We start from the raw sequence: 115,343 nt of genomic DNA, 5'->3' as shown, positions 1-115,343 counted from the left end.
GGATTGCCCATTGATGCGGACCTTGTGTTTGACGTGCGTTTTCTGCCTAATCCATACTATATTGATCAAATGAGACCAAAGACCGGCTTGGATGAGGAAGTATCGAGTTACGTTTTAAAATGGAGCGAGACACAAAAGTTCCTGGAAAAGTTGACGGATTTGTTAAGCTTCATGCTTCCATACTATAAGCGTGAAGGAAAAGCGCAGCTGGTAATCGCCATTGGGTGTACGGGAGGTCAGCATCGTTCCGTTGCCTTGACCGAATACATTTCGAATTATTTCCAAAAGAGCTATACGGTTCATGTGTCCCATCGTGATATCGAAAAGAGTAAGGGGAAAATAGATGCCAGATAAAGTGAGACAACCTAGAGTGGTAATCATTGGAGGGGGAACGGGCCTTCCAGTCCTACTAAGGGGGTTGAAGAAGTACCCAGTAGATATAACGGCTATTGTGACTGTTGCCGATGATGGCGGTAGCTCTGGTCGTCTCCGGGAGGATATGCATATCCCTGCCCCAGGAGACATCCGCAATGTCCTGGCTGCACTTTCGGATGTTGAGCCTCTTGTGGAGCAAATGTTTCAGCATCGTTTCCAAAGTAAAAATGAATTGTCCGGTCATTCGTTAGGGAATTTAATCCTTGCGGCCATGACCTCATTGACGGGGGACTTTGTCCATGCAATCCAGGAAATGAGTAAATTCCTGAATGTCCGTGGCAAAGTCCTGCCTGCCGCGAACCAAAGTGTGGTCCTTCATGCTGAAATGGAAGATGGAACGATTGTAACGGGAGAATCGAAAATTCCCTTGTCAGGAAAGAAAATAAAAAGAGTATTTCTGTCGCCTCAACAAATAAAGCCGCTCAGTGAAACAATCCAGGCCATCAAGCAAGCCGACCTTATTGTCATCGGTCCGGGAAGTTTATACACGAGCATCCTTCCAAATTTACTCGTTCCAGGTATTGGGAAAGAAATAGCCCGCTCCAAAGCAAAGAAAGTGTACATCTGCAATTTAATGACCCAAGCAGGGGAGACACTCGATTATAGTGCGAGCGACCATATAAAAGCAATCTATGATCATATGGGAAATGCCTATATAGATCGGATTCTTGTCAATGCGGAACCCATACCAATCGGAATTCAGCAACGTTATCAAGCCGAATACGCTAAACCGGTGGTGTATGATGTCGAGAGTCTAAAGAGAATGGGCCTCGAGATTATACAAGGACACATTTTCAGCTATGAGGGTGATGTCATACGCCATGACACTAAAAAGGTAGCCGATTTATTATATAATATGCTTATACACGAAAGTCATATAGCTCCTTAAATATAGGTGGAGACTGTCTTTTGACTAAAAAATAGATGACCTATGTTCGATTGGGGGGTGAAATGAATGTCTTTTGCTTCAGAAACAAAGAAAGAACTGACTACATTGGAAGGTAAGGATTGCTGCGTGAAAGCCGAGTTATGTGCCCTAATTCGGATGAACGGGTCCCTTTCATTTTCGAATCGTAAGCTTGTTGTGGATATTCAGACGGAAAATGCAGCGATTGCTCGACGGATATATATGCTTCTGAAAAAAAGTTATGAGGTCCAGGTCGAGCTACTCGTTCGTAAAAAGATGAAACTTAAAAAGAATAATGTGTATATCGTCAGGATGTCAGCTGGCGGCCAGCGGATCTTAACCGATTTGGAAATATTGGGTGAAGGCTTTGAAATTCTTCATGCTATATCCGATAATATAGTTGGAAAGAAATGTTGTAAGCGTTCATATATAAGAGGTGCTTTCCTCGCAGGAGGTTCGGTCAATAATCCGGAAACATCTTCCTATCACCTCGAGATTTTCTCGCTTTATAAGGAGCATAATGATGCCTTATGTGAATTGATGAATAAGTTTGACCTGAAGGCGAAGACGCTTGAAAGGAAAAAAGGATATATCATTTATTTAAAAGAAGCCGAGAAAATCGCCGAGTTTTTAAGCATTGTGGGAGCGCATTCAGCATTACTAAGGTTCGAGGATGTACGAATAGTGCGGGATATGCGTAACTCCGTCAATCGGCTTGTAAATTGTGAAACTGCTAATCTGAACAAAACGATTGGAGCTTCACTGCGGCAAGTCGAGAATATCCATTATATCGAAGATACAGTTGGACTAAGTATTTTACCGGATAAATTGCGGGAAATAGCAGAACTGCGGATTGCATATCAAGACATAACTCTAAAGGAACTGGGTGAAATGGTTTCTGGAGGGACTATTAGTAAGTCTGGCATTAATCACAGGCTACGAAAAATTGATGAAATAGCTGATAGACTCCGTGGGGGAGAAGCTATTTCTGCGAAAAAATAAGGTGTAATGGAGAGATTAAGATGGTGGAAAAACAAATAGAAGTAAAACTAAAGACAGGTTTACAAGCCCGCCCGGCAGCTCTTTTCGTTCAAGAGGCTAGTCGCTTTCATTCAGACGTTTTCCTTGAAAAAGACGGAAAAAAAGTGAATGCCAAAAGCATCATGGGTTTGATGAGCCTAGCTGTTAGTTCTGGTGTATCCATCAAGCTTATCGTAGACGGGCGCGACGAACAGGAAGCAATTGAAGCGTTGGAAGAATTCGTACAGCAAGAAGGATAAAAAACGGGGATGCCTCAAAGTTGCATCCCTTTTTTGATATAAAAAAACGGACTCAAAATGAATGAGTCCGTTGGTTTTATTATTAAGATTCTTTCTTTTCGTCAAGGTGGCTACGCGTGATGACCTTGTCAATCAAACCGTATTCAAGAGCTCTTTCAGAAGTCATGAAGTTATCACGTTCTGTATCTCTTTGAAGGACTTCTAGAGGTTGACCAGTACGTTCCGCTAGAATTTGGTTCAATTTATCTTTCAAGTGAAGGATACGACGGGCTGCAATTTCGATTTCCGTTGCTTGCCCTTGAGCGCCTCCAAGTGGTTGATGAATCATGACTTCACTGTTAGGAAGTGCAAAACGTTTGCCTTTCTCTCCAGCAGCCAATAGGAATGCTCCCATTGAAGCGGCCATACCGATACATACAGTAGAGACATTAGGCTTGATATATTGCATCGTATCATAAATCGCCATACCGGAAGTGATGCTTCCACCTGGGCTGTTGATGTATAATGTAATGTCTTTTTCAGGATTTTCAGCTTCTAAGAATAGTAATTGAGCAACAATAGAATTGGATACATTGTCGTCAATCGCACTTCCAAGCATGATGATCCGGTCTTTTAATAAACGGGAGTAAATATCGTATGCACGCTCTCCACGGCTTGTTTGTTCAATAACTGTAGGAATTAAATTCATGTTCATTTCCTCCTTCGATTGAGAGAATCATTTAAATTCTTTATGTATGTATGATACACTTTTTGGTCAATTAAGGTCAAACAAAACAAACCCAATATTTGATTATTCGTTCGACAAATTATTATGAATACTCCTTTCAAAGGATATTTAATAGAAAGTAAGCCGTTCAGGGATGAATTTCCACTTTATCCATACTACCCATATTTTGATGTTTTAAACCTGAATGCTCTTGCAAACAAACGGTTTATATCATATAATGGAATCTGTTGAAAAAATACTTTAAGCACTATTAATCGACTTCCTATTTTGCCCTCGTAGTGCAACGGATAGAACGCAAGCCTCCGAAGCTTGAAATGCAGGTTCGATTCCTGCCGAGGGCATTACTGTTAACTGCCTCTACGCTTTTTCTTAGCGTAGGGGCTTTTTTTATAATTAATTTAAAGTAAGTAATAGAAGGTAAACTACACTCATAAAGTAATCCGGTTTATATCAGTAAAATAAGGTATAGTATATGTAATGAATAGATTTTCTTTAAAGACAAGAAAAGTAGGTGAACGAAGTGGGGAAATATCAATTGGATTACAAAAGTCAGGTGGCTGTGACAAAGTTTCATGAAAAACAGAAGCCTGCCAAATTTGATAAAAAGCAGCATCTTGAAAAATTGCGTGCGGAGTTTTTGAAAAAGAAGCAAGCAGATAAATAATTAATATGAATGAAAACAATGTGGAACTCTTTTGGCAAACTACAATCTCCTGTTTATAGAAGCAGGAGCTTTTTTTATAATGAAAATAACCTCGAATCCTGTTTGAATCCCCCGATATTGAATAATTTGGTTCCCAAATAAGTAGTCGTTAAGGGCTCAACCTAAGCGTATAGTATATAAATTAAAATAATCTATAAAGTAAGCGTTTTCAGTTTTTTGTGTAGTATTATCTCCTAATCATGTAAAATGGAATGGGGAGGGATGGATCAATGAGCATGAACATGAACGCAGGTCTTTTTCAACAGCAAACATTAAAAATGGCCATGACCCAGGAATTAATGCAGGCTATTACGTTGTTGCAGTATTCGACACAAGAGCTTACCGCCTTTTTAGAAAATAAAATGGAGGAAAACCCACTAATATCCCTGGAACAGCCAGCTTCTGCTTTATTTCAACCTACCTACGATCGTAAAAAAGGGAAACAACATATAAAAAATACGTTTGATTCGAATGATTGGATCGAACAATTGAGTGGTGAAGATACTCTCTCGATTGAACAACATGTGATGTCGCAATTAAATCACCAGCAGTTATCCGATGAACACCAAAAAGCGATGGTGTTCCTGATTCACAATCTTGATGAAAATGGCTATTTGCGAATCGATTTGGATGATATTTGGGAACCTGGCATGTCTTCTACCGTTTTAAAAGAAAACCTAGCTGTTTTACAACAGGTAGAACCCCATGGTCTTGCGGCAAGGAATTTGCAAGAATGCCTTCTTCTACAGGTGAAAGCGGAAGGGATGAACCGATTAGCTGAATGTATCCTTGAAAACTATTTTCCTGAGTTTGTCGAAAAGCGCTGGAAGGAATTAAGTAAAAAGATAGGTGTTTCACTGAAGGAAATTCAGCAAGTGCTTGATTATGTCCAGACGTTGAACCCAAGGCCCGGCTCCCTCTTTTTTCAGGAAAAGCCCTCCTATATCGTACCGGATGTAGTTGTCGAAGTGGTTGAAGGTACTCTGCTGGTAGGGAATTATGAAGGGAATTCGCCCAATCTTCATGTGGATAAAGGGTATTTGAACCAGATGAAGAGTTATAAGGACCATGGAGTGCAACGTTTTATCCAGGACAAGTGGCAGGAGTTTCAATGGATTTCAAAGGGGATACAACAACGTAAGGAAACCATCTTAAAGGTGATGCAAACAATCGTCGAAAAGCAGCCATCCTGTTTTCTTCATGGGTTAAATTTTTTAAAACCGATGACGATGAAAGATATAGCGGACGAACTGGGTATCCATGAATCCACTGTGAGCCGGGCCGTGAAAGGGAAGTATGTCCAAACGTCTTTTGGTACATTGGAAATGCGCATATTTTTCACCACTTCGTTGCAATCGGTCGGCCATGTGGAGGATATTTCAGGGATGCAGGCGAAAAAAAATCTGCAGGTAGCGATCCAAAATGAAAATAAACAAAAGCCGCTTTCCGATCAAGACTTAGTAGTATGGTTAAAAGAAGAAAAGGGAATCATCTTGGCGCGCCGAACAGTAGCAAAATATCGGGAGCAATTGGGCATTCCCTCTTCATCTAAACGAAAAAGGTATGATTGAAAAGGATGAGTATAGTGGAAAAGGACACGTTGATTTTGTACAGCAGGGAAAAATGCCCGCTGTGTGTAAAGGCGAAACAAATTCTGGAAGAATTAAAACAGGAATCTGAGCTATATTATAAAGAAATTGATATTCATTCTGATGATGTTCTACTTGAGAAATACGGGTTAATGATACCAGTCATTGAGATGAATGGGAGAATTATTCAGTATGGAAACGTTGATATATCAACACTTCAAAGTTTTTTGGTAAAATAAACTATCAAATTGTTTGAAGAAATATTCCTTTCCTGCTATTATAGGATTTGTAGCAGGAATATTTTTTTATTTTAAGTGGGACACAAAATGACTATACGGGACATAATATGTCCATATAGATCTTTTAGGAGTTATAACCATGCGCACACTACTCGAGGTACAAAGAAAATTATTGCCTGATTTCCTTTCGGCTATGCAAAAAAGGTATGATATCCTGCGTCATATCAAAATGTTACAGCCTGTAGGAAGGCGAAGTCTGGCTGTGAGCCTTAATTTGACTGAGCGGATCCTTAGAAGTGAAATCGATTTTCTAAAAGGTCAGAACCTTATCAATATATTTAGTTCTGGCATGATGCTTTCTGAAGAAGGGATAGAAATCCTGGGAAAATTGGAAGGAATAATGCGAGAGGTAATGGGTATAGACCTAATGGAGCGGCAATTGCAGGAAATGTTGCAAGTTGACGAGGTAATCATCGTTTCAGGGAACTGTGACGAATCTCCTTGGGTGAAAAAAGAGTTAGGAAAAGCTTGCGCAATCCGTATGAAACGGGAATGGAGAACGAAAACTACCATAGCCGTTACTGGCGGATCGACAATGGCTGAAGTAGCTAATTCATTATCACCAGATGAAGCAGCGATGCAGTTGACTTTTGTTCCGGCCCGAGGCGGACTTGGTGAAGCCACGCAGATCCAGGCTAACACAATCGTAGAAAAAATGGCCCATAAAGCTCATGCCTCTTACCGGGTATTGTATGTTCCTGATCAATTGAGCGATGAGTCCTATACTTCCTTCATGAAGGAACCTGCGATGAAAGAAGTCATCACGAAAATAAAGTCTGCCGATATGATTATCCATGGTATCGGTGACGCTTTAGCGATGGCTAAGAGGAGAAATACGTCATCAGATATGTTAAAAAAACTGATTGATGGGAATGCTGTAGGTGAAGCATTTGGTTATTATTACGATGAAAATGGAACTGTTGTCCATAAAGTTTTGACCGTCGGCATTCAATTAGAAGACCTTAGCCCTGAAAAGCGAGTGATAACTGTTGCTGGTGGAAAGACTAAAGTAAAGGCGATCCGTTCCTATATGAAAGGCGCCCCCTCATCGACGGTTTTAATTACGGATGAAGCGGCAGCATTAGAGTTAATTCAGGGATACCATACCCTTTAATAAAATATTTTCGAACTTAAGAGGAGGAATTTTTCATGTCAGTAAAAGTAGGTATTAATGGTTTTGGACGTATTGGACGTAACGTATTCCGTGCAGCTTTAAAAAATCCAGAGGTAGACATCGTAGCAATTAACGATTTAACTGATGCTAATATGTTGGCACACCTTCTGCAATATGACTCAATTCATGGTTCACTACAAGAAAAGGTTACAGTTGATGGGGATTTCTTGGTAGTTGATGGACATAAAGTCAAAGTATTGGCTGAGCGCGATCCAGCACAATTAGGTTGGGGAGAACTTGGAGTAGAAGTTGTTGTTGAGTCAACTGGCCGTTTCACAAAACGTGCTGATGCAGCTAAACATTTAGAAGCTGGTGCGAAAAAAGTAATTATCTCCGCTCCTGCATCTGACGAAGATATTACAATCGTTATGGGTGTTAATGAAGACAAATATGACGCAGCAAACCATCACGTTATTTCAAATGCATCTTGTACAACTAACTGCTTAGCTCCATTCGCTAAAGTTCTTCAAGAACAATTTGGTATTAAACGTGGAATGATGACGACTGTTCACTCATACACAAATGATCAACAAATTCTTGATTTACCTCATAAAGACTACCGTCGTGCTCGTGCGGCTGCAGAAAATATCATTCCAACTACTACTGGTGCAGCTAAAGCTGTAGCACTTGTACTTCCTGAGTTGAAAGGGAAATTGAATGGTATGGCTATGCGTGTACCAACACCAAACGTATCTGTAGTGGATTTGGTTGCTGAACTTGAAAAAGACGTAACAGCTGAAGAAGTAAATGCGGCGTTCAAAAAAGCATCTGAAGGTGAATTAAAAGGAATCCTTGAATACAGTGAACTTCCACTAGTATCTGGCGACTATAACGGAAACCCATCATCTTCTACGATTGATGCTCTTTCTACAATGGTCATGGAAGGAAACATGGTAAAAGTATTATCTTGGTACGATAATGAAACAGGATATTCTAACCGTGTTGTAGACTTGATCGATTACCTTGCTAAAAAAGGTCTGTAATTCGCTTGAAATTTGCATTATAAAAAAAATCTCACGAAAGTGAGGTTTTTTTTATAATGGTATTAGGAGAAAGTCTTCTGCTTGTTTTTGGATAAATATCCGTATACAGATTATAATGAAGAAGAGGAAAAGGGAATTGGAATTGGGTAGTCTCCCTTTATAAAATAAGGTAACCATATCTAAGGAGGTTCTTGGATTTTGAATAAAAAGTCGATTAAAGATATTGAATTAAAAGGTAAACGCGTGTTTTGTCGGGTCGATTTCAACGTTCCGATGCAGGACGGAAAGATTTCGGATGATACGAGAATCAAAGCGGCATTACCAACCATCAATTATTTGATTGAACAAGGGGCTAAAGTGATCTTAGCCAGTCACCTTGGTCGTCCTAAGGGACAGGTTGTAGAGGAGTTGCGCTTAGCTCCAGTTGCGGAGAGATTAAGTCAGTTAATCGGTAAAGATGTTAAAAAAGCCGATGAAGCACATGGCGAAGCCGTACAATCTATCATCAAAGAATTAAATGATGGCGAAATTCTTCTTTTGGAAAACGTACGCTTCTATCCTGGTGAAGAGAAAAACGACCCAGAACTAGCGAAGGAATTTGCGAAGCTTGCGGATGTTTACGTGAACGATGCATTTGGAGCCGCTCACCGTGCCCATGCTTCTACAGAAGGAATTGCTCACCATCTTCCAGCTGTTGCCGGATTATTAATGGAGAAAGAACTTTCTGTCTTAGGAAAAGCGTTATCTGAGCCTGAACGTCCTTTTACCGCAATCATTGGTGGAGCGAAGGTAAAAGATAAAATCGGCGTCATCGAAAATCTTTTAGAAAAAGTGGATCATTTGATTATAGGTGGCGGATTGGGTTATACCTTTATCAAAGCCCAAGGTCATGAAATCGGTACCTCTTTATTGGAAGAAGATAAGATTGAACTAGCCAAATCATTCATTGAAAGTGCGAAGGAAAAAGGCGTTAAATTGCACTTACCGATTGATGCGGTTATAACAGCGGAATTTTCTCCTGATGCTGAAACAGAAGTTGTTGATATTGATTCGATCCCAAGTGAAAAAATGAGCCTTGATATCGGACCAAAAACGAGCAAACTATATGCGGATGTCATTAAAGAATCTAAGTTGGTTATATGGAACGGACCAATGGGAGTATTTGAATTCGATAAATTCGCAAATGGAACAAGAACGGTTGCTGAAGCCTTAGCGGATGCAAAAGATACATACAGCATCGTTGGTGGCGGAGATTCAGCTGCAGCAGCGGAAAAGTTCGGTCTTGCCGATAAAATGTCCCACATTTCTACTGGTGGAGGAGCCTCTCTTGAGTTCATGGAAGGCAAGGAACTACCGGGCGTCGTGGCATTGAACGACAAATAAGTTGGACAATCCAAGAATAAACAACTTTAGAAGGGATGGAGAACAAATGAGAAAACCGATTATTGCAGGAAACTGGAAAATGAATAAAACTTTATCAGAAGCAACTAGCTTCTTAGAAGAAGTGAGCACGTTAATCCCTAAGTCAGATAAAATTGACGCGGTAGTGTGTGCTCCAGCATTATTTCTGAACCAACTTGTTCAATCAGCAAAAGGAACAGATGTGAAGATTGGTGCACAAAACATGCATTATGAAGAAAATGGCGCCTTCACTGGAGAAATCAGCCCGATTTCCCTAGCTGATATCGGAGTTTCATATGTAATCCTTGGTCATTCTGAACGTCGTGAAATGTTTAATGAAACAGATGAAGCCGTTAATAAGAAAGCCCATGCAGCTTTCAAAAATAAGCTGACTCCTATCGTTTGCTGTGGGGAAACGCTTGAACAAAGGGAAGCTGGCGAAACGAATGATTTCGTTGGAGGACAGATTGAAAAAGGCCTTGCTGGTCTGACTGAAGATCAATTGAAACAAACGGTCATTGCCTATGAACCAATTTGGGCCATCGGAACTGGCAAGTCATCATCTGCTGAAGATGCAAATGAAGTGTGTGCTCATATCCGTTCAGTTGTGGCTGACAAATTCTCTAAAGAAGCCGCAGAAGCGATCCGCATTCAATACGGTGGTAGCGTGAAACCTGAAAACATCAAAGAATATATGGCTCAACCAGATATCGATGGTGCTTTGGTTGGTGGCGCAAGCTTGAAGGCTGATTCATTTTTACAATTGCTGGAGGCTGGTCAATATGAGTAAAAAGCCTGTCGCTCTTATTATCTTAGACGGATTTGGATGCCGGAAAGAAGAAGAGGGAAATGCTGTTTATCATGCGAAAAAACCTAATTTTGACCGTTATTGGGACCAATATCCCCACTCACATTTAATTGCAAGTGGAGAAGCTGTTGGACTACCAGAGGGCCAAATGGGGAACTCTGAAGTAGGGCACTTGAATATTGGGGCAGGCCGCATTGTCTATCAAAGCCTGACCCGTGTTAACCTCGCCATTCGTGAAGGGGAATTTGCGGAAAACCCAACATTACTTGATGCCATGACCCACGCCAAGGAAAAGGGTACGGCCCTTCACTTGTTCGGTTTACTTTCTGATGGTGGCGTCCACAGTCATATTGAGCATTTATATGCCCTTTTGAAACTGGCTGCAAAAGAAGGTGTCAAAGATGTATTTGTTCATGCATTTCTTGACGGCCGAGATGTCGGACCGAAAACGGCAAAAGGCTATATCAAAGAAGCAGAGGCAAAAATGAAGGAAATCGGCGTCGGTAAATTTGCGACCATTTCCGGACGTTATTATTCGATGGACCGAGATAAACGATGGGAACGCGTGGAGAAATCATACCGTTCCATGGTATACGGAGATGGACCAGCCTACGGTTCAGCCATGGAGTGTGTAGAGGATTCATATGAACATGGTATTTTCGATGAGTTCGTGATTCCTTCTGTCATTACTTCGGAAGATGGAAAGCCTGTAGCGACAATACAGGACGAAGACGCTGTTATTTTCTATAACTTCCGTCCAGACCGTGCCATTCAGATTTCCAACACGTTCACGAACAAGGACTTCCGTTCATTTGATCGTGGTCCGGGCCATCCAGAGCGGCTTCATTTTGTCTGTTTGACACATTTCTCAGAAACTGTTGACGGATATGTTGCTTTTAAGCCGACAAATCTTGATAATACATTAGGAGAAGTACTTTCTCAGAACAATCTTACGCAGCTTCGTATCGCTGAAACGGAAAAATATCCACATGTGACATTTTTCATGAGCGGTGGCCGTGAAGAGAAGTTTCCTGGAGAAGAGAGAATCCTAATTAATTCTCCAAAGGTTGCTACATACGATTTACAACCTGAAATGAGTGCCTATGAAGTGACGGATGCTTTGCTGGAGCAAATTGAGGCGGACCGCTTTGATGCGATTCTCTTGAATTTTGCCAATCCTGATATGGTTGGCCATTCAGGAATGCTAGAGCCTACCGTTAAAGCGATAGAGACGGTGGATGAATGCCTTGGTAAGATTGTTGACCTAATCGTTTCAAAAGGTGGAACAGCCATCATTACGGCTGACCACGGAAATGCCGATGAAGTCGTAACGCTTGAAGGTAATCCGATGACAGCACATACAACCAATCCTGTACCTGTCATTGTCACAAAAAATCAGGTAACATTAAGAACAGATGGAATTCTAGGTGATTTAGCTCCAACGATCCTTGATTTGCTTGGAGTCGAAAAACCTGTTGAAATGACAGGTAAATCCCTATTATCTAAATAAAATTAAACAGCAATAAAAAGGAGAGATTTATAATGCCGTATATCGAACACGTATATGCACGCGAAGTACTAGATTCTCGTGGTAACCCAACAATAGAAGTAGAAATTCAAACAGAGTCAGGATACTTTGGCCGTGCAATTGTGCCATCTGGCGCATCAACAGGAGAACATGAAGCGGTTGAGCTTCGTGACGGGGATAAATCTCGTTACCTTGGTAAAGGTGTACAAACTGCAGTAGATAACGTAAATAATATCATTGCTGAAGCGGTCATTGGCTTGGATGTAACTAATCAAGCTGGACTTGATCTTACAATGATTGAATTAGATGGTACAGAAAATAAAGGAAACCTAGGAGCTAATGCAATTCTTGGTGTTTCTATGGCTGCTGCTCATGCTGCTGCAGAATTTTCAGGACTGCCATTGTATCGTTACCTTGGAGGATTCAATGCCAAACAACTTCCAACTCCAATGATGAACATCATTAACGGTGGATCACATGCGGATAACAATGTGGACTTCCAAGAGTTCATGATTCTTCCTGTAGGTGCTCCTAGCTTTAAAGAAGCCGTACGTATGGGTGCGGAAGTATTCCATGCATTGAAGTCAGTTCTTGCTTCTAAAGGCTTAAATACAGCTGTTGGTGACGAAGGTGGATTTGCACCAAACCTTGGATCAAACCGTGAGGCACTTCAAGTCATCATCGAAGCTATCGACAAAGCAGGTTACAAAGCTGGCGAAGATATCTATCTTGGTATGGACGTTGCTTCTTCTGAATTCTATAACAAAGAAACAGGTAAATACGATCTTGCTGGAGAAGGCCGCAATGGCGTGACTTCTGAAGAAATGGTCGCTTTCTATGAAGAGCTAGTGAATGAATTCCCAATCCTTTCTATTGAAGATGGCTTGGATGAAAATGACTGGGATGGTCATAAGCTTCTAACAGAACGCCTTGGAACAAAAGTTCAATTGGTTGGTGATGATTTATTCGTTACGAACACGAAAAAATTGGCTGAAGGTATCGAAAAAGGTATCGGCAACTCAATTCTAATCAAAGTAAACCAAATCGGTACATTGACTGAAACGTTTGATGCAATCGAAATGGCTAAACGCGCTGGCTATACAGCTGTTGTTTCTCACCGTTCTGGTGAAACAGAGGATGCTACAATTGCTGACATCGCTGTGGCTACAAATGCAGGACAAATTAAAACAGGCTCCATGTCCCGTACAGACCGTATCGCTAAATATAACCAACTTCTTCGCATCGAAGATCAGCTTGGTGACTTGGCTGTATATGGCGGCTTGAAATCTTTCTATAACTTGAAGAAATAATTTAATTCTTGTTATAAGCGGAAGAATTTAGTCGTACAAGGAAAATTCAATGGGCTTGAATTAAGTCAAACAAAAACAAGAACTGTGTCGTACAGTATATTGCTTTTAACCTCCTATTTATATGTGGATATCCGCATTAAATAGGAGGTTTTTTTATGTTTATTAAGGATTTGCTGAAGGAGTTTACATTTGACTTGCAGATTAAGAACTACTCTAAGAGGACGATTGAAACGTACAATTACAATGTAGGACAATAAATGATATTCGTACAACCTATAAAATAGGTACAGGCACTATTTACAGATTGTAAGAGCGTGAAGGAATTAAGTAAGAAAGGGAGACACTCAAAAGAGTGTCTTTTTGTGCTAATGGGACGTGATATCGCCATTTATAATGAATAGTTAATTTGTAATGTGCAATAGGTACTATTCTTACAGAAGGTGTACGATATTGACTTAATTATTTCTATAATTACCAATGGAATTTATATACTTATAGGTTATAATTACTATATAAAGGTATTTAATGGAATAAAAAATAGTGTGAAAATATATGTATTATTAAGGAGGGCTCTATATGTCTATGTGTTATGTTCATAATGAAGTACCAGCTGTAGGAACGTGTGTGGGTTGTGGTAAATTTATTTGTGAAAACTGTAATACTGAGATTAAAGGTAAAAATTATTGTAAGAGTTGTGTAGATGAATTGTTCGAAGAAAATAAAAAGAAAATTGAAAAGCTAGAAGATAATTCAAAAACAAATCAGCCTATGGTATTTATGAATGCTGGAGGAGGAGGGGGAGCATCAAGCTCTTCTTCATCGTCTTCTTCATCTTCTTCAAATAGTGGTAGAACGCTAGTAGGGAGACATACGAAGAGTAAAGTAACTGCTGGTATACTAGGGATTCTTTTAGGTGGTTTAGGAGCACATAAGTTTTATTTAGGTAGATGGGGGTGGGGAATAGTTTATTTATTGTTTTGCTGGACATATATACCATCAATTATTGGTTTAATAGAAGGTATTGTATATCTTGTCTCAAATGATAACAACTTTGCTAGAAAACATGACAAAGAATATCAAAGATTGGGTGCTTAAAAAGAATAGCAAATAGCATATTAATACTAATGGAAAATTTGTACATAGTTTAGAGTATTAAAAAGCTAATCAAGAATAATGCAATACCGTCATATATAAATAGGAAATAAATATATAATAAACGTTGATTTAATCATGTTTTTAATAGAATTCCATGTCTCGTACAGACCGTATCGCTAAATATAACCAACTTCTTCGCATCGAAGATCAGCTTGGTGACTTGGCTGTATATGGCGGCTTGAAATCTTTCTATAACTTGAAGAAATAATAATGAAAAAACACTCCGCTTCGGACGAGAAGCGGAGTGTTTTTATATACTTTCATCGCTGACCCTACTCACTTTACTAATCATGAAAGAGATAGCGGCAACTAGGATTAGAAAAAATGATAAGATTCCGTAAGCTGCCCCTTCAAATCCTCTTATGTAGACAATGCTAATATAAAATAGAATAAGGGCCGAAATTACGGCTATGGTTCCAGGTAACACCTTTATTAAACGAGAAAATCCTTTTTTACTAAGCCACCAAGTAAGAGTCCATATAATTATTCCTGGTATAAGAGCTACCAGCATAGGACCAAAAATCATCATAATCCCAACTCCTCATGCTTTTTATAACATTTTATCATAAATTACCATTTTTTCATTTTTATAGTATTATAAATGAGTCGATAGTAAACGTTGCCTTATTCTTATGCATGGTAGGGTTGGAGGTACTCTGATGATCAGGTGGAAAGAGCTAATGAAGATTCTATATTTAAATGGTACTCTGTGTTTGCTGTTGTGCATACTGGTAGGATGTGCCGGTGATAAAAACGAAGATTCTACAGCTAAATCTACAGAAAACAATTTGACTTTAGAATCAAAAGAGGAAGTTTCATCAACAGGTGAATTAGGGGAAACAAAAACGGATAATGCAGATGACACCGATTCAGATGAACCTGATAATAATTCAGCTGGAAGTAATGACTTGAATGTAGACGATAAGCAAGACCTAGAGACACTTGCCGATTATTCAAACGAAGAAATTGAATACGCAAGGATCTGGTTGCAACTTGGTGTAAATCAAGAGTTAGAAGAATTAAATGTGAGGCATATATCAGCCGGCACACCCCTCAATGAAAATGATGAAACCAGTGAGGATTATCCAGAAGACGTTATCCAATTAGCGGGTTCCCGTTTAGTAGATGGATCTGTAACGTATAGCAGTAATCGAAATGGTTCCATTAATGTATATAATGTTCCTTTACGTTGGGATGGCATTAATCCTGCTGGTAAGAAATTCTACAGAGGGATTATTAAGGATATAAAACTAGTGTCCGTTAAACCTGGCGATGATGAAAAAATTATAGAATTAATCAAATTGATTCGTGTACATAAATAAGCCAACTAAGGGATATAGCTAGATTCCACAATTAATCAAACGTTTGATTAATTGAAAACAGGGTGTCCGTAACCGGACACCCTGTTTGTTATTTATCTGTACTGGCGTCTACCGGTACAGCATTATAGTATTCTTCCAAGGTAATGTTCGAATCGTATATTTCCGTAGCGATATCCACTCCTACATAACGGATATGCCATGGTTCATATTTGTAGCCAGTGATGTCGTCTTTGCCTTCAGGATAACGGATGATGAAACCATAATCGTGGGCGTTCTTTGCTAGCCATGCAGATTCATTTGAATCACCGAAGCAGTCTTGGGCCGCACAGGCTCCGTCGTGTGTCGTAACGTCAATTGATAGGCCTGTTTCATGCTCGCTCGTTCCGGGAAGGGCACTGTAGGTTTTGGCTTTTTCTTCACCATCTTTAGCGACATAGTTACTAAAGATGGAGATTTGTGTTTGATGAGAGCGGTAGGCGGATACACCGGCTAGATGCATATTCTCCTTTTCAGCCGCTTGGAACATTTTCTCCAGCGCTTTTGCTGCTTCTTCTCTCATCATTCTTTTCTCGATTTTATCTTGGAAGATGAAATCGACTTTAGGATAGATAAGGTCAGTCGGTTTGTAATTTTCAGGAAGGCTGTATTGTTTGTTGACCAAGACAGGTATACTTTCCGGCTCAGCCAATGTCTGAAGGCCTTCCTGGGCAGGTTTAGCGGTTGTATCAACTGCAACCTCATGTTTGACTTGTCCCATAGAATCTTCCTTCTTAGGTTCATCTGAAGCATTCTGGGAGTGTTGGTGCTCTTCTTTTTGTTCTTTCTTTTCGTCCGATGAAAAATCAAACGAACATCCAGCTAGCAAAATGAAAGAGGAAAGAGCGGTTGCAGTAAATAAAGGTTTTAACATATGAAAGCTCCTTGCTTTAAATAAGATTTCCAAAAGATTTGGTTCTTTAGGTATTATCGGGATAAATAGTCCCTTGTTAATTCCCGTTGATACTTATCTAGAAATAAGCCAATCCAGATGATCATCAATAAAAAAGGAAAATCATTACGGATGGCTGTTTCCACAACAGGATTTGACCAAAAGTGTGAAAGGAATCCGGAAGCACTGTTCATCCTAATGGTTTCGAAGGTGACAAGCGCATGCAAGGCTAGCCAGAGAATGGTAAGTGTATTCGTACCAAAACCGATGACTGCGGCTATGATACTAAATAAGACGGCGGCTACTCCAAGCAATAAGACACTGAAGCCTGATTGGAAGAAGTCAATGCTGCTATCGGAAAGTCCATTATAAATAATAGCAGTAAAATAAATGGTTGTCGTGATATATGCAGAAAATAATAAATATCGGTTCCCATGATATTTGGCTAACAGCAGTAGAAGCGGAGAGAGAATGATTAACAGTACACTTATCAGATTGCTGCCGTTTGTCCAAAGGGAATAACCGGCCACCACCGAGAATAGTATGGTCAGTATATCAAGAATTCGAAGTATGGGCTTAAACATAAATACACCTCTTTCTACACTTTATGTAAATTATCTCAAATTTCGATTCAAAAAGAAAACAATGACTAAAAAGTCTAGGAATTCTTTCCAATATGTTATAACAAAGATTGTAGATACCTTATCGGTGTGGTAAAGTTAAAGTAATTGTTTATTGGTTCTTCAGGAGGTGTAATTGCATGCATGCATTACTCATAACGCTTTTAGTGATTGTTAGTATCGCGCTTATCGTGACGGTATTACTTCAATCAGGAAAAAGTGCAGGTTTATCAGGTGCGATTGCTGGCGGTGCTGAGCAGTTATTCGGAAAGCAAAAAGCACGTGGCTTAGACCTGGTTCTACATCGGGCAACGATTGTATTGGCTGTTTTATTCTTTGCTTTAACTTTACTTGTTGCGTACTTTGATGTGTAATGGATCAAAAAATGAGTCTAGCTAAATAGCTAGGCTTTTTTCTTTGCACAATAGTTGCAGGAATAGCTATAGTTAATTTAGAAAGTATAAAAACATGACGATGACAGTTACGATTAAAGGAGCCAAGACACATGAAATTAAAGCTGCAAGAGCCCTTTACATTTGAAGGTGGAAAAAGAGCGGTCTTACTCTTACATGGTTTCACGGGTAATTCCGCCGATGTAAGAATGCTTGGACGTTATCTTGAAAAGAGAGGATACACTTGCCATGCGCCACACTATAAAGGACATGGCGTCCCGCCTGAAGAATTGGTGAAAACAGGTCCTTCTGACTGGTGGAAAGATGTGATGATGGCCTATGATTTTTTGAAAGAAAAAGGCCATACGGAAATTGCTGTTGCCGGACTGTCTTTAGGAGGCGTATTTTCTCTCAAATTAGGTTACACTGTACCTATAAAGGGTATCGTATCAATGTGTGCGCCTATGTATATCAAAAGTGAAGAAGCGATGTTTAAAGGAGTATTGGACTACGCTAGAGAATTTAAAAAGTACGAAGGAAAAACACAAGAACAAATTGAAGAAGAAATGGACCGTTTTGCTGATAAACCTATGGGTACATTAAAAGCTCTTCAAGAATTGATAACGGATGTACGTGAGCACGTAGATCATATCTACGCACCGACTTTTGTCGTGCAGGGTCGACATGATGATGTTATCAATTCAAAAAGTGCCGATATTATTTATGAAGCTGTGGAGTCGCCCGTTAAGCAAATCAAGTGGTATGAAGAGTCCGGCCATGTCATTACCCTTGATAAAGAGCGTGAACAGCTGCATGAAGATGTATTAGGATTTTTAGAAAGCCTGGATTGGTCCGAATAATAAATTAATCATACCCTGAATAGGAGGGTTTTTATGGAAGATAACATTCAAGAACATATCAATAAGCTTCTGACATACATGAAAGATGAAGCATATAAGCCACTTACGGTACAAGAATTGGAAGAGGCTCTTAAAATCGAAGACTCCGCAGAATTCAAGAACTTCGTGAAGGCGCTAGTTAAGATGGAAGAAAAGGGGTTGGTGGTTAGGACCAGAAGCAATCGTTATGGCCTGCCGCAAAAGATGAATCTGTTCCGGGGTAAGTTAACCGGACATGCAAAGGGATTTGCCTTCGTGACTCCGGAAGATAACCCTGGAATGGATGATATCTTCATTCCGCCAAATGAAACAGGGACAGCAATGCACGGAGATATCGTCATGGTCAGGGTTTCATCGGAAACGTCTGGATCCAGACAAGAAGGTACTGTCATCAGAATACTTGAACGTGGAATCAAACAAGTGGTTGGTACATACTCTGAAAGCAAAAATTTCGGATTTGTCATTCCGGATGATAAAAAGATTGCCAATGATATCTTCATCCCCCAGCATGCTTCCCATGGAGCGGTGGAAGGGCATAAGGTTGTCGTCAAGCTAACCTCTTATCCGGAAGGACGCGTAAGTGCGGAAGGGGAAGTCATTGAAATCCTCGGTCATAAGAATGACCCTGGCGTAGACATTCTGTCCGTCATCCATAAATATGGCCTTCCAATGGAATTCCCTGAAGATGTGATGGAGCAGGCGAATGCCGTTTCAGATACCATCAAAGACTCCGAGATAGGAAACCGCCGGGACTTGCGCAATGAAGTATTGGTTACGATTGATGGAGCGGACGCGAAGGACTTGGATGATGCCGTTGGAGTTACTAGACTTGAAAACGGCAACTATAAGCTTGGTGTACATATCGCTGACGTCAGCCATTATGTGACAGAAGGTTCACCAATTGATAAGGAAGCTCTTGAAAGAGGGACGAGTGTTTATTTGGTTGACCGGGTTATACCGATGATTCCACATCGTCTATCAAATGGGATTTGTTCTTTGAATCCACAAGTCGATCGCTTCACGTTATCATGTGAAATGGAAATCACACCGGAAGGGGAAGTCGTTTCTCATGATATTTTTGAAAGTGTCATAAAAACGACGGAACGGATGACATATGGCAATGTGAATAAGATTCTTGTCGATAAAGACGAGGAGCAGTTGGAACGCTATGAATCCCTTGTTCCAATGTTTCAGGATATGGAACAATTGGCGGCAATCCTTCGTAAGAAACGGATGAATCGAGGGGCAATTGACTTTGATTTCAATGAAGCAAGAGTGGTCGTTGATGAAGAAGGTCACCCAACGGATGTTGTTTTACGTGAAAGATCGGTCGCAGAAAAATTGATTGAAGAATTCATGCTAGCTGCTAACGAAACCGTTGCCGAGCATTTCAACCGTCTTGATGTGCCTTTCATTTACCGTATACATGAAGATCCGAAACCAGAAAAGTTACAACGTTTCTTTGAATTCATCACGAACTTCGGCTATATCGTCCGTGGATCTGCCAATGATGTCCATCCAAAGGCTCTACAGGAAATCATTCAAGCCATTGCTGGAAAACCGGAAGAGACCGTCATTTCGACCGTCATGCTTCGTTCGATGCAACAAGCTAAATATGATCCGGAAAGCTTGGGTCACTTTGGTTTATCTGCCGAGTTTTATACTCATTTCACATCACCGATTCGCCGTTACCCAGATTTAATCGTCCATCGTTTAATTCGGACGTATTTAATCGAAGGGAAGCTTGATGATGCGACTAAAGAGAAATGGAATGCCATTTTACCGGATATCGCCGACCATACATCGAAACGTGAACGTCGCTCTGTTGACGCGGAACGGGAGACGGATGATTTAAAGAAAGCGGAATATATGCTGGATAAAATCGGTGAAGAATATACAGGAATCATCGGCTCCGTTACGAATTTCGGTATGTTTGTCGAGTTGCCAAATACCATCGAAGGTCTTGTCCATGTTAGTTTCATGACCGACGATTATTATCGCTTTGATGAACGTCAGCTAGCGATGATCGGGGAACGGACAGGAAAAGTGTTCCGGATTGGCGATGAAATCGATATTCGGGTTGCTAATGTGAATAAAGAAGAACGGGCTATTGATTTTGAAATCATCGGCATGAAAGTAAGCCGCCCACGTCCTTCCGGCGAGAAGAAAATTTTCAAAGCCAATTCAGGTGCAGGTGGACGGAAGCGTCGAGGCGGAGACTCAAGAGGATCTGAAAGTAAAGGTGGCCGTGGTGGTGACAACCGAAACGGTGGCGCTTCTTCTGACAGAAAGCCGAAAAAGAAGAAAAAGTTCTTTGAAAACGCTCCGGCAGCGAAGCGTAAAAGAAAACCTAAAAAGAGATAAAACGGAAGAGAGGATGCGAGTCATCCTCTCTCCGATTGGATAAAAGGGGAGAGTTAGATGCCAAAAGGCTCAGGAAAGCAATTAGCGCAAAATAAAAAAGCGTATCATGATTTCTTTATCGAACAAACATTTGAAGCAGGTATCGTATTGAAAGGGACCGAAATCAAGGCCATTCGTGCAGCCCGACTGAATTTGAAGGATGCCTTTGCCAAAATCGAGAACGGAGAAATTTATCTTTATAATATGCATATCAGTCCGTATGAGCAGGGGAACCAGTTCAACCATGACCCATTGCGGACAAGAAAGCTTCTTTTGCACAAGAAAGAAATTAGTAAACTAATCGGTGAAACGAAGGAAACGGGTTACACCATCGTTCCATTGAAAATGTATTTAAAAAATGGCTTTGCCAAGGTTTTAATCGGGTTGGGTAAAGGGAAGAAACAATATGACAAGCGTGATGACCTGAAGAAGAAAGAAGCAAAACGGGATATCGAGCGTGCTTTCCGTGATCGTCAGAAGATGTAGGGTTGCCAAGACCTTACAATTGATTTTTTGATTCAATCTGTTATAATTAATCCTGTACCGATGACAACTGAATATCAGCCAACTTGCTGACTATTCTTTTCTCGTACGCTCCATTCTAATCATGGGGACGTTACGGATTCGACAGGGATAGTTCGAGCTTAAGTTGCGAGTCGAGGGGATCGGCCTCGTTAAAACGTCAACGCCTATAACTGGCAAACAAAACAACAACCTAGCTTTCGCTGCGTAACAACAGACGTTAAGCTGTTCCTCCCTCCATGGCCCACGTGGTAGGGTAAGGGACTCACTCTAAGTGGGATACGCCGGAATCCACCGTCTGAGGATGAAGGAAGAGACCAATCAGACTAGCTGCTCTGCCGCCTGTCGATAGGCTAATGAGTTCGCGAAACGCGAATATATCGACTACACTCGTAGAAGCTTAAGTGCCGTTATGTCTGGACGTGGGTTCGACTCCCACCGTCTCCACCAATACATATGTTGGTGGTTTTTTTGTGTTTTAATTTATTTTTATTTTGCATCAATAATCTTTTTTAAAAATGTGCCGATATATATAAAGAATGATTACACATATAAATCCTATAGTTTCGAAGTGCTTTAGAAGGAGAACATCATGTTTAAATTTAGTATTCAAACAACGAGTATTACGACGGTCATATCACTCATAGTGAGTGTTATAAATTATCTAATAGATTATGCAATGGGGAAGGCTAGTATATCTGATGCTCTCTCGAGTAATCTTTATGTGAAGTATTGGTTGTACCTAACGGCATTTTTCTTTGCGATAACACTTCTCCTTGTGATTGCCAATCTACTATTCAAACCTAAAAATAAGAAATTAAATTCGTCTAATATGGGTAGTGAGTATAGTAATGCATTTGCCTATCCAGATGCGGGTGGGAGTAGCCCGGTCGAAGAATATGTGAATGTACGCATGAAGAAATCTGAGCTATCCAAATATCAGCAGATGAACTGAATAAAAGCATTGTGAAGAAGTCATATATCCTTCTTACTGTATCAAGAGATTAGGAAACAGCGCCTAAATTGTCACTGACAATTTAGGCTTTTTTTTATTTAAGAAGGAAATTGAGCTTTTCCAGGGAATGTAAGGACTATATTCTTATATTGTAAGCGGATATAGAATTTTTGAAACCAAATCGGAGGAATGGACATGGATATAGATGTAATCGTAGTGGGTGCCGGCCTTGCAGGGTTAGTGGCGACGGCAGAGCTAGCTGATGCGGGGAAAAGGGTTCTGCTCTTGGATCAAGAGCCAGAGGCTTCTATGGGAGGGCAGGCGTGGTGGTCCTTTGGCGGTTTATTTCTTGTGGATTCACCTGAACAACGAAGGATGGGAATCAAGGATTCTAAGGAACTTGCTTGGCAAGATTGGTTGGGTACGGCTGGTTTTGATAGGGAAGAGGATGAAGATTATTGGGGCAAGAAATGGGCAGAGGCATATGTCGAGTTCGCTGCCGGGGAAAAAAGGGAATGGTTATCCTCTCAAGGGGTAGGTTTCTTTCCGGTAGTGGGCTGGGCGGAGCGCGGTGGCTATCTTGCTGAAGGTCATGGCAATTCGGTCCCGCGATTTCATATCGTTTGGGGGACGGGTCCTGGCATTGTCAAACCATTTGAAGAGCGAGTTCGCAAGGCAATGGAAAAGGGACTTGTCGAGTATCGTCCCCGCCATCGCGTGAATGAATTGATTACGGAGAGTGGCGCTGTAATCGGGGTGGAAGGGTCCATACTCGTCCCAAGCTCTGTGGGCCGAGGGGAAGCGAGTTCCCGTGAAGTGGCCGGGGAGTTCACCTTCCAATCTAAGGCTGTCCTTGTCACAAGTGGAGGAATAGGTGCCAATCACGATTTAATTAGGACAAACTGGCCTGCTAGACTCGGTAAGGCACCCAAGACGATGATTTCCGGTGTACCGGAGCATGTGGACGGAAGGATGCTTGCCATCACGGAAAAAGCGGGTGGTAGGATCGTCAATCGTGACCGGATGTGGCACTATACGGAAGGAATCAAAAACTGGGATCCCATTTGGGACAAGCATGGGATTCGTATCCTCCCTGGCCCATCGTCACTTTGGCTGGACGCAAAGGGACATCGGTTTCCAGCACCGAATTTTCCGGGGTTCGATACGTTGGGGACTCTGGAAGCAATCCAGAAGACTGGATATGATTATTCCTGGTTCATCTTGACGCAAAAAATCATTGAAAAAGAATTTGCATTGTCAGGTTCCGAGCAAAATCCCGATTTGACAGGGAAGAGCATTCGAAAGGTCTTATCCCGTGTGCTGCCGGGTGCCCCAGCGCCCGTACAAGCTTTTATGGATAAAGGAGAGGACTTTGTTATAGCGCGCACAGTATCGGAGTTGGTTGAAGGGATGAACAAGATTACCGGGGAGGATTTATTGTGTGCTGAAGAGATCGAGAAGCAAATTTTAGCGAGGGACCGGGAAATGGACAATAAATTCACGAAAGACTTGCAGATCACAGCCATGCGCGGTGCACGAAGTTATATCGGTGACCGATTTGTGAGGGTGGCTTCCCCTCATAAACTTCTCGATCCAAAGAAGGGGCCATTAATCGCCGTACGGCTACATATAGTCAGTAGAAAGACGCTTGGTGGGTTGCAGACGGACTTATCTGGTCGAGTGCTTAACGCAACAGGCAAGCCTGTTCCAGGGCTTTATGCCGCAGGGGAAGTATCTGGCTTCGGGGGTGGAGGTGTCCATGGCTATCGCTCCATGGAGGGGACATTTCTGGGCGGATGCTTATTCTCGGGGAGACAGGCCGGGCGCGCAATCGCAAAGCATATAGAATGACGGACTTGCCGAAAAGCAGGTCTTTTTTTGTCGAAAAATCGATATATTACCGAAATGCGAAGATAAAAGAGTAATTTCCGAAGATTAAATCCAGTTAGAGAAGATAAATATCCAGAATAAGAAGAAAAACTCAGTCGGGGGATAAAATTCAGGATTTTAAAGGAATATCACTATCTGTCATAGAATCTATGGAGAGAAAAACGATTGGAGTGATAAAATGATAATAAAGGAACGTAAAATACCGCTTTCCATCCTGAAATTACAGGCATTGTTGCGTAGGCTTCCACCAACTCATCCGAAAATCCCCATCATTCTTAGTGAACTCCATAAAAGAGAGGCTGGCTATAGGGGGGAGTGCGCTATCGATTTTCCCTTAAGTTTTCTTGAACCGAAGGATTATTTCATCTTCCATGATATCAGGTTACAGGATCAAACTCGTTTTTTTCAAATCGATACGTTAATGCTATCCCAAAAATTCATCCTCATCATCGAAGTGAAGAATATAGCAGGTTCCCTTTATTTCGATTCTACTTTTAATCAGCTCATACGAACGAAAGATGGGATAGAGTCAGCATTTGCTGATCCGCTTCTTCAAATCGAGCGCCAAGAATCACAGCTGAAGAAATGGTGCATCAAATATGGTATGGTAGAACCTCCTATTTATTCTCTTGTCGTAATTAGTAATCCTCAAACAATCATCCGCACGAATCCTGAAAACCGTAATCTTCAATATAAAGTCATCCATCGTGATACCTTACCTACTAAAATCCAACAAATCGAAAACTCCATCAAACAATCGAATTTAAGTGATAAAGAATTGAAAAAAATGATCAAAAATATTAGTAAGCATCATAGTGAAGCGGATTTTCCAATCCTGCAAAGGTTTGATCTAACAAAGAAAGACATGATCAAAGGGGTCCTTTGTGAGAAGTGTTCGATGTCCCCTTTATTAAGACGGAGTAGGGTATGGATATGCTCTAGGTGTGAAACGGAGAGTAAAGATGCACATATCCGAGCATTAAGAGATTATTATCTCCTTCTCGGTCCCACGATAACAAATCGCCAATTAAGGGAGTTCTTGAGTATTTCATCTTCTGCTAGTGCGACGAGGATTTTACGGTCCATGAATCTTCCGAGTGAAGGGATGAATAAAGGGAAAGTGTATCATTTACCTTTTGAAAATGAAAAAGGTTGACTCAAAATGAGTCAACCTTACTCCAATTATGATTGATTGATGATGTCTTCCGCTATTGAAGAGAATACTTCGCCGATATACGATTCTTCATCAAATACGCTAGCATCGTTATTTTCTTTACGATTAGAGAATGGGATGGTCGCAATTACTTCTGTTTCAAGACGTTTCGCAAGTATTTCTCCGCCGCCTTTTCCAAACAGGAAGTTCTTCGATCCATCTTGTTCTTCGAAATAAGCCATATTTTCGATAACGCCCATGATTTCATGTTTAGTATGTTTAGCCATGGCACCTGCTCTTGAAGCAACGAATGAAGCCACATTATGAGGTGTCGTTACGATAATTTCCTTGCCTTGTGGGATCATGGCTGCCACATCAATCGCTACATCACCCGTACCAGGTGGTAAATCAAGCAACATGTAATCCAGCTCTCCCCAATGCGTGTTCACTAGGAAGTTTTTGATCCATTTATTCAACATCGGTCCGCGCCACATAACAGGATTATCATCTGCCGCGAAAAAGCCCATAGACATGACTTTCACACCATGGCTAGCAACTGGGATGACAGTTTGGTCAATCATCGTTGGCTTTTGGGTGATACCCATCATTGCCGGTACGCTGAAACCATAAATGTCTGCATCCAGAATTCCTACTCGTTTGCCCATGCGCGCTAAAGCGACTGCAAGGTTGATGGTAACGGTGGATTTACCAACGCCGCCTTTACCACTTGTTATGGCAATGAATTTCACTCCTGAATCGGGAGCGAGCATTTTGGGCATTCCTGTTTCCGTCGTGGCATTTCCTTTTAATACTTTTGTCAATTCTTCCCGTTCTTCTTTTGTCATTGAACCAAATTTCAAGGACACACTTAAAGCACCAATTTTTCTTAGAGAGCTTTCGATATCATCTTGGATCTTGGCTTTCAATGGACACCCTTGAATGGTTAGGACTACTTCCAGTGAAACATGGCCATCCATGATTTTAAGGTCCCGAACCATATTCAGTTCAACGATACTTCTATGCAGCTCAGGGTCTTCAACGTGTTTTAAGGCATCTATGACGTTTTCTTGTGTTAGCATTTCATCCGTCCTTTATAGTTATGATTTAAAAAAGACTCAAAAGAGGCAGGTACCTCTTTTAAGCCTTCAGTCTTTTTATTGTTTACATTCGACTTGGGGATAGTCTGTTTAAATTATTATTATTATTTTAGTTCTTTACCCATTCCTTTTAGGAAATGGACGCCAAAACCAATTGCACGATTAATGTCGGGGTCGTTCAATACTTTTACTAAGCTCATGACACCGATTTTTTTATCGGTCTCAATGAATTTGCTGCCTTCATCCATGCCGGCAAGGGCAGAGGTAAGGAGCTTTGTCACTTGGTCGGCATCAGCCTTCATCAAGGCTCCAGTTGCACCCATAAGCGTGTTGATTAATCTGGTTACGGGTTCTCTGGTTACTTGTCCAAGAGCGACTTTTGTGATTTGTTCTTTTCCTCTAAGCATCGAAGTAGCGGCATCAAGCACGCCAGAATCGTTAAGATCACCGAGGATGTCAAACAAACTGTTTAACACCTCTTCATTATCGGCGACTAGCATTTTCAGTTCTTCGATTTTTTGTATCTTTAAATCTTCCTCTGTTATAGGATTATGGATTTCCGTTATAGGAGCTGCCATGATCTTCACCCTCCTTATTATTTATCTGTTAAGTGTACATAACCTGGACGTGCCCACTTGCGTTGGACTTCAACACCATTTTGAGGATGACGTTTTTTATTCCGTGGGTTAGTTCCCGGCAATGGAATTTCTCCGCTATCTTTAAGCACTTCCATACGTACCTTTGTTTGTTTATAAGCAGGTGTACTTGTACGTTGATCATATATAGGACCAGTCAAGAAGTTGATGGCTGAATCCTTGTCGACTGAGTTCATCGGTAGGAATAGTTCATTTTTCTTCACTCGGTCTGTAATCAGCACTCTCAATTTAACGGCACCATATGGTGATACCAAACGGACTAATCCGCCATCGCTCACTTGACGCTCTTTAGCTAGCTCTGGAGAAACCTCAACGAAAATGTCAGGAACCTTAGCTTGAATTCCGTTCGATTTATTCGTCATATTTCCTTCATGGAAATGTTCGAGCATACGTCCGTTATTGATATGAAGATCGAATTCTTCAGGGAATGTATGCGGCTCTACCCAGTCAGCTATTGCAAAGCGAGCTTTTTTATCAGGGAAGTTGAATCCATCCGTATAAAGAAGCGGTGTGCTTGATCCATCATGACTTCCCCATAGGAAGCTGTTCCAGCCTTCAAGTACTTCATAATTTGCTTGGCTGAATATTGGAGAAAGGCTTGCCATTTCATCATAGATGTCACTAGGATGAGTGTAATTCCAATTTGCACCTAAGCGGTTAGCGATTTCTTGAGTGATTTCCCAGTCCGCTTTAGAATCTCCCAAAGTAGGAAGGGCTTTATATAAACGTTGTACACGACGTTCTGTATTCGTGAATGTACCGTCTTTTTCAAGAGAAGGTGCTCCCGGTAATACAACATCCGCATATTGAGCTGTTCTAGAAAGGAAGATATCTTGAACAACAAAGAAATCTAAGCTTGATAGGACTTTATCAACATGGTTTGCATCAGAATCCACAAGTGCCATATCTTCACCGACAAGATACATAGCTTTCATGTCGCCTTTTTCGATAGCGTCCAGCATTTGGATATTATGCATACCTGGTTTGTCATCGATTTTGACACCATAAGCTTTTTCAAACTTGGCACGAGCAAAATCATCGTTAACATGTTGGTAACCTGGTAGGAAGTTTGGTAATGTTCCCATATCACAAGCACCTTGAACATTGTTATGACCACGAAGAGGATAAGCTCCAGCTCCTGGACGACGGTAGTTACCTGTAGCTAAAAGAAGGTTAGAGATGGCAGCCGACGTATCGGAAGCACCAGTGTTTTGTGTAACACCCATTCCCCAAAGGATACATGTACCATCTGCATCGCGAATGGATTCAGCAATTTGGATTAATGTTTCTTTGGAAATTCCTGTGTTTTGCTCAGCGTAATCTAGGGTATATTTTTCTAACAACTCTTTATACTCGCCGAAGAAGTTTACATTTTCATCGATGAAGTCTTGATCATGCCAGCCTTGATCGATCATGTATTTTGTTACGGCCATTATCCACACTTGGTCTGTACCTTGTTTAGGACTGATATGGATATCAGAGCGCTCAGCCATTTCATTTTTACGTACGTCGGCTACAATCAGTTTTTGTCCGTGTAGCTTATGTGCACGTTTTACACGTGTAGCTAGAACCGGATGTCCTTCAGCTGGGTTTGCACCAACGATGATGACAAGGCCTGCTGCAGCGATATCTTTAATCGTACCAGCATCTCCACCCATACCGACTGTACGGAACAATCCGTCTGTTGCAGGTGATTGACAGTAACGAGAGCAGTTATCGACGTTATTCGTTTCGAACATTTGACGTGCTAATTTTTGGATCACATAGTTTTCTTCATTCGTGATTTTAGATGAAGAAATGAATCCTACGGAATTACCACCGTATTGTTGTTTGATTGAACCAAGTCTTGAGGCAACCAAGTCAAGAGCTTCATCCCAGCTTGATTCTACGAATCTACCATTTTTACGGATCAATGGTTTAGTAATACGTTTTTCAGAGTTTACGAAGTCCCAACCGAATTTCCCTTTAACACAAGTGGAAATTGCATTAACAGGTCCTTCATGTGTAGGTTGAACTTTAAGGATTTTGCGCCCTTTTGTCCAAACTTCGAATGAACAGCCAACACCACAGAATGTACATACTGTTTTCGTTTTCTTCGTCCGTGTATCACGCATAGCTGCTTCAATGTCTGAAACAGGGAATATTACGCTCATATCTGGCTCAACATCTTTAACTAGGTTAATCATCGGTTCCATTATGTCATCTTTCAAGGCAGTCATGAAGCCAGCCTCTCCAAGCATGGATTTCTCCATTAATGCATTACATGGACAGATTGTTACACATTGTCCGCAACCCACACATGATGAATTATTGATTTCAGTTCCTTCATCCCAAATAACACGTGGACGTTCTGCTTCCCAATCGATGGATAGCGTTTCATTAACCTGTAGGTTTTGACAAACCTCTACGCATTGTCCGCAAGCGATACATTGGTTCGCATCATAGCGGTAGAAAGGATGGGACATGTCCACAGCCAATTCCGGTGTAGTTTTAGGCGTGAAATCTTGATGTGGAATTTCCATTAATTCTACAGTGTTATGAAGTTTACAGTTCCCATTATTATTGTCACAAACTGTACAATATAATAGGTGATTTTCAAGCAGGCGATCCATCGCTTCATTTTGTGCTGCCTTAGCACTTGTTGAATCCAATGAGATATCCATGCTGCTATCAACTTTTGTCGAGCATGATCTAACAAGTTTTCCATTCACTTCCACGATACACGTATCGCATGTTTGAATTGGATCTACTTCAGGAACATAACAAACCTGTGGATGAGCTATCTTATTTTCATTGATAACTTCCAAGATTGTCGATCCAGTTTTTGCTGTATAATCCAAGCCATTGATTTTAATAGTAATTGAATCGCTCACAATTTTTCCCCCTCTTATTACCAATAAACACGAAAAAGCCACCATGATTACACCTCTGTCTCTGAACAGCGATGTAAGTCATGGTGGAATAGTTTAATAGCAAATCTTGCCAATATACCAATCCAAGCCATTATTTGAATGATGGATAAAAGATAGAAACATAACAAATCATATTATGTAACCAACTTTCACAAAGATATTATACCTTTAATTTCAAAAAGAAACAATCATATGATAAAAGTAGTTATTTTCAATAAACTTTTTTTTTTAATCTTATTGCTTTATGATAAGGAAACACTAGATGAAATATCATATGTTAGGAGGGAAATCAAGATGTCAAAAGTAATCCATGAATTCAATGATATGATTCGAAAGCTCCGAAAAGAATTATTCGGAAAAGGACCAGAGCGTATCCATACGGTTTTCGTAGATAACATGGCTGTTTCTACGCTATATGGGAATTTGACTCCCACGGAAATATTCATTTCAAGTACGGAAGAGGGCAAAGATATGGTCCATTCAGCAAGGACAAAAATGATTCAGGATTTATATTCGGTTGCCCCTCCTGAGGGAATGGAAGAGCTGGTCGGTGCGACTCTGGTTCATTTGTTCTCTGATATTAAAGTGAAGGAAAATATAGCTATTTCCGTGTTTGTATTTGATCAGGATATAGCAGGAAAAATAAAATCGAACTGATATCGTTCCACTGCTTCATATTAAGGGACAGAAAGTTCGCGTAGATAATGAGGAGTGAAGGCATGAAGGAGATAGAGAAAAAACGGGAGATTATCCGTATTAGCAAAGGGGAAGTCCAGCAAACGGAAGACACGGTTGTGACGGAGTTTCCCGTTACGGTGAAGATAAATGGTCAAGAGTTCGTGACGATGGTTTGTACGCCCGAATACATTGAAGATATGGTGATCGGTTATTTAGCTTCGGAAGGGATTATCCGGAAATATGAAGAAATCAAAGAAATCTGGTTTCAGGAAAAAGAAGGATATGTTCATGTCAAAACGGATAAGCTGAATCCTTATTACCAAGAGTTTCAAAATAAACGCTATATTACTTCATGCTGTGGAGGAAGTAGACAAGGTTTCGTTTTTGTAAATGATGCTCTGACTGCCAAGAAGATGGAGAATATGACAATGACGTTAACGCCGGAAGATTGCTTCCGCTTAATGAAAGACCTGCAACAGTCCGCGGTGACGTTCCAACAAACCGGCGGTGTCCATAATGCTGCATTGTGTGATGTAGATGGGCTTGTATTAAGCCGAATGGATATCGGGCGTCATAATGCATTGGATAAGATCTATGGGTATTGTTTGAAGAATGGTATATCTTTAGAAGGAAAAGCAATTGTATTCAGTGGTCGTATTTCTTCGGAGATACTATTGAAAGTGGCCAAGATCGGTTGCGAGTTGATTCTTTCTAAATCAGCGCCAACGGAATTAGCTTTGGAGTTGGCAGAAGGACTAGGAATTACCACTGTCGGCTTTATCCGCAATGATTCGATGAATATTTATACTTGTCCTGATAGGATTAAATTAAATAAGTAATGGCCAAACAACCCGAATGGATATCTAATCCACTCGGGTTGTTTTTTTTGACGTCTTTTAGTGGTAAATGAAAAGTCGGTTGATAATAAAAATGATGTAATTCATTTTTTGATTGAAATGAATCTTGAAAGTTGTAATACCTGTTTGTAATGAATAACGAAGGGGTATATCAATTATCGTTGATACAACAAAACATTAGAGAGTTACTTTTGAAAAAAATACACATAATGAGTGGGGACTATTTTTAAAAGTGGAGATGATCACTTTAAAATATCTCTGCTTTTTCCTTTTTAGAGGCAATCGTACAAAATATTAAAAGATAGGAGGATACTATGTCATTCTTAATCACTTTGCTCGGATTATTAGTTTCCATAATAGTGGCTACAATATTAAACACTAAATGGCCTCGTATTCCGCTCCCAATATATCAAATAGCCATGGGGGCAGTCATTTCATTTTTACCATTTCACTTATCTTTAGACTTTCATTCTGAATTATTTATGATTTGCATTATTGCTCCTCTTCTATTTACAGAAGGGAAAAACACATCTCGAAAAGAAATGCTTGAGCTGCGTAAGCCTATTCTGTTATTGGCTTTTGGGTTAGTATTCGTAACTGTTTTTGCAGGTGGTTTTTTTATCCACTGGTTACTTCCAGATATGCCTTTGGCCGTAGCGTTTGCATTAGCAGCCACCATAACTCCAACGGATGCCGTAGCGGTACAATCCATTACAAAAGGCTTGAAGTTGCCCGGTAATATGATGCCCATCCTTGAAGGAGAATCGCTTTTCAATGATGCAGCCGGAATCGTTGCTTTTAAAGTGGCTTTGGCAGCAGCATTAACTGGCGTATTTTCTATAAAAGATGCTTCGCTCAATTTTTTATTTGTGTCTTTGGGTGGGATTATTATAGGTCTCCTTCTGGGCTATCTAATCGTAAAATTGCGATTGTTCCTACGGGTCCATGGATTAGAAGGAATTTCTATGTCCATTGTCATTGAGTTGATTACACCATTTGTGATTTATATGGTTGCTGAAGAGTTTGATGTATCTGGCATTTTAGCAGTGGTTACCGCTGGTGTCATTCATGGCATTGAGCGGGATCGACTTCAGAGTTCCACAACCAAATTGCAAATCATATCTACGAATACATGGTCTGTATTAGGTTATCTTTTGAATGGTCTGGTATTTACTTTATTAGGATTCATGATACCGAGTGTATATGAGGAAATTGATTCCAATATGAATAGGGGAACTCTTTTTGGAATTAGCGTCTTGATTGTACTTTTATTATTGGTGATCCGTTTCATTTGGGTATACATTCTTCATGAGACTTTCACGAAAGTCAGAGTGAATCCATTGGAGCAATTTATCATGTCCAGGGTTCATCCTGAATATAACAACGCCATGGACGATGTGAATGTGTCGAAATCGCGATATGCCCTTTTGACATCAGTTTGTGGCATTCATGGAACCATCACTTTAGCTACCGCCTTATCCATACCAACTTTAATGCCGGATGACACGAAGTTCCCGATGCGTAATACAGTCTTATTTATCGCGGCAACTGTAATTTTATTAAGCGTCTTTTTGGCTACATTACTTTTACCGATATTAATAAAGAAGCCAACTGAATCTGATGATGAACGACTTACTACTGAAGAAGCTTATAAAATTGTGTTAAATAAGACCATCCAACTGTTGAGTAAAGAGGAAACCTTAGATAATCAGAAAGCGATTCATCAAGTAATGGAAGATTTAAATGAACAATTGATAGATTTGGAACGTGGAATAACGAAAAGGCCGGATCATCGGACCATACAGGATTTGATGAAGCTGGGGACCAACAAGGAAATGGAAGTCGTTTCTGAGCTAGTTCAAAAAGAGGCTATCTCTGAAACAACTTATGAGCTGTATAAGGTGTATATTTCAAGAACGTTAAACTATATGCAAAAATCACCTTTTAAAAGAGCGTGGATTAATTGGAAGACCATCTTTATCAAAAATAAGATTAATGTCAAATGGGATAAAAGATGGGAAACGAAATTAGAGAACTCTATTAATAAAAACGCGGACCTGATCCGGGAGTTCCGTAAAGCACAAAATAAAGCACAAAAAGAAGCGATGCTATTAATCCAACAACAAACTACTCCAGAAAACCGTCATGAAGTCATGCTGGTCATTCAAAGATATAATAATTATTTGAATCCATTTGGCACATTAAGCGAAAAAGAAGTGAATCGTTACGAAGAAATGGTCAGTCGCTTCCAATTGAATGCGATGCAGATCGAACGTGATATCATTCAGCAAATGGTTGAAGAGAATCAAATATCCAATAAAACAGCAACGGAGCTTAGACAAAACTTAGTGTATGATGAAATGCTCATGATCCAAGGTCAGTAAAAATGATTCCCATATGTGTGTCGGTCCTTTGTAGGTTCCTGGTATTTCCTCTATTTATGCGTAAAGCAAGAAGAAAAGGACATAATAGAAGGGCTATATACGAGTGTTAGACGAGTATATGACAGATGTCATATGAGTTCATTGACGTTTATGACTACAGTTGGTTGAAGATTGTAACTATAATTGAAATATAGAAAAGAAACCATTCATCACGACTATATAGAAGTTAATCCATTATATTAAACCAAAGAAATCGATAACTCCATTTTTTCTATATTTCAAGGAGGAAACTATGAGCAAACACAATCAAAAGCAGTTAAGAAAAGAAGTTGCGCCTTTTGAAAAGTCTAATATGACAACTAGTGTGAAACAGATTATCAATACATTTCCACCATTTTTTATACTCTGGTTTTTAGCATATCAGAGTTTAAGCATTTCCTATTGGCTGACACTGGCATTCGCCATTCTTTCCTCAGGGTTCGTCATCAGGATTTTCATCATTTTCCATGATTGCTGTCATTCCTCATTTTTCAAAAGCAAAAAGGCGAATAATATCCTAGGCACGATTAGTGGGATTGTCACTTTATTTCCTTATGAACAATGGAAGCACAGTCACTCGATTCACCATGCAACAAGTAGTAATCTAAACAAACGTGGCACAGGCGACATTTGGGTCATGACCGTTGATGAGTATGTTGCCGCTTCATTCTGGGGACGTCTTGCTTACCGACTATACCGGAATCCGATTGTCATGTTTGGCTTAGGACCGTTTTATCTATTCCTTGTAACCAACCGTTTAAATGTAAAAGGTGCGAGGAAAAAAGAACGTATGAATACGCATCTCACTAATGCGGCTATCGTATTGATTTATGGCCTTTTATGCTGGGCCATTGGATGGCAGGCATTCCTCATGATACAATTGCCTATCCTATTTGTATCGGGTTCGCTGGGCATTTGGTTGTTCTATGTGCAACATCAATTCGAAGATTCTTATTTCGAAGAAGAATCCGAATGGGATTATGTGAAGGCAGCAATAGATGGAAGTTCTTATTATAAACTTCCAAAGGTATTACAATGGGTAACCGGTAACATTGGTTTCCATCACGTGCATCATTTAAGCCCTAGAGTGCCGAATTATAATCTGGAGAAAGTCCATGATTCCACATTGCCTTTACAACAGGCAACGACGATCACGCTTGGCTCAAGCTTAAAATCGCTTCGCTTCCGCTTATATGACGGGGAAAATAAAACATTTGTAAGCTTTAAAGAGATTAAGGACCGTTTGAGTAATGTAAAGTCTAACGTTGAAATGAATGTTAAACGACCAAGCTTACAAGAGAAATAAATATCTGTACAAAACCATTCAATTTCGATTGAATGGTTTTTTGATAAAACTTCGTAGTATATACTAGGGGTAAAAGAAACAGAGGGACGCTATGCAAAGTTGGTATCATATTTTCCCGAAGAATACTGGGCTAAGTCCATATGTCTGGATTATTTTTTGTATTCTTCCTTTTTATTTCATATTTAAATCATCCTCGATGCTGGAAATCATCTTTGGCATCATCATGATTATTTTATTTTTCATCTCCTACGGTTTATCCTTCGCATCAAAGGGATGGCCCGTATATGTTTGGACAGGGATACAGATTGCCATATCCATATCGATGACCATATTCTTCGGTTTCATTTATTTTTCTCTTTTTCTAGCGTTCTTCATTGGGAACGTTCAAAATAAGGTGGGTTTTTTCGTATTATATTCGGTACAGCTATTGGCTACTATCGTTTCTGTTAATATCGGTTTTATTCTGAAAGACCCCATTTTCTTTTCACAGTTTCCGTTCATGCTCATTTGTATAGTGGGCGTGATTCTACTCCCGTTCAATACGTATAATCGAAATAAAAGGGATAAACTTGAAGAACAGCTTGAAGATGCCCATAAACAAATTTCGGAACTCGGAAAGATTGAGGAACGGCAGCGTATTGCTCGGGATTTACACGATACATTGGGGCAGAAGCTTTCACTGATTGGATTGAAAAGTGACCTTGCTGGGAAGTTGATTGATTTGAAACCAGAGTCGGCTAAGAAAGAAATCAAGGATATCCGACAAACAGCGAGGACGGCATTAAAAGAAGTAAGGGAAATGGTATCGGAAATGCGTGGGGCGAAGCTTAGCGACGAAGTCATTCGGGTTAAACAGATTTTGAAAGCCGCAGAGATAGACTTTGAGTTGGATGGTTCTACGGATTTACTAGCTACTCCCTTATTTGTCGAAACGGTTTTGAGCATGTGCATAAAAGAAGCCGTGACTAATATCGTGAAGCATAGTCAGGCTACACTATGTAAGATTTCCATTGAAGAATTGAAGACGGGCGTAACGATTAAAGTCGAAGATAATGGGGTGGGTCTTACTCAAACCTCAGACTTTTATAAAGGAAATGGACTTCAAGGAATGAAAGAAAGATTGGAATTTGTGAATGGGAGCCTGGAAATAGATTCGAGCGATGGCACCATCGTATATATAAGGGTACCGAATGCAATAAAAATTAATGAATAGGTGGGATTAATATGATTCGAGTCGTGATTGCTGAAGACCAGCGAATGTTGCTTGGCGCACTTGGGTCCATCCTCGATTTAGAAGAGGATATGGAGGTAGTCGGAAAAGCAAGCAATGGGGAAGAAGCAATAAATCTCGTAAACCAACTCCACCCTGACATTTGTATAACAGATATAGAAATGCCAGTAAAAACCGGGTTAGATGTGGCGGAGGAGATTAAGAACAAAGGAATCCAATGCAAAGTGATCATTTTAACAACATTTGCACGCCCCGGATATTTTGAAAGAGCCAGGAAGGCCGAAGTAGGTGGGTACCTATTGAAAGATAGTCCGAGTGAGGAATTGGCCAACTCCATTCGCATCATTATGGATGGAAGGCGCATATATGCCCCGGAACTTGTCGATATGGCTTTCGAAGAAGAAAACCCGTTGACGGAAAGAGAAACCCAAGTGCTCGGTTTGATAGCAGATGGTAAAAATACAAAGGAAATTGCCCATCAGCTTTTTCTAACCAATGGAACGGTCCGCAACTATATATCAGTCATTCTCGATAAACTCGATGTCAGCAATCGTGTGGAAGCCATTGTTCGGTTTAAGGAAAAAGGCTGGTCTAAAGATTAAATAGGATAGGCCAGGGGGCTTATCCTATTTTTTATACAATCAGCAACTACTACATAAAACATATGATTATGGTATATTGGTTTTTATTACATTAGATGAGTAAAGGGGGACGATGGGTGTGGAAAAAGCAATATTTGCTGGTGGTTGTTTTTGGTGCATGGTTACACCATTTGATGAACTGCCAGGTATAGAAGGCATCATTTCGGGTTATTCAGGTGGACAGGTTGAAAACCCTACCTATGAGGAGTTGAAAACGGGGACTACGGGGCATTATGAAGTGGTTGAAATTACGTTCGACCCTCAAGTTTTTGCCTATGAGAAATTGCTTGAATTATATTGGCAGCAAATTGATCCAACCGATGATGGAGGACAATTCCATGACAGAGGAAGTCAATATCGGACGGCCATTTTCTACCATAATGAGACACAGCACCAATTGGCTCTTGAATCCAGAGAGCGCCTAAGTGCCAGCGGGATATTCAAGAAGCCGATCGTTACGGAAATCCTCCCGGCCCAAACTTTTTATCCTGCAGAGGAATATCATCAAGACTATCATAAGAAAAACAAAAAACATTATAAAGAGGACCGTGAGAAATCCGGTCGTGATGAATTTATCAGTCAAAATTGGGCGGGTAAATAATCCAGCGTGATTCTCAAACCTCTTGAGTCAATGAAAGCAGCCCTTTTCTAGAATGGCTGTTTTTCTTTTTACTTTTCAATGGGAATCGTCCATTTCTCATGATATTTTCATATTTCTTCAGTACACTAAGATTTAGGTGGTGTTGGATGATGAATAAACGAATTTTGATTATAGAAGATGAAGAGAAAATTGCAAGGGTGCTAACGTTGGAGCTTAACCATGAAGGATATCAAACTGAATCGGCGTTTACCGGAAAAACAGGACTCGAGAGGGCGGAAGCACAAGACTGGGATTTGATTTTACTAGATGTGATGCTCCCTGAGTTAAATGGGATCGAAGTATTAAGGCGGTTCAGGAAAAAGAACAGTCAAACTCCGGTCATCCTTCTGACGGCAAGGGATGCGGTACCAGATAAGGTGAACGGACTTGATCATGGCGCGAATGATTATGTAACCAAGCCATTTGAAATTGAGGAACTGCTGGCGAGGATACGTGCATGCTTTCGGAGCCAAACTGGTGGTGGCATTAAAGCTACGAAAGAGGATGTTCTAACGATTCACGATTTGCAATTGGAACTGGGTACAAGAGATATCCGGCGTGCTGGTATGCGGATTGAGCTGACTTCCCGTGAATTTGATTTGCTGGTTTATCTAATGGAAAATAAAAATCAGGTTTTGTCACGAGACCAGATCATCTCCCATGTATGGGGATATGATTTTTCCGGAGATACGAATGTGGTGGATGTGTATATCCGATATTTACGAAAAAAAATCGACTATCCTTATGATGTGCCTCTCATTCATACGTATCGCGGTGTGGGGTATAGCCTGAAGGAGCCGCAATGAAAATTCGGACAAAAATACAATGGTATTCGAGCTTATTTCTGACCATTATGCTGATCTTGCTAAGTGTATTCGTCCTGAGCGCTTTTCTATGGATTTCGATAGAGCGGGAACAGGATATGCTCGAAAATCAGGCTCAGCTCATAGAAGAAAATGTCCAGGAGAAAGATTTATTAGCTGGGGATTCAAAGGTGATTGAACCCTATACGCCGGATGATGGGATGGTGCGGATATTCCAATCAAATGGTTCTCTGGTCAATCGCTTCGTTGATGAGGATGGACTTGAAGAGCTAGGGGTGAAATCATTTACCGATAAAGGATATACCTTTGCAAAAGTGGATGGAGAGTACGTATTGACCTACCGTGCGCCCTATCCGGAAAAAGGTACCCTGATCGGGATGATAGAGGTCACCCAGACACAGGACGCGCTCTTTGAACAGTTATCCTTGCTGGCACTTGTGCTTATTGGTTCTTCGCTATTTGTCATTCTATTATCGGTTATTGCCGGCAAGTGGCTGGCTAACCTTATTCTTAAACCGATATCCATCATGAGCCGAACCATGTCGGATATCGAAGAAAGTGGGGATTTCAAAGAGATTCCGCTGCCGGAGAAATCAAAGGATGAGCTACAGGTGATGGGTGTTGCCTTTAACAGGATGATCGGTAGGCTCGAACGGAACTTTGATCAGCAGCAGCAATTTCTGTCGGATGCCTCCCATGAATTAAAGACTCCGATAACCGTGATAGAAAGCTATGCTTCCCTTTTAAAACGTTGGGGCTTGAAGGATGAGGCGATTCTAGAAGAGGGGATTGAGGCCATTCACCATGAAGCCCTACGGATGAAACAGTTGACGGGACATCTGTTGAAGGCGGCTTCCCAGGCAGAATCCCCGGCCGACGTGAGCGAAGAATTCGAATTGATTTCATTCTGTGAGCAGATTGCCCAAACGTTTAGACGGACTACGGAACGCGAAGTGAATATCACGTCCGACCGTCCGACCATCCATGTTGAGACGGTTTCAAGCCAGCTTGAACAAGTGCTTGTTATTTTATTGGACAATGCAATGAAATATAGTGACTCTGCCATTCATATTTTCATACATGAGAAGGATAGCAGACTATTGATTGATGTCCAGGACCAGGGCGTTGGCATTTCGGAAGAGCATTTGCCTCACGTGTTTGAGCGTTTTTATCGGGTGGATTCTTCAAGGACAAGGAAAACGGGGGGCAATGGACTCGGGCTCTCGATTGCTCGCTCCCTCGTTGAGTCCCTGGGTGGCCAATTAGATATTCAAAGTGAATTGAAGACGGGAACAACCGTCACGATTAATCTTTCTCATCAAATTCTAATCTAGCATTCATGTGGGCCTCATGGAGACTGGTTATCCTTAAGGTAACAACTTAAAGGAGGAACCCATTCATGAAAAAGACATGGAGCAATTTGAAAGAAAACATCATTAAAAGGAAAAAGTTGATTATTACGGTTTCGGCGGCAGCCGTTTTACTATTCGGGGGTGTGGCCGGAACGGCAGTGTATGCTATCAACCAGGGGACGCTTTCTGAGAAAGAGGCCATTAAATTGATTTCGGGAGAACTTGGTGGAGAGGTTGTCCAAGTCGAAAAGGAGTGGGACGAATATCCAGTCACCTATGACATGACCGTTAAAACCGAAGAAGGATATCACGAAGTAGAAGTCGACGCAAAAGATGGAAAGGTTCTTTCTCAAGAGAGAGACGATGATCAAGATGAAGACGCGTTAATCCAGGAAGCTTTGAAGACGGCAAAAATCAGCATGGAAGAAGCTGAAAAGATTGCATTGAAACAGGTTGAAGGACAAATAACCGACCTAGAAGCGGATATGGAAAACGGTAGCCTTATTTATGAAGTAGAGATTAAACAAGGCCCAAAGGAATATGATGTGGACATTGATGCGAATACGGGTAAAGTACTAAAAATGGAAATGGATGATTAACTGATTCGAAGTTTTTTTCAAACCGTTGTGTGCAGTAGGAGCTTAATCAAGAATGTAGGTTGACTGATATATTTTTACCCCCGTTTACAACGAAACGGGGGTATTTTCATTTTTCTTCAAGGTCTTCGAAGTATTTCCGATTATAGAGAATAGCTGGGTGATTAGGTAAGAATTCAGCGGCTAACTCATTATGCTTGTTAGCTTCACTTCGTTTTCCAAGTCGGTCATAGCATAAGCAAAGTTGTAAATGGGGCAGCCATGTATAGCTGCTACGATCAATAAAGGGACTTTTGGTTTCGGGAAGGTCAACTTGTGTCGCTAATTTGTACCAGAAAGCTGCACGTTCGTAATCATGCCGTTGTAGATAAATAGAACCAAGCCGGCAGCAATTTTCCCCTCTGGGTGTATCATATTCAAATGATTTTAAGCAACTCCGGATTGCCGGCAGCCATTCTTTGGTCTGAATGAGACAATCGGACATCTTACCGCATGCTTGAATATTATCTTCGCTCCAACCCTTTCCCTCATCCAGAAATTTTTGATACCATTCAATGGCTTTTTCATGGAGGCCGTGGTCCTTGCATTCATTTGCAAAATAATACTTATCGCGTGGACTGAAAGGTTGCCCTGATTCCAGTGCCTTTTCGTATATCCTCAGATTTCGATCACTATGGATTTTTCCCTTTTTATGAACAATGGCTATATCGGATTGAAAAATGTTACCCCAAACCTCGAGGTATTCGTGAACGAACCCAATCCACCTGAAATTCTTTTCCCGTTTTACGATCCGGTTTCGACGGGAGCTAAAGCTCGGGTTTCCACGTTCATCAAATGATAGATGATAAGACATCATGACCGAATCAACATCAGTCGGAAGTGTTTTTTTGAGTGTTAAAATTTTTTGCTTATTCTCTAGTGTTACTATGTCATCTGCATCAAGCCAGAGAATATAGTCTTTTGTCGCCTTGGAAAAAGCGAAATTCCTCGCTGCAGCAAAATCATCAATCCATTCAAAATCATACACATAATCTGTGAAAGTAGTGGCAATTTGCTTCGTTTTGTCTGTAGAACCTGTATCGATAATGATGATTTCATCGGCGACTTCACCTACAGAAGTAAGACAGGCAGCCAGCGTATCTTCTTCGTTCTTTACGATCATACAAAGACTAATTGAAATGTTAGCCATTTTTTCACCCCCCTTAACAGCATATTAGCTATTACTCATATGGGTGTTGTAAGGGAAGGAAAAAGGGCGCTAGTTTTATTGATCTGCTATGTCAGGGAAAGTCATCCCCAATCTATCCACAAAACTTACAAGTGACCATGGTTTTATAGAGCAATGTGTATAAAATTCCGTCATAAAATTTTAAAAAGGTAAAAGTGAAAACAGGATTTGTGGATAAGTGCGTTATCTGGTAGACAATTATTGTGGATAAGCAGGAATTGTGGATAACCAAATCGGAATCTGAGAGGTTTTTCCACAAACCATCCACAAATTGTGTTTGGCATGTTTGAAAAGAGTGGATAACAGCTATTAATTTTTCATGAATTTATTTTTGTAATGGCTTAATGTCAATAAGGGGTATAGATATCGATAACTATGATAATGAATGTACAAGAAGTTGGCCATCGCCTGACCAGCAGGATAATCATTGGTCCAGCAATCATTTGGCCCTTCGCGAACGAGATAGGAAATCCCCTTTTTAATCTCAGGAGTGGGTTCCTCTGATGTCGCTATCAGGGCATCCACTGCCCAGGCCGTATGGGTCAGCGTACTGGTGCCAAGTGGAACATACTTTTCCCGAATGTCGCTATAGCAGGACTCGCCCCAACCGCCGTCTTTATTTTGGATTTTTTTTAACCAGCCAATGGATTGTTTAATGGCCGGATGGTCTGAAGAATGCCCAGCTGCCTTTAATCCTGTCAGTGCAGACCAGGTCCCGTAAAGATAGCAAATTCCCCATCGGCCATACCAGGACCCATCCGGTTCTTGATTATCCAAGAGCCAATTGACGGCTTTTTTACTGATTTTTTCAGGTTTCTTCAGATTGGCATAGTTCCCTAAAAATTCGAGTGCTCTCCCTGTCAAATCGGGTGTCGAGGGATCCGTTAAGAGGTATTTGGATCCTTCGAAAGGAACAAAGTGCAACCACTTATGATCGTTATTCCGTTCGAATGAAGGAAATCCTCCATCGTCATTTTGCATGGAAATCATGAAAGCAACCCCACGTTGCCAACTGTCTTGATTCGTCGGATTATGCTTTAGTTCACTTGCTAATGCTCTTAATGAAGCACTCGTATCATCTACATCAGGGTTCATGGTATTCAAATCGGAAAACCCCCAGCCGCCAGGAACGGCCTTTGGATTATGAATCCGCCAATCCCCGAATATGTGATGCTGACGGGTTAGCAAATATTGATTGGCAGCCTTCACCGTTTGATCTTTTGAAGGCAGTCCCGCTTCCTGTAATGCGTAGCTAATTAAAGAGGTATTCCATACATGTGGGGTCGTGAACTGGATATGAGTATGGCCATCGATGGTGCAGGCCATCTCTTTCAACCCAGCAACAGCTTTTAGAATCACAGGGTCTTTTTTCGAGTAGCCGACTGAGAGCAAGGCAAAAATCATGAAAAAAGTGGAGCCAAAATAATTGTAGAGCGTTCCATCTGGTTCAAGCCGGTCAATCATATAGCGTTTTGTAGACTCAAGGGCTAAAGAATGCAGGTAATCAGGAAAACCAATCAAGGATTTGACAGCATTCTGTACGGTAGAAAAGAAGGAGCGGTATTCCTCGTTTCGGTACTCTTCCCATACGTGTTCCTTCGAACGTTCCTCCCGTGTGTGATATAAATCTTTTAGGTTCGGTGTGATAGGGGATTTGATTTGAAATTTTTTATGGCCAAGTAGAAGTAGGGGAATCATGTTGACCCGTCCGAAAACGGAGAGATCATATATATTAATGGGAGAAGTGGGTGGTAATAATATAACTTCGAGAGGCAGCGGGAATATGAGAGGCCACTTGTATTGTCCGGTGACGGTCAGCATCATTTTCGTTAACATTTTTGCCTGCTTGATTCCGCCATGAGCAAGAATGAATTGTTTCGCCTTTTTGATATGTGGATCTTGTTTTTTACAGAGGCCGCTATAGAGAAGTCCATAATAAGCCTCGATGGTGACGGAAAGATTGCCATCTTTTTCGTCTTGGAATAGTTTCCAAGACCCATTTTCCGTTTGTTTGCTTTCGATCCTCTTTACTAAAGCTTCTATAAGCGGTTCGTCTTCTATTTGAAGTACTTTTAGTAATATAATCATATAGGCATCAGCCGTAATCCCTGTATCAAAAGGATAATCCCATGATCCATCTGGTGACTGGTTTTGTTTCAGACGGTGAACTAGACGGTTGATTTCCATATATACTTGCTCGCTCAAAGGCCTTCCCCCTTTCAAATCATCCATTTACATATCTATTCAGCAATCCAAGAAGCATTCCAAAAGAAAATAAAACACGCTTGAGCATTAAGTGCTCAAGCGTGTTAGGAATAGGTTCACGTTATTTAACCGGTAAGGAGGATTGTTTCATATAGCGGTAAACCGGAAGCTCATTCCCTTTGATAGCTGGGATGAAGTTAAAGGTCACGTAACTGTCTATGCCTTCGGGTTCAAGGGCCAGGGAGATGAAGTTGGCATCAGGCTGGGCCATGCTGAATACATAGCTACCTTTTGAAAAGCTTTGTTGTTTCGTCGAAACAGATGTTGTCACTTCTCTTGTAGCATGGCCATTTTCAAGTTCTTCAGAAACTTTCATGTCCGTGACTTGGTAGCTTTCCACCGGTACGGTGACAGATTTCTTTAGTTGGTTCACCTGAACTCCCAATCGTTCCAGTTTTTTTGCTACATCTTTATACTCGGCAGGTAGGATATATGCCGTTGGACGATTTCTAACAAGAGTAGGGTAGGCCTCGGTTGAATCAAGCCAGTCGATGGGGGTATCCACCTTTTTTGCTTTAGCTAGGTCGATGACCGTTAGTTTCCGGTCTTTGAAGTGTTTATTTTCACTTTTGATGACAATTTTATCATGGTCATTGGCCCTTTCCCCTTTTCTTACGACTTCGTTTTCAGATTGCTGCACCACTTTTTTCACTTTGGTTGCCTGATCGGCTGTTGCTTTAATAAAGGCGGCCTGAGCTGTAGCTTGAGCAAAAACGCGTCGTTTGAAATCTGTTCGGCCTATATTGATTCCTCTTGTTTCTATTAAATAGGACATCGTATTTTTTAACCCTAGGGCGTTGCGTCCAATCCGTGCTTCCGTGCTTCCTTCGGTGGCAGTCAGAACCCCGTCTTCAGAGGTGGCGAGCGTATAGTAGTCATGATAGGAGAGATTTTCTTTTTTCAATGTCTTAAAGACCTTCGGCAAGAGCAATTCATCGGAAGCTTTTCGTAATGTCTGCGGTATATTTAAATTCTTGGCTGAAGAGATGAGCAAGTCATAGGAAGCAATTGATCCACTTGTGCCGACATTTTTAAGTGGGGCGGGATTGACCGTGTACTCATGTACATCAAGAATGACCTCTGGTTCGTAATCGTTAATGGCTCGATGGATTGCCTGCACTTCAGGATGTTCCACTTTTAAATAGTCACGGTTGGCGTCCAGATTTTCGGCAGTAGTTCGTTTAAAGTTATAGGATCCATCCGGATTGACGCGTGGGACAATGGCAATATTCACTTTATCGAGGACATTGCCTAGCTTACCTTCAGCAAGCCATTGGGCAATCACCAATGTGGATTCTCCTGCAGCAGGTTCATTGCCATGTATTTGCCCCTGTATCCAAATCAGTGGTTTTTTTGAATGCTTTTGCACTTTTTTTGTATCCTTACTGAACAGAAGCATGGGAATATCGCGACCTTCTGTTGATTGACCAATCGTTTTCAATTGAATGTTTTTATTTTTATGGGACAAGGTATTGATGAATGTTTTCATTTCTTCTTGGCTTGTAAAAGCGAGTCTGTCTTGTTGGAAGGCCGGTGTGTTGAATGAAGTATTCGGGACAGGAAAGAGGTAGGAGAGATTATCAGGCTGAATATAGCTGGGACCAGTCCCATAATAAGGGGTGAATTCTTCTCCCTGGACAACGGAGCTAGGGCTCAACAACCCAGCGGCAAGGCTAAGAGAAACGATAGAAACAATGGCAGGTGTACTTTTTTTCACAGACATCCCTCCTAAAATAAGTTACTTTCCATAAATTATCATAAAGTGTAAAGGAAAAATAGTAATAAATTATAAAATGGTAATAAATAGTAATATTAACCTATTGGTTCAAAAGAACAGCATGATCGGAAGTATGAGCCTGTTATCATGGACATAAAAGTCCTAAACCCATTTTATTCTATTAGTTTGTTTTGCAACTGTTTAAAAAGGTCATGTGGATCCTCTCCGACTAGCACTTGTCCATTTACCTTGGCATAAGGAGATTTCCTGCAAAGTGCACATTCACTTAAACATTCATATTCTTTATAGTGGACGCGGGGATTGGCTAAAAATTGACCATAAATCGCTAAAGTTTGTTCATCAAGGAAACGATCAATATTATTTTGGCAAAATTCAATTTGTAGACTCTCTTTTTTAGTGAAGAGTTTTGAAAGAAAAGTTTTCATTATATCGCTACTTTCGTTAAAAGAGTAAATATATGTTATTTTCATTTTATCATTGGCGAAGTAAGTTGCATAGTTGGAGATATATGTACTTGTTATAGCCGAATAAGAATTTGATTTATGGAGTTGACAGATATCTAGGAACTGATAGAATGAAATGGTAACAATGATAATGAATCTCATTATCAGAAGAAGACAAACAACCAACGGAATTGTTTGTCATGTGTAGGCGAAATAAGGATATATTTATGCGATTTTTATACATATATTTTCAATAATCATATATCGCTGTAATTTTACTGAGATAGGAAGAGTAGGAAACGTAGATGAAGATTAGATATTTAGTTCTTATGTTAATTGTTTTATCCTTCACTTCCTTATTTATCGGTGTTAAGGATATTACACCTTTGGATTTATTGGATTTAAGTGATGATAAAGTACAAATTATGTTGCAAAGTCGGTTACCTAGAATGGTAACCATAATCATTGCTGGTGTCGTAATGAGCATCAGTGGCTTAATCATGCAGCAACTGAGCAGAAATAAGTTTGTGTCACCCACGACTGCCGGTACGATGGATTCAGCAAGGTTAGGTCTTCTTCTTGCTTTGATCATTTTTCCATCTGCAGCCCTTATAGAGAAAATGGTGTTTGCTTTCATATTTGCCTTGGTAGGTACCTTTTTATTCATGAAAATACTTGATCAAGTGAAGTATAAGGATACTATTTTCATTCCATTGGTAGGATTAATGTTCGGTAATATCGTTGGATCCATTTCAACATTCTTTGCCTATAAGTATGATTTAATCCAAAGTCTCAATACTTGGATGAATGGGGATTTCTCGATGATCATGTCGGGAAGGTATGAACTGATTTATGCGAGTATCCCATTAGTCATCCTCGCCTACTTCTTTGCTAATAAATTCACGGTGGCAGGAATGGGGGAGGAGTTCGCAATCAATCTTGGCCTCAATTACAAACTAGTAGTGAATTTTGGGCTGATCATCGTGGCGTTATCCTCCACTGTCGTTTTATTAACTGTGGGAACGATTCCTTTTATAGGATTGATTGTACCTAATATCGTTTCGTTATACCTTGGTGATAACTTGAAGAAGAGTCTTTCTCATACAGCATTGCTAGGGGCTGTGTTCCTATTGATTTGCGATATTTTAGGCCGCATCATCATCTATCCATTTGAAATTCCGATTGGTCTTGTGGTGGGTGTAATAGGAAGCGCCATATTTATCTATTTGATAATGAGGAGAAAGGCATATGAATAATAAAAGGAAGATCATACTATTAGCGGTGCTTGCCGCTGCTTTAACAGCATTTTATATTTTTTGGGATTTAGGACCGAACTGGGATTATTCGCTTCCAAGGCGGGTTCTGAAAATTATTGCCATCATTGTAGTGGGCTGTGCGATTGCCTTCGCTACCGTTATATTCCAGACCGTGACCAATAATAAAATATTAACACCAAGTATCTTAGGGTTAGATTCAATGTATATGCTCATTCAAACCGCGGTTATTTTTTTACTTGGCTCCTCCCATATCTTGATTGTAAATAAAAATCTCAATTTCCTGGTCACTTTGGCCATTATGCTCATATTCGCCAGTTTGCTGTTCAAATTCATGTTCAAGAAGAATAGAAATATCTATTTCCTTCTGCTCATCGGAATCATCTTTGGAACGTTATTCGGGAGCTTGTCATCATTCATGCAGGTGTTGATCGATCCGAATGAGTTTCAAATTATACAGAACAAGATGTTCGCAAGTTTTAATAACGTCAATACGGATCTTTTAATCCTGGCGATTGTGCTCATGTTAGCGGCCATCATTTATTTCTCTAGACTTATGAAATATTTAGATGTCATGTCCCTAGGGAGGGATCAGGCCATCAATTTGGGTGTGGATTATGATTATGTGACCAAACGGGTATTAATCATCGTTACAATTCTAATTTCGATTTCAACGGCCCTTATAGGCCCCATCACGTTCCTTGGGTTGCTGGTGGCCAATGTCGCTTATCAATTCGTCAATTCCTATCAGCATAAGATTATCCTTCCGGCAGCAATGTTGATCAGTGTGATTGCCTTGGTCGGCGGACAATTCATTGTTGAGAGAATCTTCACGTTCTCGACTACTTTAAGTGTCATTATCAACTTTATCGGCGGTGTATATTTCATCTATCTTCTATTAAAGGAGAATAAATCATGGTAGAAGTAAAAAAATTATTCAAAAGATATAATAATAAAACGGTTGTTGAGGATGTCTCCCTTCAAATCGAAAAAGGGAAGATCACTTCTTTCATTGGTCCGAATGGTGCAGGGAAGAGTACTGTCCTTTCCATGATCAGTAGGCTCATTTCAAAAGATTCTGGTGATGTTTTAATTGATGGGCAAGATATGAACAAGTTCAAAAGTAATGAACTTGCAAAAAAAATTGCCATCCTAAAGCAGGCCAACCACATTAACATCCGATTAACCATTCGTGAACTCGTTGCTTTTGGCCGGTTTCCTTATTCACAAGGGAAATTAACAAAAGAAGATTGGAAATATGTCGATGAAGCGATTGAATATATGGAACTTGCCGATATGCAGGATAAGTTTCTAGACCAGCTTAGTGGTGGTCAGCAACAACGGGCCTTCATTGCGATGGTCATTGCACAAAACACCGAGTATGTGCTTCTGGATGAGCCCTTGAACAATTTGGATATGAAGCATTCCGTCCAAATCATGAAGGTCTTAAGAAGATTGGCTGATGAATTAGGCAAAACAGTCATTATCGTTATCCATGATATTAATTTTGCCTCTTGTTATTCCGATTATATTGTTGCACTGAAAGATGGGAAGGTCGTCCATAATGGACCCACCGAACAGGTCATCAATTCTAAAGTCCTAAAGGAAATATACGATATGGATATTGAAATTCAGAATATCAATGACAATAAGATTTGTGTGTACTTTACTTGATTTTAGTCTAGGTTATGTTGGTTTTAAATCATCTAGGATTCTAAGCTGAGCATACTTATTTTCACTATTGTTCAAGCTAATTTAAGTTGGCAGGCGCCCAGGATATGGTCAACTAAAAATAGTGTAGAAGATAAATGTGGCCAAGCTATTGGTTTCTAAGGTGATTTCAAATATAAAAAAAATTCCGAGGTGACTATCTAATGTTGAAAAAATTATCCATCTTGCTTTTACTGGCAATGTTAGCAGTAGTAGCTGTAGCTTGTGGTTCTAATGATGAAAAAGAAGAATCAAGTACAAAGAAACAATCAACTACTAGTGAAGAGTTCACGGTAAAACACCAATTAGGTGAAACAAAAGTTACAAAAAATCCTGAAAAAGTTGTCGTATTCGATATGGGTGCGCTTGATACTCTAGATAAATTAGACGTAAAAGTAGCAGGGGTCCCTCATGAGGGTCTTCCTAAATATCTTGCTGATTACAAAGATAAAACTGAAAATGTCGGTGGTTTGAAAGAACCTGACTTTGAAAAAATTAATGAAATGGACCCAGACTTAATTTTAATCTCTGGACGTCAATCAGAAGCATATGAAGAGTTAAGTAAAATTGCTCCAACCGTATTCGTAGGGGTGGACACTACAAAATATATGAAATCATTTGAAGAAAACGTTACGTTATTAGGTAAAATCTTTGGTAAAGAAGATCAAGCTGCTAAAGAACTTGCGAGCGTTGAAGAAAAGATTGACGCGCTCAAAAAAGAAGTACCTGCTGATAAAAAAGGGTTAATCGTACTTTCTAATGGTGGAAAAGTAAGTGCATATGGTCTTAACTCAAGATTCGGTATCATCCATGATGTATTCGGAGTTCCTGCTGTAGACGATAAATTAGAAGTATCAACGCATGGTCAAAGCATTTCTTTCGAGTATATTGCTGAAAAAAATCCCGATTACCTATTCGTTATCGATAGAGATGCTGTAGTGGGTGATGGTGCTGCTGCAAAAGAAACAGTGGAGAACGACATTGTGAAGAACACAAACGCCTATAAAGATGGCCATATCGTTTATCTGGATCCTAACTACTGGTACTTATCAGGTGGCGGATTAGAGTCTGTTAATGAAATGGTTAAAGAAATTTCTGAAGGTCTTAAATAATATCAATTATGAAAATGCCTATTCCCACTTTATGTGAGGGTAGGCATTTTTTTGTTGAGTAAGTGAAAGGTATAGGAGGAAACCTACAGGTAAGAAATAAATGAGGAACTAATTTTTTTCTTCCTATTATATGTGTATGTGGATTGTGCTGAAATCAGGAGGTTTTTTCCGTGAATCGTAAAGTTACAAAAAAAATTTTTTATCCAAAAATGAATCATTTTTAAGGATTATCCGTATATATTAGGGAATGTCCAGTGGGATTTGAAGAGTGTATGAAAAAGGAGATTCGTGTCGATGATACACGATGAGAGTGTGGCTTTCAAAAGCTGATGAGGGACCACAAGGTATAGTATCTGGGGACGTATAATGAGTTTTTACAAGTTGTCGAATTATAGCACTGAAAAAAAGAAAACATCAAACAACCTTAAAACTTGAAATATTTGGTTTCATAAATTATCTTTTTACATATTTTGTAATGCTATAGCCTTTTCGTGTGGAGTCGTTTATAATGATTAAAGCTTGGAAGAACGGAAAAAAGGGAAGGATATCTCATCCACCATTGCCAGAAATAAAGAGTGATATTAATTGGATAAAGACTGAGGCTTCCTATATATTTAAAGGTATTGGCATTCCAAAATTCTATGGACACGGAAGAATTTGGGTAAGGAATTACGTAGGTTTTATGCATTCTTGACTATTTAAGTAAAAGAGTGCTATCATAGGGTTTGCGAATTTCCGTCTTCTGTAAGAAAGTAAAAGTTTACTATAATACCACTAGTTTAATAGAGGTGAAAGCATGAAAAATTTCTTGAAAAAAGGCCAGCATTTATTTGCAAATAATATACTAGGCTTTTTTGTTATTGCTGTAGTCTTGTTTTGGTTAAAAACCTATATCAGTTACCGAACTGAATTCAATTTAGGGATAGAAAATGGACTACAACAGTTTTTACTTTTCATTAACCCAGTTAGCTCAGCTATCTTAATATTTGGCTTGGCATTATTGGTTAGAGGTAAAAAGTCATTTAAATGGGTTATCAGATTAAATTTACTGATGTCCTTATGGTTATTCATTAATATTGTGTACTATCGTTCATTTACGGATTTCATTACACTGCCAACATTGACACAATTACAGAATAATGCCGGGGATTTAGGACCGAGTGTTTTAGCATTATTTAAATCGTATGACATATTGTATTTCCTGGATACTGCTCTTTTAATCGTTTTATATAAATTTAAAGACTATAAACTTGAAAACGTTAAAATCAAACGTCGTACGATTGCAATGGTTTATCTTACTGGACTTGTTGTTTTCGCTATCAATTTGGGACTGGCTGAAAAGGATCGTCCACAATTATTATCAAGAACATTCGACCGGAACTACATCGTTAAATATCTTGGGATGTATAACTACACGGTTTATGATGCTGTTCAAAACACTAAAACGTACGCTCAGCGTGCAACGGCAAACAGTTCGGATATTGCTGAAGTCGTCAACTATACAAAAGCTACTAGTGCAGAGCCGAATCCGGAATATTTCGGTAAGGCCAAAGGGAAAAATGTTATCTATCTGCATCTTGAATCCATGCAGAATTTCTTGATTGACTATAAGTTGAATGGAGAAGAGGTCACTCCTTTCCTAAATTCACTTGCACATAATAAATCCGATTTCATGTACTTTGATAACTTCTTCCACCAAGTTGGTCAAGGTAAGACTGCGGATGCAGAGTTCATGCTTGAAAATTCATTATTCGGTTTGCCGCAAGGAGCAGCATTCACGACACAATCACAGAATACGTATCAAGCAGCACCGGCAATCCTAGGACAAAATGGTTACACTTCTGCTGTATTCCATGGTAACTATAAGTCCTTCTGGAACCGCGATAAGATGTATAAGTCACTTGGTTTTGATAAGTTCTTTGATGCAGAGCATTACAATATGGAGAATAAAGATGAAGTGTTAAGTTATGGATTAATGGATAAGCCTTTCTTTAAAGAATCGATACCTATGTTAGAAACGCTTAAACAGCCTTTCTATACGAAATTCATAACGGTGTCTCATCATTTCCCATATGCGATGGATCAAGAGAAGACTTCAATCGAAAAACATACAACTGGGGATTCCTCGGTTGATAGCTATTTCCAGACAGCTCGCTATGCCGACGAGGCACTTGAAGAATTCTTCAAATACCTGAAGGAATCAGGTTTATATGATAACTCAGTAATCATCATGTATGGCGATCATTATGGTATTTCGGAAAACCATACAGATGCCATGTCAAAAGTACTTGATAAAGAAGTGGGCACTTTCGAAAATGCGCAGCTACAACGTGTACCATTATTGATTCATGTACCAGGTGTTGAAGGTGGGGAAATGCACCAATACGGAGGTCAAATCGATCTTCTTCCAACCATGCTACACCTACTAGGAATTGAATCAAATGATTATGTACAATTCGGTTCAGATTTATTGTCTAAAGATCATAATGAAATTGTACCTTTCCGTAATGGAGACTTCGTAACGCCTGAAGTTACTTCTATCAAAGGGAAGTATTATGATTCAAAAACTGGAGAAATAGTCGAAGAGAATGAAGACATCCTCAACTCTAAAACTAGAGTGGAGACGATGCTTAATCTATCCGACAAAGTCGTGAATGGCGATTTGCTACGATTCTATACACCGAATGGCTTTGAACCAATTGATCCAGCAGATTATGATTATACCGACAGAGAAGAAGAAACCAACCAGGTGGATTCCGATAAGTAATGACGAACGAAAACAAGGTGGGAAGCAATAGCTTCCCACCTTGTTTTTTTATGGAGAATAGTTAAGGTTTTGATGTCATCATTTCAATGTACTTTCGGATGGCTTCTGGGTTTCCGGCATATTTCTCAGCACGTTGTTCATCTTTCCGTAGTTTATCTTTTGCTTTTTCCAAAATTTCTTCACAGCTTGACTGAGGGACGACCACCACTCCATCGGTATCTCCGATAATCAAGTCACCTGGGTTTACAGTAACTCCACCACAAGAAATAGGCAAATTGATTACTCCATGGCCAGCTTTACCACTTGAGGCAACCGTGGTTCCTCTACTGAATACAGGGAAATCCAATGCTTTAATGGCTTGAAGATCACGTATCACACCATCGACCACAAGTGCGCCAATATTCATCGTCTTCATCATTCCAATAACGAAATCACCTGCGATGGCCCGATAAGTATCTCCTTTGCTATCGACAACCAATATATCCCCTGGTTGTGCAACACCGATAGCTTTTAATACAGCTGTGTTATCTCCAACAGGTAATTGTACGGGTAAAGCACGTCCGGCGAACCTAAATTCCTCCTTTAATGGTTTAATGTCTGAATCTAGGTTATTCAATCCTTCCATTGCATCTGAAATGGCTGTGGTGGGAATCTCTTTGAACTGTTTGATTAAATGGTCCATGCCCTCATCTCCCTGAAATTCTAATGAACATATCTAATTATACATATTAACATAATTTTCGGAAAATTAATTCTCGAGGATGTACGCTAGGTATTTTAGGAGAGGATTCCAATAGTAAAGCCCATCCTTGCAATAAGGATGGGCTTTACTATTAGATGGATACCAGTGATAATTGGCCGTCTTCCATACGGTACACTTTATCGCAATATTGAAGCATGCGTTCATCATGGGTCACCATGATAGCCGCTTTTTTACGTGATTTAACTTCCTTTGCTATAAGTTGAACGACTTCATGTCCGCGTTTTGAATCAAGGCTTGCTGTTGGTTCATCCGCAAGTATGATATTGGGCTGATTCATGAAGGCTCTAGCGATGGCTGTCCGCTGGCGTTCACCGCCTGATAGCTCGTTTGGAAACTTACTCATTTTACTTCCTAGACCTAAATCGGTAAGTAAGCTTTTAGCAAATGCTTTATCTTCTTTGGTAATCTTACCGGCCATTTTTTTTACGACAAGTAATTGGTCAAGTACCGTTAAATACGGTACAAGGTTCGACGTTTGTAAAATAAAACCGATATCCTTCAAACGGACATTGGCCAGTTCTTTTGCATTGAGGCCACTTAGGTCCTTACCATTCAGGCTAACTGTGCCTGCAGAAGCTTGAAGGAGGGCTCCTGCTATGGAAAGGAAGGTACTTTTACCAGAACCGGATGGACCAATGACGGCCACAAATTCCCCCTGTTCGACGGACAAAGAAACATCTTGAAGGGCCGCAATCTTATGGCCACCCTCTTCATAAAATTTCGATACATGTTCAAGTTGTAATCCAGTCATTATTCTGCCCTCCCAATAGCTTGTAATGGATCGATTTTTGTAATTTTACGAACTGAAATCCATGAACTTACAACGGATATGATAAGTAAAATTATGCTGTAGATGATCACTAACTTCGCATCAAGTTCAAATGGCATGCCCTCTGGTAATATTAGAGCTGTACCATATGTTAAGAGGATACCTACGATTATACTGATAAGTGATAATAGGAACACTTGGGAAACAATCGCTTTACCAAGGAACCCGTTGCTTGCGCCAATCGCTTTCATGATGCCGAATTGATTGGATTTTTGCAGCGTTAGTACATAGAAGAATACACCTAGGACGAAAGCTGAAATGGCAAGAAGGAAGACGAGCATCATCATAATTGTCCCGTTTTCTTCAACGTAACCTGGCATCCCTTGAATCGCTTCGGATTTTGTAACGATTTCATTTCCCTTGAATTCTTTATTTATTGCGTCGATGTCGATATCCTTGCCTTGAAGCATAATGGCATTAACAGGTTCATTGACTCCGTTATCGGACCCAGGAGCTGCATAATGAATGCTCCGCCATTTATCGAAAGTTGTAAAAACGGATGTTACATGATTGTATGTTTGATCTTCTGTAAACCCAACGATTGTAACTTTCTCTTTCGTTCCTTCCATTTCCAAGGTATCGCCAAGCTCAAAGCCTGCTTCCTTGAATGAATCATTTACGACAACACCATCGGGATGATCTTTAGATAGAGCATGCCCTTCAATGATTTCAGGCTCCAGGAAGCTACCGGGTTCTATCGCAAGCAAGGCGATATCCGTTTTATCCTCCGTTGCATTTGTATCCCCTTTTAAAATAGTTGCCATTGAATGTCCCATAGGGGTTACAGCTTGGACTTCCGGGAATTCCTTCAGTTCATCTGCAAGATCTCCACTAAACATGGAACGCGTCATCGAATTCCGCGATCCTTCTTCAAATACTACATAATCTGCATCCATATTCTTGAACGATGCGGCACTTAATGTAGAAAGGCCGTTGCCTAGTCCTGAAAGGATGAAGACTAGCCAAGATATGAGCACTAGAATGATACCTATCATCATGAAACGCAATTTTCCGTGCTTGAGTTCCTTTATAGCAAGATACATGGTAACACCTCTTTATTATTATTATGATTAATCAGTTGTGACTAATACCTCTAAAGTATAGTACCGACCAATTTAATAGTCAATTAGAAATTCTGACGTCCATTTAAGGTCGGTAAGTAAAATACAGAAAAAAATCCTCGCCGAGTAGAAAATAGCACGCTACTTGGCGAGGATTGGAATATATCATATTTTATTGCCCAGTTCTTTCAACTGGTTATGGAGGGTGAGTACGGTTTTCTGGATAAATTCAGTTTCTGCTTCAAGCATGGCGATCTTATGAGCAACGGCAAAATCGACGCCGTGACCTGAACCGTGTACGGGAGTCTTTTTTAACATGGTAATTAGCTTCGAATTTTCGGCGAGTTTGTTTTCGAGAGCTGGGATGACCTTTTCCAATGGCAGGTGGTCAATGAACATCAGGCCGATATCTCCATTAAATTTTACACTTTCTGCTGAAGAGAGATTTTGAATGAGCAATTCGTAAAAATATTGTTTTCCCTTTTCATTAATGGAATACACTTTACGAGGTGGCCTGTTGCCTTCTTGTTCTGTATGTACCTCAATGTAGCCTTGCTTACTTAATTTATCTAGTGTCGCATAGGCGGTTGGTTTTTTCATATCTGTAATGGTGCTTAGGTTTCTTTCTATGAACTCATTGATTTGGTAGCCATGTTGACTCTGGGCCATAAGTAATCCAAGTAAAATGAGTGATCGAGTATCCATAATGGGCCCCTTTCCGATGATATCCTACGCTTATAGTAGCATGTTTTACAATAAAACTATAGAGAGAGTGGGTGGATTGAGTTGCGAAGCCTATAGCAAGATGGATTCTATGAGCATCAAACAGGATATATGTCTCCTAGGTGAATGTTCAGACTAGCAATGGGCATTCAGCTTATGGGGAATGGGAAGTCCACTGTTTTCTAACGTGTATAATGGGTATAGTAAAGGAAAGAAGAGAAGAAGGAGGAAACGATACGTGATCATTGTATATATTAGTCTGGCTCTCTTTATTGGATCAATCATTTATTTAGCGATTTTTGCTTTTAAGACATTTAAGGCTTCTAAACCAACCATTGATAATGTAAACGAAACTGTTACGCGCATTCAGGCGAAAACAGATCAGATTAAGTCGGAGACGGATCATCTTGCGGAGACACAGCAGGAAATCACAGAAGATGTTCAATATAAAAAAGAAGCCGTTCAATATACGGTGGACGCTGCTAAGCAAACACCTGAACCATTTAAAAATATCTGGCATACCATTAAAGGGGAAAAAAGAACATTCACAAGTAGACGAAATGGGTAAAGAAGGTTTGACTCCTTTTTATAGGTAATGCTATAGTACAGGTAATAAAAAGTTTCTAGGGTTCCGCGGTTCCTAAGCCGGACTGGTCCGAGAGAGACGCGCAGAAATTTTGCGTACACGGAGGGATAAAAGCCCGGGAGGTTATGTTTGTGACCTTCCGGGCTTTTTCTGTATTTGGAGGGAAAATGATGGCTTGGATCCAACTAGTTATTGCAGGATTATTTGAAGTGGTTTGGGCAACGAGTTTAAAGTATACGGAAGGTTTCACGAAATTAGTTCCTTCTGTCATTACGATTACAGGCATGATCATTAGCTTTTATTTTTTGTCTTCGGCGATAAAGACTCTGCCGATGGGGACAGCTTATGCCATCTGGACAGGAATAGGAGCAGTCGGCGCGGTATTGGTGGGCATCATAGCTTTTAACGAGCCAAAAGATGCGATGCGCCTTGTTTTCGTTGGATGTATTGTAGTGGGGATCCTAGGGTTGAAAATCACCTCCTCTGAATAAATCTTTCACTCTTCGCAAATAGTAAGATGAAACCATTTGTGAGGAGTGAAAAGATGAAAAAATACAAAGCAGTGATATCGAGCGCGATGATTGCTTTATTCATTACAGGCTGTTCTGCGAATGAAAATGAAGGAGCAAATGAAAACCTTGGGCTGAATCGAACCAATCAAGATAGAGATTTAAGTCAAAGTGGCTATAATCCAACGAGAAATGTTAATGACAGATCAGATACAAATCAAATTAATAATCCCAATCAAGATACAAACAATCAGTTCATGGTCCATGAGGATATAGCGAATCGTATTGAAGACTTGAAGGAAGTAAAAAGAGCTAGTGTAATCGTGACTGATCATCACGCATACGTTGGTGCTGTGCTTAAAAAAGGAAAGCTTACTACAGATGTAAAAGATAAAATTGCCAGTGCGGTAAGAAATACGGATGCATCCATTGAAGATGTCCGTGTATCGACGAACCCAGAATTCGTTGACAGAATGGATCATTATGTTAAGGATGTAAAAAATGGAAAACCAATTAAAGGATTCACATCTGAATTTCAGGATCTAGTAAATAGGGTTTTTCCGTCGTCGCACTGATAAAGGCATGAACGCTCAGGAGTTACCCAGTCTAATAAAATAGACTGGGTAATTTTTTTGAATAAAAATTGTTATGGGTAATAATCTGAAGTTTCACTCTTTATAATGGAAAGGTTGTTGTATAATTATGTAAAACCTAAATAAGGGAGTGGCTGACACATGGATAAAACTTGGTGGAAAGAGGCGGTCGTGTATCAAGTGTACCCTAGAAGCTTCATGGATAGTGATGGAGACGGGATAGGAGACTTGAAAGGAATCTTAATGAAGCTTGATTATTTACAGACACTTGGTGTGGATGTAATTTGGCTTTCTCCTATATACCAATCCCCCAATGATGATAATGGATATGACGTCAGTGATTATCAGGCGATCATGAAAGAGTTTGGCACAATGGAAGATTTTGATCGATTATTGAGCGCCATCCATGAACGGGGAATGAAAATCATGATGGATCTGGTTATCAATCATACATCAGATGAACATCCTTGGTTCAAAGCTTCCCGTTCTTCCATTGATGATCCGAAGCGAGATTACTATATTTGGAGAAAAGGGAAGGAAGGCAAGGAACCAAACAACTGGGAATCCGTCTTCAAAGGCCCTGCCTGGAAATATGATGAATTGACGGACGAGTATTATCTTCATCTATTCAGTAAAAAACAACCAGATTTAAATTGGGAAAATCCAAATCTACGAGAAGAAATTTATAGCATGATGAAGTGGTGGCTCGATAAAGGGGTCGATGGTTTCCGGATGGATGTCATAAATTTCATTTCGAAGGACCAAAGATATTTGGATGGTGTTGTTGCGGAGGGAAAACAGTATGGAGATGGAAGCCCGTATTTCATGAATGGGCCCCGTATCCATGAGTTTTTACAAGAAATCAACCAACGTGTCCTTTCACATTATGATCTGATTACGGTAGGTGAAATGCCGGGTGTCACTCCTGAAGAGGCATTATTATACACGGGGAAAGATCGTAATGAACTACATATGGTCTTTCAATTCGAGCATATGGATGTGGGATCAGGACCGGAAGGCAAATGGAATAATTCCAAGTGGGAACTGAGTGATTTAAAGCGGATACTCTCTAAGTGGCAATACGGACTCGAAGAAGGAGGATGGAACAGTCTATATTGGAATAACCATGACCAACCAAGGGTCGTATCCAGGTTCGGAGACGATGGAACGTACCGGGTCGAAAGTGCAAAGATGCTTGCGGCCTGCCTTCATATGCTAAAAGGAACCCCTTATATTTATCAAGGTGAAGAAATCGGAATGACGAATATAACGTTTCAAAGCATTGAAGACTACCAGGATATTGAAACGTTGAATTCCTATGAGGACTTGGTGAATAATTACGGGTGGTCCGAAGAAAGGATGATGGCTGCGATTCATGCCCGCAGCCGAGATAATGCTAGGACTCCCATACAGTGGAACGACAATCGGAATGCAGGCTTTACAACGGGAACCCCATGGATAGGGGTGAATGCTAACTATCCAGAAATCAATGCAGTAAATGCCTATAATGATCGTGAATCCATTTTTCAATTTTATAAAAAGCTCATTGAGCTACGTAAACAACATGATATTATCGTGTATGGTCGTTATGACTTGCTGTGTCCTGATGATGAACAAATTTTTGCCTATACGAGAACGCTTGGTGAGGAAAAGCTCCTTGTGATATGCAACTTCAAGGGGTTTGAAGGGGATTTTAAGTCGCCGATAGAGCTAGATTCACTATCCGCCACTTTATTAATCAGCAATTATGAACAGGAAAAGGACAAGGGAATCTCCTCCGACCCCTTACGTCCATATGAATGCCGAGTCTATCATCTGAAATAAGAAGAAAAGGACCTGATTTCTCTTCCAAAGAGAATGTCAGGTCCTTTTTATACGCTTATTTTACTTTTAAATCGCATTCCTTAAGTGGAATGATTTTGGATTTATGCTTGATTTTATACCCTAACCATACTACAAAGAATAAAAGAAGTCCGATATAGGAAACGAACATGGAGTTCCAATCGATCCCGTCGGTGCTGAAGGCTTGATAGCCTTGTCCTAGGATAATGAAGAGGCAAAGGACAAGGGCGAGAATCGGTCCGAATGGAAAGATTCTTGATCGGTAAGGCAGGTCATTTATATCAAGTCCTTGCGCCACATAAGCTTTCCGGAAACGATAGTGAGCGATGGCAATTCCGACCCATGTAACGAAACCGGCCATTCCTGAAGCGTTCAGTAACCAAATATAAACGACGCCGTCACCGAAAAAGGAAGCCAAGAAGGCAAGACAGCCGACTAGGGAAGTCACGATAAGGGCATTTACAGGGACGCCTCTTTTATCTAGCTTTCCAAGGAACTTCGGTGCTTTTCCATCACGTGCTAAATCCCATAGCATACGGGTTGAGGCATACATACCTGAGTTCCCAGCTGAAAGGACGGAAGTTAAGATGACAGCGTTCATAACAGCTGCGGCAAAAGCAAGGCCTGCACGTTCAAATACAAGCGTAAATGGACTGACGGCAACATCTTCACTTAACAACCGGGCATCCGTGAATGGAATGACCATTCCGATGACAAAGATTGCAAGGATATAGAAAAGGATAATGCGCCAAAAAACAGATTTGATCGCTCTAGGGATGTTCTTTTCCGGATTTTCACTTTCTCCGGCGGTTACTCCAAGCAATTCCGTTCCCTGGAAGGAAAATCCGGCTGCCATAAAGACTCCCAGAATGGTAAAGAATCCTCCATTAAAAGGCCCATCTCCCATGGTGAAATTAGAAAAGCCAATCGGATCTTTTCCACCCATGATGCCAAAAATGATTAAAAACCCAGTGATTAAGAAAATAATAACAGTGACGATTTTAATCATCGCAAACCAGTATTCAGCTTCGCCAAATCCCTTAACAGACATATAGTTAATGAGAAACATGATGATTAACGCAATAGCACTCCAAATAAACGAAGGAGTATCGGGAAACCAGAATTTCATGATTAGGACCACGGCCGCAAGTTCAGCCGCTATTGTAATGGCCCAGTTATACCAATAATTCCATCCAATCGCAAAACCGAAAGAAGGATCGACGAATTTAGATGCATAGACACGGAATGAACCGGCAACCGGCATATACGCAGCCATTTCGGCAAGACTTGTCATTAAAAAGAAAACCATCATGCCGATTACTGCATAAGCTACCAAGGCTCCCCCGGGACCAGCTGTATGAATGGCACCTCCGCTTGCTAAAAAGAGCCCGGTACCTATTGTTCCACCCAGGGAAATCATCATGAGGTGCCTACCTTTCAGGCTCCTTTTCAGTTCACTGGGGTTTGATTTTTTTTGTGGATTTTCCAATTGATGTTACACTCCTTTTTATGGGAAGGGAACGAAATAAAAAAAACAGCAGTCGAAAAAGATCGACGGCTGTTTATAATAAACCCGTTTAATCCTTCCGAAGATAGCTCCCCACGTTTATAAAAAACGTGACAGTGATGTTCCTTTTCGAAAACATCGCCAGCCTAGAAATACAAGGAATATTTCTAAACTTCGGCAACTTATCCTTTCAAACGGAGTCGTCAACTTTCCTGAATCTCGTCCGTTTTACTTTTATAAGCCGCAGCCTCTAACTCATCGGTAAATGAGGAAGTATTCAATTATTTAAAATGCGAATTCATTGAGATGTCTTATAAATGATAGGCATCGAATGAAATTTGCTATATTAAAATTATAAAATATTCCTCTAGAGAGCGCAATGTTTATTTTTCAAGTATCTTTTTCCCTAATTTGACGCCAATCAAACCCTACTTGATATCTCGGTGGATAATATATATATATAATTAAATATCTGATAATTCCGATTATTAAACGCTTTTTCGTTTAACAAGGCTAAAGCCAAGCTTTACATGTTTGATCAATTCCGGTTCTTCAAAAAGGTCAACTGCCATTCGCCCAATCGATTCAAGGGGAAGGGATATGGTCGTGATGTCCAGCATTTCGCTGATGGTATCGTCATTAAAACCGAGGATAGCAACATCTTCAGGTACCTTCAATCCCGACTTTTGGGCGGTAATAATAAATCCAGCTGCCGTATCATCGTTCGTTATGATGATGGCATCCGGCTTATCTTGCATGGCAACCCAATCCTGAAAGATTTTTTCTCCGTCCTTAATGTAGTAACTGCCTTCAAACAGCCATTCATCTTTACTTGTAAGTTGGTATTTTTTCAAAGAATCTTGATATGCCTTTGTCCGGAGAGAACTATTTCTGCTCTTTTTTCGCCCAAGACTGTATCCTATTCTTTTGTACCCTTTGGTTATCAAGTATTCGAGGGCCGAGGAAAAGGCGGCATAATGGTCGATGCTGATTGAAGAAAATTCAGATGGAGTTGTATCTTCACATAAAATGATTGGACCGTATTCCCGATATTCCAGAAGAACTTTCATTTCTGAAATTCTCGAACAAACGATGATGCCGTCGAGTTGCTTCATTTGTAACATTTTTAATGCTTGAATCTCTTTTTCTCTTTCATATTGTGTTTGAAAGATGACAATATGATACCCAAGAACATTCGCTTGTTTGTTTATTCCATGAATGATCGCCCCGTAATAGGGATGGTTGGTGTATGGTACGATGACGCCAATCAAGTGGGTCTTGCCTTTCGCAAGATGGATGGCATTAATATTTCTCGAATAGTTCAATTCTTCAATGGCCTGGAGTACGCTCTTTCTTTTTTCAACACTTACATATGGATGATTATTCAAGACACGGGATACGGTAGTAATTGAAGCGCCTGCATATTCAGCGATTTTTTTTATATTCGTCATTAGATCACCAATTTTCCTTTTTTACAGTGTAATGTATGAAACCCATTTCAGAGCAATAAGAGGGGGAAAGTGGGAAGAAAATTCCCGATTATAGATCCTTGTTCTGATAAGGGTTTCATCCTTTAAGATTAAGAAAAGTCTTAGGGGGAGGGATGACGATGGTAACGACTCTGCTATGTTTGATCATGCTTTGTGGGATTGAGTTGGGATTCGCCTATCTTGCTGTACAATCACAATCAAAAAAATGATTTAAAGCTTTGCTTGATAATAAAAAACCGAAATTGCCCAGGATCCAAGATGAAGAAGTAACAGTATGCCTAGAATAGGGGCAACAGAGAGTTTTACACCAAATAGTAATAAGAAAAAAAAGATATATATCCCCAAAAGGGTGTAAAACCAGCTGGTTGCCCGTGCTTTAGTTCGGATGAGGGTAAATCGTTCATCCAATCCCCGCCGCTTGGCAGCGGCACGGCGACCTCCCCATAATCCAGCCAGTCCTCCGGTAATTCCAAGGATAATACCTAAAAAAGCCCACCAGTTAAAATCCATTACATATCCTCCTCAAAAAGAAATAGATCCTCAATAGCCAAATCGAACACTTTTGCCAGTTTGTAAGCAAGCTTGATGGATGGGTCGAATCTTCCTGTTTCTATCGAAATGATTGTCTGTCGGGACACGCCTGTAAGTTCGGACAGCTTTTCTTGTGTGAGTTGGTGAGATTTGCGCAATTCCCGTAAGTTATTTTTCAAATTTTTTTCTCCTTTCTTAAAAATGTAAAGCTAACTATACGTAAAGTATAATTTACAAAATCTAAAATGTTAATAATTTCCTGTTAAAAAATTTACATTTTTATCTGATACTGAGATTGACAAGACTTTTACTCTGTTTTTCAAGGATTTCACTTTCTATTTCCTGCAGGAATTGTCTTAGTGAATGATTCTGTCGGGGCAAATTGTTTTCGACCTTGACCATGTCTTGTACGTAGAGGTTGCATATTCTCCATGGAAGGCGATATATATATTGGTGGAGGAAGGGCGGGGCGAAAGGCCGTCTAGGTTGCAGGCTGTTGTTTCACGGTTAACCTTCTATTGATTTTCCTTTTTTTCAAACAGTTAAAGCTAGTCTCTTTTAATTCCTCTTTATCAGGCTGGATGTTCAGTGCGTCGTCCGCTTTCTTGTTCGGTTTAGCTTTCTTTTTTGTACCGAGCAACGGTGTGATGAGGCTTTTGAAACGGAGTAGGACATGGGAGAAACACTTATAGCAAGTTTCACATGATTTCACTCCATGCAGCCTCTAAACTATCCTTCGATATAGTTGTGATTTTCTTTGTTTAAAGTATAATGAGTAAGTGTAATTTAAAGATAGCAGGAACCTTGTTAAAGGGAGAGTTAGTTATGGAAGAACAAAATAAATTTTCATCGCGAATAGATTTTTCTTTGGTCACGATATTACTGTTGTTATGTATTGGTAGTTGTTTGGCGATATATAGTGCCCAGACTACTGGACAATACGAAGAAAACTTCCTAATAAAACAAATTTTTTGGTATGTGGTTGGAGTCGGGATTGTTCTCGGGATCATCACACTGGATTCAGATCAGTTGAAAAAGATTTCCTGGTACGCATTTGGATTTGGATTATTCCTATTATTATTGTTGCTAGTTATGCCAGATTCCATTGCACCTGAACGTAATGGGGCTAAAAGTTGGTTTATCATCCCGGGAATTGGTTCCATACAGCCCTCAGAATTCATGAAGGTTTTTCTTATTTTGGCTTTAGCAAATGTTATTTCAAATCATCACCTTAAAAATACGTTAAAAACGATTCAAACGGATCTCTGGCTCCTTGTTAAAATAGGACTTGTTACAGGAGCACCGTTGCTATTAATCATGCAACAGCCGGATTTGGGTACTTCGCTTGTCTTACTGTCAATTATGATCGGTATGATTTTCATTTCGGGGATATCGTGGAAAATCTTGCTTCCAATTGTAACTGCAGGTCTCGTTATCATTTCCACCGTCATGTATTTCGTACTTTGGCAACCAGAATTGCTTGAAAAAATAGGTGTGAAAACATATCAGTTCGGCCGTATTTACTCTTGGTTGGATCCTTATAACTATGCGAGTTCGGAAGGGTATCATTTGACGAAATCCTTGCTGGCCATAGGGTCAGGGCAGACCACGGGCAAGGGCATAGGGTCAAGGGAAGTATATTTACCGGAAAGTCATTCGGATTTCATCTTTAGTATCATCGGGGAAGAATTCGGCTTCATCGGTTCCAGTATCATTATCTCTTTGTTCTTCTTATTGGTTTACCATATTACAAAAACCGGAATGGATACACGAAACAACTTCTATACATATATTTGCGTTGGTATCATCAGCATGTTGACGTTCCATGTTTTCCAAAATATCGGAATGACGGTCGGGATATTACCGATTACGGGGATCCCCCTTCCATTTATCAGTTATGGAGGAAGTTCGCTCATGGGGAATATGATGGCCATGGGCTTAATATTCAGCATACGCTATCACTATAAAAAGTATATGTTTTCGACAGATATATAAAATGAAGCCGGCCCACTCTAGCGTGGCCGGCTATTTTTATCTTTACTGAATATTGGACCCATATGGGAGCTGATTTTTATATCCAGAAAATTGTTGGTAGGATTGACTTAAGCTATCGGTTTGCGCTTTTTCTAAACTATACCAGCCTTTTTCGAACATTAGATTATAAAGTTCCCGTTGCATTTCCTGGTTTTCTTTTGAGACTGAGAAAATGTCTTGAAATAGAGCTTGATTGCTTAATTCATGAAGTGCAACTGAAAAAGAGTTACAGAAATACTTCTCTGTTGCCAGCATATCATTTAAAAAGTCGCGATCATTCATCTCGGGTGTCTTGGCAATTGGTGTTTCAGGATTTTGGACTTTGTTTTGATTGGGCATAAGTAAACCTCCTTTACTGGAATTGTTGTTGTTGATTTTGCTGTTGGTTTGGATCCAAGTGGGACAAAATCTTGTCATAATGGCGTTGATGCATTTGTCCACAGCGGGTTAATGCATTGATAACTTGAGGATCTGTACATTGGGTCGCGAAAAAATGTGCTTTTTTAATCGCAATCAAATTCCAGGAAAGCATATCGCTAAGGTATAAACTGTCTTTTACAGATACAATGTCCGGTGGCTGTTTCATGAAACCAGTTGTTTGTTGCTGACTGTTGATTGAATTTTGTTGTTCCATCATTCTACCTCCTCATATGGCCTGATCAAGATTAATTTTCCCATTTTTAATTTTTATATTCGATTAGGATAATCGTCCGAATATACATTAATAGGCATCTGTTTTTCCAAACAACGATTTGGAGGGAGTGCAGTGGAACGAATATTGAGGGACTTGTTTCTATTTCTATCAAAGAATAGACATCTGACAAAGGCTGCGAGGAGATATGGTTTGCGTTTTGGGGCAGCCCGCTTTGTAGCTGGAGAGTCTCTGGAAATGGCTGCAGCAATCATTTCCGAGTTAAACCAAAAAGGACTATCTGTGACCATCGATCATTTAGGGGAATTCATAGATAATCAGCAAGAAGCAGAACAGAGGGTTAGTCAGTGTTTGGAAGCAATCCGCATCATCTCACAAAATCAACTCGACTCACAAGTATCCTTGAAACTGACCTCGATGGGCTTGGATATTTCGGAACAAGTTGTCATGAAGAATATGAGAAGGATTTTAGAGGAAGCCAAGGCAAGCCAAGTGTTCATTACGCTGGATATGGAAGATTTTCCGCGCTGTCAGCCGACATTGGAAGTGTTCAAAAATCTCAAGGCTGAATATAATGATATCGGAACGGTTATACAGGCTTATCTCTATCGTACGGAGAAAGACATCGACGAATTAAATGCATGGCATCCAAACCTACGACTCGTTAAAGGTGCCTATAAAGAACCAAAAGAGATCGCTTTTCCAGAGAAAAGCGATGTGGATGCAAATTTTAAGAAAATCATAAAAACGCATATGCTAAATGGGAATTATACAGCTGTAGCGACCCATGATGATAAAATCATTGACTTTACGAAAAATCTTGTAAAGAAACATGGAATTACTACGGATCGGTTTGAATTTCAAATGTTATATGGCATCCGAAATGAAAAGCAGATGGAATTAGTTGAAGAAGGATATAAAGTTAGGGTGTATGTTCCATATGGGACGGATTGGTATGGATATTTTATGCGCCGCCTAGCAGAGAGGCCTGCCAATGTTGCTTTTGTCCTAAAGGGGCTACTTAAAAAATAGCAATAGTGAGAGCCGCCCCAGATAAGGGACGGCTACTCCAGCTTAGGATTCTATTTTTTAAACTGATTGTTCTGGCTGTTCACCTTATTCTTTCCATTGTTTCGTTCACCGCCAGGACCGGCATTTCCCTTCACACTTGCGGCACTTACGGCTCCTTTAGACGGATTATTTTTATGCTTCATGAGTATACGTCACCTCCTGTTCGTTATTTTCTTCTAAACGATGAAAACTAACCAGGAGTTCATAAGATAAAAAAATATTTTTTTCCTGTTTAATCATTGCAGAATTTCCAAATTTATTCTATATTAGTAATAAGAAAAAATATTCAAAATTTTTTTGGGACAAAAATGAATGAGCATTCATTCAATATACTGCGTAAGGGGGATATGAACTTGGTTCGACAAATACGAAAGGCTGCTGTTCTAGGGTCAGGAGTTATGGGATCAGGGATTGCTGCACACCTTGCTAACATCGGCATTCCGACTTTATTATTGGATATTGTACCTCGTGAACTGACGGAGGACGAGAAGAAAAAAGGTCTTACATTAGAAAATAAACAAGTACGTAACCGCATTAGTCAAACTGCGATTACTAAGCTTTTAAAACAAAAACCAGCTCCGTTATCTGCTAAAGGAAATCTTGCCTTAATCGAAGCGGGGAACCTGGAAGATGATATAAGCCGATTAAATGAAGTCGATTGGGTCATTGAAGTCGTCGTGGAGAGACTTGATGTGAAGCAAAGTGTTTTTGCTCAGGTTGATAAATATCGTAAACCGGGCAGCATCATTTCTTCCAATACATCCGGCATTTCGATTGAAGCGATGGCGGAGGGGCGTTCCGAAGATTTTCAAAAGCATTTCTTGGGGACCCACTTTTTCAATCCTCCACGCTATTTGAAACTACTAGAAGTCATTCCAACTAAAGCCACTGCTCCTGAAGTGCTTGAATACATGAAGCAATTTGGCGAAGACGTCCTGGGTAAAGGCGTTGTTGAAGCCAAGGATACGCCCAACTTTATCGCTAACCGGATTGGTACTTACGGGTTGCTAGTTACCCTTCGTGAAATGCAAAAAGGTGGATACAGCGTGGGTGAAGTGGATTCTGTAACAGGTCCGTTAATCGGAAGAGCGTCGAGTGCCACATTCCGTACGCTTGATGTAGTTGGTCTTGATACTTTTGCACATGTAGCCAAGAACGTATATGACCAGGTTGAAGGAGAAGAAAAAGAAGTTTTCCGCATTCCAGATTTCATGAATAAAATGCTTGAAAACGGATGGCTTGGAAGCAAGTCCGGACAAGGATTTTTCCTGAAAAAAGGCAAGGAAATCCTTGAATTGAATCCTGAAACCCTTGAATACGAGCCACGGAAAAAATTAAAAACACCGTCGATAGAAATGGCTAAACAAGCAAAAGGTCTTTCTAATAAAATGAAAGCGCTTGTTTACAGTGAGGATCGCGCAGGTCATCTGCTTTGGAATGTGTTGAATCCAGCCCTCGTATATTCAGCGCAACTGCTTGGTGACATTGCTGATGATATCGTGGCCATCGATCAAGCGATGAAGTGGGGCTTCGGCTGGTCGACAGGACCTTTTGAAACCTGGGATGCAATTGGTGTTGAAAAATCAGTAGCCCGCTTGGAACAAGAAGGGGTAGCTGTTCCACAATGGGTGAAGGATATGCTGGAAAAAGGCATGACTTCATTCTATAAAGAAGTAAATGGTGTAGTTTCCTACTATCATAATGGTGAATATAAAGAACTTCAAGAGAATCCAAAGGTGATCAACCTTAAAGCAATCAAGAAGCAAAAAGGTGTAATTAAGAAAAATAGCGGTGCAAGTTTGATTGATATTGGCGATGGAGTGGTACTTCTGGAGTTCACGTCACCGAACAATGCAATCGGATTGGATATCATGCAAATGATCAATGCGGCTGTCGACGAAGCCGAAGCGAATTATAAAGGCCTTGTCATCGGAAATCAGGGCAAAAACTTCTGTGTTGGCGCCAATATCGCCATGATGTTGATGGAAGCTCAGGATGACAACATTTTCGAATTGGATATGGTAATTAGCCAATTCCAAAAAGCTATGTTGAAGATTAAGTATAGTGCGGTTCCTGTCGTAGTGGCGCCATTTAATATGACGCTTGGCGGAGGTGCGGAAGTTTCACTTCCTGCTGCTCGTATCCAGGCAACGACAGAAACGTATATGGGCCTAGTAGAAGCTGGAGTTGGCTTGATTCCTGGCGGCGGCGGAACCAAAGAACTTTATGTAAAGACTTTGAAGAGCATGCCAAAAGGTGTTGACTTTGATTTACAGAAGGTAGCGAATCGTGTATTTGAAACGGTTGCGATGGCCAAGGTATCGACGTCTGCTGAAGAAGCACGGGAAAATAATTTCCTTGGTTCTTCCGATCGAATCAGCGTCAATTCAGACCACCAGTTATATGATGCCAAGCAATCCGTCATTTCTATGTATGACCAAGGGTATACAGCACCAACTCGCACGAAAATCCCTGTGGTTGGTGAAACCGGTTATGCCGCCCTTCTTTTAGGAGCTGAATCAATGCGTCTATCAGGCTTCCTATCCGATCATGATCTGGTCATTGCTAAAGAACTTGCATACGTTCTGGCTGGAGGAAAACTTCCATTCGGTACAGAAGTAGATGAACAGTATATCTTGGACCTAGAAAAAAAAGCATTCTTAAAATTGATTTCCACACCGAAATCCCAACAAAGGATGCAACACATGCTTGTTAAGGGAAAACCACTTCGTAACTAACTGACTGTTAAAGATAGAGTCATATAACTATAGTTCAATAGGTTAAAAGCTTAAAAATGAAGTAAGGGGGATCCTCATGAAAGAAGCAGTAATAGTAGCTGGAGCAAGGACTCCGGTAGGAAGAGCAAAAAAAGGTTCTCTTGCTAACGTTCGTCCAGATGATTTAGGGGCTATTGTGGTCAAGGAAACATTAAAGCGCGCTGGTAATTATGAAGGCAATATAGATGATTTGATCATTGGTTGTGCAATGCCTGAGGCAGAGCAAGGCTTGAATATGGCAAGGAATATTGGAGCGTTGGCGGGCTTGCCGTACACCGTACCGGCCATTACAATCAATCGTTACTGTTCGAGTGGATTGCAAAGTATTGCTTATGGAGCAGAAAGAATCATGCTCGGACAAAGTGATACGGTCATCGCAGGTGGAGCAGAATCCATGAGTTTAGTACCGATGATGGGGCACGTTACCCGTCCGAATGCGAATCTTGCTGAAACGGCACCTGAATATTATATGGGTATGGGACACACAGCGGAAGCGGTTGCGAATAAATATGGGATTTCCCGTATTGACCAAGACGAGTTTGCTGTACGCAGCCATCAAAGAGCGGCGAAGGCCATTGCTGAAGGGAAATTCACCGATGAAATCGTGCCGGTCGACGTAACTCTCCGTTCTGTAGGACCGGATTTAAAATTACAGGAAAAAACATTCCAGTTTACTCAAGATGAGGGCGTTCGTGAAGGGACGACGGTCGATGTGCTTAAAAAGCTAAGACCAGCATTCTCTGTGACCGGATCCGTTACAGCGGGAAATTCATCACAAACAAGTGATGGTGCCGCTGCTGTCATGGTCATGGATGGTGAGAAAGCTTCCTCTTTAGGTATGAAGCCACTTGGTAAATTCCGTTCCTTTGCGGTAGCGGGAGTTCCACCGGAAATCATGGGAATCGGGCCGATAGCCGCAATTCCCAAAGCTCTGAAACTTGCAGGTCTTGAGCTATCCGATATTGGTTTGTTCGAATTGAATGAGGCGTTCGCTTCTCAATCGATTCAAATCATTCGCGAGCTTGGCTTGAATGAAGAGATTGTCAACGTCAATGGAGGCGCTATTGCACTAGGTCATCCACTTGGATGTTCGGGAGCCAAATTGACTCTAAGCCTGCTACATGAAATGAAACGCAGAAACCAACAATTCGGGGTCGTTACAATGTGTATCGGCGGCGGTATGGGTGCTGCTGGAGTTTTCGAATTATTAGCATAAGCCTTTTTATCCGGATGCAGGTGCGTTCATCTGTATCCGGTCCTTTATAAAATTAGCCTATATTAGGAGGAATTTTTTATGTCCAATCAAACAACAGAAAACTTGATTAAAGGTGGAGCCTTTTTAGTTGAAGATATAAAGTATGATCAAGTATTTACACCAGAAGATTACTCTGATGAGCATAAAATGATTGCCAAGACTTCTGAAGATTTCGTAGTGAATGAAGTTCTTCCACAAGTAGAACACATAGAGAATCATGAATTTGACCGTTCAGTAAAGTTACTGAAGCATGCTGGGGAACTTGGATTATTAGGTGCTGACGTACCGGAAGAGTATAGCGGACTTGGTCTTGATAAAATTAGTTCAGCGTTAATCACGGAAAAAATGGCACTTGCCGGTGGCTTCGGAATTACCCATGGTGCTCACGTAGGGATCGGATCTTTACCAATCGTGTTATTCGGTAATGAAGAGCAAAAACAAAAATATCTTCCATTACTTGCAACAGGTGAAAAAATTGCTGCTTATGCCTTAACTGAACCAAGCTCGGGGTCTGACGCGTTGGGGGCAAAAACTACGGCAAAATTGAATGCTGAAGGCACTCATTACATTTTGAATGGAGAAAAGCAATGGATCACGAATGCCGGATTTGCAGACGTGTTCTGTGTTTACGCTAAAATCGACGGGGAACAATTCTCCGCCTTCATCGTAGAACGTGAGTATCCAGGTGTCTCTACAGGCGCTGAAGAAAAGAAAATGGGGATTAAGAGTTCTTCTACACGTACATTAATCCTTGAAGACGTAGCGGTTCCGGTTGAAAACCTTCTTGGTGTAGCTGGAAAAGGTCACGTCATCGCTTTCAACATCTTGAACATTGGCCGCTATAAGTTAGGTGTTGGCGCAGTGGGTGGTTCAAAACGCGCCCTTGAACTTACAGCTGCTTACACAAATCAACGTCAACAGTTCAAGACGAAAATTTCCGACTTTAACTTAACGAAAGAAAAATTAGCGACGATGGCTTCTAAGATCTATGCAGCAGAAAGCTCTGTTTACCGTACGGTCGGCCTTTATGACCAACGACAAAGCAAGCTGACTGATGAGCAAATAAAAGATGGCAAGTCCATGGCTGCAGCAGTTGCTGAATACGCAATCGAGTGCTCATTGAACAAATTCTTCGCTTCAGAAGTGTTGGATTATGTAACCGATGAGGGAGTTCAACTTCATGGCGGTTACGGCTTCATGCAAGAATACGAAATTGAAAAAGCATACCGTGATTCTCGTATCAACCGCATCTTTGAAGGAACGAATGAAATCAACCGTTTACTGGTTCCAGGTACATTCCTGAAAAAAGCCCTAAAAGGTGAACTTCCTCTTCTTCAAAAAGCTCAAGGTCTACAAGAGGAATTATTGATGATGATGCCAGAAGAGCCAGGTGACGAGCCATTGGCACAAGAAAAAATGTTAGTTAGAAATGCTAAGAAAATTGGCATTTTGGCTGCCGGCCTTGCTGCACAAAAATTCGGTAAAAAACTTGATCAAGAACAAGAAATCCTATCTAATATTGCGGATATCGTTTCTCTTGCTTATGCAGCTGAGTCAGTGGTATTACGTACAGAAAAAGCAATTGCGACTACAGGTCTAGAAAAGAACCAACAAAAAGTGCTTTACACTGAAATCTTCGTACAAGAAGCTTTCAATGAAATCGAACAACATGCTAAAGAAACCCTGATTGCTGTGGAGACTGGCGATACACTTCGCATCATGCTTGCTTCCCTTCGCAAGTTGACTAGACATAACCCAATCAATGTCATTGCAAAAAAACGCGAAGCTTCCGTAAAAGTAATTGAAAATGAGAAATATGCACTTTAATCATTAGGAAAGTGCACAAGAAAGGGGATGCCGATATCGGGTATTCCCTTTCTTTTATGTGGGATAGTACGAGAGAGTATTTCGTTGTATTGCCCCCAGAAAACGGGTATTCTAATGGTAGGTGGTGAGACAATGGGCTTAACATTATACTGGTACCCAAAATGCGGCACATGCCGTAATGCAAAGAAGTGGTTGGATAGTCATGAATTGCAATACGAGGCGATTCATATCGTGGAAAATCCCCCTTCTCGGGCAGAAATTGAACAACTCTATAAAAGTAGTGGATTAGAATTGAAGAAGTTTTTTAATACTAGCGGGCAAAAATATCGGGAGCTAGGCTTAAAAGATAAGCTAAAAGAAGCCACTGAAGCAGAATTGCTAGATATCTTGGCTACGGATGGTATGCTTTTGAAGAGACCAATTGTTACTGACGGTTCGAAAGTGACAGTAGGCTTTAAGGAAGAGCAATTCGAACAGACTTGGAACTGACACTTTACAAAAGATTTTGGCAATTCCTTATCATAACAAAGAATCTACCTTATAATGTAATAGATAAAAATACTGTAAGATGGGGGAGTTAATGATGACAACACCAAAAGAACTTCGTTATACCAAAGAACATGAATGGGTCAAAACGGAAGACGGTAAAGTACGCATTGGCATTACGGCCTTTGCTCAGTCCGAACTGGGGGACATCGTTTTTGTGGAACTTCCAGAGATTGGGTCAGAACTGAAGGCGAACGAGCCTTTTGGCAGTGTAGAATCTGTTAAAACGGTTTCTGAACTTTATGCTCCTATCAGTGGCAAGGTCATTGAAGTGAATGAAGAGCTTAACGACAATCCTGAATTCGTTAATGAATCTCCATTTGAGAAAGCATGGATGATTGTGCTTGAACCATCAGATACTAATGAGGTTGAACAACTGATGAGTGCCGACGAATATGAAAGCCTGATAAACGGTTAAAGAAAGTGAGGGGAGGCTTTAAAGAGCCTGCTCTTTTTCAATTCGAGTTGAGGCGGGGTGATGAGATGGAATGGGATATTCCTGATAAAGTGATCATTGTTGAAGGCCGTTCCGATAAACGAAAAGTGGCTTCCGTTTTAGACGAAGAAGTGGAAATTAGATGTACGAACGGCACAATCTCATTAACTAAGCTGGATGAAATGGTGGATGAATTGATAGGCCGGGATGTTTACATCCTTTTTGATGCAGATGAGTCAGGGGAAAAACTAAGGAAACAATTTCGTCGTGAATTGCCCGAAGCGAATCATTTGTACATAGATAAGATGTACAAGGAAGTGGAGGATACCCCAGAACATCACATTGCTTCCGTGCTTATGACTGCGAATATGAATGTGAAAGCCAAATTCTTAAGTTAAAGGATGGAAGATTAACTGATGGAGGAATGGAAAGAAAAAGATTTTAAGCAGGCTGTTGACCGAGGGGATACCTTTAGCTTATATCTCTATACGCCTTTATGCGGTACCTGCCAGGTAGCTTCTAGGATGCTTTCCATAACACTTGAGCTATTCCCAGAAATGAAGGCAGGAAAGATGAACATGAATTATGTCCAGCCACTGGCTGAAGAATATGAAATTGAGAGTGTACCTTGCTTATTGCTTTTTAGAAAAGGGAAGCTAATCGAGAAAATATATGCCTTTCAGTCCGTACCCTATTTATATGGATTGATGAAAGAAATAAGCTAAAAGCCGATCCTGTAGGATTGGTTTTTTGTTGTATGCAAAAAGCAATATAGTAATTTTATAAAATAATTGAATATTCTAATAGTTTGTTGACTGGCTACGACTAAAGTGCTATATTTTGTAATAAGTATATGTTGAATCGTTTAGTGGTTCGTAAAAGAGAAGAAAAAAGATAGTTTCACTTCTGCTTTTTAAAGATAATTCCTTCAGCGTGAGTATTCAGAGCGAAGAGGGGTCAAACTTCTTCTTTTTTCATAAGCAATGAGATAGCATCCCTAATAATTCCTACTAAAACCATAGAAAAAGGGGAGAAAATGATGACAGAGAAAAATTTCCGTTTTGAAACTTTAAGTGTGCATGGTGGCCTTCAGCTTGACGAAACGGGCGCCCGTGCTGTGCCTATTTATCAAAGCAATGCTTATTTGTTCAAAGATACAGATCATGCGGCGAATCTGTTCGGACTAAAGGAAAGTGGATACATCTATACACGGCTTCATAATCCAACTGTCAGCGTTTTTGAAGAAAGAATGGCCCTGTTGGAAGGAGGCATTGGTGGATTGGCAGTAGCAAGTGGCATGGCTGCGATAACACTTGCCATTCTAAACATTGCTACTATGGGAGATGAGATTATTGCTGCTTCTACATTATATGGCGGCACATATAATCTATTTGAAAACACTCTTCCTAAGTACGGAATTAAAGTGAAATTCGTCTCTCCCGATGATCCGGAAAATTTCAAAAAAGCCATCACTCCACGAACGAAGGCCATTTTCGCTGAAACGATTGGCAATCCAAGTTTAAGGGTTCTAGATATAGAAGCGGTGGCCGACATAGCCCATGAATCCGGTGTCCCATTGATTATCGATAACACTTTTGCGACACCATATCTGTGCCAGCCGATAGAGTTCGGAGCGGATATCGTCATCCATTCAGCCACAAAGTGGCTATTGGGCAACGGTACCACATTAGGCGGTGTCATTATTGATGGAGGTAAATTCGATTGGAATTCACCTAACTATCCAGGCTTTACCGAACCTGATCCAAGTTATGATGGGCTTGTCTACTCCGAGGCAGTAGGACCTGCTGCCTTTATCACCAAAGCACGTGTCCAATTGCTTCGGGATATGGGGCCAACTTTAAGTGCTCAAAGTGCCTTCCAGTTTACTCTAGGCTTGGAAACACTGCATGTAAGGATGAAAGAGCACCTTTTAAATACGAGGGCAATCATTCAATTCTTGGAAGAACATCCGGCAGTCTCCTGGGTTTCATATCCGGGTAATGATGATCATCCCGATAAAGCCCTTGCAGATAAATACTTGCCTAAGGGACCTGGATCTGTGGTGACATTTGGCATTAAAGGAGGACGTGAAGCGGGGGCGAAACTCATCAATTCAGTGGGGTTATGGTCACATGTTGCCAATGTGGGGGATGCGAAGAGCTTAATTATCCACCCCGCGAGTACAACTCACCAACAATTGAACGAGGTAGGTCTGGTTCAAGCAGGTGTTAGTGCAGATCAGGTACGGTTATCAATCGGAATAGAAAATGTGGAAGATTTAATCGAGGATTTAGAGCAAGCTATTGAAAAAGCGACGAATACCGTTTCGGTGAACTCAAAAACAGTTTAATAGCAATCCAAGTGTCTCAGTAATTATCCATTGCACTCCTTTTTTATCTGTGATAGAATTTCACCATAGTAAAATGAACGTAATGATAAAAGAATAGTCCATATATAGCTCTTATCAAGAGAGGTGGAGGGATGTGCCCGTTGAAACCCGGCAACCGACAAGGATTTTCCTTGGAAAGGTGCCAATTCACACAAAGCGTAATCGCTTTGGGAGATGAGAGGAAGGCCTGCTTTTCCCTGCCTTTCTGCTCATGCAGAAGGGCTTTTTCTATTTCTTTACAGTCATAAATGGTAGGATGTCACAAATATAAATCAACTAAATTCATAGGTTTTATTGGATAAAGAGGTGAGCATAGATGATTACATTGTCAAACGTTAGTAAACTTTTTCGAACAGGAAAAGGGAATAATGAAACGATTCACGCTGTGAATAGTGTGAATTTAAAGATAAATAAAGGTGAGATTTTTGGAATCATAGGGTACAGTGGAGCGGGGAAAAGCACGCTTATCCGGATGCTTAATGGGCTGGAAACGCCTACTGAAGGATCGGTGGTCGTTGCAGAAAATGAAGTGTCCACTATCAAAGGATCTAAGCTTCGAAAAGCCCGTCAAGAGATAAGCATGATTTTTCAACACTTTAACCTCTTGTGGTCAAGGACTGTGCAGGAAAATATAGCCTTTCCTTTGGAAATTGCGGGAATAGGCAAACAAGAGCGTGTCAAACGTGTTAATGAACTGATAAAGTTAGTCGGTCTAGAAGGAAGGGAAAAGGCCTTTCCATCACAACTTAGTGGTGGTCAAAAACAAAGGGTTGGTATAGCGAGGGCCCTTGCCAATAACCCGAAAGTGCTATTGTGTGATGAAGCGACGTCCGCTTTGGATCCCCAAACAACGGATTCAATCTTGGAATTGCTTGTGGACATCAACCAGCGACTGGGATTGACGATTGTCTTGATTACACACGAGATGCATGTCATCCGTAAAATTTGCAACCGGGTTGCGGTGATGGAAAATGGCCGGGTAGTGGAACAAGGAGCTGTTTTGGACGTTTTCAGAAATCCGAAAGAACAAATGACCAAGCGTTTTGTTCAACAGGTGACAGAACCAGAAGAGACAAGAGAAACGATGGAGCATTTGTTTGAACGATATCCAGCTGGAAAAGTGATTCAGCTGACATTTGTCGGAGATCATGCAGAGAGCCCGTTAATCACCAAATTGGTTCGTAATTTCGAGTTGGAAGTCAATATTGTCCAAGGGAAAATTTCTCAAACCAGAAGCGGTTCATATGGAACATTGTTTATTCACCTTGATGGTAATGAAGATGAAATGCTCCGCGCAATCGAATTCATAAAAGCACAGCAAGTTGGCGTGGAGGTGATTACTCATGCTTGAAGAATTATTGCCGAATGTAGATTGGGAAGACATTATCGAAGCGACGAAAGAAACGCTATATATGACAAGTATCTCGGTTGTAGCTACCTTTATTCTGGGCATATTATTGGGTTTGCTTCTCTTTTTAACAGGTAAGGGGAATATGTGGGAGAATCGGGGCATCAATGGGGTATTGAGTGCTTTCGTTAATATTTTCCGCTCCATCCCGTTCCTTATCTTGATTGTGTTATTGATTCCATTCACTAAATCGATTGTCGGTTCCATGATTGGTGAGGATGCGGCATTACCGGCTTTGATCATTGGTGCCGCTCCATTTTATGCACGATTGGTTGAAATTGGCCTGCGTGAAATCGATAAAGGCGTCATAGAAGCAGCTAAATCAATGGGGGCCAAAACAAGTACCATCATTTTTAAAGTCCTGCTTCCAGAGTCGATGCCTGCACTCATCTCAGGGATCACTGTAACATCAATTGCATTGGTCGGGTACACGGCAATGGCCGGTGTCATAGGAGCAGGTGGGTTGGGTAACTTAGCCTATCTGGACGGTTATCAACGGAATCACAACGACGTTACCTTGGTAGCGACGATCGTCATATTAATAATCGTCTTCGTCATTCAGATTATCGGAGATGTGTTTACAACTAAATTGGATAAACGATAAGGGGAGATGTACCGGATGAAAAAGTTTTTAGGATTTGCGTTAGTTTTAGTATTATCAATTGCACTGGCAGCTTGCGGAACGGATAAAGAGAAAGATTCAGGTAGTGGGGATACAGAAAAAGAAACGAAGAAATTAGTGGTTGGGGCATCGAATGTACCGCATGCTGAAATCCTTGAAAAAGCGAAACCTCTTTTAGAAGAGAAAGGCATTGAATTGGAAATCGAGACATTCCAAGACTATATTTTACCAAACAAAGCTTTGGATGAGAAAGAGTTAGACGCTAACTACTTCCAGCACATTCCTTATTTAGAAGCTCAAATCAAGGAAAATGGATATGATTTTGTTAATGCAGGTGGCATTCACATCGAGCCGATTGGTTTATATTCAAAAAAATATAAAAGCATTGATAAGCTTCCGCAAGGGGCAACCATTATTTTAAGCAGTTCTGTTGCAGACCATGGCCGTGCATTATCACTTTTAGAAAAAAATGGCTTGATTAAACTTAAAGAAGGCATAGACAAAACGACAGCAACTGAAAAAGATATCGTTGAGAATAAGAAAAAGCTTAAATTTGATGCAGAATATGAAGCGGCATTGCTTCCGAAGATATTTGAAAGCGGTGAAGGTGATGCTGTATTGATCAACTCTAACTATGCGATCGATGCTGGCTTGAATCCGCTTAAAGATTCTATTGCAATAGAAGATTCTGAATCACCATACGTGAACGTTATCGCTGTGAATAAAGGGGACGAAAACAAAGAAGAAATCAAAACGCTTGTAGAAGTGTTACATTCCAAAGAAATTCAAGATTTCATCCTTGAAGAATACGATGGTGCAGTTGTGCCTGTTAAAGAGTAAAGTAACGAAAAAACGACCTGGAATTTTCTGGTCGTTTTTGTTTTGGGGTTTAAAGTTGAATACCTAGGGTATAGAATAAACAGGGTAACAAAATTGATTTACAAATTTGAAAGGATGGTTCACTATCAATACTTTAGATTTAAACGTAACGAGCGAAATGGAAAAAGCTATGCAGTTATCACATGGGGTTGGGTACAGTGAGTACAGCAGAAATTTAGACCTTCGTATCGAGGTTGAAAAAGTAAGAGATAGGGAACATGAACAATGCAATAAAATGGTACTGGAACTGCAACGTAAAATACACGCATAAGCATATATTATAGACTTTTAAAAATCGGTTTGTAGAGGTAAAATGGGAAGTGATCTATTGTACTAAGTGGATCATTTACATCCTCATGCAAGCCGTTTTTTTATTTCAAGGGCCAATTGTCTTCCATTAAAATGTTTTGGGAATATTTTATAGGAGGGAACCCTCGAATAAATAATTCACATTAACAAAAGCTAAAATAAGGGCATAATCTGCATGGAAAAGCCTTTAGATGGTCTTTTTGCAACAATAGGACAGGTTTCCACTCCGGAGCGAGTAAAAACCCCCGTCTATATTAGTTGATTCTAAATTGGATTTGTTATAAAATTGTAATGAGAATAAAGTGAGAATGATTTTTCAAGAAAACTATATAAGAAAGTGATTTTTACTTTCTGTAATAAAATAGGAATTAAGTTCACGGAGGTATTATTATGTCAGGTTCAACATTAGTGGTTAAAGATCTTCATGTATCAATAGAAGGCAAAGAAATTTTAAAAGGGGTAAACCTTGAAGTAAAAGGCGGAGAAATCCATGCAATCATGGGGCCAAATGGAACAGGTAAATCCACTTTATCTTCAGCAATCATGGGTCACCCTAAATATGAAGTAACAAGCGGAAGCATATCTTTCGATGGTGAAGATGTATTGGAGATGGAAGTTGACGAACGTGCTCGTGTTGGTCTTTTCCTTGCTATGCAATATCCAAGTGAAATCAGTGGGGTTACAAATGCAGACTTCTTGCGTTCAGCCGTCAATGCACGCCGTGAAGAAGGCGACGAGATTTCACTTATGAAATTCATCCGTCAAATGGACAAAAACATGGAGTTCCTTGAAATGGATGAAGATATGGCGCAACGTTATTTGAATGAAGGATTCTCCGGTGGAGAGAAAAAACGTAACGAAATCCTTCAATTAATGATGATTCAACCAAAAATCGCGATTCTGGATGAAATTGACTCAGGTCTTGACATCGATGCACTTAAAGTCGTTTCAAAAGGAATCAATGAAATGCGCGGAGAAGATTTTGGTTGCTTGATCATCACTCACTACCAACGTCTATTGAACTATATTACACCTGATTTTGTACACGTTATGATGCAAGGTCGCGTCGTTAAATCTGGCGGTCCTGAATTAGCTGCACGATTAGAAGCAGAAGGTTATGACTGGATTAAACAAGAATTAGGCATTGAAGACGAAACTGTTGGCGAAGAAGCGTAAGTAGGAGGATTTGCAATGACTACAGAAATGAAATTATCGCTTGAAAAAGAGGACATAAGCTCTTATTCAACAAAAAATAATGAGCCATCTTGGCTATCAGAGCTTCGAATCAAAGCCTTTTCAGGTTTAGAAGAGCTTCCGATGGTTAGACCGGATAAAACTAAAATAGATAAATGGAATTTTTCTTCTTTCCAATCTCATACGGTTGAAAGTGAAGCTTTTGCTTCTTTAGAAGAGCTTCCAAAAGAAATTAAATCCATCATTGAAGAAAATGAAAACTTATATATTCAACGCAACAATACGCCGGCACACATTAATTTGTCAGCCGAAATCAAAGAACAAGGCGTTATTTTCACGGATATTTTCACAGCTGCTCGCGATCATGCTGAGCTAGTTCAGAAATATTTCATGAAAGATGGTGTTAAAGTTAATGAACACCGTTTAACAGCTTTGCATGCTGCACTACTTAACGGAGGGGCATTCCTATATGTTCCAAAAAATGTAGAAATCAAGGATCCAATCCAAGCGGTATTCCTGGTGGATAATCCTGAAACTACACTTTTTAATCACGTATTGATCGTGGCTGAAGATAATAGTTCTGTAACGTACGTAGAGAATTACTTCTCGGCTGTTGAATCTAATGAAGGCATCGCTAATATCGTAACGGAAGTGTTTGCAAATGCAAATGCTAAAGTAGAATACGGTGCTGTTGATACCCTTTCTAAAGGTTTCACAACGTATGTGAACCGCCGTGGGGTAGCTGCACGTGATGCACGTATTGAATGGGCACTTGGCTTGATGAACGATGGAAATACGATTTCTGATAACACAACTTATCTGATGGGTGATGGCTCTTACGGAGATACAAAATCAGTAGTAGTTGGACGTGGAGAGCAGAAACAAAACTTCACGACAGCTGTTGTACATTTCGGAAAACGTTCTGAAGGCTTTATCCTTAAGCATGGTGTGATGAAAGACAGTGCATCCACAATCTTTAATGGTATTGGGAAGATTGAGTATGGGGCGACTAAGGCTAATGCTGAACAGGAATCACGCGTATTGATGTTAAGCGAAAAAGCCCGTGGGGACGCTAACCCAATCCTTCTAATTGATGAAGATGATGTAACTGCAGGACATGCTGCATCAGTTGGGCGTGTTGATCCACTGCAACTTTACTACTTGATGAGCCGTGGTATCTCGAAAACAGAAGCTGAAAGACTTGTCATTCACGGATTCTTGGCCCCTGTTGTTAACCAACTTCCTATTGAAGGAGTTAAAAAGCAACTTGTCGAGGTCATTGAAAGGAAAGTACAGTAATGAACCCATACGAAATTCGTAAGCTTTTTCCGATATTAGATCAAGAAGTCAATGGTCAGCCATTAGTATATTTAGACAGCGCGGCTACTTCTCAAAAACCGGCTGCAGTTATTGAAGCGATTGAAAAATATTACCGCGGTTTCAACTCTAATGTTCACCGTGGTGTGCATACACTAGGAACAAAAGCTACGGATGCGTATGAAGGTGCACGTGAAAAGGTTCGTAAATTCATCAATGCTTCCTCTACTGAAGAAATCATTTTCACTAGAGGAACAACCACATCTTTAAATACCGTAGCGAAAAGTTACGGTGGTGCAAACATTAAAGAAGGTGACGAAATTGTCATCTCTTATATGGAGCATCATAGTAACATCATTCCTTGGCAGCAGCTAGCAAAAGAAAAAGGTGCTGTATTGAAATATATTCCTCTACAAGAGGATGGAACGATTTCGCTTGATGATGTGAGAGCTACCATCACGGACGATACGAAAATCGTTTCTGTCATGCAAGTTTCTAATGTGCTTGGCGTTATTAATCCAGTCAAGGAAATTGCAAAGATCGCACATGAACATCATGCAATCATGGTTGTGGATGGAGCGCAAAGTACACCTCATATGAAAGTGGATGTGCGTGATCTGGATTGTGACTTCTTTGCCCTTTCTGGTCATAAAATGGTCGGTCCTACTGGAATCGGTGTTTTATATGGCAAAAAGGAACTTCTTGAAAAAATGGAGCCAATTGAATTTGGTGGAGAGATGATTGACTTCGTTGGCTTATATGAGTCTACTTGGAAAGAACTTCCTTGGAAATTCGAAGCTGGGACTCCCATCATTGCAGGTGCCATCGGCCTTGGTGCTGCCATTGATTTCTTAGAAGGAATTGGCATGGATCAAATCGAACAGCATGAACACAAACTTGCCGCCTATGCGATCGAAAAATTATCTGAAGTGGAAGGCCTCACGATTTATGGAACAAAAGATCCAGAAAAACGTGCAGGTGTAGTAACCTTTAATATTAATGACGTCCATCCACATGATGTGGCTACCGTCCTAGATGCAGATGGAATCGCTGTCCGTGCCGGTCATCATTGCGCACAGCCTTTAATGAAATGGCTGGACGTATCATCGACAGCAAGAGCAAGTTTCTATCTCTATAACACGGAAGAAGAGATCGATAAGCTAGTGTCCGGGCTTGTCAAAACGAAGGAGTATTTCAGTAATGTCTTTTGATAACTTAGATACACTTTACCGTCAGGTCATCATGGATCACTATAAGAAACCTCGTAACAAAGGTATGCTTGAAGATGGAAGTTTGACCATCGATATGAATAATCCAACATGTGGTGACCGTATTCGTTTAACGATGAAAATCGATGACAATAAGGTCAGTGATGTTAAATTCGATGGCGATGGCTGTTCAATCTCGATGAGTTCAGCGTCTATGATGACACAAGCGATCAAGGGAAAAGATATAGATACGGCTTTGGCGATGTCACAGACTTTTTCTGAAATGATACAAGGAAAAGAGTATAATGATGAAATCGATCTTGGTGATATCGAAGCACTTCAAGGGGTTTCGAAGTTCCCTGCACGAATTAAGTGCGCGACTCTAGCCTGGAAGGCCATGGAAAAAGGTTTAAAGGAATAATTAAATTTAAATGAGCTGTTGTAGATTCAGCCATTTGAAATGGAGGAATACAAGCTATGGCTAAAAAGATGCCTGAGATTGGCGATTATAAATATGGCTTTGCGGATAAAGATATTTCTATCTTCCGTTCAAAGCGCGGCCTAACAAAAGAAATCGTGGAAGAAATTTCACGTATGAAGGATGAACCACAATGGATGCTTGATTTCCGTTTGAAATCATTAGAGCATTTTTACAATATGCCAATGCCTCAGTGGGGCGGAGACTTAAATAGCTTAAACTTTGATGAAATCACATACTATGTGAAGCCATCTGAGAAATCCGAGAAATCATGGGATGAAGTGCCTGATGAAATCAAGCAGACATTTGATAAATTGGGGATTCCTGAAGCAGAGCAAAAGTATTTGGCAGGGGTTTCTGCTCAATATGAATCTGAAGTTGTTTATCACAACATGAAGGTTGAATTAGAAGATATGGGAATCGTATTCAAGGATACGGACTCCGCTCTTCGTGAAAATGAAGATATCTTCCGTGAGCATTTCGGTAAAACAATTCCGCCAACAGATAATAAATTCTCTGCATTGAACTCAGCTGTATGGTCTGGTGGATCATTCATCTACGTTCCAAAAGGCGTGAAAGTGGATACTCCACTTCAAGCATACTTCCGTATTAACTCTGAAAACATGGGTCAATTCGAGCGTACGCTGATCATCGTTGACGAAGGAGCTTCTGTTCACTATGTAGAAGGTTGTACAGCACCAGTTTATACAACTAATTCCCTTCATAGTGCGGTAGTTGAGATTGTCATCAAGAAAGACGCATATTGCCGTTATACAACGATTCAAAACTGGGCTAACAACGTGTTTAACTTAGTTACGAAACGTGCAGTTTGTGATGCTAATGCAACTATGGAATGGATTGATGGCAACATCGGTTCTAAATTGACAATGAAATACCCAGCCGTCATCTTAAAAGGCGAAGGTGCTCGTGGTATGACATTATCCATTGCCATCGCTGGTAAAGGTCAACATCAGGATGCAGGAGCGAAAATGATTCACCTTGCACCTAACACTTCTTCAACAATCGTGTCAAAATCGATTTCTAAACAAGGCGGGAAAGTAACTTACCGTGGTATGGTCCATTTCGGACGTAAAGCCGAGGGAGCCCGCTCGAATATCGAATGTGATACATTAATCATGGATAATCAGTCTACATCTGATACAATCCCTTACAATGAAATTCTAAATGATAACATTTCTCTTGAGCATGAAGCGAAGGTTTCCAAAGTATCAGAAGAGCAACTGTTCTATCTGATGAGCCGCGGAATCTCTGAGCAAGAAGCAACAGAAATGATCGTTATGGGCTTCATCGAACCATTCACAAAAGAACTTCCAATGGAATATGCGGTCGAAATGAACCGTTTAATCAAGTTTGAAATGGAAGGCTCTATCGGTTAATTTCTTTTACGTTGCAATTTAAGCGTTAGAGGGAAGAAATCAAACGTGCAGTCTTTGTACCATTTCAGATTTTCTTTGCAGGAAGGAGACGAACTTAAAAAGTTCGTCTCCTTCTATTTTTTATTTTCAAATAGTTATTTCAAATGAAAGAAAGTGCCATTAAATAGGTGTTTTTTTGCCTGAAACAGTGTAAATAGCAGTAGGGCGTCATGCATACATAATAGTTAGAGGTGGATTTTTGTGGATTGGATCATCCAATATAAAGAGTGGGTTTTTGGCGGAATTTGTTTGACTATCGTTTTGGGTATGACAGGAATATATCTAAAAAAGGGAGAACCTCATTCCCAACCTGTTTCAGGAGGACGTTCTAAGAGTCATGGAAGGGATCATAATGGAGGAGTTAGGCATCATGATGAGTAATTAAGTGACCATTTGGGAGTCGTGGAAAGACCCCCTTTATTGTCTTTTCTTTTACCACTCAAATGAATTAACAGAATTCAGGTAGATGGAACATGATAAAATAAAAGCAATAGCTTGAGTAAGTATGAAAAGAGAGAAGGACCTTCTGACTTTACTTGGATTGAAGTCATACGTGAAAGGGTAAAAAAAGTATGATGTAATGTTGTTAAGGAGGGGTGAAAAGTGATATACATTGGTTTGACAGGATGGGGTGACCATGATTCATTATCTATTGATAAAATTCCTAACCGTGACAAATTGAAGGTATATGGGGCCCATTTTCCAGCTGTTGAAGTGGACGCATCCTTTTATGCAATTCAACCTAAGAGAAATATCGAGAAATGGGTTGCAGAGACGCCTAGTTCCTTTCAATTTGTCGTAAAAGCCTATCAGGGAATGACAGGTCACCAACGTGGGGAGATTCCTTTTGATAGTAAGAAAGAGATGTTCGCAGCATTCCGGGATTCCCTTGAAGGCTTTCAAAAATCCGGTAAGCTTACGATGGCCCTGTTTCAATTCCCGCCATGGTTTGATTGTAAACGGGAGAATGTTAACTATCTCCGTTGGTGTAAAGCTGAGATGGGGGATATACCTGTGGCCATTGAATTTAGGAACCAAAGTTGGTACCGACCGAATATGGTCCAACAAACGCTTGAATTCTTACAGAAGGAAGGATGGATACATACGGTATGTGACGAGCCACAGGCAGGAGAGGGATCTATTCCCCTCGTACTCCACGCTACGCATCCTGACAAAACCTTGGTGCGCTTTCATGGCCGTAATATCCATGGTTGGCAGAAACCAGCTTCTGGAGTTAACTGGCGAGAGGTGCGCTACCTATATAGATACAATAAAGAGGAATTAGCCGACTGGGTGGAGAAAATCCGCATACTAGAAAAACAGAGTAAGGATGTATATGTATTATTCAATAATAACTCTGGTGGAGACGCGGCGGACAATGCCAAACAGTTTATCGATTTGCTAGGTGTTACCTATGAAGGATTAGCTCCTAAGCAGCTTGGTTTGTTTTAATCGGAACGATATAATTATTAAAGACTGTGTGGGCAAACTAGAGGAAGAGCTCGGGCTCACAAATCGATAAAGGCGGATTTCTTTCATGATATGGTTACTATTAATCAGTGTTGGTTTATTAGCGGGAACAATCGGGGCTCTTGTAGGATTAGGTGGGGGAATTATCATCGTCCCTTCACTGTTATTTCTGGGCAGTTCGACAGAAATTATGGATGACTTGACGCCACAAGTGGCTGTCGGTGTATCAACGGTCATCATGATTTTCACCGGTTTGGCATCCACATTAACCTACTTGAAACACAAAGTAGTGGATTATAAAGCCGGTCTGATTTTCTTTGCAGGGAGCGCTCCAGGTGGTATCATGGGTGCTTATGTAAACAAGATCCTAAAGGTGGACGCATTTTCGCTGTATTTCGGTCTTTTCATGGTTTTAATGGCCATCGTTTTATTAGTGAAAGACAAATTGCGGCCAATGGTCTTCAAACCAGGGACGGGGAAGGTCATCAAGACGTATGAAAATAAAAACGGGCAGGCATCCACTTATGGATATCGTCCTTTAGTGGCCATTTCCATCTCTTTTGTGGTTGGAATCAGTTCCGGTTTATTTGGCATTGGCGGAGGATCGTTGATGGTTCCGGTCATGATGCTGGTGTTTTTTTTTCCCCCTCATGTGGCAGTAGCAACGTCAATGTTCATGGTGTTTTTGTCTTCCATTACGAATTCAATTACACATATCTCTCTTGGTAATGTGAATTGGCCATATGCACTTACTTTGATTCCAGGAGCTTGGATTGGTGCTAAACTGGGTGCTTTTATCAATACGCGCCTGAACAGTTCTGCACTTGAAAAGATGCTGAAAATTGTCTTGATCATTATCGGTATACGTCTTATTTATCAAGGTATAACAGGATAACGAGGAGGAAAAATGATGTCAGAAATCATACATTTATATCACACCAATGATTTTCACAGTCATTTTGAAAATTGGCCTCGTATTGATAAGTTTCTTAAAGAAAGAAGACAACTTCATCAAGAAACGGGAGAGGAAGCGGTCATATTAGATATAGGAGACCATGTTGACCGTTGGCACCCATTCTCAGAAGGCACAATGGGAAAGGGGAATATCGATTTACTGAATGAAGCTGGCTATCAATATGTAACGATTGGCAATAACGAAGGCATCACCGTGCCTCATGAAGCGTTGGACACGTTATATAAGGATGCCCATTTCAAGGTTTTGGCAGCTAATATCTATTATCTGAATGATACAAGGCCAGATTGGGCACTACCTTATTGGATACATACTACAGAAAAAGGTACAAAGCTAGCCATGATTGGATTGACTGCCTTTTTTCAAAAGTTTTATCTAGCATTGGACTGGCATATAACCGAACCGTTTGCAGAATTACAAAGACAGTTACAACAGATTAAGGATAAGGCGGATGTAGTAATCATTCTTTCTCACCTTGGCATTCATGATGACGAAAGAATGGCAGAAGACTTTCCGGAAATCGATATCATTCTTGGTGCACATACTCATCATATCCTTCATCAAGGAAAGATGGTCAATCAAGCATTACTTTGTGGTGCAGGGAAATATGGTTATTTCATTGGACAAGTGGAATTGAGCCTCAATGACAAAAAAGAAATCACCAAAAAGACGGCCATGCTCTATGACACCAACGACCTTCCCGAATTGGAGGGCGAGCAAAGCTGGATTGAAGAGATGAACCAACTCGGGAGAAAAGCCCTCAATCAAGTTGTCCTATCCTTACCTAATCCTCTGGAAAATGATTGGTTTAATGGATCACCTCTTACGAAGATTCTGGGAGAAGCATTAAGAGAGTGGAGCGGAGCGGACTGTTCCTTTGTAAATGCTGGGCTATTACTGGAAGGGTTGGCACAAGGTCCTGTCTCCAAAGGGGACATTCACCAGATTTGTCCCCACCCGATTAATCCATGTATCGTGGAAGTGAATGGCCGAGAATTGAAGGAAATCCTCATGCTTTCGCGAAACGAGGAATGGCCACATCTTCAGGTGAAGGGCTTCGGCTTTCGCGGAAAGATCATGGGAGTCATGCACTATGACCAGATAGAATTTAAGGTTACGGAAAAGGGATACGTCAAAGAAATCCTGATCAAGGGGAAGAAGATTCAACCGAAGCAGTCCTATAAATTGGCTCTTCCCGATATGTTTACGTTCGGGCACTTCTTCCCAAGCATCCAGCGCTCCAAACGTAAGAAATACTTAATGCCGGAATTTTTACGGGATATCTTATTATGGAAGTTGAAAAAAATGTATCCCGAAGACTAGGTATATATCACGATTTCTCTCTCTTTTTCATAATGTATGAGAAAGAGGGGGTAGAATCAAATTGATTAACATGATGCCAATAAGTATAGATAATCAAACATTTATGGCCATTTCCGTTCAACTGCCCAAAACGAATCTGCTTGCTGTAGCGTCTGAAAAGGGATATATCATGTGTGGAGCCTTGGATGTCGGACTTTTAAATGATACGTTAAGAGATCGCAGAATTCTTGCAGGAAGGGCTATAGGTGTTAAAACGATAGAAGAGCTATTAAATGCACCTCTCGAAACCGTAACTTGGGAGGCTGAAGAAAAAGGCATCCATCGAGGAATGATTGGCAGGAAAGCCTTGATGAAAATGATATAATGAATGGGGCTTTCCTTTAATTAGAAGGAAGCCTTTATTTTGGGTAAAAAAATATAGGTTTAAGGTTGAATTTTCCAAAATATAGCCGATATTTCTTATAAAGAACTATTTAAAATCTTGAATCTGAAACGGAGTATTAGTATGAGACTATCCATTACAGAGTCGCTTACCCCAGGAGAGCGTCTCGGTATGAACATCTATAATGAGCGGGGCAATGTCCTTTTGAGCGAGGGGTTAACATTAACTCAGAAAATGATCAATCGATTAGTTTCCCTGAATATTCCCTTTGTTTATATTCAAGATCCTAGAACGGATGATATTATACCTAGGCCGCCGATTTCTGGGGAATTAAGGAGAGAGGCCATCCAATCAATAGAATCGACTTTTCTGGAAATAAAAAACGGCGTCAAGGTGGATAGCTCGTTTGCAATTGAGAAGGCTGCAACAAAATTCACTTCTTTAGTTCGTAACATATTGGACGAGTTGAGAGACAGCGAAGAACTATTGACTTTATTAGCTGATGTTTATACATATGATGATTATATTTTCATTCATTCGTTTAATGTGACGTTATACACACTTGCTTTAGGGATGGAACTCAAACTACAAGAAAAACAGTTGGAGATACTCGGGGTAGGTGCCATTTTACATGATGTTGGCAAAATGCTTGTGCCTGTGGAGATTTTGCGTAAGCCCGGTAAGTTATCGGAGGAAGAGTTTGTGCACATTCAAAAGCATGCCGAGTATGGGTTTAAGCTTATTAAAAGTGTTTATACTGTTTCACTCATCGTTGCCAATTGTGCCTATCAGCATCATGAAAGGCTGGATGGATCCGGATATCCCCGTGGGGCCAAAGGGGATGAAATTCATTATTATGGGAAAATCATTGCGGTGGCTGATGTGTTTGATGCGGTTACTTCCAATCGTGTTTACCGTAAGGCGATGCTGCCTCATGAGGGATTGGAAATTCTTTATGCAGGTTCAGGAACGAAGTTTGATACCCAAATAATTGAAGCTTTTAGGCGTTCGGTAGCCATTTATCCGAACGGATTGACCGTAGAACTTAATGATGGGAGAAAGGGTATCGTAGCTTCTCAGAATGCAGGAATAGGTGATCGGCCCATCGTTCGAATCCTTGAGGAAAATAAGGAAAAGTTAATGCAACCATATGAGGTGGATTTAAAAACCAACCTCCATTTACTGATTAAGGAATGCTTGAATATACCAAAAAACAGCTTACCCCTATAGAGGCAAAGCTGTTTTCTACTTTTTATCGTCCTTCATGATGGCTGGTGGGATCGAGCCATTTCCGTTGCTATAATAGCTTGGTACATCTCCTTGCATTAAAAGGCTGCCAACCTTCACTTCCTGACTGACTTTGGTCTCTTTTGTTAACGATGGTATGACAATTTGAATATTGACGTTAAAATCCACGGCCAGCTCATAATAAACATTATTGATGCCGGCATTTGTGAGTTTGGTTTTTAAATCCGACTGGACATTTCCGATGACGGACATTTTCACGGGAATCTTTGGCCCGTAATTGGAAAGAAGGCTATTTCCGGTCACAACGCCGAGGGGTATATAGTACACCACCGTTTTATATTGTTCCTCGTCAAGCTTGGCTGGCCCTTTTTTGTTAAATGGGTTGCCTTTTTTTATTCCGAGGTTATTTTGAATGTCTTTGGTAATGTTGGAACGTAATTCATTATATATCCCAGGGTCAAAACTATAGGAAGGGTTAGACTCATCATTTTTATTTGTGATGATGATCTTTTCCAAGTTGATAGTAGATATATTATTATCGACTGCTTCATGAATCGTCTCTGTTGCAATCCGTTTGATTTCATTTTCTGCCACATTCATGATAACCGGTTCAATCTCTTTATCCACGTATCGAAGCGTCAAGATGCTTGATAGGATGAAGAGGATAAACGAGTAAAGAAATACTTTCCTGGTGGGAAGAGGTCCTTTTTTGCGGAATTTTTTTGGGCGGAATCTTTTTCGAAACACGCTTTAGCCCCCTTTACTAATTCTTATGCGTAAAGTTCAGGGATTTATGTTCGTTTCAAAACAAAAAGCAGCGCAAGAATCCTTACGCTGGTCATTTTTGTTTTTTTGCAAGATCCTTCCGTTCCCACATTTTTAAATAAGGGTAGGGATCAAAGCTCCACTCGGTGATTCCATTGTCTTTGTACATCCCGTAGTGTAGGTGTGGAGGGAACTTTCCGGACGTTCCGGGAGGACCATAGCCTGTACTGCCCACACCCCCGATGACCTGCCCTGGCTCGACGATTTGTCCAACCTTCAATCCTTCAGAAAAACCACTTAAATGGGCGAAATAATGATACGTATTATTCAAGTCCCGAATCCCAATCCGCCATCCGCCATATTTATTCCAGCCCTTCATTTCTATGATTCCATAACACGTTGACCGAACTGGGAGGCCGTAATCCGCAAATACATCCGTTCCTTCATGAATCCTTCGTCCTCCCCATCCCCGTGCGCTTCCCCATGTATTTAAATACGTATAATGAGTCCTTACAGGTACAGGGAAGGCTTTTTCCTGTAAATCCAACCTATCATACTTTTTATAGATATTAGCATGGCCGATGATGATGCTGACTGCCTTATCCCGCTGATAATAATCGAATAATCCAATTCGGATATTATCTTCATCTGTACCGTAGTAGAGAAGATGTTTTGCAAAGGCATATAACCGGTCTGTGTCGTTTTCAAGCTCGGCTTTTCCGTCCCCATTGCCATCTTGTCCTAATCCATCGAAAAAAGCGATGGATAGTGGATTGGTATCGGTTAAGTTGGGGTTCAAGGCCCCTATCCATCTAGAAGGGTCAATATGAATGCCTATCAGACCCTTGGCAGGCTCTAAATCGTTGCGGGAAAGCCGGAGGTTATGTTCATATTGATCAGCTCCTGCAAGGTAATACCAAGGGATTTGCAAGGTCGCCTCCATATTTTTATAAAGCTCCATTCTCCCTGGATAAGGGTCAGGGGTTTCAGCTGCCGAAGCTGCTGGCATTTGGCTATTTAATAAAAGTAAACAGGCCATTAAGAAAAGTAATCCATTTTTCAAAGAGGCAGCTCCTTTCTTAGACAATTCGTATTTGTCATTTTACATAACTGGAGATTTTGACTCTAACGTTTATTATTCTTCTTTAGTTTTACTGATTTAGCTTTAAACATGAAAAATAAATACTGGTAAATCTCCTATAACTTGTCTATATGAGTTATTATTGTTAAAGTAGGGTGTCTTAATTTCTCAGAATGGAGTGACTTTTTTGTCTACTACTAATAAAGAAATTCTTCGTAAGCCAGACTGGTTGAAAATCAAATTGAATACAAATGAAAATTATATTGGTCTAAAAAATATGATGCGTGAGAAAAATCTTCATACTGTTTGTGAAGAGGCGAAATGTCCGAATATTCATGAGTGCTGGTCGGTCAGAAGAACAGCCACGTTTATGATTTTAGGCGAGATTTGTACGAGAGCTTGCCGGTTCTGTGCAGTCCAAACAGGACTGCCTAACGAATTGGATTGGGCGGAACCTGAACGTGTCGCAGATTCCGTTGTTTTGATGAACTTAAAGCATGTCGTGATAACGGCTGTTGCCCGTGATGATTTAAAGGATGGGGGCGCCGCTGTTTTTGCTGAAACGATCAGGGCCATCCGTCGTAAAAACCCTTTTACATCGATTGAGGTTTTACCATCCGATATGGGTGGCGAATACGACAATATAAAAATGTTGATGGAAGCTAAGCCAGATATCCTGAACCATAATATAGAAACCGTAAGAAGCCTTTCCGATAAAGTTCGTGCTAAAGCGAAGTATGAGCGGTCATTGGAGCTTCTGAAGAGAGCGAAAGAATTGCATCCGGAGATACCGACCAAATCAAGCTTGATGGTTGGGCTTGGGGAGACAAGGGAAGAAATCCTTGAAACGATGGATGATCTTAGAGCGAATAATGTGGATATCATGACGATCGGTCAGTATTTACAACCGACCAGAAAACATTTAAAGGTGTTGAAATACTACACTCCGGAAGAATTTGCTGAATTAAAGGATAGGGCGTTGGAAAAGGGATTCAGCCATTGCGAATCGGGCCCGCTCGTCCGTTCTTCTTATCATGCGGATGAACAGGTGAATGCTGCTGCCAAGCATAGACAAACTCAAGGCGAAGAGTTGTTGAAATAGAAGGGGAAAAGGACCGAATCAATTCGGTCCTTTACCTTTTTAAAAACTCATAGGCTTAATCCATGGTTTTTTGGTGGATATTATCGTGGCTATCCTTTTTGTCATTCACCATTTCACCATTCTCATTTTCTACCTCACTCATCTTGTATCCTTGAGGGGATTTAAGCATATTTTTAATGGTTTGCTCAATCGTATAATCCATTCCTCTGCTGTCAGAATCCAAAGTTGCGAAATTCTCAATGTCTTGTGCGTGTGTTTTGTCGTCACTCACGTAAACGTGATAGTAGCGGGGAACAACGCCCATTGCTGTGCGTTTCACTTGGTCAGCTGTTTCCGTACGGTTTTTCGTATCCGTATCGTAAACGACAAGCACTTCTTCATCTGTAACGAGAGTCGCGACATCATTGACATTTGGTAGCTGAACGCTTAGTGTTGAAATCATATCAGCTAGCTGTTCCCGATCGATGGAGGCCGTTTTATTGGCGATGTTTTTTCCATCTACCGTAGCCTTATTCGTGCGGGTAAAGCCAAAATCTTCACTATGGTTGTCTTGATTACGATTATCCTCGTCATAATATTGCGACGGGTTATTTACATTTTGCGGGGTACCAGCACCCCTATCATCATTTTTTAAACCGCTGCTTTGATCTCCATTTGCTGAACAGCCCGTTAATGCAATCATTGAGCTTAGACCTACTGTTAGGATCATTTTTTTCAACGGAAACACCCCCTTACCTAATAGGGTGAACATATTTCTTGATTTTTCGCTTAGTAATTAATGGGGAATCAGTTATAATTTAAAGAAGGAATGTATTTTTAAAGAGGTGAAACGTATGATCAACATCAATAACCTGGCGTATGAAATCATTGAAGACGAAAGAGAAGGCTATAATGAAGAAGCCTTTAAAGCGAGATACAGTGAAATTTTAACGAAGTATGATTATATTGTCGGGGATTGGGGTTACGGTCAATTAAGACTCCGGGGCTTTTTCGACGACAATAATCAGAAAGCCACTTTTGACACTAAAATAAGCACGCTCAGCGAATATCTGTATGAATACTGTAATTTTGGCTGTCCGTATTTCGTCGTTAAGAAAATTAAAAAGTAAAAAGCCAGAATGGATTCTGGCCTTTTTTATTTCTCGATCAGGAACTCCCATAACCTTTGTAAGGTGGTTGATCATGCTTTTCCGGGTCATCATGTGTAGGATGCGCACCGGGATATTTTCGTGGTAAGTCCTCGTGTAGCGATTTATTTTCATAATTAAAAGCACTTTGATAGCGTTGTCCTTCTTGCCACGGTGTCGTTTTATTCTCAACGGGAGCATCTTGATTGATGGGCGAACCGAAAGGTCCTTCTGGAAACTCTTCAGGAATCAAAAAGTCCCGTTGCTTTTGCACGTTTGAAAAATCGTGGTATGTTTCTTCTTTTTTATCCATGTCAAACCCCTCCTCATGTACTCATACATTCAGTAGGTTAACCTGATAAAGAAAAAAACATCGTATTTAGATGATTTCCATTAAAAAGTGGGAAAGTTCTTCCGCTTCTGCCTCTGTGAGAGCAAAGGCATGCTCAAGGTAGCCTTCTTCTTCTAAATCATCCGGTCCAATAATGGCAAAGCGATTGCTCTGCATGTTTAACACAAGTTTCTTTCCATAAAAGCGGTCGGTCATCGTAATGGCTAAATCGTATCTTGATTCATCCCCCATAAAACTAATGAACCGAGTCTTCGTATCGACTAAATCATTGTATAGATAAAAACGGTCTTCCACGGTACCACACCTTTCCCTTTGACTCCATTTTGGTAGTTCCATCATAACAAACTGACCCCCATACGGATACAGACATTTTAAGACATCCACCAAGTTAACTGATTATCCTGAAATGAGTATTTAGTATGAAATTTCTGTTAAAAAGACAAAAAAATTCTGTTTTAAGTCTTAAAAATCCCTTTTTATGTTAGAATATAGGAAAAACAACCCGGAATAGGGGACGAGTCTATGGCATCATTGCAGGGTAAAAGATCTATGTCACTAGGAAAATGGTTCAGGTTATTTTCCCCATCAGCTAAACTTCGCTTCTACCCGCCACAGTTCACCATAAGAAAACCTATGGTTCGCGCGGTGGCAGCTTCTCTTTCTGAAGGATATGAAGTGGCAGTCATAGTTTTTCACGTGAAAGAGTTGTTCGAACTTAAAGAAAGTGGGCAGCAGGAGCAGTTCCACCATTTAAATACCCATTTGAAAAGAATATTTAAAGAAGTCGTAATAGATAAAGTCCATGAGGGCAACTTATTGACGATACACGACTATTATGCGGATGGCATTACCATTTTAATGAACATGGAGGAGTCTGCAAAGCAACTGATCTATATGGAGGAATTAATCAGATCCATTTCTGATGAAGTGAGGCAAGGATTAGTCAGTGTTCACGCTACCCCGATTACTTTGAGTACAGGCTATATGTTTGTTGAGCATGAGTATTATTCAACGGAAGGAGCCATCGATACAGCACAGCGGCATGCTGTATCGATGGCAGAAGCCGCTTCACCCATGAATGAAATGCAAGAGACGATTAATCGAATAATCGATAATGGGGATATCAATTTACTGGCCCAACCTATCTTTGATGTGGCAACCAATAAAATTAAGGCATATGAAGTGCTGACCCGGGGACCACGTGATACGGACCTTGAGAGTCCATTGTCCCTTTTTGCTGTAGCCAGGCAGACGGGGAGATTATATGATTTAGAAAAAGTCGTTCTTGAAAAATCTTTTAAACAGATTTCAGAGAATGAATCCTCACAAAACGTGTTCATTAATTTTACCCCGGTAACGCTCAGCGATCCGCGATTCGTGCCGGATGTCAAGGATATGCTACATAAATACAAGGGTGTGTATGCTAATCAAATCGTCATGGAAATTACGGAAAGAGATCCAATCCTGAATATTGAAGAATTTATCGAGAGTATTAAAGGTTTGCGTAAAATGGGCTTTCGTCTGGCGATAGATGATACGGGAGTCGGTTATTCAAGTCTCTATGCCATTATAGAAATCATGCCGGAAATCATAAAGATCGATCGATCGGTCATTGAGAATATCGATCATGATTCTGTGAAAGAGACGATGTTAAAGGGACTTTTACTGATTGCTAAGGAGACCGGATCTGTTGTTGTAGCTGAAGGAATTGAGAGTATAGGAGAAGCTATGGTATTATCAAGGAATAGTGTTGATTTGGCGCAGGGATATTACTACGCTAGACCTTCAACTGTAGATAAAATCTCTATATCATCTTAAGAATCAGAAAGGATCTGGGAGTATGTACTTTGTAGATCGACAAAAGATTGGACAGATCTTAGAATATCTTGAAAAACAATTAGAGCTTTTCGAAGGACAGGAGAAGTGGAACGGTGAACTTTTAGAGCATAGCGTCGAGAGGATCATACAAACCTCTATTGATTCCGTGCTGGATGTGGGGAATGCAGTGATTGATGGATTTATTATGCGTGATCCAGGCAGTTACGAAGATATTGTCGATATTTTGCTTGATGAAAAAGTCATAAGCGAACCGATTTCCTTACAATTTAAAAAGGCGTTGCCGCTAAGAAAAATGCTCGTTCAAGACTTCATTGAAGTGAATCATACGGAACTTCTGGCCATTTTCAAGGAGAACATTGAGGCATTCAAGCTTTTCCCTGAATTAGTACGAAACTATTTAATTAACGAATTGGGCCCAGTTTCAGCTTTTAAAAACTAATTTGATTAAATAGGGGGACTAATACATGAAGGCGTACAAAGGATATTTAATAGACTTAGATGGCACGATGTACCGCGGCTCCGAGCAAATCGTGGAAGCGGCGGGCTTTATTAATGAATTGAGAAAAAGAGACATCCCTTATCTATTCGTGACGAATAATTCATCTCGGACACCAGGGCAAGTCGCTGAAAAGTTACGCAATATGGGGATTCCGACTGAAGATGCCCAGGTTTTCACGACAAGTATGGCTACAGCCAACTACATTGCTGAACAAAAGGAACATGCGTCCGTTTATGTGGTGGGTGAAGAAGGCATCACCGAGGCGTTGAAAGAAAAGGGTATGACACTTATTGATGAACGTCCTGATTTCCTAGTCATGGGTATTGATCGTGGCGTGAATTATGAAAAGTTATCCAAAGCTTGCCTTGCTGTCAGAAATGGAGCCGTATTCATTTCGACGAATGGCGACATCGCCATTCCTGCTGAACAGGGTCTTTTACCAGGAAACGGGGCGTTAACTTCCGTGGTTTCCGTTTCTACGCAGGTTCAGCCAATTTTCATCGGTAAACCGGAATCGGTCATCGTGGAGCAGGCCCTTAGGGTATTGGGCATTCCTAAAGAACAGACCATCATGGTCGGCGATAATTACGACACGGATATTTTGGCAGGGATTAATGCTGGAATCGATACTTTACTTGTACATACGGGCGTCACGACAAAGGAACGGTTAGAGGAATACGATAAACAACCGACTTATGTGGTGGATACCCTTGATTTATGGCAGTTTGAATAAAAAAGGATCCAGGGTTGCAGATGCAGACCTGGATCTTTTTGTTTTTCCTACGAACTCTCCGCTTTCCATTATGTTGTCATTCCACGTTTTCGACCCGGTGTGCGAGACGGCTGGAGGCAGCGGCTGCTATGGCACCTACGATATCATCCAAGAAGGTATGGACCTTGCCGGTACTTTTGTCGTTTAAATATTTTAGGATGCCAGGTTTTTGTTTGTCGATAAATCCATAATTGGTAAAGCCAATCGACCCGTATACATTGACTATGGATAAAGCTAATATTTCATCCACGCCATATAGTCCTTCATCAACCTCAATGATGCTTTGAAGGGGTTCTTCCAGCATTTTTTTTTCGGCTAGCATATCCAGTTGGATACCAGTAAGAATGGCATTTTGGACTTCGCGTTTCGAAATGACCCGCTCCACATTGTGGAGACAGTCGGACATTTGCAAATTTTCATGATAACTTGATTGTAGATACATGACTAACTCTGCGATATCTTCCAGTTTCACTCCTCGTTCACTAAGCCATCTTCGTGCCGTTTGTTCTGACATTGATTGATTTATATTAGTCATGTCATCATCCATTCTCCATATTTGGATTAAATTTTTCATACGAAAAAAATATTAGGTTTCGATAGTTATTCAGAAAAAGAGTGATTCCTCATATATATAAGTATATGATATACATTTTTTTTGTATCCATCTAATGGGGGAGGAAAACAATATGATAGAAGAAATCATTTTTAATAACTATGGAATACAGGTAGAGCGGGAGGAAGCAAATAGTCGCTTTCCTAGCTTTCGTTCCGGGCATTTCATTTACAGCATTGTTCCCTTAGAAGGTAGGGAACAGGAGGAATTAGCTGAACGTCATAAAATGGCTCAACATATGATTGCCCAAGGAGATCGGTATGTTTCAGCCTTCGTCCTCGCCAATCACGGGAGTTTTGTGTCGGAAGCGGAAGATCAATTATTCATCCTCCTTGCTAATGAGGATTTGGAAGGGCCTAAAAATTTCAACCCTGGCCGTCGCATCGCAAGATTCCATCAACGTGGAAGAGATATAATGGAAACGATTAAGTCATGTTCAAGAATAGGTAAGTGGAAAGAGCTGTGGGAGCAAAGAATTGACCAACTAGAGAATATTTGGAGAGATAAATTGAGAGCCCATCCGGATAACCCCTTTGAAAAAATGTTTGTAGAAACCTTTCCCTATTATATGGTGTTAGGGGAAAATGCGATTCAATATTTAGTCGACACGGAAATCGATGATACCCCACAAATCATCGATGGTGGCACGGTATGTTATGAGCGCTTCTTAGATGATACATGGAGAAGTAATAAGTGGATGAAAAATCCGTTCGATTGGGTATTTGACCATGGGACGCGGGATGCAGCTGAATGGGTGAGGGAGCATTACTTTCAAAATGTGCATACACACCAACGTGGCATATCCACTTTCCTTCATGACTACCAGAGTATTGAACCATTCTCCAGTTTTTCTGCACGCTTACTGTTTTCAAGAATGTTGTTTCCCATTCACTACTTTGAAGCGGTTGAAGAATATTTTTCAAAGGTATCAGAAGCAAGGTCGAATGAACTCGAAGACAAAATTTCCACCTTTACGAAAACATCTGAACAATATGAGGCCTTCCTGAAACACTTTTACGAATTGGCCGAGATTCCGGCTAAACATTTTAACCTTCCGAAGATTGATTGGATATAGAAAAAAACTGGAAGAAATATGATTCCACCTCTTTTACTATGTTATGATAATGATATGATTTTTTAGAATAGTTTGAAATTATATGTACTTCTGGTTCAGGGAATGAAAGGATGTATGTAATGAAAAAAACGATACTGGCTATATGGATTGTACTACTTGTTTTTCCAGCGGTGGCTTCTGCCAAGGCACTAGCTAAAACGAGCTGTGATGCAGACCAATTCAAAATTGTACTTAAGTCCACGACGGACGTGAAGGCGGAGGCATCGAAAGACAGCAAGACATTAAAGACCTATCAGAAAAATAAAGAACTATCGGTCAGTGGCAGAACGGGAAATTGGTATAAGGTTTGCTTTTCAGAAAAGACGGCCTATATTGACATGAAAGATGCCTGGGAAGTCTTCAGCTCGAGTGAGAAGGCGACCTTCAAGAAATTCGATAAAAGGAAGGAAGTCAGTCAAATTGTAGCAGTCACAGGAAAAACGATGAAAGGGACGAAGGTGACGATCCGAACGTACGAGAAGAAGAAAGGCGAGTGGCGGCGAGCCTTGGGAGATATGAAGGGGGCTATTGGAAAGAATGGCTTTTCAAAGAATAAGAAAGAGGGCGACGGGAAATCGCCTGTTGGCATCTATTCCTTTGGCACGGCATTTGGTAGTGAATCCAAGCCGGCTAAAGTGAGGATGGAGTATAGGAGAACAACCCAATATGATTATTGGATTGATGATCAGGCGTCCAAGGATTATAACAAGTGGATCATCTATAAGGGAAAAGATCCTTATAAGAAATGGAAGTCATTCGAAAGGATGGACCATGAATTATATAAATATGGAGCGGTTATCAATTACAATACGAATCCAATCGTCAGGGGAAAGGGCAGTGCAATCTTTCTTCACATATGGAGGGGTGAAAATAAGCCAACAGCGGGTTGCACCGCAACTTCCGAGAAGAATGTCCTGAGATTGCTGAAGTGGATGGATCCCGATAAACATCCACATGTCATCATGGGAACGAACGAATCCTTAAAGTCTGTTAAATAAATAGGATGAAGGCTTACCCTTCATAAAGTTAGCTCCATGCAGTCTTATTCTAATAGGAGCTGCAGAAAAATAAAAAACTGTATATTCTAACTATTGATAATTAAGTGAATAAAACATATAATGTCTACTATACAAATACAAATGTTTTCTCTGGGAAAACAGTTGTTTTAAGGGGGAACCAGGATGAAAGCCATCTCGATCGGATTATTAGGGTTAGGTACTGTCGGATCTGGAGTCGTACAGATTATTGAAAGTCATCAAGACAAGCTCATGCACCAAGTGGGTTGTTCCATTAATATTAAAAAGATACTCGTCAAAGATATGACAAAGGATCGGCTCGTAGACGTTGATCAGAGCATGCTGACGGCCAATCCAGAGGATATTCTTTCAAACCCGGAAATCGATCTAATCATTGAAGTGATGGGCGGGATTGAAGAAACGCGTGAATATCTTATCGAAGCTTTGAAGAATAAAAAACATATCGTAACGGCCAATAAGGATCTGATGGCACTGTATGGTCCAGAATTGTTAGAGTTAGCCACGGAGAATCAATGCGATTTATTTTATGAAGCAAGTGTTGCGGGGGGAATCCCGATATTACGTGGTTTAGTCGATGGCCTGTCTTCGGATCGCATCACAAAAATGATGGGGATTGTGAATGGAACGACAAACTTCATTCTAACGAAGATGAGCAAAGAAGGCAGAGCTTATGAGAACGTATTGAAGGAAGCACAGGAGCTAGGATTTGCGGAATCCGACCCGACTGCGGATGTAGGTGGATTGGATGCAGCGCGGAAAATGGCAATCCTATCCACTCTCGGTTTCTCCATGAATATTGGCCTGCATGATGTTGAAGTGCAGGGGATTACTGAAATATCCGAAGAGGATTTGAGATACAGTAAAAAGCTTGGCTATACAATGAAGTTGATCGGCGTAGCGACAAGGACCGGTAATAGGGTAGAAGTCAGCGTGCAGCCGACTTTACTTCCGGAGGAACATCCACTAGCTTCTGTTAACAATGAATACAATGCCGTGTATGTCTATGGGGAAGCGGTAGGGGAAACGATGTTCTATGGCCCAGGAGCGGGTAGTCTACCCACAGCGACCGCCGTTGTTTCGGATATGGTGACGGTCATTAAGAATATGAGATTAGGTGTGAATGGACGAAGCGCTGTTTCACCGCAATACCCAAAACAATTAAAAGATCCTACTGAGATTTTGGCTAAGTATTTTATTCGCCTGCATGTACAGGATGAAGTGGGTGTTCTAGCCAAGATTACGAATTTATTTGCAGAGCATGGGGTCGGTTTCGATAAAATCCTTCAGCTTCCGCTGGATGTAAAAGAATCTTCCGAAATTGTATTGGTCACACATAAAGCCCCAATGGCTGCCTTTGATCAAATCAAGGCCAAATTACACGATTATAATATGGTAAGAGAAGTGAAAAGTACTTACCGAGTCGAAGGAGAGGACAACAAATGAGCTGGCAAGGATTAATTAGCGAATATAAAGAATTTTTACCTGTAAATGAAAACACACCGGCATTATCCCTACTAGAGGGAAACACGCCTTTGATTAGATTGAACCGCTTATCAGAGGAATGGGGGATTGACCTTCATGTAAAATATGAAGGAGCCAATCCAACCGGCTCATTCAAAGATCGTGGAATGGTTATGGCTGTCGCGAAAGCAATTGAGGCTGGTAGCGATACCATTATCTGCGCGTCCACAGGGAATACATCAGCGGCGGCTGCAGCTTATGCAGCACGTGCCAATATTCGGTGTATCGTTGTCATTCCAGAGGGAAAAATCGCTATGGGTAAGCTTGCTCAAGCGGTCATGTATGGTGCGGAGATTATTTCGATTGAAGGGAATTTTGACCAAGCCTTAAAAATTGTCCGTTCCCTTAGTGAACATTCACCTATCACTCTTGTAAACTCGGTTAATCCATATCGAATCGAAGGTCAAAAGACGGCTGCATTCGAAATTTGTGATGCGCTTGGATCAGCACCTGATATTTTAGCATTACCAGTTGGGAATGCGGGAAATATCACTGCTTACTGGAAAGGTTTCAAGGAATATAATGAAGGCAAACAAACGGGATTGCCTCAAATGAGAGGGTTTGAAGCGGAAGGTGCAGCAGCGATTGTCCGTGATGTGGTCATTGAAGATCCGGAAACGATTGCGACAGCGATACGCATTGGGAACCCAGCCAGCTGGAAATTCGCTGTGGAAGCGGCAAGTGAATCTAACGGAAAAATAGACGAAGTGACGGATTCGGAGATTCTTGAAGCCTATCATTTCCTTGCTAAAAAGGAAGGCGTATTTGCTGAACCGGCATCGTGTGCCTCCATCGCCGGAGTGTATAAACAACTAAAAAGTGGTGAAATCAGCAAAGGAAGCAAAATTGTAGCTGTACTAACAGGAAATGGATTGAAGGATCCAAATGTTGCTGTCGATACAAGTTCGATTCACCCTACTTTGTTGCCGATGGATGAAAAAATCATATTAGAACATCTGCAAGGTGTGAAACAGGCATGAGTGCAGAATCCGAGATGTTTCTGATCCGTGTGCCAGCAAGTACGGCTAACCTCGGGCCAGGTTTCGATTCCATTGGTCTTGCGCTAGGATTGTACTTGGAGATACGCGGTTCCTTATCGAACCGTTGGGAGGTCATTCCACTTTCGGAGGAAATGTCTATATTCCCTAAAGATGACACTAATTACATCGTTCAAATAGCGAAGAAAACAGCGGCATACTATGGAAAAGACCTTTCTCCATGTCGTATTCATGTATCAAGTGAAATTCCGCTTGCCAGGGGACTGGGAAGCAGTGCTTCAGCGATTGTAGCGGGCATAGAACTAGCGAATCTTGTTGCTCAACTGAACCTATCCGATCAAGAAAAAAGTAGACATGCCTCTTCTTTTGAAGGACATCCAGATAATGCGGGGGCCTCTGTGTACGGGGGGTTAGTCGTTGGTTTCCATACGGATGAAAAAACGGATGTTCTTTCATTTCCAATCGAAGGAGTGAATGTGATTGCGATAATTCCTGATTTTGAATTGCTTACAGAGGATTCAAGGAATGTCCTTCCAAAGCTCCTTCCTTATAAGGAAGCGATAAGCGGAAGTGCAGCAGCTAATGTTCTACTTGCCGGAATCTTGACGAATAAATGGGACCTAGTCGGTCAAATGATGCAGAATGATCGCTTCCATCAACCATATCGTGCAAGCTTAGTGCCACATTTAGCAGAAATAGAAAAAATTGTCCGTCATGAAGGCGGATATGGTGCAGCATTAAGTGGAGCTGGCCCGACGGTGCTCTGTCTGGTATCTGCAGAAGAAACAGAACAATTGTTAAGGCGTTTAAAAGAAGCGTTTCCTGAATTCCAGGTGAAGCAGTTGAAGGTCGATAATGATGGGAGTCAGACGGCTATCTTATCAGAGGAAGAAAAGAAGGAATGGAGCTTTTATATATCATAACTTGTACAACAGTAAAAAAGCTGATTCCCTTTAAGCCGTATCAATGAATTGATAGGACTGATAAAGTGGAGTCAGCTTTATTTTCTATAACAGTCTACATTTCTCTAGACTGCAAGTGTTGTATCTAATATGGTTGAAATCGTAATTCTCTTTAAAGAGAATATTCAACACATTATATAAGGCTAATTAGAAAACTTGCTCAACTTCAACTACCCCGGGAACTTCTTCAAGAAGTGCGCGCTCAATCCCAGCTTTTAGCGTAATGGTTGAACTTGGACAGCTTCCGCATGCTCCCAGTAATCGTAATTTTACAATTCCATCTTCTACGTCAACTAGTTCACAGTCACCGCCATCACGAAGAAGAAACGGACGAAGTTTATCTAGGACATCTTGAACTTGTGTTTCCATTTGTTGTTCAGACATTGCAATCGACTCCTTTCCTAATCATATTATAATGCGAACATAGTAAAAAATCCAACTGTAACTTTGCGGAAATTAAATCTATTTTTTTCATGTCTGTCGGAAATAGGTGAATGATTCCAAAAGTACAGTGGAAAATTCCTGATGGAGGTAGCGCATGATAAAGAAAAAAATTCAAATAGAAGTATATGGGGCGGAACAAGTATGTGCCTCTTGTGTTAATCTCCCCTCATCGAAGGATACATATGAATGGCTTGAAGCGGCTTTGACAAGAAAGTTTCCCAACCAGCCGTTTTCCATTGCTTATATTGATATGTTCAACCCTCCAGAAATGGATAAGCAAAAAAACTTTGCAGCGAGGATGATTGAAGAAGATTTATTTTATCCACTTGTCATCATCGAGGACGAAATCGTGGCAGAAGGGAGTGTTTCTCTTAAAAAAATAGTGGATATTATGAAAAATAACGGGTATGAGAGCAACTAAAAAAAACTGACCCAGTAGGAAGCTTAACGCAGCTCTTTGAGTCAGTTCATGAAAACAGGATTTATGAAATTTTAGATTAACCGTTATGATATTTATACATCCACAGAATTCCTGATTTCATTAGGCGTGCTACTCTTCCCGTAATCGGGCGATTAGCCACAAGACCGAAACCTTGTTTCTTTCCAAGCGAACCTAGAGTTCCTTTTAATTTCACGGCAGGGAAGCTTTCGGGAAGTGGTTCGTTTGCCCACTTTTTCACAAGGACTTGTACAATTTGTTCCGCTTGAGATTCTGCTAATTGAGCACTAGGTGCATGCGGCAAACTCGCACAGTCGCCCACTACAAAAATACTGTCGTTAGTAGGAAGGAAATGCTGAGGCGTAAGTACGGCTCTTCCTTGACGATCTTTTTCAATATCCATGTCGCGGATAATTTTGCTTGGTTGAATGCCTGCTGTCCAGACGATAACGTCACTTTGAACAGCTTCTTCTCCATTATAAAGGAGATTTGGTTCAACTTTGGTGATATTAGAATGGTGAACGATTTCAATGGTATGTTTATCGAACCATGATTCGACAAAAGTACTTAATCTTTCTGGAAAAGCAGATAAAATATGTGGTCCACGGTCGAATAACTTAACATTTAAATCTGAACGGCTTTCGATCAATTCGCTGGCTAACTCGACACCACTAAGGCCTCCACCAACGATTGACACAGTTCCACCGGCTCCCAAATTATTCAAAGCTGAATAGGTGCGACGTGATTTATCGATTGTTTGGATGCTATAAGTGTGTGTGTCGGCTCCTGGTATATTGTGATATTTATCCTCACACCCAAGACCGATGACTAAATCATCGTAAGCAACAGGTTCTTGATTTTCGATAATGACTTGTTTGTTCTCCATATCGATGGAAAGTACTTCTCCGTATACGTTCTTTAAGCGAGGATGTTCTGGAAATGCAACACGAATGTGTTGATCGGGAATAGTACCTGCAGCTAAAGCATAATATTCCGTTTTTAAGCAGTGATAAGGATTGCGGTCAATAAGTGTAATGCTCACGTTTTCAGGAAGCTGATTAGGCAGCAATCTTTGCAGCATGCGCATACCACCATACCCACCACCAAGTATGACTAAATTCTTCATATGTTTTTTCCCCTTTGTTTAATCTTTAGAAATAATTGTTAAATGTTTCACTTGTGAAATAAATATCCTACTATACTATAGGATTCCCCATTTGTATCCTATGGAATTAAGTGAATAAATATATGCCTGATTTGTAGAATAAATATTATATTAGATGATTTTCTTGTTTTACATACCCCGACAAAAGTATAACGAATATAACTGTAAATCACAACCGATATCTGAAAATCGGCGTATTTTTGTGCGTATTTATTGACTGTAAGTTTGAAAAGGTTTAGGATAAACTGTTAATGATAGCGAGGTGGAACGATGTATCCAATCATTGAATTTTGCGTAAGTAATCTGGCCAGTGGGTCTCAGGAGGCTTACGAAAGATTAGAAAAAGATCCTAATTTAGATATTATCGAATATGGTTGTCTAGGATATTGTGGTAAATGCTCCAGTTCCTTGTATGCCCTTGTTAATGGCGAAGTGGTTTCTGGAGATACAACGGATGAACTGGTAAAGAATATATATACATTCATTGATGAATATCAAAATCAAATGTTTTAATCATCATTAAATGAAAGAAGGCTGCTCAATCATGAGCAGCCTTCTTTGTAGGTAAGATGGAGAGGATATTAGGCATGTGCGGCGAGATTACTTGTGACAGACTCTTCCTTGATTTCATGCCAGCGGTCTCTCGCCATTTTGATAATGGACGCTTCCATGGCATTTTTTTGCCTCTCGAGTACCATGGAAAAATACTTGACCGCTGCCTGCGTATTCCCGATTCTCTTGGATATATCTCCAGCAAGGTATAGAATTCTGACTTCTGATACTTGTGTACCGCTGAAGTCCCCGGTTGAATAGGATGCTTCATATTCCAGAAGGGCAAGCTTTAGAAATCTTTTTTCCTGTTCTTGTTTTTTTTGAAATCTATATAGCCAGGCAATCCGTAAAAGAATCCCCGCCTGGATAATATGCTTTTCTTTTTTTAATGCACCGCAATAGCTGGCAAGCTTGTAGGTCTTGATTGCATCTTCGATGGAACGCTCATCGCTGAAATGATGGGGATTCCATTTGGAGCAGACTTTTTCCTCGATGTCTTCCTGCGTGGTAGGTGGAAAATAGCGAGAGAAATCTTCGGAAAAGGAAAAACCACAGTGAGGACAGACATGAATATAATAGTAAAGAGTGTTGGCGGTCGGGTCCTTATATATGGGACAAAAATCAGTATCATAGCGAGCCACTTTAATAAAGCGAGAGCGTATTTTCTTTGTTGTTGATGGTTCTTTACAATGAAGACATTCTATACTTTTGTCATATAGAGGCTGTAATTCTTCGATAGAGATTACCCCCTTAAGTAAAATCTTTATTGTGTCTAATTACACAGGTAATTATACCTATTATTCGGAATTTAATCCAGTTTTTTAATAAACTGTGGGGGAATGGGCATCTGGAAAAAATAATTTTTCAAGCTGGAAAATTGAGCGGGGTAATTTCTTTGGTATATACTATAAATAAGGAAGATTCTATCTCACATCTTTAGGAGAGGGAGCGATTTAATATGAGTGAAGTTGTACAGATAACGGAAGCTGCTGCTTTTCAGATAAAAGAAATGATGAAGCAAAATGAAGAAGAGGGATCCTTTTTACGAGTGGCTGTCAAAGGCGGGGGCTGTAGTGGATTATCCTACGGGATGGGATTGGAACAAGAGCCTGGCGAGAAAGATGATAAGCTGGAGCAATTTGGGATCAAGATCCTTGTGGATAATGAAGATGCTGCCATCTTGAATGGTACGGTAATCGATTATAAACAAACCATGATGGGTGGAGGATTCACAATCGAAAACCCAAATGCGATTGCGTCTTGCGGTTGCGGATCTTCTTTCAGGACGGCTACTGAAAAAGGTACGCCAGAGAATTGTTAAGTAATAGGTATGAACCATTGAAAAAAGGGGAGTACATTCGTGTAACGGGTTCGGTTGATTGAGAGAAAAATACTAAAAGTGTTGCAATTAACAGCTCAATTTATAAATGTTTTAACAGTAAATTGACAATGTGAATGGCAAGCAAAAACGCTCAGTGGTTTCTTAATCTGAGCGTTTTTTGGTATTATTTACTGTACTTATTTAACTAAAAAAAACTGCACTTTAATTACAAATTGAACAACCTTGAAATGATTTCATCGCTTCCTGGAGAAAACATAAATAATGAGAACGATATACATAATAATCCCATGAGTATCAAAACAAATCTTTTTTTCCTGAATATCCCTTTAATCACTAAAAATAAACCTAAAAATAATATCAAGAAATACCAAAATCCCATCATTTTCCTCCTAAATTAACTTAATATTATGACGTTACTATTAACTAAAAATTTCCGTTTCTTTTACTACATTAACATTTTAGCATAAATACCCAATTATCCTTTCGCTTATCCTTTTTAAAAAATTCGCTTGATTTCAAGCGAGCTACCTTAGATAAATTATGACTTTTAAATCAAATATTTTATTTGCTGTGCAGGTCTTTCCATTATCCACTTCACAATGGTATTAGCACAGGTTTCAACAACACCGCATAAATTTATGTGATTCCTCCAATTGGTATGAGGATTAATGTGCGAATTAGTGTGCTAAATCTGCAAAAACATAGATATAACTACAAAAATAGGGACACCAATTCATATATGAATTATGTCCCCAATAACGTTGCTATTTAATGTTTTCTCCCCAGTAACCGAACCCGTTAACATTTGTGCCCCCCTTTTTTAGTGTTGGATTAAATGTGGTTCAAGGCTTCCTGGATGGTGTCATTACCACTATGGATCTCGAATATTTTATTGAAGGTATTTTTTTCAGAAATGGCTTGGGCTAGAACCGAAGCGACATCCGCTCTTGGAATGGAAGTATCAGCATGGTCGACTTTTTTATCTGCCTTAATGGTCCCTTTCGCTTGTTCATTGGTTAAGGCGACTGGACGAACAATGGTGTAAGTGAGCCCGCTTGCTTTCAAATGTTCATCCGCATCATGCTTGGCTTCGAGATAGTGCTGCATTCCCTCAGGACCTTGTTGCGGTTGATCAGAACCTACTGAGCTTAACATGACAAAGCGCTCGACACCTTTTTTCTTAGCAGCGTCTATCAGTTTAATTGCCCCATTCTTATCCACAGCTGTGGTCTTATCAGGTCCGGTCTTTGGTCCTGAACCAGCAGCAAAGACAATGGCATCCATGTTATCCACCGCTTTATCCACATTTTCCTCCAAATCTGCGAGTACAGGGTGTCCGCCCAGATCTTTGATCCCTTGTGCTTGTTCCTCTTTACGAATCATCCCATATACTGTATTCTTCTGATCTTTTGATAATTCTTCGATAATTTTCTTACCGGTCGTTCCATTTGCACCTGCTATTAAGATATTCATGAATGTAAGCTCCTTTCTCTTTCTTCTCTTATTTCTATTACCCTTTATAAAACGGGAAGAAAACATTTCAAGCACATTGTGGATAACTATCAATTCAAGTTATCCACAATATAAAATTGTGGATAAATAAAAAAACCGGCTATATGAAGAGCCGGTTTTGACGTTCTATGGAGTGTATGCATATTAAAACATGGATGAGCTGTGCATGGGTTGCACTTTTGCTTTTGGATCAATATATTGCTTCGCATGATTGACTGCCGTGGGTGCTTCACCGAAGCCACTTGCAATTAGCTTCACTTTGCCATCATATGTTGCGATGTCACCAGCCGCATAGATTCCGGGGATGTTTGTTTCCATTCTGGAGTTAACTAAGATGCTGTTCTTCTGTATATCGAATCCCCATTCTTTAATGGGACCAAGAGAGGATATAAAGCCATAGTTGACGATGACTGCATCGACGTCCAATGTTTCGGTTTCTTCTCCATTTGTATTCTTTAGCACGACCGTATGGATTTGATCTTCCAAACCAATTAAATCTGCAGGTATGTAAGGAGTTTTCACTTCTACTGTAGAATTTCTGAGATTATCGACACTATGTTCATGGGCACGGAATTTATCTCTTCTATGGACAATCGTTACCTTTTCGGCGATAGGCTCGAGCATGAGTGCCCAGTCCACTGCGGAGTCGCCTCCCCCGAAGACCACCACTTTTTTACCTGCGAAATGATTAAGGTCATCAATGAAATAGTGAAGGTTTTTGCCTTCGTATTGTTGTGCCTTCTCCAGTTCGATGCGTTTAGGTTGGAAAGCTCCGTTTCCAGCTGTGATAATGATGGTTTTGGAATAATGGATTTCCTTATCGGTGGTTAACTTGAAGACTCCATCTGCCTGCTTCTCTACTTCTTGAACGGCTTGTTCCAAGACGACGGTTTGATCGAATTTCGCCATCTGCTCTTTTAAATTATTGACCAAATCCTGTGCCAGGACTTTAGGAAAGCCTGCGATATCATAGATGTATTTTTCTGGATAAAGTGCTGATAATTGTCCACCCAATTGGGGAAGACTTTCAATGATTTTGACTGAAGCTTGTCTCATGCCGCCATAGAAAGCGGTAAATAAGCCTACTGGTCCACCGCCAATAATGGTAATATCATATACTTTTTCATTTACATCCAACGCTATCCCTCCGATAAACTAGGTTTGTTGAAATTCTTTCTTTATTTTAACATAGTTGAAGTTAAAGAAAACGAATAAGTTTTTTGAAAAATGAGAAATTTAAGCCGGCAAATAAAGCATACTATGTAAAGAAGAAATTTAACGATGATGAAAGAAACTGATTTCTTGAAAAAATGTGAATGAAGTATAGTTCGTTTAATGGCACTATATAATTTTTTTAGGAGCGGCAATTAGTGAAAAAAATCACATATGAATAGAATTGCCTTTTTTAATGGAAATTAAGCTTATCGAATGATTTTGTTAAGAAGATATCGCAAGGGAGGAAGATTACTTGAAAAAACCATCGATCGTTATTCTGGGGGCAGGCTATGGAGGCTTAATGACCGTAACCCGATTGCAAAAGGCATTAGGACACAATGAAGCAGAAATTATTTTAGTTAATAAAAATGATTACCATTATGAAACAACTTGGTTGCATGAAGCATCTGCTGGAACGCTTCATCACGACCGTGTGCGCTATCCAATCAAGAATGTCATCAATAAGAGCAAAGTGAACTTCATTCAGGATTCCGTTCTAGAAATCAAGACGGAAGAGAAAAAAGTGATTCTTGAAAATGGTGAAGTCTCGTACGACATCTTAGTGGTAGGACTGGGTCCAGAATCAGAAACATTCGGTATTCAAGGATTGAAGGAATATGCCTTCTCGATTTCCAATTTGAACTCGGCCCGGGAAATCCGGGACCATATACAATTGCAATTTGCTACCTATAGCTCTGAGCTTGAAAAAAATGAGGATCGCTTGACGATCGTTGTCGGAGGGGCCGGTTTTACGGGTATAGAATTCCTTGGGGAGTTAGCCAACCGTGTTCCAAAGTTGTGTAAGGAATATGATATCGATCCCAAAAAAGTCCGAATGTACTGTGTAGAAGCCGCACCCGCGGTCCTTCCGGGATTTGACCCTGAATTAGTGGATTATGCCGTTTCCTACCTGGAGAGAAAAGGTGTAGAATTCAAAATCGGCACCCCAATCAAGGGAGCTACGCCGGATGGGATCATCGTAGCCAAAGGAGAAGAGGAAGTCGAGGAAATCAAAGCAGGAACTGTAGTTTGGGCAGCAGGAGTACGTGGCAATTCTGTCATTGAAGCTTCAGGATTTGAAGCAAGCCGTGGACGTATAAAAGTGAACCTTGATATGCGTGCTCCAGGTCATGAAGATATCTTCATCGTGGGCGATTGCTCATTGATCATCAACGAAGAAATTAACCGTCCATATCCTCCAACTGCTCAGATTGCGATGCAGCAAGGTGAAGTCATTGCAAAAAATATTACCAAATTGGTGCGTAACCAAAGCGACCTGGAAACCTTCACCTTCGAAAACAAAGGTACAGTATGTTCACTTGGTGAGCATGATGCGATCGGGGTTGTGTTTGGTAAGAAGGTGACGGGCAAAACCGCTTCATTCATGAAGAAAATGGTGGATAACCGAGCGTTATTGTTGATTGGCGGTGCGTCATTGGTGGCCAAAAAGGGTAAATTCAACATCTTGTGATCTTTATAATAAAAGTTTGGAGCCATTCAGGGATTTTTCCCGGGAGGGCTTTTTTCTATTGCGTATGACTGAAAAAAAAGGTTTATAATACAAATAATGATAAATAAGGAAGTGGGAGAATTGGAACGCTGTAAAAATGTCTGGCTGGCCGTATCAGGACTCGTGATATCCGAAAAAGGCGAATGGCTAGTCGTTAATAAACGGTATGGAGGATTAGAAGGCCAATGGTCTCTTCCTGCGGGTTTCGTTCGACATGATGAAACGGTAGATGAGGCGGTGGTCAGAGAAGTACTGGAGGAGACAGGCATTCATACGGAAATCGAAGGTATGGTAGGAGTCAGGAGCGGAGTCATCAAAGGGGAGATAAGTGATAATATGTTGGTGTTTTTACTCAAGCCACTTAGTTTTGAAGTGATCCCGCAAATGAATGAATTATATGAAGCCAGGTTTTATGATCCTGAAGCCCTTGTCGCCGAAGGGAAGCAGTCTGTTTTATTGGAACAGCTTTTATCCTTTAAGAAGGAGAGAATGCAGACGATGCTTGACGGGGTTAATCCCGGCAATCAGTTTGGATATACGTCATATAAATTATTTATGTGACGTCATGCTGTTTTGTTAGTTATTATTTGGTATTATGACATTGACGCACCAATTATGTATTCTGTAAACTAAAAGTGGTTCTTTCAAGGAGGTCTAGCATAATATGCCATTACCAGTTTTGATTATCTCCATACTCTTATTTTTTGTATTGTTTTTCGGGATAGGCTTTTTACTTAACATGCTTTTTCGATCGTCATGGATCATGGTCATCCTTTTTCCAATCGTCTTCATTGTCATAGTCAATAAAGCTAAGTTGATTGAGTATTTCAGACAACCAGGAGACTCATTTTCAGAACTAGGAACAAGATTAGCAGCTCTTCATGCGGCAGATTTGATGATTCTATCAAGTGGTCTAATCGGTGCAATCGGAGCAGGAATTACGATTAAGATATTGAGAAACAAAGGGTATCAAATGTTTTAAATATGAAGGGCTGTCATTTACTGACGGTCTTTTTTCTATTTTTATAGTGATATGTGGTCATTTTTTGGTCTAAATGAATACTTTCTCTCAGGATAGGGAAGAAATATCCTTGTGAGAGGAGTGGAACAACATACATATGAGAATCATACGGACATTATTTTTGCGAATTGCTATTATCCTTTTGTTTATCTTAGCTATTGAATCTACCGTAAATCATGTTTTCGGTGCCATGCCTGGAGTTCATCCATTGGAAGAAACGGTCAGGTATAACAAAGTGTTCGGGCTTGAATACAAAGCCTTTCATAAAGGGAGCCATAGAGCGACAATCGTAGCGTCGGCCACCAAAAAAAGTGAGGGACCTGCCACGATAGAAGAGGCAATTGAACTTTCAAAGTATCCCAAACATAAAGTATTGGCGACAGGGTATACAGCCGGCTATGAATCAACCGGAAAAAATCCGGAGAGCCCTTCTTATGGTGTTACCTATTCAGGGGTAAAGGTAAAAAGGGATATGTTTTCAACGATTGCTGCCGATTTATCCGTGTTTCCGATAGGTACGATCCTTTGGATTCCTGATTACGGATTTGGGGTGGTGGCAGACAAAGGCGGGGCGATCAAAGGGAATCACCTTGATCTATATTACGAAACGGTTCAAGAAGTGTATGAGAAATGGGGAAAGAAAACCCTTGAGGTGTATCTGGTGCAAAAAGGGAATGGGCGCTTTTCTGAAGAACAGTTACAAAAGTTGAATGAAATGAAGGCGAGGCAGGTTTTCACCATTGCTGAAAAAGCATCCGATAAAAAACTGTCTTCATATGCCTTCTAAGCTAATGAATTTTCAAAAAGCTGACTCAATGACTGAGTCAGCTTTTTGGCGTCAAACATTAAAGGATATGAAGGTAGGCTTCCGGATGAAGCGTACGGGCAAGTTTGGACAACCCTTCTAGCAATCTGGGAGAGGGACGGCAGAATAAGGGTTCTTCCATGATATGAATCCGATTGGCTTGGACGGCCTGCATTTCGGACCAGCCCTTCCGTTTCTTGATTACTTCAGCATTGACCTTGTGTAAAGGGACGCCGACCCATGCTAAGCAAATATGGTCGGGGTTCTTCATTCGCACTTCTTCGGAAGGGACCTGGATGCTGGCCATGTCCACCTCTTCAAAAAGGTTATACCCTCCGGCCAAACGGCTGATTTCCGTTAACCAGTTGACCCCGCCTGGACTGAATAGGGGATTGGGCCACCATTCCCAGTATAGGGAGGGGATGGTGGCGATGCTGTCGGCTACGGTTTTATATCCCTGGATGGTTGAACGGAATTTGGCAGCCTGTATCGAGGCCATTTCCTGTACATGAACGGCTTCGCCTAAGGTCAGTAAATCCTGGGCAATGTCTTCAAGTGATTGCGGGTTGAAAATGATATGGGGGATACGACGCTTTTTGAGTGCTTCGATATTTTTCTCCATACCAGGAACGCTAAGTGACGCAAGGACAAGATCAGGACGTAATGATTCTACTAAATCAATATTGATGGATAGATCTGGGCCGACTTTAGGCAGATGTTGAAGGGAGGCAGGCCAATCAGAATAGTCATCGATG

At 40.5% G+C, this 115,343-nt stretch carries 116 protein-coding genes, 1 tRNA gene, 1 other RNA gene, 4 pseudogenes and 3 riboswitches (2 of these 125 only partly in view); of the genes and pseudogenes, 87 read left to right on the top strand and 35 right to left on the bottom strand.

Annotated elements, in window-relative coordinates; all coding sequences use genetic code 11:
- The 4 genes from rapZ to ACQKL5_RS12480 form a co-directional block, all read left to right on the top strand.
- A protein-coding gene (gene rapZ / locus ACQKL5_RS12495; RefSeq protein WP_427609121.1) for an RNase adapter RapZ crosses the window boundary here: on the top strand, positions 1-354 show its 3' end. It extends 546 nt beyond the left edge of the window; only the last 354 of its 900 coding nucleotides appear in the window; the start codon falls outside the window, past its left edge; its stop codon occupies positions 352-354.
- Positions 344-1,324 (top strand): gluconeogenesis factor YvcK family protein, encoded by a 981-nt coding sequence (locus ACQKL5_RS12490; RefSeq protein ID WP_427609120.1) that lies wholly within the window; start codon positions 344-346, stop codon positions 1,322-1,324. Before rapZ ends, ACQKL5_RS12490 begins: the two co-directional genes overlap by 11 nt.
- Before the next feature lie 66 nt (positions 1,325-1,390).
- Positions 1,391-2,344, top strand: coding sequence for a DNA-binding protein WhiA (gene whiA / locus ACQKL5_RS12485; protein ID WP_402962518.1), 954 nt, complete (start codon positions 1,391-1,393; stop codon positions 2,342-2,344).
- 20 nt (positions 2,345-2,364) lie between these two features.
- Positions 2,365-2,622 carry an HPr family phosphocarrier protein gene (locus ACQKL5_RS12480; protein ID WP_427609117.1) on the top strand — a complete coding sequence of 86 codons (258 nt, stop codon included), beginning with the start codon at positions 2,365-2,367 and terminating at the stop codon, positions 2,620-2,622.
- A gap of 82 nt (positions 2,623-2,704) precedes the next feature.
- Here ACQKL5_RS12480 and clpP read toward each other — a convergent pair.
- Positions 2,705-3,319: pseudogene (gene clpP / locus ACQKL5_RS12475) on the bottom strand (ATP-dependent Clp endopeptidase proteolytic subunit ClpP); the annotation flags it as partial.
- A 299-nt stretch (positions 3,320-3,618) separates the two neighbouring features.
- Between clpP and ACQKL5_RS12470 the strand changes: the two are divergent.
- From ACQKL5_RS12470 to ACQKL5_RS12415, 12 genes and pseudogenes are all read left to right on the top strand, one after another.
- Positions 3,619-3,690: transfer RNA gene (locus ACQKL5_RS12470), tRNA-Arg, on the top strand.
- Between the two features lie 179 nt (positions 3,691-3,869).
- Positions 3,870-4,013 carry a hypothetical protein gene (locus tag ACQKL5_RS12465; protein WP_427609116.1) on the top strand — a complete coding sequence of 48 codons (144 nt, stop codon included), beginning with the start codon at positions 3,870-3,872 and terminating at the stop codon, positions 4,011-4,013.
- 269 nt (positions 4,014-4,282) lie between these two features.
- Positions 4,283-5,623 (top strand): RNA polymerase factor sigma-54, encoded by a 1,341-nt coding sequence (gene rpoN / locus ACQKL5_RS12460; protein ID WP_427609114.1) that lies wholly within the window; start codon positions 4,283-4,285, stop codon positions 5,621-5,623.
- Between the two features lie 14 nt (positions 5,624-5,637).
- Positions 5,638-5,880, top strand: coding sequence for a glutaredoxin family protein (locus ACQKL5_RS12455; protein WP_427609113.1), 243 nt, complete (start codon positions 5,638-5,640; stop codon positions 5,878-5,880).
- 139 nt (positions 5,881-6,019) lie between these two features.
- Positions 6,020-7,054: a sugar-binding transcriptional regulator gene (locus ACQKL5_RS12450; RefSeq protein ID WP_427609112.1), complete on the top strand. Its 1,035-nt coding sequence runs from the start codon at positions 6,020-6,022 to the stop codon at positions 7,052-7,054.
- Positions 7,055-7,089: 35 nt separating this feature from the next.
- The gene (gene gap, locus ACQKL5_RS12445; RefSeq protein WP_427609110.1) at positions 7,090-8,097 is read left to right on the top strand and encodes a type I glyceraldehyde-3-phosphate dehydrogenase; all 1,008 of its coding nucleotides are present in this window, start codon (positions 7,090-7,092) and stop codon (positions 8,095-8,097) included.
- A 198-nt stretch (positions 8,098-8,295) separates the two neighbouring features.
- Complete coding sequence (locus ACQKL5_RS12440; RefSeq protein ID WP_427609108.1) at positions 8,296-9,480, top strand: phosphoglycerate kinase; 1,185 nt, start codon at positions 8,296-8,298, stop codon at positions 9,478-9,480.
- 46 nt (positions 9,481-9,526) lie between these two features.
- Positions 9,527-10,288 (top strand): triose-phosphate isomerase, encoded by a 762-nt coding sequence (gene tpiA / locus ACQKL5_RS12435; protein WP_427609107.1) that lies wholly within the window; start codon positions 9,527-9,529, stop codon positions 10,286-10,288.
- Positions 10,281-11,816 (top strand): 2,3-bisphosphoglycerate-independent phosphoglycerate mutase, encoded by a 1,536-nt coding sequence (gene gpmI, locus ACQKL5_RS12430; RefSeq protein WP_427609105.1) that lies wholly within the window; start codon positions 10,281-10,283, stop codon positions 11,814-11,816. The genes tpiA and gpmI overlap by 8 nt, the downstream gene beginning before the upstream one ends.
- 32 nt (positions 11,817-11,848) lie before the next feature.
- The gene (gene eno, locus ACQKL5_RS12425) at positions 11,849-13,144 is read left to right on the top strand and encodes a phosphopyruvate hydratase (RefSeq protein ID WP_427609103.1); all 1,296 of its coding nucleotides are present in this window, start codon (positions 11,849-11,851) and stop codon (positions 13,142-13,144) included.
- An 873-nt stretch (positions 13,145-14,017) separates the two neighbouring features.
- A pseudogene (locus tag ACQKL5_RS12420) lies at positions 14,018-14,239 on the top strand (TM2 domain-containing protein); the annotation flags it as partial.
- A 151-nt stretch (positions 14,240-14,390) separates the two neighbouring features.
- Positions 14,391-14,507 (top strand): annotated as a pseudogene (locus tag ACQKL5_RS12415) (hypothetical protein); the annotation flags it as partial.
- 42 nt (positions 14,508-14,549) lie between these two features.
- Here ACQKL5_RS12415 and ACQKL5_RS12410 read toward each other — a convergent pair.
- Entirely contained in the window at positions 14,550-14,828 is a 279-nt protein-coding gene (locus ACQKL5_RS12410) for a YesK family protein (RefSeq protein ID WP_427609101.1), read from the bottom strand.
- A 130-nt stretch (positions 14,829-14,958) separates the two neighbouring features.
- On the opposite strand from ACQKL5_RS12410, the gene ACQKL5_RS12405 reads away from it, so the two are divergent.
- Complete coding sequence (locus ACQKL5_RS12405) at positions 14,959-15,621, top strand: hypothetical protein (protein ID WP_427609099.1); 663 nt, start codon at positions 14,959-14,961, stop codon at positions 15,619-15,621.
- Positions 15,622-15,709: 88 nt separating this feature from the next.
- On the opposite strand, the gene ACQKL5_RS12400 is transcribed toward ACQKL5_RS12405, so the two are convergent.
- The gene (locus tag ACQKL5_RS12400) at positions 15,710-16,531 is read right to left on the bottom strand and encodes a M15 family metallopeptidase (RefSeq protein ID WP_427609098.1); all 822 of its coding nucleotides are present in this window, start codon (positions 16,529-16,531) and stop codon (positions 15,710-15,712) included.
- A 53-nt stretch (positions 16,532-16,584) separates the two neighbouring features.
- Positions 16,585-17,133, bottom strand: a complete 549-nt coding sequence (locus ACQKL5_RS12395; RefSeq protein WP_427609096.1) for a hypothetical protein — start codon at positions 17,131-17,133, stop codon at positions 16,585-16,587.
- 176 nt (positions 17,134-17,309) lie between these two features.
- On the opposite strand from ACQKL5_RS12395, the gene secG reads away from it, so the two are divergent.
- The 8 genes from secG to ACQKL5_RS12355 all read left to right on the top strand — a co-directional run bounded on the left by secG (position 17,310) and on the right by ACQKL5_RS12355 (position 25,386).
- Positions 17,310-17,543, top strand: coding sequence for a preprotein translocase subunit SecG (secG, locus tag ACQKL5_RS12390; protein WP_402870772.1), 234 nt, complete (start codon positions 17,310-17,312; stop codon positions 17,541-17,543).
- A gap of 131 nt (positions 17,544-17,674) precedes the next feature.
- Positions 17,675-18,421 carry an alpha/beta hydrolase gene (locus ACQKL5_RS12385; protein WP_427609095.1) on the top strand — a complete coding sequence of 249 codons (747 nt, stop codon included), beginning with the start codon at positions 17,675-17,677 and terminating at the stop codon, positions 18,419-18,421.
- A gap of 33 nt (positions 18,422-18,454) precedes the next feature.
- Complete coding sequence (gene rnr / locus ACQKL5_RS12380) at positions 18,455-20,824, top strand: ribonuclease R (RefSeq protein WP_427609093.1); 2,370 nt, start codon at positions 18,455-18,457, stop codon at positions 20,822-20,824.
- A gap of 57 nt (positions 20,825-20,881) precedes the next feature.
- Positions 20,882-21,349 (top strand): SsrA-binding protein SmpB, encoded by a 468-nt coding sequence (gene smpB / locus ACQKL5_RS12375; protein WP_402962579.1) that lies wholly within the window; start codon positions 20,882-20,884, stop codon positions 21,347-21,349.
- Between the two features lie 123 nt (positions 21,350-21,472).
- Positions 21,473-21,835, top strand: a transfer-messenger RNA (tmRNA) gene (ssrA, locus tag ACQKL5_RS12370).
- 142 nt (positions 21,836-21,977) lie between these two features.
- The gene (locus ACQKL5_RS12365; RefSeq protein WP_427609091.1) at positions 21,978-22,340 is read left to right on the top strand and encodes a hypothetical protein; all 363 of its coding nucleotides are present in this window, start codon (positions 21,978-21,980) and stop codon (positions 22,338-22,340) included.
- 195 nt (positions 22,341-22,535) lie between these two features.
- Positions 22,536-24,191: an FAD-binding dehydrogenase gene (locus ACQKL5_RS12360; protein WP_427609090.1), complete on the top strand. Its 1,656-nt coding sequence runs from the start codon at positions 22,536-22,538 to the stop codon at positions 24,189-24,191.
- Between the two features lie 217 nt (positions 24,192-24,408).
- The gene (locus ACQKL5_RS12355; RefSeq protein ID WP_427609089.1) at positions 24,409-25,386 is read left to right on the top strand and encodes a nuclease-related domain-containing protein; all 978 of its coding nucleotides are present in this window, start codon (positions 24,409-24,411) and stop codon (positions 25,384-25,386) included.
- Positions 25,387-25,412: 26 nt separating this feature from the next.
- Here the strand turns inward: ACQKL5_RS12355 and ACQKL5_RS12350 are convergent, their stop codons facing one another.
- The 3 genes from ACQKL5_RS12350 to fdhF all read right to left on the bottom strand — a co-directional run bounded on the left by ACQKL5_RS12350 (position 25,413) and on the right by fdhF (position 30,009).
- A complete protein-coding gene (locus ACQKL5_RS12350; protein ID WP_427609088.1) occupies positions 25,413-26,462 on the bottom strand; it encodes an Mrp/NBP35 family ATP-binding protein in 1,050 nt (349 codons plus the stop codon).
- Between the two features lie 122 nt (positions 26,463-26,584).
- Positions 26,585-27,058: a DUF1641 domain-containing protein gene (locus ACQKL5_RS12345; protein ID WP_427609086.1), complete on the bottom strand. Its 474-nt coding sequence runs from the start codon at positions 27,056-27,058 to the stop codon at positions 26,585-26,587.
- Between the two features lie 17 nt (positions 27,059-27,075).
- A complete protein-coding gene (fdhF, locus tag ACQKL5_RS12340) occupies positions 27,076-30,009 on the bottom strand; it encodes a formate dehydrogenase subunit alpha (RefSeq protein ID WP_427609084.1) in 2,934 nt (977 codons plus the stop codon).
- A gap of 333 nt (positions 30,010-30,342) precedes the next feature.
- Here fdhF and ACQKL5_RS12335 point away from each other — a divergent pair, with 333 nt between their 5' ends.
- The 10 genes from ACQKL5_RS12335 to ACQKL5_RS12290 all read left to right on the top strand — a co-directional run bounded on the left by ACQKL5_RS12335 (position 30,343) and on the right by ACQKL5_RS12290 (position 40,599).
- A complete protein-coding gene (locus tag ACQKL5_RS12335) occupies positions 30,343-30,705 on the top strand; it encodes a DUF2294 domain-containing protein (protein WP_427609082.1) in 363 nt (120 codons plus the stop codon).
- 62 nt (positions 30,706-30,767) lie between these two features.
- Positions 30,768-31,565, top strand: a complete 798-nt coding sequence (gene fdhD / locus ACQKL5_RS12330; protein ID WP_427609080.1) for a formate dehydrogenase accessory sulfurtransferase FdhD — start codon at positions 30,768-30,770, stop codon at positions 31,563-31,565.
- A gap of 332 nt (positions 31,566-31,897) precedes the next feature.
- A complete protein-coding gene (locus ACQKL5_RS12325; RefSeq protein ID WP_427609078.1) occupies positions 31,898-33,967 on the top strand; it encodes a Na+/H+ antiporter in 2,070 nt (689 codons plus the stop codon).
- Positions 33,968-34,259: 292 nt separating this feature from the next.
- Entirely contained in the window at positions 34,260-35,312 is a 1,053-nt protein-coding gene (locus ACQKL5_RS12320) for a fatty acid desaturase (RefSeq protein WP_427609075.1), read from the top strand.
- Positions 35,313-35,403: 91 nt separating this feature from the next.
- A complete protein-coding gene (locus ACQKL5_RS12315) occupies positions 35,404-36,525 on the top strand; it encodes a sensor histidine kinase (protein ID WP_427609073.1) in 1,122 nt (373 codons plus the stop codon).
- Between the two features lie 11 nt (positions 36,526-36,536).
- Positions 36,537-37,145, top strand: a complete 609-nt coding sequence (locus ACQKL5_RS12310; RefSeq protein WP_427609071.1) for a response regulator — start codon at positions 36,537-36,539, stop codon at positions 37,143-37,145.
- Between the two features lie 118 nt (positions 37,146-37,263).
- Complete coding sequence (gene msrA / locus ACQKL5_RS12305) at positions 37,264-37,785, top strand: peptide-methionine (S)-S-oxide reductase MsrA (protein ID WP_427609070.1); 522 nt, start codon at positions 37,264-37,266, stop codon at positions 37,783-37,785.
- A 149-nt stretch (positions 37,786-37,934) separates the two neighbouring features.
- A complete protein-coding gene (locus ACQKL5_RS12300) occupies positions 37,935-38,630 on the top strand; it encodes a response regulator transcription factor (RefSeq protein WP_427609069.1) in 696 nt (231 codons plus the stop codon).
- Complete coding sequence (locus ACQKL5_RS12295; RefSeq protein WP_427609068.1) at positions 38,627-39,982, top strand: sensor histidine kinase; 1,356 nt, start codon at positions 38,627-38,629, stop codon at positions 39,980-39,982. The genes ACQKL5_RS12300 and ACQKL5_RS12295 overlap by 4 nt, the downstream gene beginning before the upstream one ends.
- A gap of 65 nt (positions 39,983-40,047) precedes the next feature.
- Positions 40,048-40,599 (top strand): PepSY domain-containing protein, encoded by a 552-nt coding sequence (locus ACQKL5_RS12290; protein WP_427609067.1) that lies wholly within the window; start codon positions 40,048-40,050, stop codon positions 40,597-40,599.
- Positions 40,600-40,705: 106 nt separating this feature from the next.
- Here ACQKL5_RS12290 and ACQKL5_RS12285 read toward each other — a convergent pair whose 3' ends face one another.
- The 4 genes from ACQKL5_RS12285 to ACQKL5_RS12270 form a co-directional block, all read right to left on the bottom strand.
- A complete protein-coding gene (locus ACQKL5_RS12285) occupies positions 40,706-41,785 on the bottom strand; it encodes a tetratricopeptide repeat-containing glycosyltransferase family 2 protein (RefSeq protein ID WP_427609066.1) in 1,080 nt (359 codons plus the stop codon).
- A gap of 348 nt (positions 41,786-42,133) precedes the next feature.
- Complete coding sequence (gene shc, locus ACQKL5_RS12280) at positions 42,134-44,029, bottom strand: squalene--hopene cyclase (RefSeq protein ID WP_427609065.1); 1,896 nt, start codon at positions 44,027-44,029, stop codon at positions 42,134-42,136.
- Between the two features lie 121 nt (positions 44,030-44,150).
- Complete coding sequence (locus tag ACQKL5_RS12275) at positions 44,151-45,806, bottom strand: M14 family metallopeptidase (RefSeq protein WP_427609064.1); 1,656 nt, start codon at positions 45,804-45,806, stop codon at positions 44,151-44,153.
- Positions 45,807-45,979: 173 nt separating this feature from the next.
- Complete coding sequence (locus tag ACQKL5_RS12270; protein WP_427609062.1) at positions 45,980-46,252, bottom strand: DUF1450 domain-containing protein; 273 nt, start codon at positions 46,250-46,252, stop codon at positions 45,980-45,982.
- Positions 46,253-46,575: 323 nt separating this feature from the next.
- Here ACQKL5_RS12270 and ACQKL5_RS12265 point away from each other — a divergent pair, with 323 nt between their 5' ends.
- From ACQKL5_RS12265 to ACQKL5_RS12240, 6 genes are all read left to right on the top strand, one after another.
- Positions 46,576-47,526: an ABC transporter permease gene (locus tag ACQKL5_RS12265; RefSeq protein WP_427609060.1), complete on the top strand. Its 951-nt coding sequence runs from the start codon at positions 46,576-46,578 to the stop codon at positions 47,524-47,526.
- Complete coding sequence (locus ACQKL5_RS12260) at positions 47,519-48,466, top strand: iron chelate uptake ABC transporter family permease subunit (RefSeq protein WP_427609058.1); 948 nt, start codon at positions 47,519-47,521, stop codon at positions 48,464-48,466. Before ACQKL5_RS12265 ends, ACQKL5_RS12260 begins: the two co-directional genes overlap by 8 nt.
- Complete coding sequence (locus ACQKL5_RS12255) at positions 48,460-49,218, top strand: ABC transporter ATP-binding protein (RefSeq protein ID WP_427609056.1); 759 nt, start codon at positions 48,460-48,462, stop codon at positions 49,216-49,218. Before ACQKL5_RS12260 ends, ACQKL5_RS12255 begins: the two co-directional genes overlap by 7 nt.
- Before the next feature lie 203 nt (positions 49,219-49,421).
- Positions 49,422-50,366, top strand: coding sequence for a siderophore ABC transporter substrate-binding protein (locus ACQKL5_RS12250; protein ID WP_427609169.1), 945 nt, complete (start codon positions 49,422-49,424; stop codon positions 50,364-50,366).
- Between the two features lie 508 nt (positions 50,367-50,874).
- Positions 50,875-51,060 (top strand): hypothetical protein, encoded by a 186-nt coding sequence (locus ACQKL5_RS12245; RefSeq protein ID WP_427609055.1) that lies wholly within the window; start codon positions 50,875-50,877, stop codon positions 51,058-51,060.
- A gap of 102 nt (positions 51,061-51,162) precedes the next feature.
- Positions 51,163-53,133: an LTA synthase family protein gene (locus tag ACQKL5_RS12240; protein WP_427609053.1), complete on the top strand. Its 1,971-nt coding sequence runs from the start codon at positions 51,163-51,165 to the stop codon at positions 53,131-53,133.
- Between the two features lie 61 nt (positions 53,134-53,194).
- Here the strand turns inward: ACQKL5_RS12240 and ACQKL5_RS12235 are convergent, their stop codons facing one another.
- The 4 genes from ACQKL5_RS12235 to ACQKL5_RS12220 form a co-directional block, all read right to left on the bottom strand.
- Positions 53,195-53,815 (bottom strand): RraA family protein, encoded by a 621-nt coding sequence (locus ACQKL5_RS12235; protein WP_427609051.1) that lies wholly within the window; start codon positions 53,813-53,815, stop codon positions 53,195-53,197.
- Between the two features lie 151 nt (positions 53,816-53,966).
- Positions 53,967-54,647 (bottom strand): ABC transporter ATP-binding protein, encoded by a 681-nt coding sequence (locus ACQKL5_RS12230; RefSeq protein WP_427609049.1) that lies wholly within the window; start codon positions 54,645-54,647, stop codon positions 53,967-53,969.
- The gene (locus ACQKL5_RS12225) at positions 54,647-55,768 is read right to left on the bottom strand and encodes an ABC transporter permease (protein ID WP_427609047.1); all 1,122 of its coding nucleotides are present in this window, start codon (positions 55,766-55,768) and stop codon (positions 54,647-54,649) included. Before ACQKL5_RS12225 ends, ACQKL5_RS12230 begins: the two co-directional genes overlap by 1 nt.
- 183 nt (positions 55,769-55,951) lie before the next feature.
- Positions 55,952-56,491, bottom strand: coding sequence for a PadR family transcriptional regulator (locus ACQKL5_RS12220; RefSeq protein ID WP_427609045.1), 540 nt, complete (start codon positions 56,489-56,491; stop codon positions 55,952-55,954).
- A 256-nt stretch (positions 56,492-56,747) separates the two neighbouring features.
- On the opposite strand from ACQKL5_RS12220, the gene ACQKL5_RS12215 reads away from it, so the two are divergent.
- The 4 genes from ACQKL5_RS12215 (at position 56,748) to ACQKL5_RS12200 (ending at position 60,021) form a co-directional block, all read left to right on the top strand.
- Positions 56,748-57,077: a DUF948 domain-containing protein gene (locus ACQKL5_RS12215; protein WP_427609043.1), complete on the top strand. Its 330-nt coding sequence runs from the start codon at positions 56,748-56,750 to the stop codon at positions 57,075-57,077.
- A 44-nt stretch (positions 57,078-57,121) separates the two neighbouring features.
- Positions 57,122-57,219, top strand: a riboswitch (guanidine-I (ykkC/yxkD leader).
- A gap of 46 nt (positions 57,220-57,265) precedes the next feature.
- Entirely contained in the window at positions 57,266-57,586 is a 321-nt protein-coding gene (sugE, locus tag ACQKL5_RS12210; protein ID WP_427609041.1) for a quaternary ammonium compound efflux SMR transporter SugE, read from the top strand.
- 53 nt (positions 57,587-57,639) lie between these two features.
- Positions 57,640-58,179 carry a YhcN/YlaJ family sporulation lipoprotein gene (locus tag ACQKL5_RS12205; RefSeq protein WP_427609039.1) on the top strand — a complete coding sequence of 180 codons (540 nt, stop codon included), beginning with the start codon at positions 57,640-57,642 and terminating at the stop codon, positions 58,177-58,179.
- 159 nt (positions 58,180-58,338) lie between these two features.
- Positions 58,339-60,021, top strand: a complete 1,683-nt coding sequence (locus tag ACQKL5_RS12200; protein WP_427609037.1) for a glycoside hydrolase family 13 protein — start codon at positions 58,339-58,341, stop codon at positions 60,019-60,021.
- A gap of 55 nt (positions 60,022-60,076) precedes the next feature.
- On the opposite strand, the gene ACQKL5_RS12195 is transcribed toward ACQKL5_RS12200, so the two are convergent.
- The 5 genes from ACQKL5_RS12195 to ACQKL5_RS12175 all read right to left on the bottom strand — a co-directional run bounded on the left by ACQKL5_RS12195 (position 60,077) and on the right by ACQKL5_RS12175 (position 64,279).
- Positions 60,077-61,528, bottom strand: coding sequence for an amino acid permease (locus ACQKL5_RS12195; RefSeq protein ID WP_427609036.1), 1,452 nt, complete (start codon positions 61,526-61,528; stop codon positions 60,077-60,079).
- Positions 61,529-61,624: 96 nt separating this feature from the next.
- Positions 61,625-61,807: riboswitch (Lysine riboswitch) on the bottom strand.
- Between the two features lie 227 nt (positions 61,808-62,034).
- Positions 62,035-62,997 carry a LacI family DNA-binding transcriptional regulator gene (locus ACQKL5_RS12190; RefSeq protein WP_427609034.1) on the bottom strand — a complete coding sequence of 321 codons (963 nt, stop codon included), beginning with the start codon at positions 62,995-62,997 and terminating at the stop codon, positions 62,035-62,037.
- A gap of 249 nt (positions 62,998-63,246) precedes the next feature.
- Positions 63,247-63,546 carry a hypothetical protein gene (locus ACQKL5_RS12185; protein WP_427609032.1) on the bottom strand — a complete coding sequence of 100 codons (300 nt, stop codon included), beginning with the start codon at positions 63,544-63,546 and terminating at the stop codon, positions 63,247-63,249.
- Positions 63,546-63,746 carry a helix-turn-helix transcriptional regulator gene (locus tag ACQKL5_RS12180; RefSeq protein WP_427609031.1) on the bottom strand — a complete coding sequence of 67 codons (201 nt, stop codon included), beginning with the start codon at positions 63,744-63,746 and terminating at the stop codon, positions 63,546-63,548. Before ACQKL5_RS12180 ends, ACQKL5_RS12185 begins: the two co-directional genes overlap by 1 nt.
- A 302-nt stretch (positions 63,747-64,048) precedes the next feature.
- Positions 64,049-64,279, bottom strand: a complete 231-nt coding sequence (locus ACQKL5_RS12175; RefSeq protein ID WP_427609029.1) for a hypothetical protein — start codon at positions 64,277-64,279, stop codon at positions 64,049-64,051.
- Positions 64,280-64,392: 113 nt separating this feature from the next.
- On the opposite strand from ACQKL5_RS12175, the gene rodA reads away from it, so the two are divergent.
- Positions 64,393-65,562: a rod shape-determining protein RodA gene (gene rodA / locus ACQKL5_RS12170; RefSeq protein WP_427609027.1), complete on the top strand. Its 1,170-nt coding sequence runs from the start codon at positions 64,393-64,395 to the stop codon at positions 65,560-65,562.
- A gap of 42 nt (positions 65,563-65,604) precedes the next feature.
- On the opposite strand, the gene ACQKL5_RS12165 is transcribed toward rodA, so the two are convergent.
- On the bottom strand, positions 65,605-65,940 hold the full coding sequence (locus ACQKL5_RS12165) for a spore coat protein (RefSeq protein WP_402962725.1): 336 nt from the start codon (positions 65,938-65,940) through the stop codon (positions 65,605-65,607).
- Between the two features lie 13 nt (positions 65,941-65,953).
- Positions 65,954-66,235 carry a hypothetical protein gene (locus tag ACQKL5_RS12160; protein WP_427609025.1) on the bottom strand — a complete coding sequence of 94 codons (282 nt, stop codon included), beginning with the start codon at positions 66,233-66,235 and terminating at the stop codon, positions 65,954-65,956.
- A gap of 132 nt (positions 66,236-66,367) precedes the next feature.
- Between ACQKL5_RS12160 and ACQKL5_RS12155 the strand changes: the two genes are divergently transcribed.
- The gene (locus ACQKL5_RS12155; RefSeq protein ID WP_427609024.1) at positions 66,368-67,285 is read left to right on the top strand and encodes a proline dehydrogenase family protein; all 918 of its coding nucleotides are present in this window, start codon (positions 66,368-66,370) and stop codon (positions 67,283-67,285) included.
- Between the two features lie 50 nt (positions 67,286-67,335).
- Here the strand turns inward: ACQKL5_RS12155 and ACQKL5_RS12150 are convergent, their stop codons facing one another.
- Entirely contained in the window at positions 67,336-67,467 is a 132-nt protein-coding gene (locus tag ACQKL5_RS12150) for a YuzL family protein (protein WP_427609022.1), read from the bottom strand.
- Between the two features lie 210 nt (positions 67,468-67,677).
- On the opposite strand from ACQKL5_RS12150, the gene ACQKL5_RS12145 reads away from it, so the two are divergent.
- The 23 genes from ACQKL5_RS12145 to ACQKL5_RS12035 all read left to right on the top strand — a co-directional run bounded on the left by ACQKL5_RS12145 (position 67,678) and on the right by ACQKL5_RS12035 (position 90,783).
- Positions 67,678-70,062, top strand: a complete 2,385-nt coding sequence (locus tag ACQKL5_RS12145) for a 3-hydroxyacyl-CoA dehydrogenase NAD-binding domain-containing protein (protein ID WP_427609021.1) — start codon at positions 67,678-67,680, stop codon at positions 70,060-70,062.
- Positions 70,063-70,138: 76 nt separating this feature from the next.
- The gene (locus tag ACQKL5_RS12140) at positions 70,139-71,317 is read left to right on the top strand and encodes an acetyl-CoA C-acetyltransferase (RefSeq protein ID WP_427609020.1); all 1,179 of its coding nucleotides are present in this window, start codon (positions 70,139-70,141) and stop codon (positions 71,315-71,317) included.
- Between the two features lie 78 nt (positions 71,318-71,395).
- Positions 71,396-73,183: an acyl-CoA dehydrogenase family protein gene (locus ACQKL5_RS12135; RefSeq protein ID WP_427609018.1), complete on the top strand. Its 1,788-nt coding sequence runs from the start codon at positions 71,396-71,398 to the stop codon at positions 73,181-73,183.
- 132 nt (positions 73,184-73,315) lie between these two features.
- Entirely contained in the window at positions 73,316-73,672 is a 357-nt protein-coding gene (locus ACQKL5_RS12130; protein WP_427609017.1) for an arsenate reductase family protein, read from the top strand.
- 94 nt (positions 73,673-73,766) lie between these two features.
- Entirely contained in the window at positions 73,767-74,147 is a 381-nt protein-coding gene (gene gcvH / locus ACQKL5_RS12125; protein WP_427609015.1) for a glycine cleavage system protein GcvH, read from the top strand.
- 65 nt (positions 74,148-74,212) lie between these two features.
- A complete protein-coding gene (locus ACQKL5_RS12120) occupies positions 74,213-74,563 on the top strand; it encodes a toprim domain-containing protein (RefSeq protein WP_427609014.1) in 351 nt (116 codons plus the stop codon).
- 18 nt (positions 74,564-74,581) lie between these two features.
- Positions 74,582-74,890 (top strand): thioredoxin family protein, encoded by a 309-nt coding sequence (locus tag ACQKL5_RS12115; RefSeq protein ID WP_427609013.1) that lies wholly within the window; start codon positions 74,582-74,584, stop codon positions 74,888-74,890.
- Positions 74,891-75,204: 314 nt separating this feature from the next.
- The gene (locus ACQKL5_RS12110; RefSeq protein WP_427609012.1) at positions 75,205-76,515 is read left to right on the top strand and encodes an O-acetylhomoserine aminocarboxypropyltransferase/cysteine synthase family protein; all 1,311 of its coding nucleotides are present in this window, start codon (positions 75,205-75,207) and stop codon (positions 76,513-76,515) included.
- Positions 76,516-76,623: 108 nt separating this feature from the next.
- Positions 76,624-76,735: riboswitch (SAM riboswitch) on the top strand.
- Positions 76,736-76,870: 135 nt separating this feature from the next.
- Positions 76,871-77,905, top strand: coding sequence for a methionine ABC transporter ATP-binding protein (locus tag ACQKL5_RS12105; protein WP_427609010.1), 1,035 nt, complete (start codon positions 76,871-76,873; stop codon positions 77,903-77,905).
- A complete protein-coding gene (locus ACQKL5_RS12100; RefSeq protein ID WP_427609008.1) occupies positions 77,898-78,566 on the top strand; it encodes a methionine ABC transporter permease in 669 nt (222 codons plus the stop codon). Before ACQKL5_RS12105 ends, ACQKL5_RS12100 begins: the two co-directional genes overlap by 8 nt.
- Positions 78,567-78,581: 15 nt before the next feature.
- On the top strand, positions 78,582-79,424 hold the full coding sequence (locus tag ACQKL5_RS12095; RefSeq protein ID WP_427609007.1) for a MetQ/NlpA family ABC transporter substrate-binding protein: 843 nt from the start codon (positions 78,582-78,584) through the stop codon (positions 79,422-79,424).
- Positions 79,425-79,530: 106 nt separating this feature from the next.
- Positions 79,531-79,734, top strand: a complete 204-nt coding sequence (locus tag ACQKL5_RS12090) for a hypothetical protein (protein WP_427609006.1) — start codon at positions 79,531-79,533, stop codon at positions 79,732-79,734.
- A 428-nt stretch (positions 79,735-80,162) separates the two neighbouring features.
- Positions 80,163-80,948 carry a Fe-S cluster assembly ATPase SufC gene (gene sufC / locus ACQKL5_RS12085; RefSeq protein WP_402962777.1) on the top strand — a complete coding sequence of 262 codons (786 nt, stop codon included), beginning with the start codon at positions 80,163-80,165 and terminating at the stop codon, positions 80,946-80,948.
- A gap of 15 nt (positions 80,949-80,963) precedes the next feature.
- Positions 80,964-82,265: a Fe-S cluster assembly protein SufD gene (gene sufD / locus ACQKL5_RS12080; protein ID WP_427609004.1), complete on the top strand. Its 1,302-nt coding sequence runs from the start codon at positions 80,964-80,966 to the stop codon at positions 82,263-82,265.
- A complete protein-coding gene (locus ACQKL5_RS12075) occupies positions 82,265-83,494 on the top strand; it encodes a cysteine desulfurase (RefSeq protein ID WP_427609003.1) in 1,230 nt (409 codons plus the stop codon). Before sufD ends, ACQKL5_RS12075 begins: the two co-directional genes overlap by 1 nt.
- Complete coding sequence (gene sufU / locus ACQKL5_RS12070; protein WP_427609002.1) at positions 83,484-83,912, top strand: Fe-S cluster assembly sulfur transfer protein SufU; 429 nt, start codon at positions 83,484-83,486, stop codon at positions 83,910-83,912. The genes ACQKL5_RS12075 and sufU overlap by 11 nt, the downstream gene beginning before the upstream one ends.
- Before the next feature lie 56 nt (positions 83,913-83,968).
- On the top strand, positions 83,969-85,366 hold the full coding sequence (gene sufB / locus ACQKL5_RS12065) for a Fe-S cluster assembly protein SufB (RefSeq protein ID WP_427609001.1): 1,398 nt from the start codon (positions 83,969-83,971) through the stop codon (positions 85,364-85,366).
- A 240-nt stretch (positions 85,367-85,606) separates the two neighbouring features.
- Positions 85,607-85,786 carry a hypothetical protein gene (locus ACQKL5_RS12060; RefSeq protein WP_427609000.1) on the top strand — a complete coding sequence of 60 codons (180 nt, stop codon included), beginning with the start codon at positions 85,607-85,609 and terminating at the stop codon, positions 85,784-85,786.
- A gap of 222 nt (positions 85,787-86,008) precedes the next feature.
- Positions 86,009-86,857 carry a DUF72 domain-containing protein gene (locus tag ACQKL5_RS12055; protein WP_427608999.1) on the top strand — a complete coding sequence of 283 codons (849 nt, stop codon included), beginning with the start codon at positions 86,009-86,011 and terminating at the stop codon, positions 86,855-86,857.
- Between the two features lie 85 nt (positions 86,858-86,942).
- A complete protein-coding gene (locus ACQKL5_RS12050) occupies positions 86,943-87,770 on the top strand; it encodes a sulfite exporter TauE/SafE family protein (protein WP_427608997.1) in 828 nt (275 codons plus the stop codon).
- Between the two features lie 15 nt (positions 87,771-87,785).
- The gene (locus ACQKL5_RS12045) at positions 87,786-89,171 is read left to right on the top strand and encodes a bifunctional metallophosphatase/5'-nucleotidase (RefSeq protein WP_427608995.1); all 1,386 of its coding nucleotides are present in this window, start codon (positions 87,786-87,788) and stop codon (positions 89,169-89,171) included.
- A gap of 61 nt (positions 89,172-89,232) precedes the next feature.
- A complete protein-coding gene (locus tag ACQKL5_RS12040) occupies positions 89,233-89,535 on the top strand; it encodes a YunC family protein (protein ID WP_427608993.1) in 303 nt (100 codons plus the stop codon).
- Positions 89,536-89,724: 189 nt separating this feature from the next.
- Positions 89,725-90,783, top strand: coding sequence for an HD-GYP domain-containing protein (locus ACQKL5_RS12035; protein WP_427608992.1), 1,059 nt, complete (start codon positions 89,725-89,727; stop codon positions 90,781-90,783).
- A 15-nt stretch (positions 90,784-90,798) separates the two neighbouring features.
- On the opposite strand, the gene yunB is transcribed toward ACQKL5_RS12035, so the two are convergent.
- Both yunB and ACQKL5_RS12025 read right to left on the bottom strand, forming a co-directional pair.
- Positions 90,799-91,548, bottom strand: a complete 750-nt coding sequence (yunB, locus tag ACQKL5_RS12030) for a sporulation protein YunB (RefSeq protein WP_427608990.1) — start codon at positions 91,546-91,548, stop codon at positions 90,799-90,801.
- Positions 91,549-91,639: 91 nt separating this feature from the next.
- Positions 91,640-92,605 carry a M23 family metallopeptidase gene (locus ACQKL5_RS12025; RefSeq protein WP_427609167.1) on the bottom strand — a complete coding sequence of 322 codons (966 nt, stop codon included), beginning with the start codon at positions 92,603-92,605 and terminating at the stop codon, positions 91,640-91,642.
- A gap of 229 nt (positions 92,606-92,834) precedes the next feature.
- Between ACQKL5_RS12025 and lipA the strand changes: the two genes are divergently transcribed.
- The gene (gene lipA, locus ACQKL5_RS12020) at positions 92,835-93,749 is read left to right on the top strand and encodes a lipoyl synthase (protein ID WP_427608989.1); all 915 of its coding nucleotides are present in this window, start codon (positions 92,835-92,837) and stop codon (positions 93,747-93,749) included.
- Between the two features lie 55 nt (positions 93,750-93,804).
- Here lipA and ACQKL5_RS12015 read toward each other — a convergent pair whose 3' ends face one another.
- Positions 93,805-94,458 (bottom strand): YhcN/YlaJ family sporulation lipoprotein, encoded by a 654-nt coding sequence (locus ACQKL5_RS12015; protein ID WP_427609165.1) that lies wholly within the window; start codon positions 94,456-94,458, stop codon positions 93,805-93,807.
- 124 nt (positions 94,459-94,582) lie between these two features.
- On the opposite strand from ACQKL5_RS12015, the gene ACQKL5_RS12010 reads away from it, so the two are divergent.
- On the top strand, positions 94,583-94,858 hold the full coding sequence (locus tag ACQKL5_RS12010; protein WP_427608987.1) for a YutD family protein: 276 nt from the start codon (positions 94,583-94,585) through the stop codon (positions 94,856-94,858).
- 37 nt (positions 94,859-94,895) lie between these two features.
- Here ACQKL5_RS12010 and ACQKL5_RS12005 read toward each other — a convergent pair whose 3' ends face one another.
- Positions 94,896-95,189: a cytosolic protein gene (locus ACQKL5_RS12005; protein ID WP_427608986.1), complete on the bottom strand. Its 294-nt coding sequence runs from the start codon at positions 95,187-95,189 to the stop codon at positions 94,896-94,898.
- 66 nt (positions 95,190-95,255) lie between these two features.
- Positions 95,256-95,567, bottom strand: a complete 312-nt coding sequence (locus tag ACQKL5_RS12000) for a DUF3055 domain-containing protein (RefSeq protein WP_427608985.1) — start codon at positions 95,565-95,567, stop codon at positions 95,256-95,258.
- Positions 95,568-95,750: 183 nt separating this feature from the next.
- Here ACQKL5_RS12000 and ACQKL5_RS11995 point away from each other — a divergent pair, with 183 nt between their 5' ends.
- The 3 genes from ACQKL5_RS11995 to ACQKL5_RS11985 are packed head-to-tail and all read left to right on the top strand — an operon-like array spanning position 95,751 to position 98,299.
- On the top strand, positions 95,751-97,046 hold the full coding sequence (locus tag ACQKL5_RS11995) for an EAL domain-containing protein (RefSeq protein WP_427608984.1): 1,296 nt from the start codon (positions 95,751-95,753) through the stop codon (positions 97,044-97,046).
- Between the two features lie 22 nt (positions 97,047-97,068).
- Entirely contained in the window at positions 97,069-97,506 is a 438-nt protein-coding gene (locus tag ACQKL5_RS11990; protein WP_427608982.1) for a DUF86 domain-containing protein, read from the top strand.
- 25 nt (positions 97,507-97,531) lie between these two features.
- Complete coding sequence (locus ACQKL5_RS11985) at positions 97,532-98,299, top strand: TIGR01457 family HAD-type hydrolase (RefSeq protein WP_427608980.1); 768 nt, start codon at positions 97,532-97,534, stop codon at positions 98,297-98,299.
- A gap of 76 nt (positions 98,300-98,375) precedes the next feature.
- Here the strand turns inward: ACQKL5_RS11985 and ACQKL5_RS11980 are convergent, their stop codons facing one another.
- The gene (locus tag ACQKL5_RS11980) at positions 98,376-98,873 is read right to left on the bottom strand and encodes a phosphatidylglycerophosphatase A family protein (protein ID WP_427609163.1); all 498 of its coding nucleotides are present in this window, start codon (positions 98,871-98,873) and stop codon (positions 98,376-98,378) included.
- A 151-nt stretch (positions 98,874-99,024) separates the two neighbouring features.
- Between ACQKL5_RS11980 and yutH the strand changes: the two genes are divergently transcribed.
- The 5 genes from yutH (at position 99,025) to thrB (ending at position 104,544) form a co-directional block, all read left to right on the top strand.
- Positions 99,025-100,026 (top strand): spore coat putative kinase YutH, encoded by a 1,002-nt coding sequence (gene yutH, locus ACQKL5_RS11975; protein ID WP_427608978.1) that lies wholly within the window; start codon positions 99,025-99,027, stop codon positions 100,024-100,026.
- A 119-nt stretch (positions 100,027-100,145) separates the two neighbouring features.
- Positions 100,146-101,063, top strand: a complete 918-nt coding sequence (locus tag ACQKL5_RS11970; protein WP_427608976.1) for a L,D-transpeptidase family protein — start codon at positions 100,146-100,148, stop codon at positions 101,061-101,063.
- Positions 101,064-101,246: 183 nt separating this feature from the next.
- Positions 101,247-102,545, top strand: a complete 1,299-nt coding sequence (locus ACQKL5_RS11965) for a homoserine dehydrogenase (RefSeq protein ID WP_427608974.1) — start codon at positions 101,247-101,249, stop codon at positions 102,543-102,545.
- The gene (gene thrC, locus ACQKL5_RS11960; RefSeq protein ID WP_427608972.1) at positions 102,542-103,603 is read left to right on the top strand and encodes a threonine synthase; all 1,062 of its coding nucleotides are present in this window, start codon (positions 102,542-102,544) and stop codon (positions 103,601-103,603) included. Before ACQKL5_RS11965 ends, thrC begins: the two co-directional genes overlap by 4 nt.
- The gene (gene thrB / locus ACQKL5_RS11955) at positions 103,600-104,544 is read left to right on the top strand and encodes a homoserine kinase (RefSeq protein WP_427608971.1); all 945 of its coding nucleotides are present in this window, start codon (positions 103,600-103,602) and stop codon (positions 104,542-104,544) included. The genes thrC and thrB overlap by 4 nt, the downstream gene beginning before the upstream one ends.
- A 186-nt stretch (positions 104,545-104,730) precedes the next feature.
- Here the strand turns inward: thrB and ACQKL5_RS11950 are convergent.
- Positions 104,731-105,058: pseudogene (locus tag ACQKL5_RS11950) on the bottom strand (NifU family protein).
- 63 nt (positions 105,059-105,121) lie between these two features.
- Here ACQKL5_RS11950 and ACQKL5_RS11945 point away from each other — a divergent pair.
- Positions 105,122-105,448 (top strand): YuzD family protein, encoded by a 327-nt coding sequence (locus ACQKL5_RS11945; protein ID WP_427608970.1) that lies wholly within the window; start codon positions 105,122-105,124, stop codon positions 105,446-105,448.
- A gap of 76 nt (positions 105,449-105,524) precedes the next feature.
- Here ACQKL5_RS11945 and ACQKL5_RS11940 read toward each other — a convergent pair whose 3' ends face one another.
- The gene (locus ACQKL5_RS11940; protein WP_427608968.1) at positions 105,525-106,592 is read right to left on the bottom strand and encodes an NAD(P)/FAD-dependent oxidoreductase; all 1,068 of its coding nucleotides are present in this window, start codon (positions 106,590-106,592) and stop codon (positions 105,525-105,527) included.
- Between the two features lie 309 nt (positions 106,593-106,901).
- Between ACQKL5_RS11940 and ACQKL5_RS11935 the strand changes: the two genes are divergently transcribed.
- Positions 106,902-107,144 carry a YuzB family protein gene (locus ACQKL5_RS11935; RefSeq protein WP_427608967.1) on the top strand — a complete coding sequence of 81 codons (243 nt, stop codon included), beginning with the start codon at positions 106,902-106,904 and terminating at the stop codon, positions 107,142-107,144.
- Between the two features lie 68 nt (positions 107,145-107,212).
- Here the strand turns inward: ACQKL5_RS11935 and ACQKL5_RS11930 are convergent, their stop codons facing one another.
- A complete protein-coding gene (locus ACQKL5_RS11930; RefSeq protein ID WP_427609161.1) occupies positions 107,213-107,920 on the bottom strand; it encodes a DUF2225 domain-containing protein in 708 nt (235 codons plus the stop codon).
- 221 nt (positions 107,921-108,141) lie between these two features.
- On the opposite strand from ACQKL5_RS11930, the gene ACQKL5_RS11925 reads away from it, so the two are divergent.
- The gene (locus ACQKL5_RS11925) at positions 108,142-108,504 is read left to right on the top strand and encodes a HesB/IscA family protein (RefSeq protein WP_402962886.1); all 363 of its coding nucleotides are present in this window, start codon (positions 108,142-108,144) and stop codon (positions 108,502-108,504) included.
- An 852-nt stretch (positions 108,505-109,356) separates the two neighbouring features.
- On the opposite strand, the gene ACQKL5_RS11920 is transcribed toward ACQKL5_RS11925, so the two are convergent.
- Together ACQKL5_RS11920 and ACQKL5_RS11915 are read right to left on the bottom strand one after the other, a co-directional pair.
- A complete protein-coding gene (locus ACQKL5_RS11920) occupies positions 109,357-109,998 on the bottom strand; it encodes an SDR family oxidoreductase (protein ID WP_427608966.1) in 642 nt (213 codons plus the stop codon).
- A 183-nt stretch (positions 109,999-110,181) separates the two neighbouring features.
- A complete protein-coding gene (locus ACQKL5_RS11915) occupies positions 110,182-111,174 on the bottom strand; it encodes an NAD(P)/FAD-dependent oxidoreductase (RefSeq protein ID WP_427608964.1) in 993 nt (330 codons plus the stop codon).
- A 331-nt stretch (positions 111,175-111,505) separates the two neighbouring features.
- Here ACQKL5_RS11915 and ACQKL5_RS11910 point away from each other — a divergent pair, with 331 nt between their 5' ends.
- The 4 genes from ACQKL5_RS11910 to ACQKL5_RS11895 all read left to right on the top strand — a co-directional run bounded on the left by ACQKL5_RS11910 (position 111,506) and on the right by ACQKL5_RS11895 (position 114,570).
- A complete protein-coding gene (locus tag ACQKL5_RS11910) occupies positions 111,506-112,723 on the top strand; it encodes an NAD(P)/FAD-dependent oxidoreductase (RefSeq protein ID WP_427608962.1) in 1,218 nt (405 codons plus the stop codon).
- A 120-nt stretch (positions 112,724-112,843) separates the two neighbouring features.
- On the top strand, positions 112,844-113,323 hold the full coding sequence (locus tag ACQKL5_RS11905; protein WP_427609159.1) for an NUDIX domain-containing protein: 480 nt from the start codon (positions 112,844-112,846) through the stop codon (positions 113,321-113,323).
- A 103-nt stretch (positions 113,324-113,426) separates the two neighbouring features.
- Entirely contained in the window at positions 113,427-113,744 is a 318-nt protein-coding gene (locus ACQKL5_RS11900) for a YuiB family protein (protein WP_427608960.1), read from the top strand.
- Between the two features lie 136 nt (positions 113,745-113,880).
- Positions 113,881-114,570, top strand: a complete 690-nt coding sequence (locus tag ACQKL5_RS11895) for a 3D domain-containing protein (protein WP_427608958.1) — start codon at positions 113,881-113,883, stop codon at positions 114,568-114,570.
- 58 nt (positions 114,571-114,628) lie between these two features.
- On the opposite strand, the gene ACQKL5_RS11890 is transcribed toward ACQKL5_RS11895, so the two are convergent.
- A protein-coding gene (locus ACQKL5_RS11890) for a cobalamin-binding protein (RefSeq protein ID WP_427608956.1) crosses the window boundary here: on the bottom strand, positions 114,629-115,343 show its 3' portion. The gene runs 74 nt beyond the window's last position; only the last 715 of its 789 coding nucleotides appear in the window; its start codon lies off the right edge, out of view; the stop codon is at positions 114,629-114,631.

The sequence above is a fragment of the Peribacillus sp. NPDC097675 genome (assembly GCF_050277655.1).
In the GTDB taxonomy this organism is placed as follows: domain Bacteria; phylum Bacillota; class Bacilli; order Bacillales; family DSM-1321; genus Peribacillus.
The sequence above is the reverse complement of the archived record's forward strand: the minus strand, read 5'-3'. Positions and strand labels throughout refer to the sequence as shown.

Coding starts and splice junctions, on each gene's coding strand:
- ACQKL5_RS12490 (WP_427609120.1), top strand. CDS start 344: ATGCCAGATAAAGTGAGACAACCTAGAGTGGTAATCATTGGAGGGGGA.
- whiA (WP_402962518.1), top strand. CDS start 1,391: ATGTCTTTTGCTTCAGAAACAAAGAAAGAACTGACTACATTGGAAGGT.
- ACQKL5_RS12480 (WP_427609117.1), top strand. CDS start 2,365: ATGGTGGAAAAACAAATAGAAGTAAAACTAAAGACAGGTTTACAAGCC.
- rpoN (WP_427609114.1), top strand. CDS start 4,283: ATGAGCATGAACATGAACGCAGGTCTTTTTCAACAGCAAACATTAAAA.
- ACQKL5_RS12450 (WP_427609112.1), top strand. CDS start 6,020: ATGCGCACACTACTCGAGGTACAAAGAAAATTATTGCCTGATTTCCTT.
- gap (WP_427609110.1), top strand. CDS start 7,090: ATGTCAGTAAAAGTAGGTATTAATGGTTTTGGACGTATTGGACGTAAC.
- tpiA (WP_427609107.1), top strand. CDS start 9,527: ATGAGAAAACCGATTATTGCAGGAAACTGGAAAATGAATAAAACTTTA.
- gpmI (WP_427609105.1), top strand. CDS start 10,281: ATGAGTAAAAAGCCTGTCGCTCTTATTATCTTAGACGGATTTGGATGC.
- eno (WP_427609103.1), top strand. CDS start 11,849: ATGCCGTATATCGAACACGTATATGCACGCGAAGTACTAGATTCTCGT.
- ACQKL5_RS12410 (WP_427609101.1), bottom strand. CDS start 14,828: ATGATGATTTTTGGTCCTATGCTGGTAGCTCTTATACCAGGAATAATT.
- ACQKL5_RS12405 (WP_427609099.1), top strand. CDS start 14,959: ATGATCAGGTGGAAAGAGCTAATGAAGATTCTATATTTAAATGGTACT.
- ACQKL5_RS12400 (WP_427609098.1), bottom strand. CDS start 16,531: ATGTTAAAACCTTTATTTACTGCAACCGCTCTTTCCTCTTTCATTTTG.
- ACQKL5_RS12395 (WP_427609096.1), bottom strand. CDS start 17,133: ATGTTTAAGCCCATACTTCGAATTCTTGATATACTGACCATACTATTC.
- secG (WP_402870772.1), top strand. CDS start 17,310: ATGCATGCATTACTCATAACGCTTTTAGTGATTGTTAGTATCGCGCTT.
- ACQKL5_RS12385 (WP_427609095.1), top strand. CDS start 17,675: ATGAAATTAAAGCTGCAAGAGCCCTTTACATTTGAAGGTGGAAAAAGA.
- rnr (WP_427609093.1), top strand. CDS start 18,455: ATGGAAGATAACATTCAAGAACATATCAATAAGCTTCTGACATACATG.
- smpB (WP_402962579.1), top strand. CDS start 20,882: ATGCCAAAAGGCTCAGGAAAGCAATTAGCGCAAAATAAAAAAGCGTAT.
- ACQKL5_RS12365 (WP_427609091.1), top strand. CDS start 21,978: ATGTTTAAATTTAGTATTCAAACAACGAGTATTACGACGGTCATATCA.
- ACQKL5_RS12360 (WP_427609090.1), top strand. CDS start 22,536: ATGGATATAGATGTAATCGTAGTGGGTGCCGGCCTTGCAGGGTTAGTG.
- ACQKL5_RS12355 (WP_427609089.1), top strand. CDS start 24,409: ATGATAATAAAGGAACGTAAAATACCGCTTTCCATCCTGAAATTACAG.
- ACQKL5_RS12350 (WP_427609088.1), bottom strand. CDS start 26,462: ATGCTAACACAAGAAAACGTCATAGATGCCTTAAAACACGTTGAAGAC.
- ACQKL5_RS12345 (WP_427609086.1), bottom strand. CDS start 27,058: ATGGCAGCTCCTATAACGGAAATCCATAATCCTATAACAGAGGAAGAT.
- ACQKL5_RS12335 (WP_427609082.1), top strand. CDS start 30,343: ATGTCAAAAGTAATCCATGAATTCAATGATATGATTCGAAAGCTCCGA.
- fdhD (WP_427609080.1), top strand. CDS start 30,768: ATGAAGGAGATAGAGAAAAAACGGGAGATTATCCGTATTAGCAAAGGG.
- ACQKL5_RS12325 (WP_427609078.1), top strand. CDS start 31,898: ATGTCATTCTTAATCACTTTGCTCGGATTATTAGTTTCCATAATAGTG.
- ACQKL5_RS12320 (WP_427609075.1), top strand. CDS start 34,260: ATGAGCAAACACAATCAAAAGCAGTTAAGAAAAGAAGTTGCGCCTTTT.
- ACQKL5_RS12315 (WP_427609073.1), top strand. CDS start 35,404: ATGCAAAGTTGGTATCATATTTTCCCGAAGAATACTGGGCTAAGTCCA.
- ACQKL5_RS12310 (WP_427609071.1), top strand. CDS start 36,537: ATGATTCGAGTCGTGATTGCTGAAGACCAGCGAATGTTGCTTGGCGCA.
- ACQKL5_RS12300 (WP_427609069.1), top strand. CDS start 37,935: ATGAATAAACGAATTTTGATTATAGAAGATGAAGAGAAAATTGCAAGG.
- ACQKL5_RS12295 (WP_427609068.1), top strand. CDS start 38,627: ATGAAAATTCGGACAAAAATACAATGGTATTCGAGCTTATTTCTGACC.
- ACQKL5_RS12290 (WP_427609067.1), top strand. CDS start 40,048: ATGAAAAAGACATGGAGCAATTTGAAAGAAAACATCATTAAAAGGAAA.
- ACQKL5_RS12285 (WP_427609066.1), bottom strand. CDS start 41,785: ATGGCTAACATTTCAATTAGTCTTTGTATGATCGTAAAGAACGAAGAA.
- ACQKL5_RS12270 (WP_427609062.1), bottom strand. CDS start 46,252: ATGAAAACTTTTCTTTCAAAACTCTTCACTAAAAAAGAGAGTCTACAA.
- ACQKL5_RS12265 (WP_427609060.1), top strand. CDS start 46,576: ATGAAGATTAGATATTTAGTTCTTATGTTAATTGTTTTATCCTTCACT.
- ACQKL5_RS12260 (WP_427609058.1), top strand. CDS start 47,519: ATGAATAATAAAAGGAAGATCATACTATTAGCGGTGCTTGCCGCTGCT.
- ACQKL5_RS12255 (WP_427609056.1), top strand. CDS start 48,460: ATGGTAGAAGTAAAAAAATTATTCAAAAGATATAATAATAAAACGGTT.
- ACQKL5_RS12245 (WP_427609055.1), top strand. CDS start 50,875: ATGATTAAAGCTTGGAAGAACGGAAAAAAGGGAAGGATATCTCATCCA.
- ACQKL5_RS12240 (WP_427609053.1), top strand. CDS start 51,163: ATGAAAAATTTCTTGAAAAAAGGCCAGCATTTATTTGCAAATAATATA.
- ACQKL5_RS12235 (WP_427609051.1), bottom strand. CDS start 53,815: ATGGACCATTTAATCAAACAGTTCAAAGAGATTCCCACCACAGCCATT.
- ACQKL5_RS12230 (WP_427609049.1), bottom strand. CDS start 54,647: ATGACTGGATTACAACTTGAACATGTATCGAAATTTTATGAAGAGGGT.
- ACQKL5_RS12225 (WP_427609047.1), bottom strand. CDS start 55,768: ATGTATCTTGCTATAAAGGAACTCAAGCACGGAAAATTGCGTTTCATG.
- ACQKL5_RS12220 (WP_427609045.1), bottom strand. CDS start 56,491: ATGGATACTCGATCACTCATTTTACTTGGATTACTTATGGCCCAGAGT.
- sugE (WP_427609041.1), top strand. CDS start 57,266: ATGGCTTGGATCCAACTAGTTATTGCAGGATTATTTGAAGTGGTTTGG.
- ACQKL5_RS12205 (WP_427609039.1), top strand. CDS start 57,640: ATGAAAAAATACAAAGCAGTGATATCGAGCGCGATGATTGCTTTATTC.
- ACQKL5_RS12200 (WP_427609037.1), top strand. CDS start 58,339: ATGGATAAAACTTGGTGGAAAGAGGCGGTCGTGTATCAAGTGTACCCT.
- ACQKL5_RS12190 (WP_427609034.1), bottom strand. CDS start 62,997: ATGACGAATATAAAAAAAATCGCTGAATATGCAGGCGCTTCAATTACT.
- ACQKL5_RS12185 (WP_427609032.1), bottom strand. CDS start 63,546: ATGGATTTTAACTGGTGGGCTTTTTTAGGTATTATCCTTGGAATTACC.
- rodA (WP_427609027.1), top strand. CDS start 64,393: ATGGAAGAACAAAATAAATTTTCATCGCGAATAGATTTTTCTTTGGTC.
- ACQKL5_RS12165 (WP_402962725.1), bottom strand. CDS start 65,940: ATGCCCAATCAAAACAAAGTCCAAAATCCTGAAACACCAATTGCCAAG.
- ACQKL5_RS12160 (WP_427609025.1), bottom strand. CDS start 66,235: ATGGAACAACAAAATTCAATCAACAGTCAGCAACAAACAACTGGTTTC.
- ACQKL5_RS12150 (WP_427609022.1), bottom strand. CDS start 67,467: ATGAAGCATAAAAATAATCCGTCTAAAGGAGCCGTAAGTGCCGCAAGT.
- ACQKL5_RS12140 (WP_427609020.1), top strand. CDS start 70,139: ATGAAAGAAGCAGTAATAGTAGCTGGAGCAAGGACTCCGGTAGGAAGA.
- ACQKL5_RS12135 (WP_427609018.1), top strand. CDS start 71,396: ATGTCCAATCAAACAACAGAAAACTTGATTAAAGGTGGAGCCTTTTTA.
- ACQKL5_RS12130 (WP_427609017.1), top strand. CDS start 73,316: ATGGGCTTAACATTATACTGGTACCCAAAATGCGGCACATGCCGTAAT.
- gcvH (WP_427609015.1), top strand. CDS start 73,767: ATGACAACACCAAAAGAACTTCGTTATACCAAAGAACATGAATGGGTC.
- ACQKL5_RS12120 (WP_427609014.1), top strand. CDS start 74,213: ATGGAATGGGATATTCCTGATAAAGTGATCATTGTTGAAGGCCGTTCC.
- ACQKL5_RS12115 (WP_427609013.1), top strand. CDS start 74,582: ATGGAGGAATGGAAAGAAAAAGATTTTAAGCAGGCTGTTGACCGAGGG.
- ACQKL5_RS12110 (WP_427609012.1), top strand. CDS start 75,205: ATGACAGAGAAAAATTTCCGTTTTGAAACTTTAAGTGTGCATGGTGGC.
- ACQKL5_RS12105 (WP_427609010.1), top strand. CDS start 76,871: ATGATTACATTGTCAAACGTTAGTAAACTTTTTCGAACAGGAAAAGGG.
- ACQKL5_RS12100 (WP_427609008.1), top strand. CDS start 77,898: ATGCTTGAAGAATTATTGCCGAATGTAGATTGGGAAGACATTATCGAA.
- ACQKL5_RS12095 (WP_427609007.1), top strand. CDS start 78,582: ATGAAAAAGTTTTTAGGATTTGCGTTAGTTTTAGTATTATCAATTGCA.
- sufC (WP_402962777.1), top strand. CDS start 80,163: ATGTCAGGTTCAACATTAGTGGTTAAAGATCTTCATGTATCAATAGAA.
- sufD (WP_427609004.1), top strand. CDS start 80,964: ATGACTACAGAAATGAAATTATCGCTTGAAAAAGAGGACATAAGCTCT.
- ACQKL5_RS12075 (WP_427609003.1), top strand. CDS start 82,265: ATGAACCCATACGAAATTCGTAAGCTTTTTCCGATATTAGATCAAGAA.
- sufU (WP_427609002.1), top strand. CDS start 83,484: ATGTCTTTTGATAACTTAGATACACTTTACCGTCAGGTCATCATGGAT.
- sufB (WP_427609001.1), top strand. CDS start 83,969: ATGGCTAAAAAGATGCCTGAGATTGGCGATTATAAATATGGCTTTGCG.
- ACQKL5_RS12050 (WP_427608997.1), top strand. CDS start 86,943: ATGATATGGTTACTATTAATCAGTGTTGGTTTATTAGCGGGAACAATC.
- ACQKL5_RS12045 (WP_427608995.1), top strand. CDS start 87,786: ATGTCAGAAATCATACATTTATATCACACCAATGATTTTCACAGTCAT.
- ACQKL5_RS12035 (WP_427608992.1), top strand. CDS start 89,725: ATGAACATCTATAATGAGCGGGGCAATGTCCTTTTGAGCGAGGGGTTA.
- ACQKL5_RS12025 (WP_427609167.1), bottom strand. CDS start 92,605: ATGGCCTGTTTACTTTTATTAAATAGCCAAATGCCAGCAGCTTCGGCA.
- ACQKL5_RS12015 (WP_427609165.1), bottom strand. CDS start 94,458: ATGATCCTAACAGTAGGTCTAAGCTCAATGATTGCATTAACGGGCTGT.
- ACQKL5_RS12010 (WP_427608987.1), top strand. CDS start 94,583: ATGATCAACATCAATAACCTGGCGTATGAAATCATTGAAGACGAAAGA.
- ACQKL5_RS12005 (WP_427608986.1), bottom strand. CDS start 95,189: ATGGATAAAAAAGAAGAAACATACCACGATTTTTCAAACGTGCAAAAG.
- ACQKL5_RS12000 (WP_427608985.1), bottom strand. CDS start 95,567: ATGATGGAACTACCAAAATGGAGTCAAAGGGAAAGGTGTGGTACCGTG.
- ACQKL5_RS11995 (WP_427608984.1), top strand. CDS start 95,751: ATGGCATCATTGCAGGGTAAAAGATCTATGTCACTAGGAAAATGGTTC.
- ACQKL5_RS11990 (WP_427608982.1), top strand. CDS start 97,069: ATGTACTTTGTAGATCGACAAAAGATTGGACAGATCTTAGAATATCTT.
- ACQKL5_RS11985 (WP_427608980.1), top strand. CDS start 97,532: ATGAAGGCGTACAAAGGATATTTAATAGACTTAGATGGCACGATGTAC.
- ACQKL5_RS11980 (WP_427609163.1), bottom strand. CDS start 98,873: ATGACTAATATAAATCAATCAATGTCAGAACAAACGGCACGAAGATGG.
- yutH (WP_427608978.1), top strand. CDS start 99,025: ATGATAGAAGAAATCATTTTTAATAACTATGGAATACAGGTAGAGCGG.
- ACQKL5_RS11970 (WP_427608976.1), top strand. CDS start 100,146: ATGAAAAAAACGATACTGGCTATATGGATTGTACTACTTGTTTTTCCA.
- ACQKL5_RS11965 (WP_427608974.1), top strand. CDS start 101,247: ATGAAAGCCATCTCGATCGGATTATTAGGGTTAGGTACTGTCGGATCT.
- thrC (WP_427608972.1), top strand. CDS start 102,542: ATGAGCTGGCAAGGATTAATTAGCGAATATAAAGAATTTTTACCTGTA.
- thrB (WP_427608971.1), top strand. CDS start 103,600: ATGAGTGCAGAATCCGAGATGTTTCTGATCCGTGTGCCAGCAAGTACG.
- ACQKL5_RS11945 (WP_427608970.1), top strand. CDS start 105,122: ATGATAAAGAAAAAAATTCAAATAGAAGTATATGGGGCGGAACAAGTA.
- ACQKL5_RS11940 (WP_427608968.1), bottom strand. CDS start 106,592: ATGAAGAATTTAGTCATACTTGGTGGTGGGTATGGTGGTATGCGCATG.
- ACQKL5_RS11935 (WP_427608967.1), top strand. CDS start 106,902: ATGTATCCAATCATTGAATTTTGCGTAAGTAATCTGGCCAGTGGGTCT.
- ACQKL5_RS11925 (WP_402962886.1), top strand. CDS start 108,142: ATGAGTGAAGTTGTACAGATAACGGAAGCTGCTGCTTTTCAGATAAAA.
- ACQKL5_RS11920 (WP_427608966.1), bottom strand. CDS start 109,998: ATGAATATCTTAATAGCAGGTGCAAATGGAACGACCGGTAAGAAAATT.
- ACQKL5_RS11900 (WP_427608960.1), top strand. CDS start 113,427: ATGCCATTACCAGTTTTGATTATCTCCATACTCTTATTTTTTGTATTG.
- ACQKL5_RS11895 (WP_427608958.1), top strand. CDS start 113,881: ATGAGAATCATACGGACATTATTTTTGCGAATTGCTATTATCCTTTTG.